The sequence below is a fragment of the Alteromonas sp. RW2A1 genome, from assembly GCF_001886475.1.
Lineage (GTDB): Bacteria > Pseudomonadota > Gammaproteobacteria > Enterobacterales > Alteromonadaceae > Alteromonas > Alteromonas hispanica.
In genome coordinates this window covers 1190929-1306271 of the sequence record NZ_CP018031.1, presented here as the reverse complement: position 1 = coordinate 1306271, position 115343 = coordinate 1190929, and the positions used below count along the sequence as shown (strand labels likewise).

Genomic DNA, 115343 nt, shown 5'->3' with positions numbered 1-115343 from the left:
AGTCAAGTAGCTACGCAGAGACTCTTGAACGTTTTGCATATCTGCACTTGTCGCATCGGCTCGCATGACGACATTTAATCGGCCCCAGTGGTCTCCACCCTGATTAGGCGCTGCACTTACCAAGCTGCCGGTGCCAGACATAGCATAGGTGCGAAGCACCTTGGTATTATTTTCGTTATCGTCAGCAGTACCGCCAGTGCTTTTTAACGCAGCGGCGGCTAGCATATTCAGTTCTTCGTCGGTTTTATACAAAGGCGTACCTGCAGGAAGGGCAATCTCAACAGAAAATTCGCCCTGTGACATAGTAGGAATGAGTTCCATGCCTAATTGAGGTACGAGTAATGCGCCACCAGCGGCTACTGCCAGAGTAACGCCTAATATGGCTGAGCGAGCGCGCAAGCTTGCATGAAGCACCACCTCATACGCTCTAGCAATGCCATCGAATCCTTTTGAGAACACCCATATTAAGGGCTTAAATAACACTGACAAAAGCTTACTAGCAATGTGCCACGCACCAATTAATAACGTAACCAAAGCAGCAGGTAAAAACACAAAAATGAATTTTACTAGCGCATTGATAGGCCATGTTACATAGAAAAATAGTTTTCCTAAAAAGCTAACAGGAGGGGTTTTTGGCTTTTTAGTTGGTGCATCAAAGGTGTCCTGGTGACTGAGCTGTTGCTGCTTTTTACGACGGGCCATTGCTGGAATTATCGTAAGCGCTACTACAAGAGATGCCGCTAGCGCAAATGACACCGTAAGAGCCTGGTCTCGAAAAAGCTGACCAGCGATACCCTCAACAAAAATGAGAGGAACGAATACCGCCATTGTGGTTAATGTAGAAGCGATGATAGCGCCAGAAACTTCTTTTGTACCCGTTGAAGCCGGCTCTAGTAGTGACTCATTTTGCTGTGAAATTGCGTTGCCCGGCGCATCATCGAGTTCGCTATCTAAAGCGCGTTTATGGCGACGGTGACGGTCTATATTTTCGAGCACTATAATACTGTTATCAACTAACAAACCAACAGCCAGCGCAATGCCGCCCAAGCTCATCATATTAAGGCTTATATCGTTTGCATACATCAAGTTAAAGGTAGCGATAACAGACACAGGAATGGATACCGAAATAATTACAGTGGCCCAAAAATCTTTAAGAAATAAATAAAGCACGAGCATTGCTAATATTCCGCCAGCAACGGCAGCTGATTTTACGTTGTCTATGGCTTGCTTTATGAAAATGCTTTGGTCGTAAGTTTGTGTGAGTGCGTAGTTTGGCGGAAGGGCGTCTTGAATTTCCGCGATGCGGCTGGCCACCTTTGCAGCAACGTCTACAGAATTGGCGTCACCTTCTTTATAAATGGCAACTTCTACGCCTTCTGTGCCGTTAAAACGCGTAATTACGTCTCTATCTTTATAAGCGCTTCGAACAAGGGCAATGTCTTTAAGCTGAATATTACGTCCTTCAGACCGGCCCACAAAAAGGTTATTTATTTCGTCTAAACTTTCAAATTGATTGAGAGTTCTCACCAAAAACGCCTGCGAGGCATTGTCAATTCTTCCTCCCGCAGCATTTACGTTTTCAGCTTTTATTCGCGCAATTACATCCGTAATAGGTATAGACAGTTGGCTGGCTTTACGCTGATCGATAAGAATATGAATTTCATTTTCCAAGCCACCGCCTAAACGCACAGCCGCAATGCCTTCTACAGACTCTAACTCTCTTTTTACCTGCTGCTCTGCATATAAACGTAAGCGTTTCATTTCGTTTTCAGATAAATTCTCTGAATCTGTGGTTAGCCCCAATTTTATAACGGGATCTAAGCTAGGGTTAAAACGCAAAAGCCTTGGCTTTTCAATGTCTAGTGGAAGCCTTAATACATCTAACTTTTCTCGAACCTCTAAACTGGCAAAGTCCATTTCGGTGCCCCACGCGAAGGACAAAACAACATCAGATTGTCCCGCACGAGATGTGGACGTGATTTTACGTACGCCTTTCACAACACCAACGGCCTCTTCAATGGGTTTAGATACCAGTTGCTCAATTTCAGCGGGCGCGGCCCCATCGTAATCGGTACGAATGGTTAAAGTGGGATAGGATAAATCTGGCAGCAAGTTTACCGACAACCGGCCTAGCGACACCATGCCAAATAGCAATACAGCAAAGGTGAACATAGACACGGCAACAGGGCGTTTAACAGCAATATCGACGATGCGCATAATAATATTTCCTTATTTTCGCAAATTTAGCTGTTAACAACTTCAACAGGCGCACTATCTTTCAGGTTTTGATGACCAGCGGTAACAACCTGCTCGTTCCCCAATAACCCGTCGGTAACCTCGACAACGTCGTTGTTTTCAAACCCGGTAGTTACATTAACCTTTTTTACAACGCCGTTGTCGACGACAAAAACACTGTGGCTATTATCGATAGTAACCAGAGCACGACGAGGAACAAGTGTAGTATTGGCATGAGTGGCATATTCTAATGATACGTCGGTGAACATGCCTGCTTTCAACGTATTGTCGCCATTTGGGACTCTTAGCGTCACTTTGAATGTGCCGGTGGCAGAGTCGATAACCGGACTAATTCTTTCTACGTGTGCCGTTATCTGTTGGTCTTTCAGAGCAGAGACAGTAAGTTTTGCCACCTGTCCTTGAGACACATTAGTAAGCTCGTTTTCTGGTAGATAGACTACGCCCTGCAAGTCTTTTTGCTGCACTATATGAAACATTCTTTCACGTTGAAAAGACTCAGTTAAATTGCCTACTTTTGCATTTCTAGAGGCAATAAAACCACTGATGGGCGCAACAATCGTGGTTTCTTTTAAATCGAGTTCCGCTATAGATACCGAAGCTTTGACCGATTCATACTGGGCATTAAGCTTGTCGTAGGTATCGTCGCTTATAAGTTTCTGAGAGTAGACTTTATTCACCCGTTCAAGCTCGCTCTCAATGCCGGCTAAATCTGCTTTCGCTTTGGATAGATTGAGCTCGTAGCGGCGTTTGTCGAGCTGAGCTAACGCTTGTCCTTTTTCTACGTAATCACCTTCTTCAACAAAAATTGATTCAATAATTCCAGATGCTCGTGCAGACACAAAGGCTTCTTCTCTAGCCTCTAAAATAGCAGTGGTATCATAAGTAGAAGTGATGTTGCCTGTTTTTAAATGAGTCGCTTCAACAGGTACCGCAAAGGCGGTCTCTTCTACCTTTTCGGCGTTTGCCTTTGTATCAACGGCATCCGCTTCTGAGCAACCTGTTGCCAGTAATGCCAGTGCAATTAATGTGCTGCCGATGAGCGTATAGCGTAAAGAAAACGAGGGGGTAACTGAATAGTTAGATGTGGGGGTAGATGAAAAGTCTTGTGTGTGTTCCATGGTCAATGCCCTAACGTTGTTGTCGTTATGTCGTAATGACCGGTTAGAGCAGTTAACGTGCCAGTAAGTATTTGTCTTTATTTATCAATATTTTACTGTTATTTGAGCGGTGAAATTAAAAAGGCCAACTCTTTAAGTTAGCCCTTTTTAAAATTTGTTAGTCAATATTGCTAAACTAAGGTGTATTACACCAAAGTATATATTGATGATATGCCTAGAGAAGAGCGTACAACCGATTTCTATTCTACCAGTGAATAGCTGGTGGTGATATTGACACTGTCTTTAAGCATTAGCATGACTGAACAATACTTTTCTGCAGAAAGTTGAACTGCTCTCGCTAGAGCTTTATCGGTAATGCCTTTACCCGATACAACATAATGTGCGTGAACTTTTTCGAATACACGAGGAGCCTCATCTGCGCGTTTTGCTTCTAGCTTGCACTCGCAAGCGGTAATATCAAAACGGCCTTTTTTTAATATTTCGACAACATCTACGCTAGAGCAAGCTCCCATAGCTACCAAAACTGACTCCATTGGAGAGACAGCGTTACCACTGCCGTCCATAACCGTACTGTAGCCACTGTCCGTTGTGCCGGTAAATGTTAGGTCTTTATCCCATGAAACATGTGCTTTCATTATCGATCCTAAATGTTGTAATTAACGCGGTGCGTGCAAAATTATTTGCTATTAGCACTGATGCTTAGTCGTTTTTGTTTAACCGTATTGCATCAGCACTGATCGTTATTTTCTTTTGTTTATACAAAGCGCCTAAGGCCTTTTTGTAAGCAGCTTTGCTTACGTTGAAATGACTGTAAATATCATTAGGCGCGCTTTTATCGGTAAGGGTTGAAATACCACCATGAGCGTCTAGATCATCAAGAATGGCCTGCTGCAGTTCATCACGTGCGCTTTTATCTATGCGCTGAAGAACAACATCAATTTTTCCATCTTCGCGAATAGTTTTTATAACGCCTGATGTTGCTTGTCCCACCTTCAATGGTTTGAACGCATCGCTGTGGAAGATAAGCCCCAAGTTTTTCTCGTTTATAACAACTTTGAACCCTAAATCGGTTTTCGCATAAACAAGACACTCTACGCTGTCGCCTTCATTTAAGTAGGCACTGCTTTCTTTGAGAAAATAATGCAGCTTTGTTGCACCCAAGATGCGCTGTGTTTTGTTGTCAAAAAACGTGTGAACAACGTAGTTCATTCCCGCGCTAACCGGCTCTGCCTGGTAATCATCTGGCACAAGTAGGTCGTTATCTAAGCCCCAATCAAAGAATGCACCAAAATTAGTGGCCGACACAGCCTTTAACACTTTTACTTCGCCAACCTGAATCAATGGTTTTTTTACCGTAGCGTAAGCTTCGCCCCGTTGATCTGTAGCAACAAATACCTCTATTTCAGCATTGGTCTCTAAAGGTGTTGTTACCTCATCAAGAGGAAGCGTTACGGTATCGTTAGCACCTAGTGTGTAAGCTTGCGAGTCAAAATTAGCCGCCGACGATATACTGTCATGACGGTCGCTCTCATAACCATTATCTTGAGCGCCATTATCTTGAAATACTTTGCTTTCTGCTTCATCGGCAACGGTATTTTCACTGCGCTCTAGCGCTGCTAACGCATACCCAAAAGGGTACTGTGCAACGACGCGCAATGTATTAATTTTTCCAATATTTATCATTAACACTGACTTTTTTAATAGAACAGGTAACATGATATCGGATTGAGGTTAAGAGCTAAACCATTATGAAGTTAAATTGCGATTTAGGTGAAAGTTTTGGCGCATGGTCGATGCCGGTTGAGCGCGATATTATGTCTGAAATAGACCAGGCAAATATAGCTTGCGGCTTTCACGCGGGTGACCCCTTGGTAATGAAAGCAGCGTTAGACATTGCTAAAGCACATAATGTAAGTGTAGGAGCTCATCCATCCTACCCAGATTTACAAGGCTTCGGTCGTCGAAGTATGGCTATGCAAGCTAATGAACTCACGGCCTGTATTCAATATCAGGTGAGCGCTCTCATTGGTATGGCAGATATTGTTGGCACTACGGTAGATTATGTAAAGCCCCACGGTGCTTTATACAACGACATGATGAAAGATGCCGACGTACGCAAAACGGTCATGAAGAGCGTTGTTGTTATAGGGCAGGGTAAAATTCCTCTCATGGTTCAGGCAACCTCACAAAACGATTTGATTTATGATGAAGCGCAGTCGCTTGGCTTGAGTCTTTTGTTTGAAGCATTTTCAGATAGACGCTACACAGACGACGGGCTTCTGCAGTCTCGTCACATACCCGGTGCAGTGTTGCATGAACAAGAAGCATTAGAACAAGCTAAACAACTCATCGAACATCACTCAGTCACTACCGCATCGGGAGCGACACTGCATTTACAGGCCGATAGCTTGTGCGTGCATGGCGATACTGCCGGTGCTGTAGATATAGCTCGGCAAATAAGAGCCTTTCTTTGAGCAAAATAAGGATATCTTCATGCAACCCTTTGGCAGTATAAGGCAGCTTGTTCCGGTAGGTGCAGATGCCATTATGTTGTATTTTTCCGGTGACTCTCTAGAGCAGGCAAACTCTTCCTGTCAGCAGTGGTTACACATGTTGGACAGCTTTGCATCAAAAGCGGGTAACTCTTGGGTTGTTGAGTGCGTGCCTTCCTACGACAGTTTGCTTATTGTTTTCGATATAGAACAAGTTGATAGCCATTTTGTTTATCATTCACTTCAACAGTGGCAAACGCGATTACATAACCAAAACAATGACGGTTATCAAAAAGCGATTAAGCGACATACACTGCCAGTTTGGTATGGCGCCAAGGCAGCGAACGACTTAGACGAAGTGAGTCGTAAAACATCACTTCAGAAAGAAGATATCATAGCGCTCCACACCAGCATGGAGTTCAAAGTCTATGCCGTTGGGTTCGCACCTGGTTTTGCGTATATGGGAGAACTTCCAAAAGCGTTACAGTGTGCAAGACTAGCTTCACCAAGAAAGAAAGTTCCCAAAGGGGCAGTAGCAATTGCCGACCGTCAAACGGCCGTGTATCCCAGTGATTCTCCTGGCGGGTGGAATTTATTGGGCTTATGCCCTGTACCCATGGTTGGCGAGAATAATATTCCCTTACTCAGTGCGGGCGATATCGTTACTTTTAGCTCTATAACAGAAAGTGAGTTTGTTAGTTATCATGCAGGTTGAAGTTATCTCTAAGGGCCTTTTCAGTCTCATTGTTGATGAAGGAAGAAAAGGCAAGCAGCGCCAGGGCTTTTCTCAGTCGGGTCCAATGGATACGATTGCTTTTTATTGGGCAAATTTTCTCGCTCACAATGAAGATAATACGCCCTGTTTAGAGATTATGGGAAACATGTCTTTGCGTTTCAGCGAGGCCTGCGTGATCGCTGCCACAGGTAGGCAAGTAAAGCTGAAGGTAAACGGTAGCGAACAGCCCGTCTACAGAACCACATTTGTGGAAAAAAATGACATTGTTGATGTCTCTAGTGAGTGTTTGGGCTGCAAAGTTTATTTAAGTATTTTAGGCCAATGGCAAGTATCTAAGAGTGCTGGCAGTGCCTGCACAGTGGTGCGTGAGTCGCTTGGTGGTATTCATGGAAATGGACAAGTGCTGCAAGATTCAGATGTTATTGAAATTGTTTCAATCGCAGAATTAAATTTTAAAAACCTCAATTTAAGAGAGCTACCGGTAGAAAAGCGTTTCAATTACCAAGCAAAGACTCCTTTTAAAGTAATAAAGGGTTATCAAGAGGCCTTTTTTAGCGACGTATGTAAACGGATTTTCACTAATAGTATCTATACGGTTAGCCCGTCGATAGATAGAATGGGATATCGATTAACGGGAGAGGGTGTAGCGTCATCTTTAAGCACCATGCGCTCTGAAGCTATTCATATCGGTGCTATACAAGTGCCTCCCGATGGGCAACCAATAATTATGATGCGAGATAGACAGACGTTGGGAGGATATCCAAAACTAGGCTGTTTAAACCCGCTTGACGTAAGTCGCTTGGCACAGCAAGTGCCCGGCGAGCAAATCTCTTTTGTTTTTCAAGATAACGAAGAGGCTAGGGCATCGGTGTTGTTGTTCCAACGGCAACTGCATCAATTAAAAAGAGAATTAGCATGACAATTGCATTTTTAAATGGTGAATACCTTCCCCTCAGCGAAGCCAGAATTTCCCCAATGGACAGAGGCTTCTTGTTCGGTGACGGTATTTACGAAGTCATTCCTACCTATGCCGGGCAGCCGGTTGGCTTGAGCGGACATCTTACCCGACTGGCCAATGGTTTATCTGCTATCGAGATTGAAAACCCGTTCGATAATGTGCAATGGAAAGCTATTGTTCTTGAGTTAGCAGGAAAGAACGCTGATTTTATAGAGAGTAAGAATATTGGCGTGTACTTTCACGTGAGCCGTGGCACAGACGCTAAACGCCATCATGCTTATGCTAGCAATATCTCGCCTACCGTATTTGCATTTGCCTTTGAGATACCGCCACCACAACCCGAAGCTAAAGGTGATGTAAAAGGCTTTAAGGTAGCGCTAGAGGAAGACAAGCGGTGGCAGCGTTGCCATATAAAGTCTACGTCTTTACTAGGCAACGTTATGCATTACCAGACAGGCGTTAAGGCTGGGGTGGATGAAACTATTTTATTTAACCAGCAAGGGCTGATAACCGAGGCCAGTTCATGCAACGTTTTTATGGTAAAAAATGGCATTATCACTACACCACCTTTAAATAACGAGTTACTACCGGGTATCACTCGACAAATCGCAATTGAGGCTTTTAAGCGCGCTCAACTGCCCGTTGAAGAAGAGTGGTTTTCCAAGGAAGCGTTGTTAGAAGCTGACGAAGTTTGGCTTACGTCGTCTAGTAAAGAAGTTGCCCCAGTTATAGAAGTAGGTGGACATATTATTGGCGAAGGTAATGCAGGCGACATGTGGGAAAAAGCGATTAAGGCTTATCATGCCTATAAGTTTATTGCCTAACTTGCTTCTATATTAAGTATACCTTCATGTAAGCAGCTGCGACCTTTTGAACAGCCTGTATGAGCTTTGAATAAAAGAGCTGAGCACTAAAACACAAAAAAACCTGCCAATCAGCAGGTTTTTTTGTACCTTTTCTCTACCGCTCTACCGCTCTACCGCTCTACCGCTCTGGCCAATTAGTACTGTAGCCGCGGCTGAAAGGCGACGCTTAATCTACAGCGTCACAATTCCCGTCTGTACATTCGCCATACAGATAAAGACTATGGTGCGTAAGTTTGATGTTGTGCTGCTTTGCAACCATCTCTTGTCGCTGCTCTATAACGTCGTCTTCAAACTCAATGACTTTTCCACACTTCAAGCACACTAGATGATCGTGATGGTCTTTGTGGCTTATTTCAAAAACCGATTTTCCGCCTTCGAAGTGATGTCTATTGAGAATACCTGCATCGTCGAACTGATTGAGGACTCGGTACACAGTGGCAAGACCAATCTCTTCGTCTTGATCTATCAAAATCTTGTACACATCTTCCGCACTTATGTGTTGATTATTTGGGTCTTGCAGAATTTGTAAAATTTTAAGGCGAGGTAGGGTGACTTTTAGCCCAGCTCTTTTCAATTCTTTGTTTTGATCCATTACAACCTACTGAGAAAGTGTGAAAAACATTTGCACGTATTATAGGTAACTTGATGGGATTTTAAAGTAAAACTACGGTTTCTTTAAGTCAGCGAACGATTTTTGCACAGCAGGGAAATAAAAGTAATTCTCAGGATGAACCACGAGGGGATAAACTTTGTTGAGATCATCAAATAAGTGTCGGATAAAAAACGCAAATATGTAAAAAAGATATAAACTTTTGGTGCATTGAATTTACATGCTGTTAAACTAGAATTGTAAGACTATTGTGACACTCCTTGCTTTGGTAGGGGGTATTCGTTGGATTCTATTATGCAGTTAACAATAATAAATAAAATAACATTAGGCTTTGGTCTTTTTGGGTGCTTACTCTTATTCACCAGTGTCTTATCCTACTTCGGACTCAACGATATACGGAAATCTGCAGAAGATGTTGTTGAGCGCAAAATGCCAGAGCAAACTAGTATGGTGAGGGTAAAGACGGAAATTCTATCTTTATCTGTTATTACCGCTAACGGTTTTTACGTTGAAAACGCAACCGCATTTGAAAAAAACAAAGCGTTGTTCGATGAGTTATCTGTAGAGTTCACAGAAGATCTCAATAACCTCAAAGCACTGATGCCGTCTAATAAAGACGCCCAGAAAGCCATAGCAGACAGTCTTTATTATGTAGAAAGCAGCAACAACATGTATGCCGCTATAAAATCACGCATTCAAATCGAGTCTCAGCTTCAAAATCAACTTGAGCAAGTTCTTATGACGGCCGATGAGGCAAGTGCACTCATGTTAGATTTGTCGTATATAGATTCTGACGACCCTGGAATTGAAACTCTTATTGGCGCTGGTACTGCAATCGATAATAAGCTCCTGACAATGAACGATTCATTTATCGAGCTAGCGGGGTCAAATCGCTCTGAGGAAAGCTTGGGAATTATTGATGACTTGAACTATCAGCTTAGTAACCTGCAGGTAGATAAAGATTATATTAATCGCTTAGCCTCTAGCATTGACGATGGCGGTACGGTAAGCGCATTTAACGAGCAATACGACGCCTTGCTTGTAGCGGTAGACAAGCTTACCGATTTGCAAAAACAGAAGCTCGACAGCATTGAAAAAACCATCTCCGAAAGGGCCAACGCCAATGCATCGCTCAATACAGCACTAGAAGACATAAACAACTTATTTAAGCGGGTTCAGTCTCAAGCGCTAAGCGGACAAAATGCCATTTTAGAATCGGTTCAAACCAACCTTGTTAAAAATACCGTTGTGGCTATTTTTGGATTGATAACAGCAATAGTGCTTGCGGTGGTAGTGACGCGCAGCATATCAAAGCCTTTGGGGCGCATTAATCGCGGTTTGAGTTTGTTGAGCAAAGGCGATCTAAGTCAAAAGTTATCAGAAGAGGGTAACGATGAGTTTTCCGCACTATCTGCCAAAGTAAATAGCCTTACAGATAGCTTGAGAGAGCTTGTTGGCAATATTTTAGAGCAGGAAAAGCGCTTAATTGAAATAGCCAAAGAAAGCGTAGAGCTTGGAGACAAGAGCCTTGCCGACGTTGATGAGCAAAGAGAGCAAGTAACGGTAACGTCTACCAATACGCTTAACGTTCAAGATAAAAGCCGTAGTAACCTGAAGCAAATCAATCAGGCCATGGAAGCGTTACGCAATATTACAAAGCAAAGCCAGGATATTGGACACTTGGTAGAGCGCAACCGTCTGCAAGTGGATAATCAAGCGAAACAGGCAGAGTCGTCAGCACAAATTATTGGGCGTCTAGATGAGAACTCCCGTTCTATTGGTAGCATTCTTGATGTTATTAAAACCATTGCAGAACAAACAAATTTGTTGGCGCTCAATGCTGCTATTGAAGCGGCAAGGGCGGGGGAGCAAGGTCGCGGATTCGCTGTTGTTGCTGATGAGGTTAGAACGTTAGCAAATAGAACCCATGATTCAACAGAAGAAATTGAGCAGATGATTGGGAATTTACAAAAAGATGCTGCTGAAGCCGTTAAAGCCATCAAGTTTGGAAGAGAGCAAGCCAGAGATGGCGTTGAAATAACCCATCAGGTTGCTGAGCAGGTAAGAAATATTCGCGAAATAATAGAGCAGTTGAGCAATATTAACGAGCATATTGTCACCGACACAGAGCAACAAGACGTGCTGCTTGCCGATGTTGCAGAAAGCTTGAATACCATAGTGAACTTAGCCGACTCCAGTGCCCAAAGTACACGGCAGTCTAACGAGTCTACAATGAAGCTCGATGCACAAACAGAAAGTTTACGAAAAGCGGTAGAGCGCTTTCAGCTGTAACAAAAAACCGCTCAAATGAGCGGTTTTAGTATCTTGAAGGGCGTTATTATAAACGTTATGCAAGCTCTGCTAGACAAAGCTCATCATGTATTTGTTTACACCAAGCCTTAACGCGTGAGTCTGTTAACTCAGGCTGTCTATCTTCATCAATGCCTAGACCGACAAAATGATTGTCGTCTGCTAAGCCCTTAGATGCTTCAAAGTCGTAGCCATCGGTAGACCATTGACCAACAAGGATAGCCCCTTTCGCTTCTACTATATCGCGAACCATGCCCATGGCATCAAGGAAATACTCAGCGTAATCTTCTTGATCGCCGCAGCCAAAAATAGCTACAAGCTTGTCGTTAAAGTCGATATTTTCAAGCTCTGGGAAGAAGTCATCCCAGTCGCATTGCGCTTCACCATAATACCAAGTTGGTATGCCAAAAATCAGTAGATCAAATTCGGCAATGTCCTCTTTACTACTTTTAGCAATATCTTTAACGTCAATGAGTTGCTTACCTAATTCTTTTTGAATCATCTTCGCGACATGCTCGGTGTTACCCGTGTCGCTACCAAAAAATAGGCCAACGCTCGCCATATCAAACCTCTATTAATCGTTACTGTCTATTTAAACGCCTGAATTAAGCCAGAACCATTCGATGATACCCTTGGCTAGAAACCCAATAGCACCTAGACCAAGCACACCGTAGGTTACTACTCTGCCAATGAGAGGAACATCGTTCTTACGCAGCACATCATGAACGGCAAACCCCATCAACCCAAAAAGAATTGCAAGGCCGCCATACAACATAATGGACTCAATTAGTTCGTAGTTTTCTGCAAGCATAGTGTCGTTTATCAAAAATTTCTGGCGCAACTATACCACAGTATCTAAGTGTGTGAGAGACCCAAATATTCAAAAAAATGTAATAGTGCGCAATGCTTTAACCGCTGTAAGTTGTCTCAGCGATGTTTTTAAAACTGTGTTTCAAAAATCCAACGATTCTGTGACATTGATTTTACAAGGCCACTCTATAAAACCCTTTCTACCACGGCGTTAAAAACAGAGGGCTTTTCTGCGTGTAGCCAGTGCCCAACACCATCAATGATATGCGCTTTTGCGTTCGGAAAATAGCGAGCTATATCGTCTTTATATTCGCTGATAATATAGTCGGATTTCGCTCCTTTAATAAATAATGTTGTGCCTGTAAATTGACTGTCTACCGGTTGCCAGTTGATTATCTTAGGGTAACTCTGAATTAGGCCTTTTAGGTTAAACTTCCACGCCCAATCGCCATTCTCTTTTCGATATAAACTTTTAAGCAGAAACTGTCTCACCCCAGCTTCTTTGATAACCGTAGCCATGGCGCTATCAGCATCTTTTCTAGTGGTTAAGGAAGTGAGATCTACCGCATTTAACCCGTCGAATATAGTTTGATGTCTGTGGGAGTAGGCTACCGGTGCAATGTCAGCAACAATTAAATGACTCACACAAGTAGGGTACTTGAGCGCTAATTTCATAGCCACTTTGCCCCCAAGGGAATGGCCTAGAATTGCAAATGTTTTCACCGATATTTGATCGGCTATTTGTTTTACCGCCTCGGCTGCCGTTTCAATATCAAAGCCGTCTGTCCATTCAGATTCACCGTGATCTGGCAAATCAATGCTCACAATATTATGTTTGGCTTCGAAATGACGCTTAACAATGGCTAAATTGTCAGCGCTTCCAAACAGGCCGTGAATCAGAAAAAGCCATGAGTCTGAATGTTCGCAAGGAGTTAGTTTATAGTTAAGTTCCACACAATTTCCAATGTTACGAATATAGTCTAAATTATCAACGGGCCATAATTGCAAGTAGGCCGAGATATTAAAAAGATAAAAGCCTGCAGAGCAGGCTAAAATTGATAACGTTTTAATTTATCGAAAAGTTATCGAGGCTTTGACCACCATCGAGTGCCTCTTTATACACTCTGGGCATTCTACCAATGCCTGTCCAAGGGTGCTCTACACCATTGCTGTCTACAAGCTTGTATTTGATGGGACGCTTTTTACCTGTCTTTTTACCTGAGTCTTCTGTTAAAGCCTTTAGGTCATCAACATCAAGACCGGCTTCTTCCATCTGCCGTTTTATTGCAGCCAGTTTTTCTCTTTTTTCTTGGGCTTCTTTTTCTTCTTCAAGGGCTTTTTCTTTACGCTTATCTATAATATTGGATAACTTTTCTTGAACTGATTCAAGTTCACCAATACTTAATTCCTTAATCGCGCCTTGTAAACGTCTTCCGTGGGTTAAAATATCTAAAAATTCACTCATTTATTAACCTTAATACGTTGAAGATAATATGTAGAATATACGTTATGAATTTAGTTCACTAAACATTGTAATTTGACAGCGGTATTTTGCATATTCTTTGTAAAGTATACTACGAAAATTAAAATGAGCAGATTAGAATTCTCAAAATTAAGCGGTTTTCTGTAAATGAAATGCCTATAAAAAATAGGTGTGCAGGAGAAAAAGTAGAGTAAAGAGGAAAGAGTAAAGAGTAATTGAGAACGGCTGTATTAAAAAATAATGAAAATAGAAATCGCAAATTCAGCGTGCAAATTTGGTCTTAAAATGTCCGTACATTTTGTCGTGTCACCTTGATGTAAAACCACTATACCTGCGGTAACACGCTGCGATTACGAACATTTTAAGTTTCGCTGAGTGGGTAAGTATCTATGCACAATGGTATTGATTAAAAAAAAGCGGGCGCTTATAAAAAAAGCTGCCCACTTTTATTGCTATTTCGTTTGTTAAGCAATAGTGGCTTTCATTCAAACAAAGACTAAAGCCACCCATGCATATTTCAGCCTTTACATATTGGGGTAATTTGGTCCACCTGCACCTTCTGGTACTACCCATCTAATGTTTTGACTAGGATCCTTGATGTCACACGTTTTACAGTGTACGCAGTTTTGTGCGTTAATTTGAAAACGCTTTTCACCCTCATCCTCAATTACTTCATAAACGCCGGCAGGGCAGTAACGCTGAGCAGGCTCCGCATATTTCGGTAAGTTTATTTGGATAGGAATTGAAGGATCTTTTAACTGTAAATGACAGGGCTGATCTTCTTCATGATTCGTGTTAGATAAGAATACAGAAGAGAGTTTATCAAAGCTTAGTACGCCATCGGGTTTGGGGTAATTAATTTCCTGCGTGTTACTCGCTTCTTTTAACTGAGCATAATCTTTATGCTCATCTTTCATGGTAAAGAATAAATTACCGTTGAAGAAGTTTTGCTCTAGGGTATTGAATGCACCACCCCAGAAATTACCCAGCTTATGAATAGCAGGACCAAAGTTTCGAGAACGGAACAGTTCGTCGTAAACCCAAGAAGATTTAAATTTCTCGGTGAAGCTATTTAGCTCTTTTACCGGAGATTCGCTGTTTTCCTGAATCGCCTCAAAAATGCTTTCTGCTGCAAGCATGCCCGACTTCATCGCAGTATGATTACCCTTAATTTTTGCAAAATTGAGAGTACCTGCGTTACATCCAACCAGCAAACCACCTGGGAAGGTCATTTTAGGTAATGAGTTAAAACCGCCTTTTGCAATTGCGCGAGCACCATAAGATACCCTTTTACCGCCTTCCAAATATTGCTTAAAGACAGGGTGATGTTTAAGTCTTTGGAATTCGTCAAATGGACTTAGATACGGATTGTCGTAATTTAAATCTACAATGAGCCCCACGAACACCTGATTATCTTCGGCGTGATACATGTAGCTTCCGCCAGTAGCCTCATCGAGTGGCCACCCTGCGCTGTGAACAACGAGTCCAGGCTGATGTTTCGCTGGGTCTATATCCCAAATTTCTTTAAAGCCTATTGCATAGTGCTGCGGAGAGCTGTCTTTATCCAAGTTGAATTTAGAAATGAGCTCTTTGCCGAGGTGTCCTCTGCAGCCCTCTGCGAAAACAGTGTACTTTGCTCTTAGCTCCATACCTGGCATGTAGCCATCTTTTTGCTCACCATTTTCTCCAACACCCATATCGCCGGTAATAACACCGCCAACACTGCCGTCTTCGTTATAAATAACATCTGCAGCTGCAAAGCCAGGGAATACTTCAACACCTAGTTGTTCGGCTTGTTCTGCAAGCCATCGACAAACATTACCCATAGACACAATGTAATTACCGTCGTTGTGCATAGTTTTAGGTGTAATACCGTTGGGTAGCTTTTTAGCCGAGTTCTCATCATTTAAAAGATAAATGTGGTCTTCGGTAACTGGGGTGTTGAGCGGTGCACCCTTTTCCTTCCAATCAGGAAACAGTTCATTAATAGCGCGAGGTTCAAAAACGGCGCCGGAGAGAATATGTGCACCCACCTCGGAGCCTTTTTCGACTACGCAAACCATCAGTTCTTGGTCGTTCTCGTTGGCAAGCTGCATTAGCTTGCAAGCAGTTGATAATCCAGCTGGGCCGGCACCGACGATGACTACGTCAAACTCCATCGATTCTCGTTCCACGGGAGGCTCCTTATGTTTGTATTTTTATAGTGCACTATTGATGAAACAAATAATGCTTTGTGTCAAAAACATGTAAATTAAATGTCGTTCTGCAAGGTAATCTAGGTTGACGTTTACGTCAACAGTAAGTACATTGCACAGCAGTTTACGTTAACGTTAAGTGAAAACGCATTTTATGCGATCGTAAACGTAGTGTTAACGTCTTTTTCAAGCTAGCCTTGTAAAAACGGACGTTCCACGGTTTCTTTTTTAACGTAAAACACGTATTAAAGTTTCAAAAAGCGTGGTGAAGTAATACGTTTTTAATTTTTAATAGATAATTATTAGTGAAACGTAATAGACACCGACGAACTCTATAATTGAGGTAATTATGAAAATACTCGTACCGGTCAAACGCGCGATCGATTACAACGTTAAGGTAAGAGTGAAGGCCGACGAATCTGGCGTAGACCTTACAAATGCAAAAATGGCCATAAACCCATTTTGCGAAATAGCGGTTGAAGAAGCGGTTAGACTTAAAGAAAAAGGCGTAGCCACTGAAATTGTTGTTGTCTCAATAGGTGACAAGAGCTGCCAAGAACAAATTCGTACTGCGCTAGCACTCGGTGCTGATCGCGGTATTCAAATAGACACCGACCAAAACCTTGATTCATTGCAAGTTGCTAAGCTTCTAGCGAAAGTGGTCGAAGAAGAAGCACCTCAACTTGTTATCTTAGGTAAGCAGAGTATCGACTCTGACAACAATCAGACTGGACAAATGCTCGCGGCATTAACCGGCATGCCTCAAGGAACATTCGCATCTGAGGTTACTGTTGATGGCGAGAAGGTGAATGTTACCCGTGAAATCGACGGCGGCCTTCAAACAATTGCACTTTCTCTCCCAGCAGTTGTTACTACCGATTTGCGCCTGAATGAACCTCGCTATGCATCGCTTCCAAATATTATGAAAGCGAAACGCAAGCCACTAGACGTGAAAGCTGCAGCAGATTTTGGCGTCGAATTGGCGTCTAATGTGAAAGTACTTAAAGTAACGCCTCCACCTCAGCGCGAGGGCGGTATTAAAGTAGCAGACGTTGCCGAGTTAGTAGACAAACTTAAAAATGAAGCGAAGGTGATCTCATGACAGTACTTGTATACGCAGAACACGATAATGCGAGTCTAAAAACTGAAACCAATAAGCTAGTGCATGCTGCAAAGCAAATGGGCGGCGACATTCATGTATTGGTAGCAGGTGAAGGCTGTCAGGCTGTTGCTGATGCAGCGGCGCAAGTAGATGGCGTTACCAAAGTATTGCTTGCCGATAACGCTGTTTATAAATACCAGTTAGCAGAAAATGTTGCTGACCTAGTGTTAGAACTATCTGGCGATTATTCACACGTGATTGCAGCAGCAACGACGACGGGTAAAAACTTTATGCCTCGTGTTGCAGCTTTATTAGATGTTGCGCAAATTTCGGATATTATTGGCGTGGAAAGTGAAGACACTTTCATCCGTCCAATTTATGCGGGTAATGCTATAGCTACAGTACAATCAAGCGACGCAACAAAGGTTATCACAGTACGTGCTGCCTCTTTTGATGCTGCGCCAACTGGCAACAGTGCCGACGTTGCTGGTATCGACGTAGTTAAAGCGAACGATAAGTCAGATTTTGTTTCAGAAGAGCTGACAGAGTCAGAGCGACCAGAGCTAACTGCTGCTGAAGTGGTCATTTCTGGCGGGCGCGGAATGCAAAATGGCGAGAACTTTAAACTTCTTGAGGGTATTGCAGATAAGCTGGGCGCAGCAATGGGCGCGTCTCGCGCCGCGGTTGACGCTGGCTTTGTACCTAACGACATGCAAGTTGGACAGACGGGTAAAATTGTTGCTCCTCAATTGTACATTGCGGTAGGTATATCTGGTGCAATCCAACATCTTGCTGGTATGAAAGACTCAAAAGTTATTGTTGCTATCAACAAAGACGAAGAAGCGCCTATTTTCCAAGTTGCCGATTACGGCTTAGTGGGTGATTTGTTTGATGTGCTTCCAGAATTGGAAAGCGCGATTTAAAACATAAATCGACGTTGGAAACCGCGAGATAAATAAAAAGGGCTGCCAATAGGCAGCCCTTTTTGTAGGGAATCTGTAATTATTGTTTTAGGTGTCTTAGCCGTGGCCTAGACGCGAACAACTGAATTTTCTTCAAAACTTACGGGCGAGCGCTTATATGCGTCAGCTTCCCAGTCGTTTTCCCAAGTTTGGCCGTCGATAAGATAGCGGAATTGGTATTCAGCATCTTTTTCTAAATTAACGGTTAGGGTGAAGTCTCCACTTTTTAGCTTTTTCATTGAAAGGGGCTTGTCGTCCCAGCCAGTAAAGTCGCCGTAAAGCTCAGCGTTTTTCGCTTCTCCTGCTGCTTCCGCATTCAGTCGAAATGTCACTTTGCACACAGGCTTCGATTTAAGGTATTGCTTCTTAAGACTCATGATGTGTTTCTCTTCAACGTAGCGAAAATATTATTTTTAGAAGAAATTGACTTCTTCTAAGCTCATTCTCTCTAGAGCGAATAAATAATCACCGATATTTGAAACTTTTTCAATCATACTTTTTGTCACCTGGGCTGTATTTTTACTGCGTTTGATTAGTGGGAAAGAGAAAGTTTTTATAAAAAATACATAAAATCTAACAATCTAGATAGAGCAAAATAACTGAAAAATCAGTAAACTCCGTGCCACAAAATAAAAAATAAGATGGCTTAACTTAAAAGCCTCAAAATAGTTTTCCTAGGGATAGTAAATGAAAGACTCTGTGTTGAAAAAAAGTGGTATTCCACTTGCCATAGTGTGCGCTGCAATCGTTGCTGCGGTGGTAATGATTAGCGCTAAGAAGCCGCCAGAACAAGTTCCTGTTGAAATACCGGCCTTCCTTGTTGACGCGAAAGAAGTGACTTCCGAATCAATCAGCTTTGTTGTTGAGTCTCAGGGTAACGTGGTTCCCAAACATCAAACTTCATTGAGTGCACAGGTCAGTGGGCAGGTAGTTAGCTTGTCAGATAACTTTGTTGTAGGCGGAACCTTCAATAAGGGCGACGTACTAGCGGTTTTAGAACAGGAAGATTACAAAACTGATGTGAAACTTGCCGAGGCAGAACTTGCGCAAGCGCAAGCTGCTTTGCAAGAAGAGATTGCGCGGGGTAAGGTTGCGGAACAGGAGTACCGCTCAGTTCGAAACTCAACACCGCCAGAGCTGGGTTTACGCAAGCCTCAACTCGCAAAAGAGCAAGCAAATGTTAAAGCCGCTGAAGCAAAGTTAGAACGCGCAAAGCGTAACCTTGAGCGCACGAATATTAAAGCGCCTTACAATGGTATCGTTGTTGAACGAAATATCGATTTGGGGCAGTTCGTTGCAATGGGAACGCCTATCGGCATGATTTATTCAACCGATACTGCAGAGGTTAGGTTGCCTATCACCGATGGCGATCTCAGATTTATCGATATCGCAAATCAATTTTCTGATGGCGGTGAAGTAACCCTACAAGCCATAGCAGGAGGTATTAAGCGCACATGGACAGGGCGCTTGGTGAGAACCGAAGGTATTTTAGACACCGGAAGCCGTGTGGTATTCGCTGTAGTAGAAGTAGAAAAGCCTTATCAATTAATTGAAAACCGCGATGCGCCTTTGCGCTTCGGTCAATTTGTTGAGGCTCAAATTACGTCAGGTAAAAAAGAAGCATTAATTGCTTTACCGCGAAATATTCTTCGCCTCGATAATACGATACTCACGGTAAACGAAAACCGAGAGATAGAAATTGTGCCCGTTGATGTTACCAGAACAACCGCTGAAGAAGTTTATATAGATGGCGGATTGCGCGAGGGTGCATTGGTAGTTACTAGTGCGGTTCCAAATCCCTATAACGGTATGAGGGTAAGGCTGCCGGGTGATGAGGTTGAGCTGGCTGAAGAGGCGACGTCAGATCGAGGAAAAGATACAAATGAAATCGGTTCCGATTCTGCTAATTCTTCTAAAGGTGACAACTAATGAGTCGCATAGATACAAATAGCGGTTTAATCGCGTGGTTTGCACGCAACAATGTGGCATCAAATTTATTGATGTGGCTACTTATTGTTGGAGGATTATTCAGCGCATTTAGCATACAAAAACAAGTATTCCCCAGTTTTGAAATAGATGTCGTCAATGTTCGAGTGCCTTATTTGGGGGCAGCGCCTCAAGAAGTTGAAGAGGGCGTGCTGCTAAAAATAGAAGAGGCTGTGAAAGAGCTTGAGGGAATAAAACAACTCAATGCCACTGCTGTAGAGGGAATGGGTACAGTTAGCATTCAAGTTGAAGAAGGCTATGACGTTAAGTCGCTCCTCGATGAAGTAAAAGTGCAGGTTGATGCTATTCCTAGTTTTCCTGCCGATACTGAAAAACCAGTCATCTACAGACAAAAAATTCAACAAGACGTCATTTGGGTTTCAGTATACGGCGATGCCACAGAGCGTGAGTTAAAAGAATTTGCAAAAGACTTGCGCGACGATATCGCTAACCTACCAGGTATCTCAAGCGTACAAGTTGTGGGCGCCAGAGATTACGAAATATCAATAGAGTTGTCTGAATCAGATTTACAAAAGTACAATCTTACTTTTTCTGATGTTGTTGCCCGACTTAGTCAGTCGAGTGTGGATTTGCCAGGCGGTTCAATTCGCACAGAAAACGGCGATATTCTTCTAAGAACCAAAGGACAAGCCTACACCGGTTGGGACTTTTCACAAATTATACTGGTATCAAACAGCAACGGCACGCGTGTAACACTTGGCGACGTTGCCTATATCAACGATGGTTTTATTGAAAACAATCAATATGCACTGTTTGATGGAAAAGACGCAGTAAGTTTGCGCGTAAGAGCAGTGGGCGATCAAAATGCCTTAGAAATATCTGAGCAAGTTAACCAATATATCGACAAAGAAAAAGAGACATTTCCAGCGCATATTACAGCAGATACTTGGGGAGACAGTTCTTTTTACCTCGCTGATAGATTGAACATGATGCTGGAGAATATGTTTTTCGGTGCGTTGTTAGTGTTTTTGGTCTTATCACTGTTTCTGAAAATTAAACTGGCGTTTTGGGTGATTGTAGGTTTGCCAGTGTGCTTTTTAGGCACCTTACTAGTAATGCCCCTTGATATGGTTGGCGTGTCAATCAACATGCTAAGTTTGTTTGCCTTTATTCTCGTTCTGGGAATTGTGGTAGATGACGCTATTATTATGGGCGAATCGGCTTATTCGGAGATAGACGCTAAGGGCCATAGTGCCGACAACGTAATCGCAGGTGTTAAGAAAGTAGCTATGCCTGCGACCTTTGGTGTTTTAACCACTATTGCCGCATTTTCACCAATGCTGATGGTGTCTGGACCCTTTGGTATTATATGGAAATCCATTGGCATGGTGGTTGTTGTATGCCTGATTTTCTCCCTCATTGAGTCTAAGCTTATTTTGCCTGCACACTTGGTGCACATGAAATTAAAGCCGTACGACCCAGCAAAAGCTAATAAATTCCAACGCTTTAGAGATTTTTTTAGCGAAGGCATTAAGAAGTTTATCCATAACACTTACGCGCCATTTTTAGCGAAAGCAGTAAAAAATCGCTACACAACCGTGGCTATATTCTTAGCTATGCTCATCTTAACCATTGGGTTATTCGGCGGTGGCATTGTCAGGTTTGTATTTTTCCCAAGTATTCCAAGCGACTTTATGTCAGCAAGTTTTGAATTAGAGCCTGGCTCTTCGCTTGCGCAGCGAGACCGTGTTCTTGACACGCTTCGCGATGCAATGCAGCGAATGGATGAAAAAGTGGCAGAGGAAACCGGCGGTAATGTAATTAAACATGCCATGACCTTTAATAATGGAAACCTTGGCGGTGAGATATTCGCTGAGCTAACAAAAGGCGAAACCCGCAGTCTCTCAGACTTTGATATTCAAGAACGCTGGCGGGAAGAGATCCCTGAAATTCCAGGCGTGAAAACCTTTAGCATAAGTTCTCCAGGAGGCCCTGGCGGGGGAGCCGACCTAAGCTTCGAATTTAGCTCTAGCGATATTAATGCGCTTCGCGCCATTACCGATGAAATAAAAGAAGTTCTTGATACCTACGAAGGTGTTACCGACATTAACGATACCTTCTCTGGTGGTAGCGATGAAATACAGCTGGCACTTAAGCCACAAGCAGATGCGTTGGGAATTTCGCTTCAACAGTTAGGACAACAAGTTCGTTTTGGATTTTACGGCGCTCAGGTACAGCGTATCCAGCGCGATGATGAAGAAATCAAAGTCATGGTGCGTTATCCAAAATCTGAACGCAGCTCTATTGAGCACCTTGAAAATATGCGTGTAAGAGCGCCTAACGGACAAGAGATCCCTTTCGAACAGGTTGCAACTTTTAGTTTGGGGCAAGGCTTTGATTCAATCATAAGGGTAGACGGAAAACGCTCAGTAACCATTACCGGAGTGGTAGATAAGGCGCTAATGGACCCGTCAGAGGTTACCTATGACGTGATAGACAATATTATGCCAGACTTACTTGCTCGCTATCCCAACGTTGAATTTAAACTACAGGGCAACTCCAAAGAGCAGGCTGATGCTATGTTTAGCTTTATGCAAGGCTTACTGTTTGCATTATTTGCCATATACACCCTGCTGGCTATTCCACTTCGCTCTTACAGCCAGCCGCTTATCATTATGTCGGTGATACCTTTTGGTGTAGTAGGTGCCATTGTAGGTCACTTAGTACTTGGCATGGCCGTCAGCGTATTGTCTATTTGCGGAATCATTGCGCTGTCGGGTGTTGTGGTTAACGACAGCCTCATTATGGTTGATTTTGTAAACCGAGCGAGAAAGGAGGGCCTATCACTGATGGATGCTGCAATAAGTGCCGGTACACAGCGTTTTAGGGCCATCATTCTTACATCACTCACTACCTTTATGGGGCTAATGCCAATTGTATTTGAACGTAGCCTACAGGCGCAGCTCGTCATACCCATGGCGATTTCACTGGCGTTTGGTATTTTGTTTGCTACTGTTATTACACTGCTTCTTGTGCCGGCGCTTTACTTAATTCTTAACGATATAAAGACGGTCTTTACAAACAAAAGTAAAGATATGAATAACGCGACAAGCAGTAATTCTGAAATTGAAAATGCAGGCTGATGTGAGGTTTTGAGTTTCTAAGGAGAGTAATTTGAAAACTAAAATAATGCGTTCGTTCGTTCTGATACTAGCTACTAGTGCTGTTGTTGCATGTAATTCAGCTTATAAAACCGATACGGCAAGCGATACAAAAGCGTCAGGTTCAAGCATACAAGAAGCACGCCCTAGTTCAAGTGCAGTGCTCCCTGCTATATCGGCTTACCCTGCTACGAGAACGGTTGATCAGGTTGATAACTATCACGGGGTGAGTGTTAGCGACCCTTACCGTTGGTTAGAAGCTCAAAATGAGCCTGAAGTGAAAGAGTGGGTTGATGCTCAAAATGCGTTAGCGAAACCGTTATTGAGTGAGTTACCGTCTCACGAACGCTATACAGAGCGCTTGACAGCACTGTGGGATTACGAAAAGTACACTACGCCTTTCATGGTCAACTCAAAAGTATTTTATACCTACAATAACGGGCTACAAAATCAGTATGTCATGTATGTGTCCAGCGAAGAGAATAGAGAAGGAAACTTTGAAGTACTTATCGACCCCAACACGCTAAGTGATGATGGCACCGTGTCTATGGCCTCCATCGAGGTGAGCCCTAAAGCAGGTTTTCTTGCCTATATGCTTTCTGATGGTGGTAGTGACTGGAAAACAATTCACGTACGTGACGTAAACACAAAGCAAGATACTAACGATATTTTAAGCGGTGTGAAGTTTACTAATATCGCTTGGTTGCCTGACGAAACGGGGTTTTACTATTCTCGCTATCCAAAAGATGAAAACGGTGAGTATGACGATAGCAAAACAGTATCGATTTACTTTCATCAATTAGGTACTGAACAGCGCGATGATAAACTTGTTTTTAAATTTGACGATAAACCAACGTGGAATCCATATCCAGCGGTAATACAAGATGGTGAAACACTGCTTATTTCTGTGTTTGAAGGATATGAGTCGAATGGCGTCTACGCAAAATCGTTGACGAAACAGGGGCCTCTATTGCCTATTTTTGATAAATGGGATGGCTTGTATGAACTTATTGGTGAAGAAGATAATAAACTCTTCTTCTCATCTACTCAAAACGCGCCTACTGGTAAGGTAATTCAGGTAACGCTAAACGATAGCCCTAATAGCAATAAAGCTGTTATCGATATTAGTACAATTATCGAAAGTAGCGACGCAACGCTTCGCGAAGCCTCCCTGCTTGACGGTAAACTTTTCGTGCAGTACTTAAAAGATGTAAAAGCTAACGTGGTTGTGTTTGATACCAAAGGAAACAAGCTTAAAGAGCTAGCGTTTTCAGACGTTGGTAACGTGTCAGGATTCAATGGCAGTAAAAATGCCAGCTCCACCTTCTACAAGCTTACTGGATTTACCAATCCGGGGCAGGTTTTTAAATATGATTTAGATAGTGGAACAAGCTCGGTTTTTAAAACCATCGATACGGGAATAGATTACGATAACTACGTGACAAAGCAAGTATTCTATACCAGTAAAGATGGCACTAACGTACCCATGTTTATTGTGCACAAAAAAGGAATAAAATTAGACGGAAGTAACAAAACGCTATTGTACGGTTATGGCGGTTTCAATGTTTCTCTTCTGCCTAGCTATTCTATATCTCGTATGGTGTGGGTAGAGCAGGGCAACGTGCTTGCAATAGCAAATATTCGTGGTGGTGGTGAGTACGGTGAGAAATGGCATCAAGCGGGGACTAAATTAAACAAGCAAAACGTATTTGATGACTTTATCTCAGGGGCAAATTTCCTGATTGAGAAGGGATACACATCGAGCGATAAACTAGCGGTACAGGGTGGCTCAAACGGAGGGCTATTGGTTGGTGCGGTTATCACCCAACGACCAGATTTGTTCGCTGCGGCCTTACCAGCGGTAGGTGTGCTAGACATGCTGCGCTATCACACTCCAAGTGCCAATGCTCGTGGATGGTCTTCAGACTATGGTTTGAGCGAAGATAAAGAGCAGTTTGAAGCCCTTTATGCATATTCACCATTGCATAACACTCGCCCCGGTACATGCTATCCAGCCACATTATTAACAACAGGTGATCACGATGATAGGGTTGTGCCCTGGCATAGTTATAAATTTGCAGCTCAGCTGCAAGCATCACAAGGCTGCGACAACCCAATTTTACTCAAGGTAGAGACAAGAGCGGGCCACGGAGCAGGTACACCAACCTGGATGCGTATTCAAGGCTATGCCGAGCAGTGGGCATTTTTAGAGGCAGCATTACAATAAGTTTAACGCATCAAAAAGTGCAGGGTGAGATACCGCTTGTAAAAATTTAACTTAATAAAAGCCGCTTTTTAAAAGCGGCTTTTTTGTTTGCATTTTGAACAAACAGCATTATACTGTTCAAATAAACAGTGTGGTTTAAAATAATTCGAGTTGATTTGGTGGTAATGCTCGATTATAAAAAAATTTGTCAGTAAGCGGTGGTTCAAGTTTAAGAAGCGCAAACTGCTAGGAGAGAATATATGCAAACAGGTAATAAGTCGGTTGATCAACTCATTGCAAAGTACGGTATTTTATCTACTCCAGGAGTGAACGAGTTCCAACGGCGGGTAAGGTTAACCGGTGGCGATGAGCGCGCAAACAACCTTCCTTTTTGTATGTACCAAAAGGTGGCCTATGCTCCTCTATCTCAATTCTTCAGTGTGCACCACTTCTATTTGCCTTCGCATAAGGGAAAGCTGGCAAGTTTTTTGTTTGATGAAAAGGGTAATTTGATAGAGCAGGTTTACTACCAACGCGTTGCGCGTTGGGTAAAGGTATGCAGAAAGTTAGAGCAGTTAGTAAAACGAAGTAAACAAGACATTCAGCTAGCGGCATAAGCTTGGCACTATTGCTATTACAACCGCCCAGTATTTTAACGCCACATAAAAAAACGGTAGCCAACTGGCTACCATTTCTATTCAATACAAAAGCTATTTGTTACAAAAGCTATTTAATAATAAATGGCTTAGTAATACGTGTATTTAAACTCTACACCCCAGATGCGAGGCTGGTTAACAATACCGGTCAGGTTATTGAAGTCGATAGCGCCTTTAACGTTATCTTCGTCAGTAATGTTGCGACCAAATAGGGCTACTGTGTAGTTATGAGCGAAGTTTTCGTAACCTACGCGTAAGCCACCTTCAAAGTTATTGTCGGTAGTAAACTCAACGGCTTCGTATAAGAAGATGTTGGTTTCACCTTGGAATGCCCAGTCGGTAAATACAAAGAACTCACCGTCGTCGCCCATAGGAATGGTGTAGCGAGCAGTGAAGTTAAAGATTGACTCTGGCGCCTGTGGGAACGGATTGCCATCAATAGACGCAACAAAACCATCAGGACGTGGGTCGGTTACTGTACAGTTACCTGTAAAGCCTGAACCTGCGTCTGTGCCACAAGGCGAGATAGTTAGTGAGTCGTCTTTAATTTCTGTGTGATTGTAGCTGTAACCTGCTGTGAAGCTAAGCTCATCAGTAGCAAGCCATTGCGCATCGACTTCAAAACCATACGCTTCACCTTGGTCTGCGTTTACTAGTGCAGTGAAGTTATTTCCACCACCGATAGCAGAGAACTGCATATCGTCAACAGTGTAGTAGAAAGCAGCCGCGTTTAAGCGCAAAGAGTCATCAAGTAGGTCAGACTTAAAACCAATTTCGAATGAATTAATGGTTTCAGCGTCTGCCACAGAAGGTGAGGCTTCAAATGCTACGTCACGACCTTGAATAGTTTGAGCTCTAAAGCCGTTGGCATAACGTGCGAAAACAGACATGTCGTCAGTAATACGGTAGTTTGCGCTTAGCTCGTAGCTTGCTTGGCCGTCACTTACATTAACGTCGTCATAGTCTTGAACGCTAGCAGCGCCAATGACCAACGCAAAGCCGTTTACGTTTTGCTCGCCCACAGCAAGGCTCTTAGAATCGTGTGTGTAGCGAATACCAGCGGTTACATTTAGCTTTTCGTTTACTTGGTAAGAACTTTGACCAAATAGTGCCCAGGTTTGGTTTTCATGGAAAACCGTTGTAGCGCCGAAGAAACCGTCGATACTGGTAACGTTAAAGGATGCATCGTAATAGAAAGCACCTAGTTGCCAGTTCATAGGGTCGTTAGTGTTACTAGAGATACGGAACTCTTGCGTGTATTGCTCAAGGTCGTTCAGCTCGTCTTTAGTTACCGCAGAAAAAGGAATAAAGCCAGGGCCTGATGTGCCGTCTGCATTATTAAAGCCACCATCAATGTCACCAAGGCTTGAACCTTCTGCTGTTTCTAATGCAGAAATAGAGGTGAACGTCACTGTGTCCATGTCATATTCAAGTTTAAGTGATGTACCAAAACCTTCGTATGCTTGTGGGTTGTTATCGATGCCGTCACCTTCAAGGTCACCGTCATAGAATACAGTTTCACGATCGTAGTTAGCGTTTAAGTCGTTGCTACCTTTATCGAAAACGTTAGCGCGGAAAATAGACGCTGTACCTTCAAGGTCGCGACCATGCACGTTTAGTAATGCTGAGAAGTCTGCAGAAGGTTCCCAAAGAAGCTGTAAACGGTATGCTTTTTCGTCATAGCCACCAATTGCATCATCTTCGCCTGTGAATGCGTTATCAATGTAGTCATCGCGGTCTTGCGATAAAACAGATAAACGAGCAGAAAGATCGTCAGTTAAACCACCGCTGAAAGCACCTTCAAAGTTCATTGTACCAAAAGAGCCGAAGCCTGCTTTGGCATAACCTTCAAGGTCTTGAGTAGGCTTAACAGTGTCAAATTTGATAATACCTGCAGTGGTATTACGACCGAACAGTGTGCCTTGTGGACCGCGAAGTACTTCTACTTGTTGAACGTCAAAAAGTGGGAAGCTTTTAAGAACCACGTTTTCCATTACCACTTCGTCCATGATAATAGAAACAGGTTGTGAAGCGGCAAGGTCGAAGTCGGTGTTACCTAAACCACGAATATAAAAACGTGGTGCTACGCGACCATTTGATGATTCAGCGTAAAGACCCGGAACGCGAACAGCTAGTGCAAGAATATCTTCGCCGCCTGAGAAAATGCTTTCGAACTTCTCGCCGCTTAATGTAGCAACAGAAATAGGAACTTCCTGAATAGACTGCGTACGCTTTTGTGCCGTTACAGTAATTTTTTCAAGTGCTGATTCTTTCTTTTCAGTCGTTGTAGTTTCTTGACTAAGTGCAGACGTACTAAAAGCAGCGCTTACCGCTAACGCCAATGAAGCGATTTTATATGAACTCATGTTTTCACCAAGATGATTGTGTCAGTTACTTTGTAGTGTTGTGCGCTTATTGTTTTTTTTGAAATGCGCAGCGGGCGGCAGTTTACCTAAATTTATGGGACAATGCTGTAGTTTTTGACGTTTTTTTGAAGAATTTACGAAAATCGAAGGGGTAAGAAAAACATCAATTTCGTTTGAATTTTGTTCTGTATTGAGAAGGAGAAAGTCCTGTTATTTTTTTGAATAATCGGGTGAACGAACTCAAATCCTCGTATCCCACGGCGTTAATGATTTTTTCTATTGAAAAAGCTGTTGTCTCCAATAATTTGCGGGCTTGTTCTATACGCAAGGCTTGTAAATACTGTATTGGAGTTGTGCCACAGGCTTGTTTAAAACGTCTGTTCAGCGTACGTTCAGTCATATTATGGGTTGTCGCAAGGGTGTTTACCGTAATGCTGTAAGAAAGATTTTCTTCTATGAACGACTGCACTGCCATAATATCTTTATCTGAATGAAAATGTCGCTGCCGGCTGCTTGCATACGCTGTCTGATTGGTTCTTGAAAAATCGAGCACGTGTGATTTTGCGGTATCACTGGCAATTTGATGACCACAGTAACGTTCTATTAGCAAAACAGCGAGATCTATCCAAGCCATACCGCCACCTGCACAATAGATATTATCTTGTTCGGTTACCATTTTATCCGGTTGCAGATCTATTAGATGATAGCGTTGTGAGAATTTATCTGCATAGCCCCAATGTGTAGTAGCGACTTTATTATCGAGTAAACCTGACTCTGCAAGCAAAAACGTTCCGGTACAATTGGCGGCAATATCTGCCCCCACTTTCTGCAATCTTTTTATATGAACTAACTGCGATTGATTTTCGCTTAGGACAGTGTCGATATCACCTCCAATGGTTGGAATTAGGAGGATATCTGTGTGACTGACATCTTCAATGGCAATGTTTGGCGTAAGGGTAAGTTGATTAGAACAGTGAAAGGGAAGGCCATGAGCACTGGCCAGTTGCACTTTAAATTTCTGAGACGTAGGCAGGTTATGAATTCGCTGCCAACTAATACCTGCAAATGCAAATACATCTAAAGCTCCTGTGATGGCAGATGCGAGCGCCTGATTAAATCCAAAAACGGTGACAGTAAAGGGAGCTTCATTCATGTAAATAATACAGCTTATGTTATCTAATTAGTTTTGATGATTGATGGCAGTTATGGCCATTATTGTGTCATTAATGACAATAATGGCATGATAACGAATATGACACAATACGTTAACAATTATTCGTGGAGACGAACATGGCCGATCAAATTATTCCCCGCAGAGAAATGCAATTTCAGTTATACGAAGTGCTAGACACAGAAGCACTTTGCTCAAAGCCGCGCTTTGAAGATCATAACGTTGAGACATTCAATGCTGTTGTCGATATGGCAGAAAAAATGGCAGAAGAACTTTTCTTACCGCATAACGCGCTTGCCGATAAAAATGAGCCTACCTTCGACGGTAAAAAAGTGACCATGATTGACGATGTTAAAGTTGCTTTTGATACCTATCGCGAGTCGGGCTTTATTGCTGGACACTTTGACTATGAAGATGGCGGCATGCAATTACCCGTTACCGTAATGAACGCCTGTGCGGGCTATTTTCTTGCTGCAAACCCATCTACAACATCCTATCCATTTTTAACTGCCGCAGCGGCAAACGTGATAAAGCACTTCGCTTCTGACGATATCAAAAATGCGTTTTTGCCTAAAATGCTTACCGGTGACTTTACCGGCACAATGGCATTAACCGAGCCCCATGCAGGCTCTGCACTAGCCGATATTCGCACCACAGCCAAGCCACAGGAAGATGGTACCTATCGTGTAAAGGGCAGTAAAATTTATATTTCTGGTGGCGAACACGAGCTTTCAGACAACATTGTACATTTGGTACTAGCAAAAATTCCTGGTGGCCCAGCCGGTGTTAAAGGGATATCACTTATTGCAGTGCCTAAGTTCCGATTAGATGCAGAAGGCAACCCGAGTGAGCGAAACGATGTGTCACTCGCTGGCCTAATTCACAAAATGGGCTATCGCGGTACTACATCAACGGCGCTTACCTTTGGCGACAACGACGATTGTCACGGTTACCTTATCGGCGAGCCGCACCAAGGTTTACGTTACATGTTTATGATGATGAACGAAGCGCGAATTGGTGTGGGTTATGGTGCTGCTATGATTGGCTATAGAGGATATCGCTACTCGCTAGACTACGCAAAAGATAGAGCTCAAGGCAGAGCAGCACCAAACCTTGCTCCAGAGGACGACCCTACACCTATTATCAATCATGGCGATGTGCGTCGTATGCTGCTTGCGCAAAAATCTTATTGTGAAGGTGGCATGTCGCTATGTTTATACGGCAGCATGCTGATTGATGAGATGGAAACCGAGCAAGATAAAGATAAGCGCACAGAGTTGTCTCAATTACTCGATTTATTAACACCTGTATTTAAAGCGTGGCCATCTGAATTTGGGCCCAAAGCCAATGATCTTGCTATTCAAGTGCTTGGTGGAGCGGGCTACACCCGAGAGTATCCTGTTGAGCAATGCTGGCGCGATAACCGCCTTAACCCAATTCACGAGGGGACAAACGGCATTCAGGCGCTCGATCTACTTGGTAGAAAGTTGTGGCAACACGACGGCAAAGGGCTTCAAGCACTATTTGCACGAGTTACTGCAGACATGAAGCGGGCTGAGACTCCTCGTGCACAGGCTCTCGCGGGCAAACTTAAGCCCTATTTAGACAAATTGGGTGCACTTATTCAGCAGGCGGGGGCAGATTTACGTTCAGACAAACAGAGTGTGCTTTTAACTAACGCAAGCTGTTTCCTTAATGTGTTTTCTAGCTGTGTGGTGAGCTGGATATGGTTACGTCAGGCTAATGTTGCCGAGCAAGCTCTGGTTCAAGGAGCAACAGGGCAAGATGTCGACTTTTATGAAGGTAAACTTGCGGCAGCCGAGTATTTTCTTAACTGGGAATTACCGTTAGTCCAAAGAGACATTGAAGTATTGTCGTCTCAAGATACAACGTGCGACAGCGTAAAAGCGTCCTATTTTTAGGGCTGTGGCCTTAGCTCCACCGCTTAGTAGGACGAGAAAACGTAATTCACAAAAGAGAACAAATTTATGGAATATAAACAATGGCAGTTGGCCAAACGTCCGGTTGGCGAGCCAACCAGTGAGAATTGGCATTTTGCAACGGTCACTTTGCCCGTTGTAGAGCAAGGTCAAATAGCGGTAAAAATCAAATATATTTCGTTAGACCCTGCCATGCGTGGCTGGATGAATGACGGTAAAAGCTATATTGAGCCAGTTCAAATTGGTGAAGTAATGCGCGCCGGTACTGTAGGGGAAGTTATCGAATCAAAATCTTCTCAATTTGCAGTGGGCGACCACGTTTACGGCCATTTCGGCGTGCAAGAATACGCAGTGGTAAGCGAAGAGGGCGTGCATAAAGTTGATCCTAACTTAGCACCACTTGAACGCTATTTGGGCGTATTAGGCATGCCGGGAATGACGGCTTACTTCGGATTGTTAAAAACAGGACTTCCTCAACCGGGCGAAACCGTTGTTGTTTCTGGCGCAGCAGGTGCAGTAGGTACTGTGGTTGGACAAATCGCCAAAATAAAAGGCTGTCGCGTTGTAGGGATCGCAGGTGGAAAAGACAAATGCGATTACCTAACTAACGAATTAGGCTTTGATGCTGCGGTAGATTACAAAGCCGATGATTTACCCAAAGCCTTAAAAGCGGCATGCCCCAAGGGCATTGATGTGTACTTTGATAATGTGGGGGGCGACATTCTCGATGTGGTGCTAACTCGTATTAACATTCGTGCTCGCATAGTTATTTGCGGTGCAATTAGTCAATACAACAATACCACACCAGTAAAAGGCCCTTCGAACTACTTGTCACTGCTTGTTAACAGAGCTCGCATGGAGGGAATTGTGGTATTCGATAATGTAAAAGAGTACCCAATAGCAGCGAATGACATGGCAACGTGGATAGGCGAAGGAAAGCTTAAGGCAAAGGAGCACGTTGAAGTAGGTTTAGAAAACTTCCCTGACACATTAATGATGCTGTTTAAGGGAGAGAACTTCGGAAAACTCGTATTAAAAGTGGAGCACAACGCATGAACGTAGCGGCTAATGTACAAGGTAAGCATATTCTCATCACTGGCGGTGGCTCCGGCATAGGCGCAGCGTCTGCAAAAGTGCTGTGTGAGCGCGGTGCACTGGTTGGTGTTGCAGACTTAAATGAAGAAAACGCTAAAGCACTTGTTGAGACGTTAACCAATGCAGGCGGTAAAGCATATTCGGTTGCGGTTGATGTGACAGACCCAGAACAAGTGAAAGCCATGTTCGATACTGCATATTCCCATCAAGAAAAAGTAGATGTAGTTATTAACAATGCCGGTATTGACCACTTTCCAGCACCGCTTACCGAAGTGGACGACGCTATGTTTATGAAAAACATTCAGGTAAACCTTGCCGGTGTCTGGTACTGCATGAAGAATGCACTTAAACACATGAGTGCAAATGGTGGTGGTCATATAATTAATATTGCTTCGGTGGCAGGTCTGCGCTCTGCACCTATGATCAGTGCCTACAGTGCGTCAAAACATGGTGTCATCGGTCTTACTAAATCTGCGGCGGTGGAATATGCAAGAGCGAATATTCGCATTAACGCGGTGTGCCCAAGTTTTGTTGATACACCTATGGTGCAAGGGGTGTTGTCAAAGTTAGATGAACGTGGCCAGAAAGGCTTGGTTGGCGCTAACCCAATGAAACGTTTAGGCAAGCCTGAAGAAATAGCCAATGCTATTGCATGGTTGTGTAGCGAAGAGTCTTCGTTTATGACCGGTCAATCTGTTGTGCTTGATGGCGGTATGTTGGCTTAAAAATTAATACAGAAAAAATACAGCACAGAATGTAAAAATAAGGATTATAACAATGAAAGATTTGTTCGATTTAACTGGAAAAGTGGCACTTGTTACAGGTGCAAGTCGTGGTATTGGTGAGTCTATTGCCCGCTTACTGGCGCAGTACGGCGCACATGTTATCGTTTCAAGCCGAAAAATAGATGGCTGTGAAGCGGTTGCTTCATCTATCCGAGATGCAGGTGGCAAGGCGACTGCACTAGCTTGCCATGTAGGGGAGATGGATCAAATTACTAACGCGTTTGCCACTATTAAGCAAGATTTTGGAAAACTAGACATACTGGTAAACAACGCTGCTGCAAACCCCTATTTTGGTCACATACTCGATACTGACTTAGGCGCATACAATAAAACGGTAGATGTTAATATTCGTGGCTACTTTTTCATGTCTATTGAAGCGGGCAAAATGATGAAAGAGCAGGGCGGCGGTGTAATTTTAAATACCGCATCGGTGAATGGTGTAACGCCAGGCGACATGCAGGGTATTTACTCAATTACCAAAGCAGCAGTGATTAGTATGACTAAGTCGTTTGCTAAAGAATGCGGTAGCTTAAACATACGTGTTAATGCTCTACTACCAGGCTTAACAGATACCAAGTTTGCATCTGCACTAACAACAAATGAGCAAATTTTAAAACATGCGCTTAAAGTAATTCCGCTTGGAAGAGTGGCAGATCCTGACGAGATGGCAGGCACGGTGCTATATCTTGTTTCTGATGCGTCTAGTTATACTACAGGCACGACAGTAGTGGTTGATGGTGGTATGCTTGCGTAAAATTGTTGTACGCGTGCGTAGCTCAACGTCATGCACGAATTAGTACAATAGCGCAAGTTAGAACCACGTTAGAGAGAAAATTATGCATATATGGGTAGACGCAGATGCGTGTCCCGGTGCAATAAAAGAAATACTTTTTAAGGCAGCCCGACGCACAGGTCTGCCTTTATCTTTAGTTGCCAACCATTCTATGTCTGTTCCGCCAGACAAGCACATAACTCTTACCGTTGTTCCCTCAGGATTTGACGCGGCAGATGATTACATTGTCGAAAAAATTGAAGCGGGAGACTTGGCCATCACCAACGATATACCGTTAGCGGCAGATATACTCGCAAAAGGTGCAAGTGCGCTTAATACTCGCGGTGATGAATTTGATAAGTCGTCAATTCGCGCGGCACTCACCATGCGAGACTTTATGGAGACTATGCGCTCAAGTGGAGAACACACAGGCGGGCCCAAAGCATTTTCCCAACGAGATAAACAGAATTTTGCTAACGCCCTCGACAGACTGCTTATGCAGGGTATAAGAGCGGCAAAAAACTAGCTTTAATCGACTTATCTACAATGTGCTTGCAACCTTTGTTTAGCGTCAGCATGAACGTGCTACACAGCAGCCGCTATGCATAAGCATCTCGATAAAGTTGCACGAGCTCTTCATGTGCAGGTACTTTAGGGTTGTTACCCGGTGAGCCAGAAGCTATGGCTTGCGTAGCCATCAATTCGATAATGTCATCATAAGGCGCCTTTTGTATACCAAACGAAGACATAGTAGGTACGTCTAGCTCTTGATTTAGATGGTGCAAAAATTCAATAAGTCTCTCATGGGAGTCAGCAATGTTGGTTATGTTGCTCTCGTCAACTAAACCAAGATAGTGGGCCACCTCGGCATATTTTTCTGAGTTACCTGTTAATGAGTACTGAGTAACCAGTGGTAGAAGCATAGCGTTACTCATGCCATGAGGTACGTGAAAATGTACGCCTAAAGGCCTGCTCATGCCATGCACTAATGCTACCGACGCATTTGAAAATGCGAGACCTGCCAAACTTGCACCTAGCATCATAGCCTCTTTGGCTGCTTTATCTTGTGGTGTTTTACAGGCTTTTATAATATTGGGAGCTATTAACCGCATAGCGGCAATAGCCTGCTGGTCGCTAAAGGGGTTTGATTTTTTACTAACGTAAGCCTCAATAGCATGGGTTAAAGCGTCTAACCCCGTATCTGCTGCTACACGATAGGGAACAGATAGCGTGAGTTCATAATCTAAAATGGCCGCCTTCGGCATTAAGCCTGGCCCCATACAAAGCATCTTTTCTGCCGACTGAGAATCGCTTATTACGGTAACGCGCGTGCATTCTGAACCTGTACCGGCAGTGGTGGGAATGGCAATAATAGGAATGCTTTGCTGTGTTACTACTTGGGGGACTTTATAGTCGCGCATTTGCCCCCCGTGGCTCGCTAATAATGCAATAGCTTTTGCACTATCAATAGCGCTACCACCTCCAAGAGCAATAAGGCCGTCGCACTGACTTTGTTTAACCAGAGACACTGCGCCGTTTATCGATTTATTATCTGGCTCTGGCATTACATCGCTGAAGACCTCGATGTTGCTGGCATAGGATGCTAGCATTGAAGTGATACTTTCAACTTTTCCCAACGATACCATTACAGGATCTGCAATAATGCAAGGGCTTTTTATTCCCAAAGTAAGAAGCATATCTTGAAGCTCTGATATCGCTCCTCCACCAACTTTCATAATGCTGGTTAAATGAATATCTACTGCCATGATTGTCTACTTAAAATTGTTTTTTAATATATTATTAACAGTAACATAACAATTGTGTGTAATGCACTTAAGACTTGTTACGGCTGGCTATTTTAACGATGTAAAAAGTCAATAAAGGAGAGAAAGAATGGAACATTCTGAGAGCGTATTTCTATCCCTAAAACATATTCTTGTTCCTTACGCTTGTGGTTTAGTCGTTGTTACAGATGAGCCTGATCATTTTTATATAAACACTCATCACGTTATGCCAAACAACCAACCCATGTATTTTGGGTCATGCAAGATAGGCAAGCGCTACGTGAGCTACCATCTCATGCCAGTGTATGTGTTTCCTGAGTTGCTAGAAGATATTTCGCCCGTCCTTAAAAAGCGCATGCAGGGTAAATCTTGTTTTAATTTTACTAAAGTAGATACCGAGCTTTTTGATGAACTGAAAACGCTTACTCAAGCGGGTTACAAAGCGTACGAAAAAGCTGGCTATTTATAGCGCGTTAATAGAGCAAAATGTGTGACGATTAAATGAAACCCTCCATAAAAGTAGACTCAAAAGTAGTCGTTGATATAAATTGTCTTTCATAAGGTGACTTAGCTGTTACTGTAGGACTTCATACTTTCAGCCTGCTCAGTTTATCGAGCTAAGAAAATAGTAAAATAATGAAACCGCGTAACATTAATATTCTAAGAGCAATGGCCGTGCTGGTTACCTTGACCAGTATTTATCTTTTTGCGCCTTGGCAATATGGTTTGTACTACTTAAAACCTTTACCTAGCACGCTCCAACAGGAGTTAGATCAATTTATTGACGAGGGTATCGACGGTGTAGTCGTCTACGTTGATAGAAAAGATCATGAACCAGTTTTTTATACCAGTGGCCATATAAACCGCGATACGCCAACACCAATTCACCCCGATGCATTATTTAAAATTGCCAGTATCGCAAAACTGTACGACGCAGCTGCAATTATAAAATTGGTTGGCGAGGGCAGAGTGAAACTCGGCGGATATTTATCAGACTATTTACCTGAAACAAGAGGTCGTATAGCCAACGCTGATCAAATTACAGTTCAAATGTTGCTTCAACATCGAAGTGGTATTCCAAATTTTACAGATCACGAACTTTTTCACTGGGGCGAGTTAGAAATCGACGTTATCGACCTAATTTACGACCAGCCAGCTAACTTTAAACCCGGCATCGATTACCAATACTCAAATAGCAATTACTTTCTTCTGCAAAAAATAATAGCCCAGATAACGGGAGCGCCACATGGTGAGTATATAAAGCGCACGCTACTAAAGCCTTTAGGGCTATCGAACACTTACTTTTCGACAAATGAGGTTGATAAAAAACACTTAGTTAGCGGTTATCACCTTGGCTATGATGACGACTTACGTCATTTAGAGCACGGTTATGTTTCTACGGCGAAAGAGGTGGCAATATTTATAAGAGCGTTGAACGAGGGTACATTTTTCAGTGATTATGAAGCTCAACTCTATAGTGCGAATTATCAATATGGCCACACGGGATGGGTGCTTGGCTATCAAAGCGTGGCACGATATTTCGAACAAGAGGATATGGTTGTTGTTCAATTTGTTAGCACCACAGGTAACGATTTAGCTATTCTAAACAATATCCTCTACGAACGAGTAATAGAAATTATTCGCTCCATTTAGCTAAATAGAGCGAGAGCAGAGTGTATATTTAATGGCCTATCTAATAAAGTAGCCGATAGGCAACCAGGTCTCTTCCGTTTTGCTCAGAGTAAGTGTTTCAGTGACGTTCTTTTTATTTTTAAAGTCAGTTTGAAACTGAATGATCAAATACTCGCCGTCGTCTACGCCGGGTAGGGAAGAATACGCTTTTGATGACAGTTTAATGCGGGAGACTACAGCACCTAATGGCGAGCGCGCTTTGGTTAGGGCAGCATCCCAATTAGCTTGAGAAAGTTGAGACTGAAAAAAAGGGGCTGCTTTTTCCCAGCTTTCGGAGTAATTGCCCGCATCTATAACTTGCAGCCAAGTTTTTGCATGAGAAATTGCAAGAGATTCAGGCTGTGAATTTGTCTGCGATGCGAAAGCAAATAATTGAAAGCTAAAAAGAGTAAGTGCTATTGATAAAAGTGTTATTTTCATTGCGTTAAATTCCATTTTTACTATACAAAACAGATACGAATTCAAGTTGGTGGTATGCCATAAATGCATTCTTGATGTGAGTTATTTGCGCAACCTCATCCCTGAATTACGTTACTAATATCCACCCGCCGTTTATGGGGGTAGACGGCTATGATAGTAAACAAAAAGCGTTTAAAACTTCAACTCTTTAGTAGAAAGTTTTGACCTTTTTTACTCCTTTTTCGCGGGGCCTTGTGAGAGAGGAGAGCGGACTTACCGATGTGTTATTCGCTGATACCAAAATGAAATTGTGTTGTCGTATACACAGGGTTTCTACTGGTGTTCGAATCTGAGGGTTGATAATTCATATGTTTGACAGCTTTAAGCCCTTGGTCATCCCAAACGCCTTCAGGTACCGATTCTACTATTTTTGGGTTAAATACCTCGCCGTTAGAATCAATCAAATACCTAACCTTTACATGGCCTTTGGGTCGCTTTGCTACATTCATTGGCGATGAGAAACTAAAAGATTGTGATTTCATCTTCCAATATTGATTTAGATTTTCGGATTGAACTTCCACAGCCTTTGCCGAAAGGTTTGGCGTTGAAGCGCAGCCAAAAAGCAGTGTAGCAACAACAATAATTACAATAACATTTTTCATTAATATCCTTATTTTCAAATCTTAAGTTTTAAAGAACCTCGATAACGTATAACGCCTCAATCAGCCGACGCGTTAGCGGTCGGCTGGATTGATTTGTGTACGCCCAGCATGGGCATGAACTAATGAGGTGAAAGTCCTCTGTAGGAAGATCACCGTTGTTTAACACACTGTTATTCAACGCGAACTACTAGCACTACCTGGGTTGGTTCAGGTTTATGGATAATCCAGAAAACCTTAACGAAAACAGGCTCTTTTCGATTCAACAACAGTTAATCCGAACATAGCCTTTTCAAAACTATAAAAGGGCTATGTGGCAAGTGAAATTCACATAGGCATCATTTAGTTTGGTATGGTCAAGCTATGGGCGAGGGGTTATGAGATAAAAAAAGCCGCGGCGTTGTTGAACGCGGCGGCATTTCATTTAGCTTAAACTGTAGTTAATACGGTTATGCTTAATTAGCCTTGGGCTATAGAACAGAAACCAATGCTTTTGCTAAGGTTTCAACATTGTTTTTGTTGATTCCAGCAATGTTTACCCGGCTTGAATCAACAAAGTACACGCTATGTTTCTCTCTCACTTCACGTACTTGCTCAGGGGTAATACATAAGAAAGAGAACATACCTTTTTGGTTGTTTACAAAGCTAAAATCTTTAGGCGAGCCATTGTCATGAAGATTCTTCACTAGCAATTCACGTAGTGTCTTCATACGGTCGCGCATTTCGTTAACCTCAGACACCCATTCATTGTTAAGGGCTTCGTCAGATAAAATTAAGTCTACCAATGCACCGCCGTAGCTTGGTGGCATAGAGTATATTGCGCGTGCAATAGATTGAATTTGCCCTTGAGCTATCTTACGGGTTGCCGTGTCTTGCGTAATAATAGCGGCTAAACCAACACGTTCGCGATATAAACCGAAGTTTTTAGAACATGAAGCAGCAACAATCACTTCTGGAAGATTTTCAACCAAAAGGCGCATACCGTACGCATCTTCTTCTAACCCTTCGCCAAAGCCTAAATACGCTACGTCGATGAAAGGTAAAAATTCGCGTTCTTTAGCAACAGCTAATACTTCGTCCCACTGTGCATTAGTTAGGTCTGCACCCGTTGGGTTATGGCAGCAACCATGCAATAACACAATGTCGCCTTTTTTAACTTGGCGAAGCGTGTCCATCATGGCGTCAAAGCGGATGCCAGCAGAGGCTTTATCAAAATAGGGGTAGGTTTCAATTTCAAGGCCAGCAGAACCAATAAGTGGAATGTGGTTTGCCCAAGTAGGATCACTTACCCATACCTTCGCATTATCATTACAACGTACTAAAAGCTCTGAAAGAATACGAAGTGCGCCGCAACCGCCTGGTGCTTGCACAGCAGCTACGCGATCTGCAAGAAGTACTGGGCTATTTTTTCCAAGTAGTAGCGATAACATGCCATCAATAAAGCCCTGATTACCCTGAGGCGTAATGTATGTCTTGCTGGTTTCACGCTCTAGCAGCAGCTTCTGTGCTTTTGCAACACTTGAAAGAATAGGGGTATTACCTTGCTCGTCTTTATAAACGCCAACACCTAAATCTATTTTATTTGGGTTGGTGTCTTCTTTATAAGCAGCAGAAAGGCCAAGAATTGGATCTGGGGCAAGATAGGGTAATACTTCAAACACGATATATCCTCACTATGGTGTGCAAATGGTGGTTTGCAGATAATAATACGCAAATAATAGCAGGCACGCATTATGCCATTGATGATAGAAAAAACGACACCTATTCGCAGAAAATATCTCAAATTCTTTATGAAATTTTGTAAACAGCGAAAGAGTTATTCTACAAACTAGTTAAATTGTGAATAAAAACTCTCGAGTTTGTGTAATTTCTCCGTCTTCAGAAAAGGAACGTTCTTTAAAGGTCAGCTCGCCGTTTGTGTCAACAAGCACTATGGTAGATGTTCGCGTGCCGTATTCCTTTATATTGATAAATATGGAAGAAAGCGCTTTTTCCCACTCATAACCAATACCTGTATCCGGTAATTTTTCATCCTCTGCTTTATTCTCTTGTCTTAGCAGTGAGAATAAATCTTCTGTGTTGATAGTGTTGTGCTGCGCAACGTAATGATTTAGTGCAGACACCCCTTGAGTAACTTTAGGCCAAGGGGTAATGATGTCGGCGTTCGATAGGCCAAATACGCCTCTATCAATACTATGCTCGCTATTATTCACATTGTTATAAACACACAGCGATTGGGCATCACCAAATACTAAATTGTATCCGCTGTAGTTGTTTCGCGAGTGTTTTAATGCATCTAAATACTGGTCTGAGGTAAGGGGGGTATTCTCCAATGTATTACTTTTTAGCCAGTGTGTTACCAACTCACCACGAGAGACGGCATTAGAACGAACTGCATTAGGCGAGCGCACGTTGGTAATAGCCGCTATTCTGCCTTCCCGAGTTACTCCCATCCAGGTGCCGTTTGCCTCAAGATCTTTCCCGCCCAGTAAAAACGGAGCATCTGGCCAATAGTCTGCTGGTAAGGTGGGGCGTGCGTAAAACTCGTCCCTATTGGCCGCAATAATCAGTGGGTATTGCGGGTGTTTGTGCCGTGCAATAAATAAAATACACATTAGAAAACCCTTATCTTTAATCACAACCACAACAGTGCTTTGCACTACAATACTCACGTTTTACGCGTGCGAATGCTACGACCATGGAATTGCGATTTACTTTTCTCTATTCTTAACATATTGGGCAGTATGAGAATAATAAAAATGAATAGTAATTACCCTTATGATAAAGCTGGCTTAGAAATAGGTGATATGCAAATAGATAAGCATGTTCCGAGAAAGTGGCCGCATTGGTTGTCGTCCTTCGCAGCATTTATATTAACAAAGCGGGGCTGGCGTGTTGAAGGCGCTTTTATAAATCAAAAAAAAGCGATACTTGCTGTGGCTCCCCATACATCAAACTGGGATTTTTTCATCGGCGTATTTGTGCTTTTTTCCTTAAGATTGAAATTAAATTTTTTTGGCAAACACACCATTTTTGTTCAGCCACTTGGTTATATCGTGAGAAAACTAGGTGGTATTCCTATTAAACGCAGTAAAGCACATGGCGTGGTAACCAGTATTGTTGAAAAGATTAAAAGTGCAGACGAGCTTTTATTAGCGTTAGCGCCAGAAGGTACACGCAGCGCGATATTTCCCTGGAAAACGGGTTTTTTACATATCGCCAAAGCGGCTAACGTTCCCATTCAGCTGATTTCGCTAGATTTTAAAACAAAAAGAATTTGTTTTGGGCCAGTAATTGAAAAGGTCGAGGACGTCGATGAACAAATGCAAACAATTTATGCATTTTATGATAATGTTTGCCCAAAATACCCAGACAAATGCATAACACGGTCTCTTTAGCAGTATACGAGTAGTTTTTTAAAGCGACTACCTGCTGTGGCCTTGCTGAGGCAAGGTAGAGTTACCTGCAAAGTAAATTTTAACACCGGAGTTTCACCCGTGACAAAACAGGGATTCACTACCCGACAGGTCCATGCCGACCGCAGGCTCAATACCCCAGAACATGGCGGCGTTCATACCAGCACATCAAATTCTGTACTGTTTGAGTTTAAAGACGCCCAAGGCATTATCGACGCCTTTCAGGGTAAGCGCGCTGCCCATGTCTATTCTCGCTCTTCTTCACCTTCTGTAGCGGCGCTGCAAAATATGCTTAACGAATTAGAGGGTGGAGTGGGTACCCTGTGTTTTAGCACTGGCATGTCGGCAATAAGCAGTACATTGTTTGCGCTGTTAAAGGCGGGTGATCACCTTATTGTTAGTCAATATTTGTTTGGCAATACGCGTAGCTTTTTTGAGACGTTAAAAGATTTTGGTATTCACGTTACGTATACAGATGTTACCGATATTGAACAAGTTGTAGAGGCGTATCAGCCAAATACCAAAGGTGTCTATACTGAAACGGTGGCTAACCCTGTTACCCAGGTTGCAGACCTCCATGCAATAGGACAGTTTTGTGAAGAGAAACACATTCTCTTCATGGTTGATAATACCATGACGCCTCCGCCGCTTTGTTATGCTAAAGAATTCAAGGCGTCTCTTATATTCTGTTCTTTAACCAAATACATTGCAGGTCACGGAAATGTACTTGGCGGTGCGGTTACCGATACCGGCAGTTTTAATTGGGAGAAATACAGCAATATCAAACCTGCGTACCAGGTTGCTGATAAAGCGCAATGGGGAATAACTCAAATAAAGAAAAAAGGGTTGCGCGACTTAGGTGCTACCCTTGCGCCAGAGTCTGCCACTGCAATTGCTGTGGGTATGGAAACGTTAGGGCTTAGAATTCAACGTAGCCAACATAATGCCTTGAAGCTTGCCACGTTTTTAGATAATCACCCGGGTGTGTCTCAGGTGTTTTACCCTGGGCTGGCCGACCATCCACAACACTTTATGGCGCGCGAACAGTTAACGAGTGGATATGGCGCTATTTTAAGTTTTAATTTGGTCGATGGGGTCGACCCCGTTTCCTTTTTAAATGAAATGGAGCTAGTAATTTGTGCCACGCATTTGGGTGATAATAGAACACTGGCGTTGCCGGTGGCCCCTACTATTTACTTTGAAAATACCGCTGAAGAACGTGAGAAGATGGGTGTATCGGACAACATGCTTCGTATCTCAGTAGGTATTGAAGACACCGATGATCTCATTGCTGATTTCAGAAATGCGCTACATGCAGTAGCTAGCTAGTAGTCAGGCAACACAACACATAAAAAAGGGGGAGCAATGCGTCCCCCTTTTTTGCGTTATGGTAACGTATTGCTAGTTCAACGTTTCGGTAATAACACTCTCTATGATATGAAGTGTTCCGTTTGATGCTTTGATATCGGTCGTAGTTACTATTGCACTTTCAACCACCAATGCTGTTTGTGGCAGAGTGACGTTTGACCACACATCATTTACACCATCACCCGAGTTTTCACCCGCTGCACTGTCATTAGCAAAGAAATAAAGTGGGCGACCCTGAAATGTTGCTTGCATACTGCCGTCGTTACGCTCTACCGATGAAAGGCCTGGCGTTCCTGAAGCGTTTGCGTCGGTTACCAAAAGCGGCATCCAAGTATCTGCACATGCATCGTTACAGTTACTGGTTGCACTGCCAAGGTCATTGTCAAAGGTATAAAGTGTAAAACCTGCATTGTCACTGCCCGCACCGCCTACTAAGCGACCGTTTGCAACATCGTAAGCTACTTCGTCGTCTTGCGTATTTTCACCCTGCGTAAAGTTTATAATGTCTACCGCAACATCTTCGCCAGATACTGTATCTACCGCAGTTCCATTTGCAGCAAATGCATCTACCGCGCCTACTTCTGCGTCAGCAATTACGTGTTGAAGCAAAACTTGTGATAATGCGTCGGTATCCGCGAGCAAACCACTTAGTGCAGTATCTTCTATTTTGTCGAATGCAGTGTTGGTTGGAGCGAAAACGGTAAAAGTTGCCGTCTCATCATCTAATGTATCAACTAAATCTGCGGCACTTAACGCTGCAACAAGTGTCGAGAAATCATCGTTGCCCGCAGCAATATCCGCGATAGTTTGCGAACTTGCATCGGTTACTTCAATTGGAAGTATTACTTGGTCTACAACGTGAATTACTCCGTTGTCAGCCATAATATCTGTTTGAGATACTAGTGATGAATTAACGTAAAGGTCAGATCCTGATAGCGACAAAGCTACATCGCTTCCATTTACTGTTTCTACTTTATTCTCTGATGATTGAGCTATTTGAACCGCACCGTCTTGAAGTACTGTTGCACCCTGAACCACGTGGTAGGTGAGCACTTCTGTTAATGCATCAGCGTCTTGCGCAAGTGCGTCTAAGGTAGCATCATCAACAGCATCAAATGCTGCGTTTGATGGTGCAAAAACAGTAAATTCCGTTGAAGTATCAGCAAGGGTTGTGTCTAAACCAGTCGACTGCAATAGCTCAACTAGCGTTGAAAAGTTTTCGTTTCCTGCTGCAACATCGACAATCGACATCGGTGGAGTAGGTAATTCAACATCGCCCACAATAACCGTGTCGATTACGTGAATAATACCGTTGCTGGCTTGTATGTTTGATACAACTACGTTAGCGCCGCCAACGGTCAACGAATCTGTTTCTTCGTTAATCAAAATTGGTATAGATGCGCCTGAAACAGTTTCTAAACTGGTGCCGTTTAGAGAAAACGCGGTCACACTATCCGCTTCTACGTCAGCCACTACGTGCTGTAGCAATACAGAACTAAGTGCTTCTGTATCTTCCAACAAAGCAGCTAGTGTGCCCTCATCAATCATATCAAACGCATCGTTTGTTGGTGCAAAAACGGTAAACGTTGCATCTGGATCATCAAGAGTACTTACTAAATCAGCCTCGGTTAAAGCCGCTACCAATGTAGAAAATTGGTCATCTCCAGCAGCGACTTCAGCAATCGTACTATCCGAGGCGTCAACAAACTCAGGCGGCATTAAAACAGCGTCAATAACATGAATTATGCCGTTGTCAGTTTGTATATCGGTCATTGTCACTGTAGCAGTGTTTACTAAGGCGTGTTGATCTTTCGTGATTAGTTTTTGAACAGCATGGTAAAGAGTTATAATTTGCTTCGCCAAAAGTAAAAGAACAACTCACTACAATGCCTAAATGATTGTTTGTATAACTTCTACAACCAGTTTCGCCATCAAAAGTATGTGATGTCGGCTATTGGCACAAAGCGGCACTATGAGCTTTGAAACCTGAACGCCCGCTGATTTGTCTTTAGCTGACCATGGTAAATTACTCGATGGGCGACCGTAAATCGCTTATTTACAATAGTCGCCAAAACTAGTTTTGAGGCAAAACATTGTTAGAGCGAAATGCAAGCTAAGTAATACTCCTCTAACTTTAATGTCACGGTTTCAGACTATTATTCTGGATGTGATATAAAGCGAGGCTATAAGTAGGTATCAGGGTGAATCTTGTTCACCTTCCAATCACCATCTTCTTTGATAAGGTCGAGACTGCGTAAGTCTTCTATTTTGTCTTCACCATACATACCGCTTAAAAATACAGTGATGGTCGATTTTTCGGCAAATTCAGTTCTGCCTATTTTGCCTGCTGTTTGAGGTGTCACCGTAACGGTGTCGTACTTCAAGTTGAGTAAATGGCGCTGTACATTTTTGTTGGTATGGTAGCGCTTTAGTATTCGGGTCATCTTTTCGCTAGATAAAGAAATTGCTCTATCTAAATTATCGTCTTCGTAAACACTGTTTAGAAAAACAACAGTTGTGTATTCTGGTGTACTCTCGTCAAGCATGCCGTAACGACCAATACCTTTTTCTTTTTCTCCACATGCACTGAGCAATAGTAGGGAGATAAGGCCAAACAAGGTATACAACTTATGGGCGTTCATTTTACAAGCCTCCTGAGGCGAAAAAGGTTAAAGGGCAAATATGTGTTTAATGACGTACTATGCCAGTTCTTTATTGACCTATACTGTTATTGTTTTGTCGTATTGTAACGATAATTAAGGACTAATAACTAAGTACTACTAATTAAGTGCTAAGGGTAACAGGGTAGCAAATAATGTGCAGCTATCCGTAATGTAAACGTCAATTTTTAATACAAAAAAAAGCGAGGGACTAAATATAGTCTTCCTCGCTTTTCAGTACGCTATTACAGCATTTTACTGTACGCGTAACGCTTTTAGTCTACCGTTCAACTATTGAACTTCTTCCTGTTCGTCGAACGCACCAGCAAACATTGGGCTACTTAAGTAACGCTCTGTACCGCTAGCAAGAAGAACAACAACAATCTTATCTTTGTTTTCCGGACGTTCAGCGAAACGCTTCGCTGCCACAACCGCTGCACCAGAGGAAATACCTGCTAAAATACCTTCTTCTGTCATTAGCTTGCGTGCCATGTCCATGCAGTCTTCGTTAGAGACTTGCTCAACTTCGTCGATAAGGTCTAAGTCAAGGTTTCCAGGAATAAACCCAGCACCAATACCCTGAATTTTATGTGGACCAGGAGTTAATTCTTCACCCGCTAATGCTTGTGTGATTACCGGCGAATCAGTTGGCTCAACCGCTACAGACGTAATAGCTTTGCCCTTGGTGTTTTTAAGGTAACGGCTTACACCTGTAATGGTACCGCCTGTACCCACACCCGCTACGAATGCATCAACTTTACCGTCGGTGTCTTCCCAAATTTCAGGGCCTGTGGTCTTTTCGTGAATAGCTGGGTTAGCAGGGTTGTCAAACTGCTGAAGCAGTACATACTTTTCAGGATCAGAGTTGACGATTTCTTGTGCTGCGGCCACTGCGCCTTTCATTCCTTTAGGAGCCTCTGTAAGCACTAGGTTTGCACCTAATGCTTTAAGCAGTTTGCGGCGTTCCAAGCTCATACTACTTGGCATAGTTAGCGTTATTTTGTAACCACGTGAAGCAGCAACGAACGCTAAGGCAATACCCGTATTACCACTTGTAGGCTCTACAATCTCTTTACCCTTTGTCAGAACACCGCGCTCTTCTGCATCCCAGACCATGTTTGCACCAATACGGCACTTAACGCTGAAACTTGGGTTGCGAGACTCTATTTTTGCGTACACATTACCAGAGGTAACGCGATTTAGTTTCACTAGTGGCGTACGGCCAATGGCTAGGGAATTGTCGTCAAATACGTTCATCTTTTATCCTTAACTCGTTCCTGATTCACAAGCAAACCCCAAAAGTCGTGATCTGTACGGCCAATATAATAGTTAATAATTCATAGCCTGAATTTGGGGATTTCTTTATACCCCTATATGATTGGTCCTAAAAGTAAAAATGCAAAGTGTTTTTTAGCTATATGTTATTGTTAAATTACATGAAGACGAAGAATTAAACGGAGTATAAGAAGAATGGCTTTTAGCGGCACGTCTAATTACATCGCAACCAAAGACCTACAGCTCGCTGTTAATGCGGCAATCACACTAGAGCGGCCTCTACTTATAAAGGGTGAGCCGGGCACGGGTAAAACCATGCTTGCCGAGGAGCTTGCCGACAGTTTAGGTACCGAACTAATTCAATGGCACATTAAATCAACCACGAAAGCGCAGCAAGGCTTATACGAATACGATGCGGTGTCTCGTCTTAGAGATTCGCAGCTAGGCGATGATAGAGTGCACGATATCGGTAACTACATTGTAAAGGGGAAACTGTGGGAAGCGTTTAGCGCAGAAAAACGCCCGGTGTTACTTATTGACGAGATAGACAAAGCCGATATCGAGTTTCCAAACGATTTATTGCTTGAACTCGATAAAATGGAATTTTTCGTTTATGAAACCCAAGAGCGAGTCGTTGCCGCTCAGCGTCCCATTGTGATTATTACGTCGAATAATGAAAAAGAGCTGCCAGATGCATTCTTGCGCCGTTGTTTCTTCCATTACATTCAGTTTCCTACGCCAGACGACATGCGAGAAATTGTTAATGTGCATTTTCCCGACCTTAAGAAAAACTTGTTAGACGAAGCACTGTCTGCATTTTTTAATCTACGTGACGTGCCAGGGCTTAAGAAAAAACCGTCGACGTCTGAGTTAATCGATTGGTTGAAACTGCTAGTCGCAGAAGACATTCCACCAGAGGCGCTTCACAACAAAGACGGTAAGGCTTCAATCCCACCACTATACGGGGCATTACTTAAAAACGAGCAAGATATTCACCTTTTTGAAAAACTGGTCTTTATGGCGAGACGCTAATGCTTATTGAGTTTTTTTTCACGCTGAGAAAGTATCAAGTAAAAACCACTCTTCGTGAGTTGCTTGATTTGTTGCGCGCATTAGAAAAGCATGTGGTTTATGCAGACATAGAGGGCTTTTATAGCCTGTCTCGCACCATAATGGTTAAAGATGAAACTCAATACGATAAGTTTGATCGCGCCTTTGCGCACTATTTTGAAGGTGTTGAATCTATCGATCTGTTCGGAAAGGAAATCCCTGAAGAGTGGTTGCGCAAAGAACTTGAAAAGAACTTAAGCCCAGAGGAGCGCGAGGCGCTGCGCAAAGCCGGTGGGCTTGATGAGCTTATGGAAACTCTTAAAAAGCGGCTGGAAGAGCAAGAAAAACGTCACCAAGGCGGTAATAAATGGATAGGCACAGGGGGGACTTCGCCCTTTGGTGCTTATGGAGATAACCCTGAAGGGGTTCGCATTGGTCAAAAAGGAAATAGAAAGTTTTCTGCTGCCAAAGTGTGGGATAAGCGAGAGTTTAGAAACCTCTCTTCCGATGTGGAGTTAGGCACCCGCAACATAAAAGTTGCATTGCGCAAATTGAGAAAGTTTGCTCGAACTGGCGCCAGTGAAGAGCTGGACGTGAGAACTACCATAGGCGAGACCGCTAAAAAAGGTGGCATGCTAGATATTCACATGGCACCAGAGCGTCACAACGCGGTAAAGGTGCTGATGTTTTTTGATGTGGGGGGATCAATGGACCCACACGTTAAAACTACGCAGGAGCTTTTTTCCGCCGTACAGTCAGAGTTTAAGTATTTAGAGTATTTCTACTTTCACAATTGTGTGTACGAGGAAGTATGGAAAGACAATCTTAGACGCAATAAAGAGCGCATTCCTATTTGGGATATCATTCATCGCTACGGCAAAGATTACAAAGTTATCTTTGTTGGCGACGCCACCATGGGACCCTATGAAATTACCTATCCGGGTGGAAGCGTAGAGCACTGGAATGAAGAGGCGGGCAGTGTATGGATGCAGCGGCTGCTTAATCATTTTAGTAACGCGGTGTGGCTAAACCCACAGGCCGAAAACTATTGGCCATACTATTCTTCCATTAAAATAATGAGAGAGATTATGGAAGATAAAATGTATGCGCTAACGCTCGAAGGACTAACAGACGCTATAAAAGGATTAAGCCGTTCTCGCTAGCTAAGAAATAAACAAAACGCCCTCGATAAAAAGAGGGCTAGCTTGTAAGTACAATTACGCTTTTAACACGGCGGTTTTTCGTTGAATATAAAGTAGTCTTGCACCAAGTAGCACAGCTGCTGCACTTAGCCCCACAATAAATCCAATCCAAAAGCCGGCAGCTGCCATCGGCTCAGCGGTAAGCCACGATGTTCTTCCCAAAACAACGCCTGTGGGCAAGCCAATAAGCCAATATGATACAAACGTGATTAGGAACATGGCGGTAGTGTCTTTATAACCCCTAAGCGCATTGGCAGATATAACCTGCACTGCATCAGATAGCTGAAAAAGTGCTGCATAGATAAGTAGCGCATTGGCAAGGGCGTAAACCTCGCTGTCGTTTGTATACAGCCCGATAATAAACCCCTTAGCCACTAGGGTAAAAGTAGCAGTGCATGCAGAGGTAACAAAGCCAATTAAAATAGCACTTCGCGCAGCTATTTTTGCTTGGCGTATATTGTTTTGCCCGATGCGATAGCCAATACGAATAGCCACTGCCATGCCAATGCTCATAGGAAACATAAACATAAGGGCTGAAAAGTTCAGTGCCACTTGATGAGCGGCAACCACATTTGCACCAAAGGGAGCGATAAGCAGCGCTACTGCAGAAAACAGTGTCACTTCAAACAATATGGTCATCGCGATTGGAAGTCCCATAGCGAAGGTTCTACCAATGACTTTTAAGTCTGGGCGATACCAATAAGTAAACAGGGCGTATTTTGCTAGCGCCGGTGCAAACTTTACGTAAATGATAGTGGCTACGAGCATGGTATAAATCACAAGGGCAGTAGCAACACCGCACCCTGCGCCCCCCATGGCGGGAAGGGGGCCCACCCCATAAATAAACAGGTAGTTACCGACCACATTTGCCATCAAACCAATGACTGTAATGATCATCGTAGGTTTAGTTTTCCCCAACCCCTCGCAATAGTTTCTCAACCACTGATATATGGCAAAGCCTGGCATTGCGATAAATACATAGATAACGTAGTCGACGGTGATCGTGTGTAATTCAGGTGCCATCGGAAACAACGAGACTATGGCCTCGGTAAAGGGCACAAGTGCGGCAATAAGCAAACCAACGAACAGTACTAAGTAGCCTGCTTGCTGACTTGCATTGGCTATGCCTGAGATATTTTTGTTGCCATGAAGCCGAGAAATTATAGGGGGTAGAGCAAGGGCGATACCCTGTATAAAACACAGAAGAGGAATGGTAATACTAAAACCTAGCGCTACCGCGGCCATGTCGGTTGCACTGTATCGCCCTGCCATAATTGTGTCGCTTACACCCATTAACATTTGGGTTATTTGCGCAATAAGCAGCGGCCACGCGAGTTTTAATACATCTCTGGCTTCAATAAAAAAGCGTTGTTTTATCACAGGTATAAATTCTCTTATTTGTTTTATGAAAGCCCAACATGGCAAACGTATGGTCAACGAAATTATTATAACGCAGCGCTTTGGCGCTTGGTCTCTGGCCATCAGTGCCTGACTCAGCCATTTCAAAAATAGCGTCACATGTTCTATGTAAAAGGAATAACGGGAATAGCGTCACCTTTGTTCAGCTCAGCGAGTTCTTCATGCACTACCATAAAACAATTCGCTGAGGTGATAGAGGTCATCACTCCCGAGCTTTGGTTTTTTAACGGTGTAACAACAAGGTTGCCTTGTGTATCAGTGCTCATTAGCGCACGCTGGAAATCACGGCGGCCTGGACGACGCTTGATGTCTTTCGTCAATGTGGCTGTAACAGTGAATAGACCTAGGTCATCTTGTCGGCCCTGCATTTTGCGAATTATAGGCAATACCAGTAGTTTGGCGGTGACGAATGAAGAAACCGGATTGCCTGGAAGCCCGCAAAATACAGTGTCATCAAGTTTACCTAGCGCAAAAGGTTTACCGGGTTTAACTGCGATCTTCCAAAACTCGATGCTGCCCATTGAATCAATGACGTCTTTAACATAGTCGGCATCACCAACAGACACGCCACCACTACTTATCATGATATCAACGGTGTTAGACGCTTGATGAAATAAGTCTGACAGCGAGGCTTTATCGTCTTTCACTATGCCAAAATCGATAATCTCGACATTTTCGTCCTCGACAATGGCGCTTATACCCGCACGGTTCGATTCAAAAATTTGCGTGTCGCTGCATGCTTCACCGGGCGCTGCTAATTCATTGCCCGTGGCCACAATGCCAACGCGAAGCTTTCTGTAGACAGGTAGCGTGTTTAATCCTTGAGACGACAATAGCATTAAGTGCTCAGCCCTAAGTAACGTTCCTTTTTTGATAAGTACCTCTCCGCTGGCAATATCATTGGCTTTCACACGAATATTTTCACCAGCATTAGGGAGGGTATGGACAGTCACTGTGTTTGCATCGCTAGAGCTAGTATTTTCTACCATCACCACGGCGTTTGCACCCTGAGGAATAGGTGCACCTGTCATGATTTTATAAGCATGTTCTGAATGAAGAGGTGTCGCGGCTCTGTCACCCGCGGTAATAACACCCTGCACAGTGAAAGTTTTACCGGAAGAATCCGTTGCTTCGGTATTGTCGTTAGCTAAAGAGCTGGATTCGGCAGTGACATGAATAGCATAGCCGTCCATAGACGAGTTATCCCATGGTGGCACGTTTGTCGAGGCAATAATATCTTCTGCAACTACTCTACGGTGAGCTTTTGCTAAACTGACATATTCAACGTCGCTCACTGCGTGAGCTGTTGCTCGCGCTTTTATCAGTGCGTCTTCCAAAGAAAGCCAGCTTGTCGACATACCCGTAACTCCCTGAATTATTTAACAGGCGGATAGTACAGAAAAAAGTATATTTTACCAAAGGGTAATGTCTCTATTTCCGCGTGTTGATCTTTGTTGTACGAATTATGTTCTAAGCGATGAAGTTTTAAATTCTAAGGCATTTTAATTGTGAAACGGTGTTGCAGGCTCAACTAATCTAATGCATTTAAGCCACTATGGATGCTATTTCTTTAAACTTGCTAAACACCCAGTCGGGTTGGTAAGTACTGATATCCTCTCCATAATTGTAGCCATAGGTTAAGCCTACACTGCGCATATTTGCAGCCTTTGAAGCTAAAATGTCGGTTTTCGAATCCCCCACCATAACGCATTCGCTCGCGTCAGTGTTTAGTGTTTTACACACATGGTTGAGAGGCAAAGGGGAGGGCTTTTTTTCTTTAAGTGAATCGCCACCAATAAACAGCGTAAAAAAGCTGTCTATGCTGAGTGCCTCAACAATAGGTGCAATAAACTTTTTGGGTTTGTTGGTAACCAAAGCAAGAGTAAACCCCCGAGCGGCCAGGCTTTTTAACGTGTCGTAAACTCCTGGGTATAAACTAGACTCTTTACAAACGTTGCGGTCGTAGTGATATAAAAAGCGCTGAAAAGTGTGTTCTATTAGCTCTTCGCTATTTAGTTGGTCTGGGGTGTCAGCATTGTTTACCCCGTTTGCTAATCCTCGCTCTACAAGTACTTTTGCACCATTTCCTACCCAGTTTCTAATAACGCAATTGCTGTGCGTAGGCATACCTACATCGTCAAGCGCAGCATTAAGTGCAATGGCTAAATCGGGCACAGAGTCGACTAAGGTACCGTCTAAATCAAAGATAAAAGTGGATATAGGTTGCATAGATTATAAAACCGAGAATGTTGAAAGGAGATGAAAAGGCGCGTGAATATATTCTTCTCAAGCGCCTTCAAACATTATAAGCAGAACCTATTCAAAGTCTTGGTTACTTATCCATAAGGTCTGATAGGGTTTTAACTGAATAAAGCCGCTAGAAAGACAAATTTCATCCCGAGTGACTAAATCTATCCAATTGTCGGTGCCTATTAAATTAATGTCTGACAATAGAATCGTTCTTTCTTCATCGCAAATGTTGCTTACACAAAAGACGCTTTGCTTTCTATCGAGGCTTTGACGCCAGTAGCCAAATATCTCGTTACCGAGTTGTAGCGTAAATTGAGTGGCATTAGGATGAAAAGCAGGCTGCGCTTTTCTGATCCGTATCAGCTGCGACAAACGCGTGAGCACTTTATGATGCTGTGAGTGGGGCGAGTCTAGTAACACCTCTAACTCATCGATATCCCAGCGGCGTCGGTTTATACTTCGGTTTTGGCCGGTATTCGCGACTTTTTCATAGTCGTTAGATGTGCCAAGCAGACTGTGAATATAAAGCCCCGGAATACCTTCCATTCCCAACATAATTGCATGGGCGCAAATAAAGCGGTCTACCTGATATTTATCAGGCCCCTTGGTTGTGCCCTGTAAGGCATCGAACAAGGTGATATTTATCTCATAGGGCTTTTGCTTTCCGTGTTCGGATGCACGCCAAGAAATTTTACCACCAAAATTTTGCATGGTGTGCACTAGCTCAGATATTTCCTCATCGTCGAGCAGTCCTTCGGCTGGGCGTAAGCCAATACCATCATGAGAAGCAATGAAATTAAAATATGCCGTGCCGTTTTGCGCTGGTGGCATACTCATCATCCAGCTTTTCAAGTAGGTACAGTCTCCGGTAACTAACGTATTTACAAGCAAAGGAGGCAGTGAGAAGTTGTAAATCGCATGGGCCTCGTTTGCATTACCGAAATAGGTTAAATTCTCCCTATTTGGAATGTTGGTTTCAGTAATTATGATAATTGAGGGATCGACATGTTCAATCAATGTACGTAATAAGCGCACAACCTCATGGGTTCGCGACAAATTAATACAATTAGAGCCAACAATCTTCCAGAGAAATGCCACGGCATCCAAGCGGAAAAGCTTAGTTCCTTTATCGATATAAAGTTTAATAATATCGACAAAAGCAAGCAGCACTTTGGGGTTCCTAAAGTCAAAGTCGACTTGGTCGTGACTAAAGGTACACCATACATGTTTTACACCGTCGGCGGTTTCTGTTTCTCTTAGTAGCGGCGACACACGAGGTCGCGTAACCATAGAGAGATCGTCGCTTGGATCAGCGGTAAAGAAAAAGTCGGACCCAGGACCTTCGCTCTTGATGAAGTTATCAAACCATATGCTTCTTGCGGAACAATGGTTAATCACCAAGTCTGTCATTAGCCCATAGTCTTTTGCTATTGCCTCGATATCATCCCACGATCCCAAAGACTCATTCACGGTGGAATAGTCGATTACCGAAAAACCGTCATCGGAACTGTAGGGAAAAAACGGCAGAATATGCACATTATTAACGGTATTTTTGCAGTATTGATGCAAAAAGTTGTTTAGCGTTACCAAGGGACGTTCATTCTCTCGAATAACGCTGTCCCCGTAGGTAATCATAATAATGTCCTGCTCATCCCAATAGTTGTAATGTGATTTTGGGGAAGCAATATCTTCACTCGACGCAATGCCAATTGCAGCTAATAGCTGTGTTGCTAGGGTGTCATAAGACACATCTAGCGACACATCGGCGTAAATCGTTTCTAAATGGTGCTTTACTTTGTCATGGAGAGGGTCCCATGCCATATTATTTCTCCATATATTCAGCGGTATCGGCTTCAACGGCTTCAAGCAAGCGCTCTAGAATATCAGGCACTGCACTGGTAACGCGGTTCCAGCTTGGTATAAAAGGGGTTTCCATTGGGTTTTCCAAGAAATTCTGACCCGCTTTCATAATGTTACTTGCAAACATCTCTACGGCTTTTTCTTCGTTATGAATATCGAGGTTTAATCCGTTCATAACTGCGTCGTTGTGATACGTTTCGATAAAGTCTAACGCGATCCTGAAGTAGGTGGCTTTTATCGAACGGAACATTTCATTACTAAACGTGTAGCCTTGAGTTGCTAGTTTTCTGAATATGGCTTTTGTAATGTCGATAGACATCTTAGAAAGACCACCTTCGTCATTGTTGAGGGATAGGTCTTGGTGTTTGTGATCGTAAATATCGCAAATATCGGCCTGACACAGTCTGTTGTGTGAATAATTACGGTGCATTTCAGACAATACACCTATCTCTAGTCCCCAGTCACTTGGGATACGTATATCGTTTAGCACATCACGTCTAAATGAAAACTCTCCGGCCAGTGGATAACGGAAACTGTCCATAAATTCTAAGTATTCATTATCTCCCATTATGCGTTTAAGTGCTCTTAGCAACGGAGTAACTAATAGGCGAGAAACGCGGCCATTTATTTTGCCGTTGGCCACACGAGCGTAATATCCTTTACAGAACTCGTAGTTGAAGTTTGGGTTAGCAACCGGATAGATGAGTTTAGCAAGTAGGTCTTTTTCATAGGTTACGATGTCACAATCGTGAAGCGCAACCGATTCTGCGCGGTTCGATGCAAGGATATACCCCATGCAATACCACACATTTCTGCCTTTACCCATTTCTTTAGGGGCAAGGCCCTGAGCTTGAAGTTCTTCGTCGATTGCGCGTAAACGAGGTCCATCATTCCACAGCACGCGGTGGTGTTGCGGTAACTTGCTAAAAAACGAAAGAGCATGCTTGTACTGATCTTCGTTAGAGCGGTCGAGTCCGATAACAATTTCAGAAAGATAGGGCACGTTTGTGAGTTCTTCAACAATATGGGGTAGGGCTTCACCTTCCAACTCAGAAAATAGTGACGGCAAGATTAGCGCCATTGGACGTTTTTTTGAAAACTGCAGCAGTTCTGCTTCAATTTCCTCGGTGGGTCTACGAGCTAAGTTGTGTAATGTGGTTATAACACCGTTTTGATAAAAATCAGCCATGTGTCCTCCTGATCATAAAGATAATAATTGGGTAAGCATTTCAGTCCAGCCTTCTGGACCATTTAGGGTGCTGGTATATACCTCTTCTTTTTTTACATCTGGCGGAGGATTTACCGGTGAAAGTATTCTTATTGATATATCTGCAGCTTCTAACATAGCGATGTCGTTTTTGCCGTCACCTAAGGCTACGGTCTGAACGGCAACGCCATTTTGTCTTTGGTATTCTTTTGCTAGCCAAGAAAGGGCTTGGCCTTTGTCACAATTACCCGATACGTGTATAAAACGTCCGCCCTCTAGAGGAAACGCGCCTCGTTGGGTAATAGCGTCTAAAAATATCTGTTTGTCGTCATCAGAACCTTCCCATAACACGGGCTCGCCAAACTGACGTTTCGCGGCGAGAGAAGCCGACTGCTCATCAAGACCCGTGCAAGCTTGAATGTCTTCTATAGACATTTTTGAAAATTGCTTATAGCTACCTTCAAAGTCTCCGCTTATTTTTTCTAGTAGTTTTATCCAATGGTTTTTACTAGATATAAAGGCCTTGCACCAATAACCGTCGACCCAAACAGTACCACTTGGTTTTTGTTTAAAAAATCCATGAGGGATAAATATAGCCGCGCCGTTCTCAATAATAAAAGGGCCGGTTAAATTTATGTCCTCTCGCAAGGGCTGTAATTCAGCGAAGGTTTTGCTGGTGGTTGGGATAACAGGTATGTTTTTTTTATCGAGTGCTGCCAAGGCTGGTTTCGCCGCCTCAAAAGAGTACGTATGATGGTCTAACAACGTGCCATCCATATCGGTGAAAACAAGCGTTTTTGTCATTACTTCAAGTCCTGTTGTGAAATCGTTCTTTGTTCATCGAGATGGAAAACGGTATTACACTTATCTGGCAATGTAGCGAGCGCATGCTCTGTTAAACGCTGATAGTGCTGAATAAAACGCGCGACTTCTTCGTCACTCATAATGCCGTCAGCCTGGTTTTTTGTGGCTCTAGCAAGCTTGTGCTCTTGTTCTAGACGCCACTGATAAACACAGTCAAAAGATGGTGCTGCTAACATCACACTATAATCTATCTTTTCGAAAAGTGTTTGATATTGATCCTGCAATTCACCATTGACAAATGTGCGCCAAGTGCACAACGAGTCTTCGTTTTCTTCTAACGCATTGACGGGAGTTCTAAGTGCTGATTTGGCTTGCGGTGGTACACCAACACACCAGCCCTCGAGAATTATCACATCGGGCGTTTCGCTAATAAGCGGCCAGTTGCCAACAGGAAACGGGTTGTCAGATGCTTTATCAAAGCGCGGCAGTCTTGTCGGTTCACCATTTGTTAACTTTGCAAAAGTTTCCAGAGCTAGAGGGATATCGTGAGTACCCGGCACGCCTCGAGTTCTTAATAGTGGGTGTACTTTGATAGCAAGCGCATTGCGGCTCGCTTTATCTAGATAAAAGTCATCTATAGAGAGAGATACCACGCGTAAATCATGCTCAGTTTCTAAAAACGTCTCTATAAAATTAGTGAGCGTAGATTTTCCAGAGCCTTGGCAGCCATTAATGCCAAGGATAAATGGTTTTTTTGCACCTTTTTGGTGCTTAATGAGCCTTTCACAGAGTGGGGTGAACCACTTTTGTGCAGTATCTGCATAGCTACTTGGCAAATGATGGGCTGTTAAAAAGCCATGTATGTCCATGTTATTACCCTAATCAATACAGAATTCGCACTCCATAGCTGATTAGGGTTACAACATCTGTGCCAACAAAGCGGGTAGCAAGAATAGGCAGTAAATTACTTTTTGTTGGCCACAATAACGGCTCTTTGTGGTGCAGGGTAGCCTTCAATGGTGCGAGTAATATCTGCCGGATCAAGAAAATCTTTCAAAGACTGTGTTTCCATCCATTCTGTTGACCGCTGCTCATCAAGAGTGGTGTGATTAACATCAACAACGCGAATATTTTCAAATCCTAGCCGACCCAGCCAAACCATGAGCGCCTCAGAACTTGGAAGAAACCAGACATTGCGCATTTGAGCGTAGCGCTCGCCGGCCATTAGCACTGTATTTTCGTCGCCATCAACCACTAGCGTTTCAAGTATGAGTTCCCCGCCTTTTCTAAGCTGGTTTTTTAGCTGAGTGAGAAACTGCATAGGATCTTTTCGGTGATAGAGTACTCCCATGGAAAAGACAGTATCGAAGGCTTTAAGCGGCTGCATGTCCTCTATGCCCAGCGGCAAGAAATGTATGTTCCGCTGCCCGACAAAGTGTTTAATTGCCTGAAACTGGATTAAAAACAACTGCGTAGGATCAATGCCATAAACGCCAGCAGCGTCATCTCCTAGCATTCGCCACATGTGATAGCCACTGCCACACCCTACATCTAATACATACCTGTTTTTTAACGGCGCTATATGGGGTGCTACCCGATCCCATTTCCAGTCAGAGCGCCATTCAGTATCGATATGAATATCGTGTAGAAAAAAGGGACCTTTTCGCCAAGGCATAAATTGCTTCAACAACCCTGAAATTTGTTTCTTAGTGTAGTCGTTGATGTCAGATTCTTTGCCAATAGTAACGCTGTCACCTAATTCAACAACGCTTGGCGACGTGGTAGGAAGCTTATTAAGCAAGCGACACCACTTGTCGAATTCACCGTGTTTGTTATGTTGTTGCCAGGTATTAATTTGTGAAGGTAGGGTTTGAAGCCACGATGAAAGCGGGCTATCCAGCAAGGATTTATAACAGTCGTTAAACCATTCCTGCGCAATTTTGCTCATTATAAACTCATTTATTTAAGGTAAAATTCCCTATGCGAGTTGATAGGGAATCGATAGCATTGTTGATGCTATTTTTTGATAGCAACCATGGACGTGAAATTATAACACTTGAACCACATCACTACATCGTCGAATCCCGCGTCTAATAGTCGACGTTCATGCTCTTCAAACGTGTCGGTAAGCATGACTTTTTCAAGTGAGGCGCGTTTTTGGCTTACTTCCAACTCGCTGTAGCCGTTATTGCGTTTAAACTGGTGATGGAGGTCGATTAACAATTCATTACCGGCTACTGAGGGGTGACGTATCTTCTCTGACAGCACGAGTATTCCACCTGGATTAAGTCCGTCAAATATGCGCTCTAACAGTGCCTTTCTGTCTGCAGGAGGTATGAACTGAAGAGTAAAGTTCATAATCACCATTGAGGCATTTTCAATGCTTACGTCCTGTGCCATTCCTTTTTTAACTGAGACAGGGTTGGGCAAAGAAAAAGTCTGCACAATTCGCTGACATCTTTCTACCATGGCTTCAGAACTGTCAACGCCGATAATCTCGCAGTTGATATTCTGAGTGGCTCGGGCCACTGAAAGACTCGCAGCACCTAAAGAACAACCCAAATCGTATACACGACTTCTTTCGGTAACTTTCATGCTCGCAAGTTCGCCAATAGCATGAATTATTGATTCATAGCCTGGTACAGAGCGCTGAATCATGTCAGGAAACACATCAACCACCGACTCATCAAAGGTAAAGTCAGCGACTTTTGTTAGTGGAGTTGCAAAAAGGTTGTCGTGTTTCTTCACGTAATACTCATAGGTTTTGGTTTGGTGTCGTAATTTTACCGTTTGAATACCAAATGCCAAATCAAAACGTGATTTAAATGCTGAATTTATAGCTTTTTTGTTGTTTAGGGCTTTTCGTCACTAGCCTAAAGTATTAATCTATACACATATTATAAAAAGGACGTAGTACGTTAATGACTAGAATCTTAATAGCCGACGATCACCCGTTGTTTCGCGAAGCCTTGAGCGGTGCGCTTACTCCCTATTTTGAAAATGCTCAAATCATTGAAGCAGAAAGTCTAGACACTGCTTTGGCTAAGCTTGGTGAGTACGACGACATTAAATTAGTACTTCTTGATTTAAATATGCCAGGTGGTGAATATTTCAATGGACTTATAACTCTTAAAGAACAATATCCAAATGTTCCAATTGGTGTAATTTCAGGAAGCGATGGTGTTGAGGTTGTTGCTCAGGTAATGAGCTTAGGCGCACAAGGTTTTATCCCTAAAGTATCGGCAACACGAGAAATAGCTCAGGCTATTGTCGATATCATAGCGGGCAAGAAATGGCTTCCAGAGGGTGTTGCTGAACAGCTTGATAAAGTGGATGACGAACTTAAAGTGCTATTACAGCGATTCCGCGAACTAACGCCTAAGCAAATTCAGGTTCTTTCATATTTAAGAGCAGGCTTGATGAATAAGCAAATCGCTCATGAGATGAACGTGACAGAAGCCACAATTAAAGCGCACATCAGCGCCATATTGCGTAAATTAGAGATTAACACGCGTACTCAGGCCGTGTTGCTGATGGATAAACTCCAACTAAGTTAAAACATTCGTATTTTGAACGCCAATATACGTATACAAATCCGGAAAGCTTGACCAAGCTATCCGGATTTTTTGTTTTTATTGCCCTGCACTTTAATAATACCAGCCCGCCTAGATACTTAGCCACTCACTTAGTCACTTACTTAGCTACTCAGCGTGACTTAAAATATTCGTAATCGCGGCGTGTTATCGCAGGTATAACTTATCTTCAGATATATTCTAGACATAAAAAAGGCCACTGAATGTGGCCTTTATACATTTGAATTATCTCGCAGTTAATGGCTATGCCGCCTTACCGCTTTTCTTCTTCGCTACAGTAGATGAATTGATTTTTGCTACCAACTCTTCGTGGTCGAAGTCGTCAACGTTAATTGTACGAAGTCTTCCTGCTTCTGTTTTGTGCATCAAGTCTGCTTCTGACTGGTCAATGATACCTTCAGCAAGTGCTTCATCAGCAAGAACATCTAAGCGTGTAAACGGAAGCTTAGCTTTCTTGTGTTTACAGATGCGGTCGAAGATAGGCTCGCACAGTAAAACATCATCGAGAGTTTGTTCAAGATCACCAAACAAGCTGCCGTCTTCACGACTAAGGTACTGACCATGACCAAGGCGGCTTCTTGATGTTGACGGTGTTTGAAGCATTTTTGCAATAGCATGCTCGGTTTTGTCTGAAGGTTTTCCAACGCGACGACCAACAGGAAGTACCATTACACGAAGTGCAACAGCAATGGCCTTGTTAGGGAAGTTTGCAAGGAAGTCTTCAATAGCAGTCTCTATATCGTGAAGGGTAGTTTGCATTGCCCAATGTAGAAGCGGCAAATCTTCCTTCAAGCGACCTTCTTCGTCAAAGCGCTTCAACGTGGTGCTACCCATATAAATACCACTTAAGATATCGCCTAATCGGGCAGATAATCTCTCGCGACGTTTAAGGTCTCCACCAAGCACACCCATAGACACATCGGTAAGAAGCGCCAGGTTTGCACTGTAACCTTGCATTAGCTTGTAATAACGAGCCGTTTCGTCTGTAAATGGAGCACTACTAAAGGCACCATTTGTGAGCGAGAACCAAATGCTACGTACTGTGTTAGCAACAGCGAAACCAATGTGACCAAATACGGCCTTATCGAATGCGACTAATGCTTCTTTTTTGTCTTCAATGGCTGCAGCTTGCAATTCTTTGAGAACAAAGGGATGACAGCGCATTGCGCCCTGACCAAAGATCATCATGTTACGAGTAAGAATGTTGGCGCCCTCTACGGTAATAGAGATAGGCACACCTTGGTAGCCGCGGCCTAAATAGTTATTAGGGCCAAGCATAACGCCCTTACCGCCATGAACGTCCATGGAATCATCCATTACTTGTCGCATTTTCTCCGTCAGATGGTATTTACAAATTGCAGAGATAACAGATGGTTTCTCGCCCAAGTCAACACCGACTGTTGAGAAGCGTGTTACGCCATCCATTAAATAAGCATTACCACCAATGCGGGCCAACATTTCTTCTACACCTTCCATATGACCTACTGGCATACGGAACTGACGACGAATTCGGGCATAAGCACCTGTGGCAAGAGAAACAGACTTCGCGCCACCAGCAGCTGAAGACGGTAGAGTGATACAGCGACCTACTGACAGACACTCCATCAGCATACGCCAGCCGCGTCCGGCCATTGCAGGCCCGCCGATGATATAGTCGATTGGTACAAAGATGTCGTCCCCTTTAATAGGACCGTTTTGAAACGGTGTATTAAGCGGGAAGTGGCGACGTCCAATTTCTAAGCCCTTGGTGTCGCGAGGGATTAGCGCACAGGTAATACCTGGATCGGCATTGTCGCCTAGTAATCCATCAGGATCTTTCAGTTTAAATGCCAAACCGATAACAGTGGCAACCGGCGCAAGCGTGATATAACGCTTGCTAAAAGTTAGGCGCATGCCTAGTACTTCTTCACCGTTAAACTCGCCCTTGCATACAATACCTACATCTGGAATTGCCCCTGCGTCTGACCCTGCTTCTGGACCAGTAAGAGCAAAGCAAGGAATTTCTTCACCCGCCGCTAGGCGTGGTAGATAATGGTCTTGCTGTTCCTTCGTACCATAATGCTGAAGAAGCTCGCCCGGGCCTAAAGAGTTAGGAACGCCAACCGTACTTGATAATACGGCACTAACACCGGCTAGCTTCTGCAAAACGCGAGATTGAGCGAATGCAGAAAACTCGAGACCGCCATATTCTTTTTTGATGATCATCGCAAAGAACTTGTGCTCTTTGAGGAATTGCCAAATCTCTGGAGGCAGGTCTGCGTCTTTGTGATTTATTTGCCACTCGTCAACCATTGAGCAGACTTCTTCACAAGGTCCGTCGAGAAACGCTTGCTCTTCTGCGGTTAAGCGACCTTTTGGAATGCGATGCAATTTATCCCAATCTGGCTTCCCACTAAATATATCGCCATCCCACCAGACAGTACCGGCGTCGATAGCTTCTTGTTCAGTGCTCGACATTTCAGGCATAACCTTGCGGTAAAATGCCAGTAGCTTTTTAGAGATGTGTTGTTGTCTGATATTCGACAGCGTAAACGGCAGTGTTAATGCAAGATACACTAACCAACCAAACAGGCCAATATCGCCAAAAAAGGTGCCTAAAACCATGACGCCTGCACCCATAGCGACTGCTGTCACCAGGCTGGTACGCTGATAACTAGCAATGGCTAGCGTCAGAACGACCAGTGAGAACCATATAAAATCTGCCATACATCACTCCTGAAAGGCGTTGAACATTACACTTGTCTGCTTTATTACGCGTTGGCTCGTTACAATCTTGAGAACGGCTTTTGAGGTCAGACCAGCATGCCCTAAACCTATTATTTATAAGCCCAAAGATCAAGATTTTTACATGAATAATCTATTAATCACGATGTTAATAATGGGCTTTCATACACTGTTTTTAACAGTATAGTGGTTGGTGGGAAAAGTAGTTAATAAGAATGGACAGCCAAAAAAGGAGAGGGCTGTAAAATAAAAATAGGCTCTTACGACCTATTAAACACCGCCTGACAATAGGCGGCGCTAAAATAACAAGCAGCGTTTTTTGTAGAAGTACGCAGAGTATTTATAACAATGTGAAAGCGTTGAGCTTAATGTCACCTTGTTCGTCGCCTTCTTTAAATTGTTGTAATCTTACTAATGCGTAATTCAATTCTGGTGCAAACCATGCAAAGGTCTCGCGCTTTTTAGATTCGCGGATGAGCTTCACTTTTACCGCAGCGATTTTTCCATAGGGTAGTGAAAGAGTTTCGTTTGCAACCACTTCAACGCCATACTGTCTGCGTTGCCCTCGATAGTTCACAAAATCATAAGTAACAGAGGTTTCACCATTAGCCAGCTTTTTCGCTAAATCTAGGCGATAAATCTGATTATCAAACTCGCCATCCCAAGGGTATTTTTCACCGTTATCTACGGATATTTGCCCATCATTTTTTTGGGTAAAAGTGACTTCTAAAGACTTATCCGGGCCTGTACCAGAACGACTATAAGAATACTCTGAGGCTATCACCTCACCATCTTGAATGGAAAAAATAGAGTGCTCAGTGCGTTTGTCGGATAAAAAGAATTTGGATACTTTCGAAGTGTAAAGCAGGGAATACTTATCATCAGTAAGTTGTAACAGCTCAATTGAAGCCTCACCCACATCGTCTCCCCATTTGTAGGCTGTGTAGGTGGCTTTGTAGGGGTCTAGATTCAGCGCTGCCTTTGCATCAGTATCAGCATCAGATTTTACAACGCTGTCAGCGAACGCATTCGCTGACAGAGCCGAAAAAACAACGAAAATAAACGCCCTTGCTGCTACTTTAAACGGTTTAATCGTTTGCATAGCCTGTTTCTGGTAGCTCTTGCTCATCTAAGATAGCCTTATTGTCTCTCATCGATAACCTGCCAGCGCTGAACCAGCGAAGAACAAGAGGATAAATGCGCCTTTCTTGTTCTTGTACTCGCTCAGCTAAATCGTCAGCACTATCATCTTCAAACACAGGAACTCTACTTTGAATGATAACAGGGCCTCCATCAAGCTCGGGCGTAACAAAGTGAACACTAACGCCGTGCTCTGTATCACCGTTATCGATTGCCCGTTGGTGAGTATGTAAACCTTTGTACTTGGGCAACAAAGATGGATGAATGTTCACTAATTTACCAGCAAACTCATCGACAAACTCGGGTGTTAGGATGCGCATAAAACCAGCAAGAACAACACAATCGGCGCCAAAGGCATTTATTTGCTCCTTCAGCGCGCTGTCGTAAGACTCTCTGTCTTCAAATTGTGTATGGTCTAGACAGACCGCGTTTATGCCCGCATTTTTTGCGCGCTCCAGACCGTAAGCGTTGGGACGGTTACTAATAACGCCGCTAACTACGGCGTTAAGACGACCGGAACTAATTTCATCTATTATTGCTTGTAGGTTACTTCCGTTGCCTGAGATCAGGACACAAAGTTTTGTCACAGCGTTGCTCACTCGTTGATCTCTACTTGTTCATCGTTGCCTTCTTTTGCTTCGATGCTACCAATCAACCATGCGTTTTCGCCTTGCGCCGACAAAATGTCTAGGGAGCGCTGAACGTCATCTTCGTCAACCACGATCACAAGGCCAACGCCACAGTTAAACGTACGATACATTTCATGACGAGTTACGTTGCCGTTAGACTGTAACCAAGAGAAAATCTCGGGCCAATGCCATGTGGTTTCATCAATAATAACCTTCGCGTCATCTGGCAGCACACGAGGAATATTTTCCCAAAAGCCACCGCCAGTGATATGTGAAATGGCGCTTACTTTAACTTCGTCAAGTAAAGCGAGAACCGACTTAACATAAATGCGCGTTGGCTCCAGCAGGTGCTCTATGATGGGCTTGCCGTTTAAATCTGCGTTAACGTCGGCGTTGCTCACTTCAATAATTTTACGCACAAGAGAGTAACCGTTTGAGTGAGGTCCTGATGAGCCAAGAGCAATAAGCTTTTGTCCAGGTTTAACATTGGTACCGTCGATTACGTCTTCTGCCTCTACAACACCGACGCAGAAACCAGCGATGTCATAGTCACCTCCATGATACATGCCTGGCATTTCGGCGGTTTCACCACCTATTAATGCGCAGCCAGCAAGTTCACAGCCTGCACCAATACCAGTCACTACCGATGTTGCAACGTCAACATCTAGCTTACCCGTGGCATAATAATCGAGGAAGAATAAAGGCTCAGCACCTTGCACGATGAGGTCGTTCACACACATAGCCACAAGGTCAATACCTACGCCGTCATGTCGATTAGCATCCATGGCAACGCGGAGCTTGGTACCTACACCGTCAGTTCCAGAAACTAAAAGTGGTTTTTTGTATTTCGACGGTAATTCACACAGCGCGCCGAAACCACCTAAGTTACCTTTAACTTCAGGTCGGTGTGTTTTCTTTGTTACTGACTTAATGCGCTCTACAAGTTGATTTCCTGCGTCAATATCTACGCCTGCGTCTTTGTAGCTTAAAGAGGTTTTATTTTCGCTCACGGTTGGGCCCTGGAACTAAGAGGTAGAAAACCGCGGATTCTACCAGCAACTCGGCGCAAGTCCAATTTGTAGCGGCGATTTTGTGGGCTTTTTTCCAATAAGGCGTGATACTGTTTGATAATTCTCTACGGCTTGATGAAAGATTTTCTATTTTCGTAAAGTTTTGATTTGTTTTCGAGATGGCTTTTTAACAGTACAAAATGAATACGGGGCGTGCTAATCATTGATGCACGTTGGCTGTACATTATTACAGCAAACTTCAACAAGTGCTGAGGCCAGAAAGCTTAATGAAATACAGAAAAATTGAGATTAAATCGGCACTTAATTTAATTTTTCTCGGTTTAAGGATGAAATAAGCGCAAATATAAAAGAGAATGGAGTTTTGATTTTGCTTTTCCATTGTCCAGCTTGAATAAGGCTAGTGCAGTGGCGCGTACAATTTTTCAGTTTAGGGAATTACAGTGAACACGGATCAGGTAGAGTGGGAGTTAGTGTAGTGAGAGTGGATGATTTGCGTTCTTTATTGTTGTCAAAAGAAGCGTCTTCAAAAGATGCGGCTTCAACATATGTGGCTTCAAGACATGTGGTTTCAATACGAGAATATTCGCATCAAGGTGCTTTGATGCTAAAAGCGCTTATGTTATTTGTGATGTGCGCCACTGCCTTTGCTACAAATGCAATTGAAAGAATTGTGGTAAACGAAGCAAAAGTTCTTGTTGATGACCAGAGTTCTCGCACGCAGAAAAGCGCAGCAAAAAAAGCGCTACGTGAAGTATTTCTTAAAATGTCGGGCTCGTCTGAAACGTTAAGTAATGCAGGTGTAAGAGCTGCACTCGCTTCACCAGAGGCCTTGCTTCGTTCGTATCGCTATTCCTACAACGGTGACGAAACTTATTATGTTGCGGAATTCGATTCGTCAAAAATTGCTGAAATATTGCAGCGAGAAATGTTGCCGCTCTGGGGAGATAGAAGGCCCGAAACTTTGATTTGGCTGGCGATACAAGACGAAAAAGAAAACAAAGTTATTATTGATGAAGCGCTGAACCATCCTATTTCTGAGGCTATAAACACCACAGCTAAGAAACGAGGTTTGCCATTAAGTTTGCCGCTCATGGATTTAACCGACAGCGTCAACATTTCTACCTACGACATTTGGGGGCGCTTTGTGGAGCCTGTCCGAAACGCGTCCGAGCGATACCAAGTTGACAATATTATTGCCGCTCGCGTTTATAAAAACGACGCCACCTCGGTGCCAGATTTCCCCCGCGAGCCTGAAGTGCCTGCAAGCACAGAGAACGAAGAAACTTATGAATTATCCGATGAAGACGATTTTTCGAGTATAGACGAGTTAGTACAGAGCCAATTTGATAACGGCAACGTCGATAGTGTTGAAGCGGTGCCTAACGGAGCGATGACGGGGCAACAAACAGAGCAAACTGCGCCATCCAGTGTAAAACCTTTCACCATGGATGAATTTGAGGAATATGCAAAGCGTGCTGAAGCAGGTGACTTTGGCCTTGACTGGGTGTTTATTAGTAATGACAGTGTCAGCTATGGCAGTATTTACGATGACACTCCAGCGGCGCTAGGAAATGCTTTGGTCGATGCATATGCCAATTATCTCTCATCACAATACGCCGTGATTGGTGTTAACGAAGCAGACCGTGAAATACTTGAAATTTCTGTTGCTAACGTTGGCTCACTTTCAAGTTATGCCAGTTTGAAACGCTACTTAATGTCACTAAGCGTTATTGAAAATGCGGCGCTAATAAAGCAATCAGGCACAGTGGCGACGTTTTCGGTTACATTAATTGGCACGAGTGATGACTTAATGAATTCCGTTGGATTAGAAGCTAAACTGAACCCCGTTACCGATGCCTACGGGCAACCTGTTCAAGGGTTTAACTTTTACTGGAACAATTAGTCATTTATGCAATTACCACTGCCTGTAACGTTACCCGTAGACGAAAACTTTGATAGTTTCGTTAGGCATGGGAATGAAGAGATAGTGACCTTACTAGAAGATATCGTTTGCGCGTTGCCAACATGGCGCACGTCCGATTCGTTAGGTCAACTCGTCTCTCTTAAAATGCCTTTAGTCACGTTATTAGGAAGCGGGAGTGCAGGGAAAAGTCATTTATTGTTCGCAGCATGCCACCATCTAGCATCTAAGCAGGTTAGCCACCTGTATTTGAATCTCAATGATTATAAAGCTTGGTCTCACGACATTTTTGAGGGGCTTGAGAACCTCTCGCTTATTGCGCTTGATAATATTCACGCTATTGCTGGAAATGCTGAGTGGGAAGAAGCGCTGTTTGACCTATTGAACCGAGTGGTAGAAACACAAAATGCATTGGTGCTTTGTGCTAGCCAACTCGGCCCGTCTAACCCTGCCTTTTCATTACCCGATTTGCGTTCTCGTTTAGCATGGGGGGTTATTTACCACATCAATGCACTTGACGACACCGGCAGAGAAGTAGCGTTGCGTTTGCGTGCAAAAGAGCGAGGCCTTCAATTATCCAAGCAAGCCCTAAACTTCTTACTGCACCACAGCGAAAGAGACTTAAAAAGCCTAATGACACTGCTTGGTAGGTTAGATACACGTTCGCTACAGGAGCAAAAACGGCTCTCGGTAGCTATGGTAAAACGAGAGTTGGGTATTGTATAACCCCTTTTTCCTGCGCTGACACGCCGCACTTACTAGCATTTTAAGTCTCGCTGAGTGGGTAAGTATCTTTGCTCAACGATATTACTATTTGTTTTGCTCGAAGTAGGCTTTTTCTTCTTCCATTTCTTCTTTAAGTTTCTTTATTCCCAAACCAAGCTCGCGCCCACGTTTTCTCGCAAATGCACTACAGCCAATAAACATGGTAGTGCAAAGTATCAGTTCAACTACGCCGTACCATCTTTCAGCCGGAACTGCATAAACTACGGTGCATGCATGGATTAAATAAAATAAAACCACAAAGTTAGCCCAAGCATGGGTGTAAGGCTTTCCTTTTAATACTCCTCTGTAGGGCAGTAAAAGCGGTAATAAATAAATTAACACTATAAATACGGGGGAATAGGTGTGTACCTTAGTGAATGTGAACTGCCATAATGTTAGCCAAACAATTAATAACGTATGACTTATAAGCGCTAAGTAGCGGAAAAAGCGCGTGTCTGAGGCCATTCTAGCTCTCCGAACCTGGTTGTATTTGAAGTTTCTTTGCAAAAGAGGCAAGACGCTTACCCTGTGCTATGCAAAGTGTTTTTTCATCGTCACTCAATTGAGTTTTGTTACTGTTGGTTTCATGAGCCACATGAGTGACGCCATAGGGACTACCGCCAGTGGTGGTAGTGTGTAGCTCTGGCTCGCTGTAAGGAAGACCGCAAAACATCATACCGTGGTGAAGAAGCGGGATCATCATAGAAAGCAAAGTCGATTCTTGACCGCCGTGCATTGAGGATGATGAGGTAAATACACAGGCAGGCTTATCTATCAAAGATCCTTTCAGCCATAAGCTGCTCGTAGAGTCTAAAAAGTATTTCATAGGCGCCGCCATGTTGCCAAAGCGAGTAGGGCTCCCTAATGCCAATGCGCTGCATGATTCCAATTCGTTAATTGTAACGAGTGGAACGTCAAGTTCGCTGTCTCGGGTAGTCAACGACTTTACTTCGCTGTCCTCTTGCTTCTCAACTTTCAAACCAGGAACGGTGCGAACAATAACGGGTACATTTTCTGATGTAACACCCTGGGCAATAGCATCTGCTAGTCGCCGAGTGCTGCCATGATTGCTGTAGTAGAGTACAAGAACTGGGTTCACGATAATATATCCAACACATTTTCTGGAGGACGACCAATACGCGCTTTGTCACCACAAATGACAATAGGTCGCTCAATGAGTTTTGGTGTTTCTGCCATTGCGTTGAACAAACGTTTTTCCTCTATTGAAGGGTCTGCAAGATGCGCTTCTTTATATTCCTGCTCCTTTATACGCATCATTTGGCGAACCGATTCAATGTTAAGTTTTTTAAACACTGCTTTTAGTTCTTCCTCAGACAAAGGCGTCTTTAAATATTCAATAATTGTTGGTGACACCCCTTTTTCTTCTAGTAAAGCCAAGGTTTGCCTGCTTTTAGAGCAGCGAGGGTTATGTAATATAGTCACATCAGTCATATTTTGAGTGCTCTCAGTCTACTATTTTGCGCAGACTATTGCGTTTTTAATCAATGATTTCAAGCTATATTAGGGCGTGTTGAACTTTGTTGTACATTTTTGCAGCGGCCTGTGAGCATTTTACCCTTTGTCGCCGCTTTTTTATTTAGGCCCTTTGACTTAGCCCTTTTGACTTAGCCCCTTTGACTTAGCCCACTGGGCCTACAGGACTGTTTCGCGATTAAAATGCTTCCATTTAGCTCAACACTCGTACAACAAAGATCAGCACGCCCTTCAATGTTTATCTCAAAAATGTTGTAACTAGCTTTAACTATGTAATAGGTTAGTTAGAAAGCGCTTTGCCATGGTAATAAGTACAAGTTTTTAAGGTAATAGGTTTCAGAGCGCATGAATCTAGAGTACATGATTTAAAAAAGCACACGGATTTGGAGTTCAGACCGGTGTTAACTTATTAAAGTTGGTGAGGACAGTGTGAATTCAGTAGTCAAAGCAATTATCTTTTTTCTTATAGCAATAGCCGCGCTAAGTGGAGGCATATTCACATATCAGTCTCAACGAGGCGATTTGAAACCTTCAAAAGAACCAAGCTACGATTTTGTTACAACAAGCGGCCAAGAGTACCGCTGGCAAGACTTAGCGGGGAAGTGGACAGTCATTAATTATTTTGCCCCTTGGTGTGCGCCATGCTTACGAGAAATGCCTGAGCTAAACAGGTTCAATACGCAACTTCCCGACGACACGTTAATTTTCGCTATCAATTACGACCGAAAAACTCGTGTTGAGCTAAAAGAAATGGCGAATAAATTTGATATTAACGTGCCTATTATTTTTGCATCGGATGCCACTTATCTGCCAATGAAAAAACCGCCGTATTTACCGGCAACGTTCATTATTGGTCCAGACGGTAAGCTTAGCGATACCTTGATGGGCGAGGTAACCGAGACCCAGCTGCGTGAACGCATCATTTCGCTGAAAAATGCTCGCAACGCATCCTAGCTATTTAATTTAGGCCAATGGTATGGCTTTCCATTAGACGCTAATTAGTGTTTTACTGAGCCTAAAGTCGCTCTAGCCTGTCTTCTTGATCGCGAAATTGCTTGATTCGCGCTCGAATACGTTGTTTTTGCAAATGATTATCGGCGGCAAAATTGTAAGCATACTGAAGTTCATCAACCGCTCTGTTATAGGCTCCGTAAAGCGCATAAACTTCAGCTTTGCTCTGATGCATTTGAGAAAACTGCTTCGCTTTTTGATAAGCCTCACTCATCAGTTGATAGGCAACTTGATAATCCTTTTTCACTAGTAAGAAGTCTTTCAATAGCTCAATAGCGTCGTCATATTTCTGCGCGCTGATGAGAGCGTTAGCTTGGTTTAACGCTAACACCTGATTTCGTGGGTTATGCGTAACGTGTGGTTTAAGCATTTCTACCGCTTTTAACGGCTGACCTAGGGCAATATGAATATCTGTTGCAGCATCTAAATAAAATAGATTAGTTGGGTCTTTCTCCATTAATGTACGTAAAATTTCTTGCGCTTTGCGGTTCTCTTCATTTCGCATGTACGCTAAAGCAAGCCCATAAAGCGACGCTTCTCGACTGCGTTGAGCCTGCTGTTCTACCGCTGCCTGATAATATTCCAGGGCATAGTCTTTTTCAAAAGAATAACGAGATTTTATGCGTGCCTTCGCTAGCTCAAATTGTTTATTGATTGGCAGGTAGCGTCTTGGATAGTCGTTAGCTCTGCTACGCGCATCAGCAATACGGGTTTCGGTTAATGGGTGAGTTAACAATCTTGCAGGAGGACGTGAAACCATGCGGTACTCTTCCGCCATAGTTGAGAAAAAGCTGGCTGCGCCCTTGGGGTCGAACCCGGCTCTGGCCAACATAGCAATGCCAATTCGGTCGGCCTCTTGCTCATTAGAGCGCGTGTAGTCGATCTGTAACTGTGCCGATGCTGCTGAGCCTGCTTGCATGGCGGCCATACCCGCTTGGGGGTTTGCCATTGCAATAAGTATCCCGCCAATCAATGACGCCAGTGCAAGCGGAGAAGAGCGCTTTTGCGCCTGCATTCTTCTTGCTATGTGGCGCAGCGTGACGTGTGAGACTTCGTGCGCCAACACTGAAGCTAGCTCACTTTCATTTTCCGCTCGGCGCATCAACCCTGTATGCACGCCAATGTGACCGCCGAAAAAGGCAAACGCGTTAATAGCATCATTATTAACCCAGAAAAATTTGAAGGGGAATTTCGCATTATCTGCATGAACGACTAAACGGTTGCCCAAATCTTGTAAATATTCATCCAAAACTGGATCGGAAATAATCGGGCTTTGCCCCCGCATTTGACGCATGACAGCGTCGCCAATGAGCATTTCTTTATCAAGTGAAATAGCGTCTGACGCAACAACGCCAATTTCTGGAAGGGTATTCTTATTACTATAGCTCATATCTTGAGCAATGGCAGAAAGGCTGCCAATAAGCGCGCAAGATAAAAGAACAAAGAATGCAGATAATTGTTTTCTCATGAACCTACAACAAACGTTAATAACTGTTTCTTAGAGCGGTAAGTCGTTAAACAGTTTCAATTAAATTTTTATTTTGTGGCTACTTACTTAGGGCCTCACTATGAAACCATTGTGCATCAACCAACAATGTAATACCACTTCGACGAAATTATTGTTAACAAGGAGGTTAAACTTTAACCCACCGCCTTGCTTAACGTTAGTTATACGCAATCAAAGTCATACCAGTTTGATTTTCAAAGAATCTTGTCTAGTTAATATTGCTAATACGCCACCCGATAAACTATGATGCGTGTCCTATTCTTTGTATTTTCTGGATGTTGTTATGATCAGCGTTTTTGGGCGATGGTACCGACGCAAGTTTTCCGATCCTGATGCAGCTATGCTGCTGATACTCATTTTGCTCAGTACCGCAGTTTTGTTGCTATGGGGCGAATTAATTATGCCCGTTTTAGTGGCAGCTGTTATTGCCTACCTTCTTGACTGGCCCGTAACCCGATTAATTCGTTTGGGGGTGGGAAGAGGCATAGCGTGCGGTGTTGTCCTCCTTGGGTTTATTACGGTTACCATATTTACTCTCATTGGCCTTGTTCCTATTATTTCGAAACAAAGTGTTAATCTTATTCAAGAAACGCCACTGATTTGGCAAAAAGCACAAGAGTGGATCTTAACGCTCCCTGACAAATATCCAGATTATGTTCAGGTGTACCAAATTCATCAAATGATGGAGGGGCTTAACGATAGGCTCGTGGAAGTAGGGGAAACGTTAATCTCCATTTCCTTTAGCAATATAGCCAATATTGCGGCACTGCTGGTTTATATGGTGCTGGTTCCGCTTATGATATTTTTTATGCTGAAAGATAAGATGTTTTTTCTCGATAGCATTTCTAGAATTCTTCCCAAGGAGAGACGGTTAATCACTCAGGTTGGCCACGAGATGAATTCGCAAATAGCTAATTACATACGTGGCAAAGTTATAGAGATTTTGATTGTCGGTGTGGTGAGCTGCGTTACCTTCGTGCTGATGGATTTACGCTATGCTATTTTACTTGGCGTGTTAGTGGGGTTGTCAGTGCTTATTCCCTACATTGGCGCAGCCGTAGTCACAATCCCCATCGCTATTGTAGCCATGTTTCAATGGGGGATTAGCCCAGAGTTTTGGTACTTGATGATAGCGTACGGTATTATTCAGGGGTTAGACGGTAACCTATTAGTGCCGTTATTGTTCTCAGAGGCGGTGAGCCTTCATCCGCTCTACATTATTATCGCGGTATTGGTATTTGGCGGGTTGTGGGGCTTCTGGGGCGTGTTTTTTGCTATCCCCCTTGCTACGCTAGTCAAAGCGGTGGTAACGGCCTGGTCTAGTAACCCGGTTGGAAGCACGGCGAGCGAACCAGTTATTGAAAAGTAAACCTTATTGTGAAGAATAAGATCATAGGAATAGGGTTGTAAAAAAGCCCCTGTCTCAGAGAGACAGGGGCTTTTTGGTTATTGGTCCGTTAATGCTACTGTTAGGCATTATTTAAATAATCGAGTACTACTATGTGATGCTCTTTTGTTTTAAATTTATTGAAAACGTGTTCAATTACACCATCTTCATTGATTAAAAAGGTGAGCCTGTGAATGCCATCGTACTCTTTACCCATAAACTTCTTTAAGCCCCATACACCAAAGTCATCTGCTACGGCATGGTCTTCATCTGAAAGCAGAGTAAAGTTTAAGCTTTCTTTTTCTATGAATTTTGGCAATCTTTTTACCGCATCTGGGCTAATGCCTAATACCACGACGTTTTTTGACTTCAATTCACTTTGGATGTCTCTAAGACCTTGCGCCTGAACAGTGCACCCGGGTGTCATTGCTTTTGGGTAAAAGTACACTAATACTTTTTTACCTGCGTAATCGGTTAGTGAAACGGTTTCGCCATCTTGGTTTTGTAAAGAGAATTGAGGTGCTTTATCACCAGCTTGTAGTGTGTTCATTAGGATCCTTTTTCTGTTTATCTACCACTTTGCCCGTTACATTTAACGAAGCAAACAACGCCATTAGATCAGATTCTAATTGCTCAAAGTTTTCTGATGTGGGAAGTGAAACGACGAATTTACAACGCATGACATCATGCCCCGACTCGCGATAGGTACGTTGTCTAAAAGCACTTATCATAGCTTCGCGTTCAGCAAAGAAGCCGGTAACCGATTGAATTAGGCCTGCTGCATCCTCACCGCTGAACTCTACGTTAAATAGATGGGCAAGATTTTGCTTTTCGTGATGACTTGTTCGCTTCATCATCGAAAGTAAGTCTAGACGCTGTATGATGGCGGGCAATGTGCACTCCGCCTTTGTAATAGCGCTTTGTGTGCCTTCGATAATCATAGTTAACGAAAACTCTCGACCGTAAACCGCTTGCCTACTATCGAGAATATTGCATTGTGCTTGCGAAACTGCAGTGGCTATCTCACTTAAAATACCGCTTTTATCTGTACCTAAAAGTGTAACAATAAGTTGGTGTTTAGACATCAAATTCACTTTAAACGTAACAATGGCAGGATGTTAGCATAGAGTTTTTTGTTAAGTTAGTGCCTTTTTAGCTCTGTAGCTGAAGTTATTGTCAAAATCTTGTCTATTTACCGGTTCAACCGCTTGTGTTTAAGCACTGACATAATTAACATGTGCGCTCACATTTTGCGGAGAGATTATGTTTACTGGTAGTTACGTCGCACTCGTCACGCCCATGTTTGAAAATGGCGATATAGATTATAAGTCTTTAGAGAAGCTTGTTAAGTTTCATGTAGACCAAGGAACACACGGTATTGTGTCAGTTGGTACAACCGGTGAATCAGCGACGCTTCCCTTTGATGAGCACGTAAACGTGGTCAAAGAAACGGTGGCCATGGCCTCGGGCGCAATTCCAATTATTGCCGGCAGTGGTGCAAATTCAACTGCTGAAGCTATTTTTCTTACCGAACAACTTGGCGCTGCTGGGGTAGATGGCTTTTTAAGCGTTGTTCCTTATTACAATAAGCCGCAGCAAAAAGGCATGGTTGCTCACTTCAATGCTATCGCAGACGCAAGTCAAAAGCCGGTTATTCTTTATAATGTTCCTGGTAGAACAGTTGCGGACATGCTTCCTGAAACCGTTGCTGAGCTTGCTACCCACGACAATATCGTTGGTCTTAAAGACGCCACTGGCGATATTTCTCGTTTAAAAGAGACGCAGCCTTTGGTGCCAGCCGACTTTGTTATGTTAAGCGGTGACGATGGCACAAGCAGTGAATTCCTGTGTGAAGGCGGCCACGGCGTTATCTCTGTAACAGCAAATATTGTCCCCCAAGCTATTTCACAAATGTGTAAAGCTGCGCTAGAAAAAGATTTCGATAAATGTCGCGCCATTGATAAAACCATCGAACTTCTTCATAGCGAACTATTTATTGAGCCAAACCCTGTTATGCCGAAATGGGCGTTATACAAAATGGGCATGATGGAAAGCGCTGTTATGCGTTTACCAATGGTATTACCGGAACTATCAAGCCAAAAACGTATCGAAGAACTATTACAAAAATACGCTTTGATTTCTGGTTAATTAAGGAACACAGATGAATAAAACGCTGGCTATAGCAAGTTCAATCGCATTCGTTGCACTTGCAGGTTGTACAAGCCAAATGGATAGAAAGACTGCTTCTGGCAGTTATAAATATCTAGAAACCGAAGAGCAAAAAGAGCTTAAAATTCCTTCCGATTTAGACAAGCCTACTTTTTCTCGTGAATTTGCCCTTCCTGAGTTAGGTGATGAAGCAAGCACAGATATGTTGGGAAAGGCATTGCCAGTCCAGTCTCCTGCGCTGGTCCTTCCACTGGTAACGGGTTCTCACGTAGAAGAGGGAACGAATACCGCAACCATATGGTTTGACCAAGTAGATGACAGTCAACCGCTAAGCGAAGCTATTTGGAACTCGTTACTAAGCTATCTCGATGAAAATGGAATTGGCGTAGACACCTTCAATCCAGAAGAGCGCGTGCTAATTACCGATTGGATGGTGGTAAAACAAGACGTCGATGGCCCGTGGTATAGTGTAATTGACGAAGAGAGTGAAATTGGCCGTCGTTTCGAGTTCAATCTCAATGTAAAACCTCATGGCAGAAGCGCTGCGTTAAGCGTGGACCTTAAAGATTATATGAAGTCTGTTGGCAATGATGTTGTTGCCGAGATTTCAGAGATCGAAGAGCGCCGCGAGGAGGTTAGTGTTCTTAACCAGGTTGTTGGCCATTACGAATATCAAATTCGATTGGAACAGACACGCCGTCTTGCGCGTATTCGTAAAGGTATTCAAACCGAGATGGGCTTTAACTCTGACGGTGAACCGGCTTATGTTGTTGAGTCGCAGTACGATATTGTCTGGCCGCGCATGCTGCTAGTGCTTCGCAAGCTTGGCTTTAATGTGAAAGATTTAGATAAATCAAATGGCTTACTTTTCGTGACTTATAGCGGTCAGCAGGGCGATTGGTGGGACGGTTTATTCTCAAGCGATGAAGATCTTCTTGAAAAAGGTGATTATCGTTTGAAAGTTGCGAAAGCGGGCGATACCAGAACGTCTATTACGTTTATGGACAATCAAAGTACACCGTTTGAAGCAAATCAGGTTGCAGACCTTTATAGCGCATTCGCTGAGGTCATGTCAGAAGATAACCTTGATATTTAACTGAGACTGAGAATGGAAAAACGCGACGAGCTTTACCGAGGCAAAGCAAAAACGGTGTATTACACCGACGATAGCGACAAACTTATTTTGCACTTTCGAAATGATACTTCGGCTTTTGATGGTGAAAAAATTGAGCAACTCGACCGCAAGGGCGAGGTAAATAATAAGTTTAATCACTTTATTATGAATAAGCTCGAAGACGCTGGCATTGCCACGCAAGTTGAGGCGCTTTTATCTGATAACGACTCTTTGGTCAAAAAGCTCGACATGATCCCGGTTGAATGCGTGGTAAGAAACGTGTCTGCGGGTTCTCTTGTACGCAGGCTTGGGGTTGAAGAAGGCAAACTGCTTGCTCCGCCAATTTTTGAGTTTTTCCTCAAAAATGATGCGCTTCACGATCCTATGGTGAACGATTACCACATAGTGTCATTTGGATGGGCAACTGAATCTCAAATAAGCGAGATGAAGGCGCTAACGTTCAAAGTAAACAGTGTTCTTAAGGCGTTGTTCGATGAAGCCGGAATGTTGTTGGTAGACTACAAATTAGAGTTTGGCGTAGACGGTGAAGGCAATATTGTTTTGGGTGATGAATTTACCCCTGATGGTTGCCGTCTGTGGGATAAAGAAACCCATAAGAAAATGGACAAGGATAGATTTAGGCAAGGGCTTGGTTCGGTAGTAGAAACCTACATCGAAGTGGCAGAGCGCTTGGGTTTGTCACTTTAGTTATTGCTACGAAGTAGCGTTCACTGACAAGCGAAGCTCATAAAGTGTAAGAGAAGAGGACCCGTTAGGTCCTCTTTTTGTATGTGCAGGTGATACCAGTTGCCTAGATAATTACACTGAGTCGCCACGTCGCATGACTATTGTTAGGAGAAAGACTGTGCTTAAAGCAACGTTGCTTGTTGTGACCGCCATGATTGCGTTTGCTGCCAATTCATTACTTTGCCGAATGGCATTGGTAAATACCGACATTGATCCCAGCTCTTTCACCATCATTCGGCTGCTTAGTGGTGCGTTTAGTCTTTTAGTTTTAACCAAAGTTACCCAATTATCTCAATTACAAACTAGCAGAGACAGCTCGTTAGCTAAAAATGTAAAGCAACAGGGAAGTGTAGCCGCAGGCCTAGCGCTGTTCGTTTATGCCCTAGGGTTTTCTTATGCCTACATTGCCATGTCTACCGGTACTGGCGCTCTACTCTTGTTTGGCACTGTGCAAATTACAATGATTGCAACGGGTCTTTACAAAGGGGAGCGGTTTGCACCTGTACAGTGGCTCGGCTTTACCTTAGCAATAACAGGCTTAATACTTTTATTGTTACCTAGCAGCAGCGCACCCTCAATGACCTCTAGCGTTCTTATGGTGTTAGCTGGCATAGGCTGGGGAGCATATTCGTTGTTAGGTAAGTCTTCAACATCGCCTTTACTGTCTAGCGCAGGTAACTTTGTGTATGCGTCTATACTATGCATTCCTTTGGTGGCGGTTATATTGTTTGCCGAATTTCCTCTTAAGATTGATATGGTTGGTGGTGTCTTCGCGGTCGCGTCTGGTGCACTCGCTTCTGGTGCTGGGTATGCAATTTGGTATACGGCGTTGCCACTTATAAAGTCAACTACAGCGGCGACAGTACAACTAAGTGTTCCTGTAATTGCTGCGTTTATGGGATGGGCATTACTCGATGAATCATTAAGCTGGACCATACTGGTCGCCTCAGCCATCACCTTAGGAGGAATATTTTTAGTTGTCAGGCAGCGTTGATAGGTGTGTGTTTGATGTAAATCAAGCCCAATGTTAACCTAATATTCAATTGCGCTAATGTATTGAGAAAAAGCTGTCTTTAGTTATTAAATGTGGCTAAAAAGTAGCGAAAATGCAATTAAGTGCACAATTAAGCAAGTCTTATGTTACTTTAATTCCCAATTTTAACTACACTTATATAATGACCTTTTATGTGAAGCTAATGTCTATTTTCTGGCGTAGTTTTACCTCTATTTTCTAAATTTCCGAACAAATTCAAACGAGTTTAAACACAGAAATATACATAAGTGATTTTAGGAGAGACTTTGACTATCCCAGTATTGCCGCCAAACGAACTGAAACGAATGGATACGTTGCGCAGCTTAGAGATATTGGATACATCTCCTGAAGAACGTTTTGATAGAATTACACGAATTGCGTCGCAACTTTTTTCCTGTGAATTCGCTACTGTCTCACTTATCGATTCGGATAGACAGTGGTTCAAATCTCGGGTAAATGTAGATCTACAAGAGACCTCGAGAGATATCGCCTTTTGTGCCCATGCGATTCTAGAAAACGATGCACTAATAGTATCCGATACCCTCAATGATGCGCGTTTTGCTACTAATCCTTTGGTAACCGAAGAACCTTTTATTCGCTTTTACGCGGGCATAAAGTTGATGGTAGACGGGTATGCAGTGGGAACCATTTGCGTCTTCGACACCACACCGAAAACACTTTCCAATAAGCAAGTGGATGCACTTAAAGATCTTGGGCGTTTAGTCGAGCTTGAGCTTAAGCGTTCAGATCTTTCTATTTTGTCATCTGAGCTGGACGTAAAGCAGCAGGAGTTGAAAGAGTCTCAAAAACTCACCCGGGTGCGCAGTGCAATCCTTGAAAAGGTGGTTAACTCTGAATCGCTTTCCTTCGTGCTAGAAGACATTGTCGAGGCGGTTGAAAAAGAATATTCAGGTCAAATTTGTAGCATTCTGTTATTAGAGGGCGGAAGGTTGAAGGTAGGGGCTGCTCCTTCGTTACCTGATTTTTATAACAATCTTATCGATGGCGTTGAAATTGGTGTAGGGCAAGGCTCTTGTGGAACCGCTGCGTACTTAAATGAGTTAGTGATAACAGACGATTTACGCACACACACGTATTGGGAGTCGTGGCGAAGTGCCGCTGAGGAAGCAAAGCTAGGATCTTGTTGGTCGCAGCCTATCTGTGGCGCAAATGGTAAAGTACTTGGCACTTTTGCTATCTACCAGAGAGAATCGGGTGTTCCTACTGACGATGATATAAAACGAATTAAGTACTTTGCTCACATAGTTAGCATCGCAATTGAGCGCGAAAAAGCAGACGAAATTATTTGGCGACAAGCCAATTTTGACGGCCTAACAGGCCTGCCAAATAGGCATTTAATGGAAGATAACTTGTCTCACGCGCTACGTTCAGCAGACCGGTTATCGACAAAGGTCGCCCTCATGTTTCTTGATCTCGACCATTTCAAGGACATAAATGACACCATGGGCCATGGCGTTGGTGATAGTTTGCTAATTGAAAGCGCTAGGCGTATAGAGAGTTGCGTGCGAGAAAACGATAGCGTGGCGCGCTTGGGCGGCGATGAGTTTGTTATCATCCTAAATAACCTCCATGATGCGAGGGACATAGAGCGTGTTACTCAAGACTTGCTTACTGTATTGTCGAAGCCATTCACCATTGAGCAAGAGCTAATACACACTAGTGCCAGTATAGGCATCACATTGTATCCAGACGATGCACAAGACGTGACTAGTTTGCTCAAAAATGCCGATCAAGCAATGTATCGTGTAAAAGCTGGCGGAAGAAACAACTACGAATACTACACGGAAAGTATGCGTGAGGCCGCCGTCAATAGGCTAAACTTGCTGAACGATCTTCGTTATGCAACGGAAAATGGCGAATTCTTTATAGAATATCAACCCATTATTACGCTGGAAACTGGGCGCGTTCAGAAGGCAGAGGCCCTTATTCGTTGGCAACATCCTAAGCGGGGGCTTATTCGACCCGACGATTTTATCTCTATCGCGGAGGAATCTGGGCTGATTATTGAAATTAGCAACTGGGTTTTTCGTCAAGTGTGCGATGACATAAACTACCTCCGCAAAAACTATTGCAACGAGCTGCAGTTAAGTATCAATACCTCTGCCAGTCATTACTTTAGCACTGCCCCGAGTATTATGGAGTGGCTTGATGTTCTTTTAAATACGCATACGCCATCAAATGCATTAGTGTTAGAAATTACGGAAAGCTTGCTAATGGACGCAGATAAAAGCGTTACGCAGAAGTTATTTCAGTTTAGGCAAGCAGGGGTAAGTATTGCGTTAGATGATTTTGGCACAGGCTTTTCTTCCATCTCTTATTTGAAAAAATTTCCCACGGATTACATCAAGATTGATAGAAGCTTCGTAAATTCAATGACCGAAGTAAGTAACGACAAAATTTTGTGTGAAGCCATTATCGTAATGGCCAAAAAGCTCGGTATTGAAGTAGTTGCAGAAGGTATAGAAACCAATGAACAGCTTAATATTCTTAAAAATATGGGCTGTGAATATGGCCAAGGCTACTACTTCTCTAAACCGGTGAAAAAAGCGCAGTTCGAAACCATGCTGCGCAATCAATTAGAGAATGTCGGGTAGTAGCCTTAATCATTTAAACGGCATAGGTGACGTTTATTGATGTAGGTATTTGCTTTCTTTTCTCCGTAAATACCTCAGCGTTAGGACAGGGTGCTTAACGCTTTTCCCGAGTATTGTTTTAGCTCGTCTGTTCGGCCTTCTTTAATTTTGTTTGCCCAATTTGGATCTTGAAGCAGGGCACGTCCCACTGCAACCAAGTCAAATTCGCCCGCGTCTAGGCGCTCTAGTAAATCGTCAACAGAGCGTGTATTTGAGTCTTGGCCTTTGAACGCTCCGAAAAAATCATCGTTTAAGCCCACAGAGCCTACTGTAATTGTTGGTTTGCCGGTTATTTTTTTGGTCCAGCCTGCCAAATTTAAATCACTTCCTTCAAACTCGTTTTCCCAATATCGACGCTGAGAACAGTGGAATATATCAACACCCGCATCACTTAATTGCGTCAAAAATTGCTCAAGTTCTTGCGGCGTATTAGCGAGACGCGCAGTGTAATCTTGCTGTTTCCACTGCGAATAGCGCAATACAATAGGGAAGTTGTCAGAAGTGGCAGCGCGAATAGCCTTAATAATTTCAACTGCAAAGCGGCCTCGGTTTTCCATGCTTCCACCCCAACTGTCGGTGCGTTGGTTTGTGCCTTCCCAGAAAAACTGATCGATTAAATACCCATGAGCACCGTGAATTTCAACGCCGTCCATGCCTATTTTTTGTGCATCTGCAGCTGCCTGAGCAAATGCCTCAATAACAGACTCTATGTGTTCAACGGTCATAGGTTCAGCCCCTTGCTTTCCTGGTTTAAATAAACCGGAAGGCCCAGCACTTGGAAGCTCTGAGTGTGGTGCATTATCAGCGACTCTGGCCATTCCCACATGCCAAAGCTGAGGCATTATTTTACCACCTGCATTGTGTACGTCGTTAACTACCTTCTTCCATCCCGATAGGGCGTCCTCTCCATGAAATCGAGGGATAGTGGCACCCATGGTCGCGACTTTATCGTTAACTGTCGTGCCTTCGGTAATTATTAGTCCAGTACCTCCTTCTGCACGTCTTTGATAATAGCCTGCAACCTCATCAGTAGGTACGCCGTTTGGCGAAAACTGTCTGGTCATAGGCGCCATAACTATTCGATTATTAAGCGATAGGCTTTTTAGATTAAATGAAGAAAATAACGTGGTATTGGACATTGAACATCCTCTTGTTCTTGTTGTTTGGGTTATTTAAAACTCGATTTGGATAGTCAAAATAGTAAAGCGCGTGGGGCTTAAGTCAATTTACAATTGGTGATAGTGCACGATAAACAAGAAATGAATGTGTGAACAATTTAAAATTGCCGCTATAATCAGAAAAATATCAAAATGCTTTGCAACCAGGAACGTTGATTTTTCTAAAAGGCTTTTACGAGGCGCGCAGTACGATTTATGGCTTTATCTCCCTCAAATATCACTAATTTTCAGCATGTCGACCCATCAGATTCTGACGACAGTTTACATAAAATGTTATGCGTGATTCGAAAACATCTCGATATGGAAGTGGCTTTTTTCTCTGAGTTTGTGTCTGGCGAGCGGATTTTCCGAGCAATAGATCACGACTCGAATGTCTCGCCCGATATCAATGTCGGAGACTCTGACCCCATCAACGAATCGTATTGTGGAAAAATTTGTCAGGGTGAGTTTGAAAAAGTCATTCATGACGCTAAAAACCATGAATTAGCGAAGGATTTAGAGGTCACGGAAAAGCTGGATATTGGCTCTTATCTTGGCGTACCCATTGTTTTATCTGACGGTGAAGTGTTCGGTACGTTGTGTTGTTATAAAAGTGAGGCTGACAATACACTCAATCAGCGAGATTTGTCATTTCTTAACGCTTTTGCCGAGATCTATCGCGAACTCTTCGAAGAAAGAATGAAAAACACCACACTGTATGATCAAATGGCCCAGACAACGTTATCGGCACTTGAGTGTGATGTGCTCGATATCCATTATCAGCCTATTTACAGTGTAGAAACTGGCGCGATTTGCGGCTATGAATGTCTTGCTCGTTTTAATACAAGTCCCTACAGAACCCCAGATGTTTGGTTTGATGAAGCAGAAAAGGTAGGAATGGGAGAGGCCCTACAATTAAAGGCCATTGAGCAAGCACTGAATAACATGCACAGGTTACCTATTGACACCAGTCTATCGTTAAACATTGCCCCTGAGTATATACTCAATGGTTCTATACATAAGTTATTAGAGGGCGTTGATATTAGTCGGCTAATACTTGAAGTAACCGAACATTCACCAATCAACGATTACATTGCATTTCGCAAAAAGCTTGCACCGCTGCGAGAGCGGGGAATGCAGTTGGCTATAGATGATGCGGGTGCAGGCTATTCGAGCTTTCAACACATATTGGAGTTAGAAGCCGATCTTATTAAACTGGATTTGAGCTTAATTCGCGATATACATATACAACCGAAAAAACTTGCGCTGGCAAAGGCCCTTTGTGCGTTCGCTAAGTCTACCTCTTGTGTAATTATCGCGGAGGGTGTTGAAGTGGTCGATGAACTTAAGGTTTTACAACAGCTTGGTGTAGATCGCATTCAAGGGTACTTAACGGGTAAACCCATGGTGTTAAATGAAGCGTTAGCGCATCAATTTACGCTGCCGTTGTAAAATGAACTTGGTACAGTTTCCACTTTAAAATTGTCATAAAAAAGTCCGCTGTTGAACGTCAAATCAGACACAGCATTAAAAGAAACTGCTGCATAGGATTATAAGCAATGGGCGGACTTTGTTTTAATTACAGTAAAGTAGTGTGCAAGCTCTTATCTTGCTGTGTCAAAGCTAACGTGAATATCCTTTGGCAAGGTCGCACTATTGTTGGCAATGGCGTCTCTAATTTCCACTACACCACGGCGAGATGGACGGTGATGTTTTCGTAGAACCGATAGTGTTTTCACTGCTCCGTACTTTTGTGCAAAGTCGACGACGCTTATTCCATTACACACCAAGCCATTTGCTACCAGACTATAAGCTTTACTTACAATTTTGGTACCGACCATCATTTTCTTTACATCTCTTCGCAGTCCATGACTGTCATCGGTAGCGGCGTTTTTACATATTGATATAAGTCTCTCTTCCGTATACGCAGAAGCAGCGCCAGAGAACAAAATGCCAGTAGATAGCAAGGCTCCGACCATATAAATTGTAGAGTTTTTCATGTTGGTTATTCCTTTTCACATAGAATGGGGTAATGAGCAATTTAGCTACTTACTTCTTGTAGCTACACTCAGAGTAGTTGCCCAATTCTCGCCTGCCATGACGAACTTGTGTTAATAGAGTGACAAAAATAAACGACTCAAATTCATAACCTTGAGAATGAATGTCATGGTTTCATCATAGACAAAACACGTTGTTATCATCTATGTGGTATACTTAAGTCTTATAAATATCGGGGCACGTCATGAAAACTGTTGCCAACACCCTGATGTACGAGTCGGACACAAGACGATTGGTCCGTTCGGATGGGCAATATGTTTCTCTATCACCAGCATGCGATAGACTAATAACCAGTCTTATTGAAGCGAAAGAAAAGGGTGTACCCAGAGACGCCCTTCGGCGTATTGTATGGGGGCATGAGTACGTCAGCGACGATGCTATAAATCACCTTGTGTGCCGCCTTAGACGGAAACTACATTCCATTTGTGAAAACAACGAGTGGGAAGTAGAAACCTTACCCTGCCAAGGTTATAGATTACTCGTAAAAGCTCCTTTGCAGCCAGGCTTCCTTTCAACACTAGTAGGGTATTTTAAAAAATACTGGCGAGAGCGGCACTAGATTCATTTGGGTAAAACAGGGTTGAAACAGCCTTTTCTCTGCATAGCGGCCACTATCAACAGCGTCCAGTTTCAACGTGATAGACAATGTAGTGATTCAAGTAATGAAATAAGCTGGTATTTATACCAATACATGCAGGGTTAAAGAGGAACTTTAATTTTTAGAGGTTTCTTAGCCACACAACAACAGGGCAAAATTTCATCGTCGTCTATAAACGCTAAAGGGTCTGTAGTGTACTCAACTTCACCTTCGAGTAGCTTGGTTCTGCAGGCACCGCAAAAACCTTCTCGGCAATGGTAGTGAATATTGATCCCCGCGGCTTCCATAGCGCTTAGTAAGGTTTTATCGGAAGGGGAGTTGATATGCCCCACATCGACAATGTCGATGCGGAGCATATTATCGCTACTGCTCATTAAACTGCTTAATTACAGTTCAAAGTCAGCAAAGTCTTCTTCGCTTACCGCAGAGTCAATTTGACCAACTAGGTAAGAGCTTATCTCAGATTCTTGTGGAGCAACCTGTACATTGTCTGAGTTTAGGTAATTATTCATCCAAGGTAGAGGATTACTACTAACATCAAACGGCGCATCAAAACCAATGGCCGTCATACGCTGGTTAGCAATGTATTCCACGTATGAACACAAAATTTCTTTGTTCAGTCCAATCATTGAACCGTTCTGGAATAAGTAATCTGCCCACTCTTTTTCTTGCTCAACCGCATTCATAAAGATAGCGCGTGCTTCGTCTTTACATTCTTCAGCAATTTGCGCCATCTCAGGGTCGTCTTTACCCTTAGCCCACAAGTTAAGAACGTGTTGGGTTGACGATAAGTGTAGGTTCTCATCACGAGCAATTAGACGAATAATTTTTGAGTTGCCCTCCATAAGCTTTCGCTCAGCGAACGCGAAGGTACAAGCGAAGGACACATAAAAGCGTATAGCTTCCAATGCATTTACTGAGTTCATGCATAGGTATAGCTTTTTCTTCAGTTCATACATGTTGATAGTGTGAGCAACGCCATCAACGGTATGTACGCCTTCACCTTGAGTTTGCCATAGTTGGGTGGCAAAGATGAGGTCGTCGTAATACTTCGAGATATCGGCAGCGCGACGTTTGATTTCTTCGTTTACAACAATATCGTCAAAAATTTCGCTTGGGTCTGAAAACAGGTTACGCAAAATGTGCGTGTAAGAACGAGAGTGAATCGTCTCGTAAAAAGACCAGGTTTCTACCCAAGTTTCGAGCTCGGGCAGCGAGATTATTGGCAAGAACGCTATGTTAGGGCTTCTGCCTTGTACAGAGTCGAGTAGAGTCTGGTACTTAAGGTTAGAAATAAAGATGTGCTTTTCTGGCTCGGTTAATTTTTGAAAATCAACGCGATCGCGTGTGACATCTACTTCTTCAGGACGCCAGAAAAAACTTATTTGTTTCTCAATAAGCTTTTCGAAAATGGCATGCTTTTGCTGGTCGTAGCGCGCAACATTTACGGGGTTGCCGAAAAACATTGGCTCTACCAGTGGGTTTGTACTTTGTTGGTTAAACGTAGTGTATTTCATGATGACCTAACTAAAAACTTAATGATAAACGCGTATTTTTATTAGTGTTCTTGCTGCTATCTACTGCCTTTCGGTCAACTGTGTTGCCGAAAGAGCGCATGCCCTCTAAATAATTAGATTTTGCATGCACCGCCGGCACAATCATCATCTTCTTCTATCACTACTTCTTCTTGACGAGGAAGTGGCTCACTAGCTTTTACATCTAGTGCGGAGGTGTCTGACGCGCCGTCTCGGGTGTTATGATAATACAATGTTTTGACACCAAGCTTGTACGTAGTTAACAGGTCTTTAAGCAATAGCTTCATCGGAACCTTGTTACCGTCGTAACGACTTGGGTCGTAGTTGGTATTGGCTGAAATTGTCTGGTCGATAAACTTCTGCATGATACCAACGAGCTGCAAATACCCATCATTTGATGGAATATCCCACAGCAACTCATATTGATTTCTCAATGTTTCGTACTCTGGCACTACTTGTTTTAGTACTCCGTCTTTACTGGATTTGATACTGATAAATCCACGAGGTGGCTCAATTCCATTTGTCGCATTTGAAATTTGCGACGATGTTTCAGATGGCATTAGAGCAGATAGAGTAGAATTACGTAAACCGTAATTTTTCACTTCTTCGCGAAGCGCGTCCCAGTCGTAATGAAGAGGTTCGTTACACACCTTATCAAGATCACGCTTGTAACTGTCGATAGGCATTACGCCTTGAGAGTAGGTTGTTTCATTGAATTTAGGACACGCACCTTTCTCTTTAGCCAAGTTATTTGAGGCTTTAAGAAGATAGTACTGCATGGCCTCGAATGTACGATGAACCAAACCGTTTGCACTACCGTCAGAATATCTAACGTTATTCTTCGCAAGGTAATACGCAAAGTTAATAACACCAACACCTAAGGTTCTGCGCCCCATAGTGGCATTGTAAGCGGCCGGGACAGGGTAGTCTTGGTAATCAAGGAGGTTATCAAGTGCGCGAACGGCTAGGTCTGCCAATTCTTCGAATTCATCCAGCGACTTGATGGCACCTAAGTTAAATGCTGAAAGTGTACATAATGCTATTTCGCCTTCTTCGTCGTTCACGTGCTGAAGTGGCTTAGTAGGAAGCGCAATTTCTAAACACAGGTTACTTTGACGAACAGGTGCTACTTCTGGGTTGAACGGACTGTGGGTATTACAATGGTCCACATTTTGAAGGTAAATACGACCTGTGCTCGCACGCTCCTGCATGAACAAGCTAAACAGCTCCATTGCTTTAATCTGCTTCTTGCGAATGCTGTCATCGTTCTCGTATTTAACGTAAAGCTCTTCAAATTTATCTTGGTCGGCAAAGAACGCGTCGTAAAGACCCGGAACGTCTGAAGGGCTAAATAGCGAGATGTAGCCGTCTTTCATCATTCGCTGGTACATCAATTTATTAAACTGAACGCCATAGTCGAGATGGCGAACACGGTTCTCTTCAACACCACGGTTATTTTTAAGTACGAGAAGCGATTCAACTTCCATGTGCCAAAGAGGATAAAATAGCGTTGCTGCACCACCGCGCACGCCACCTTGAGAACAGCTTTTTACGGCTGTTTGGAAATACTTATAAAAAGGAATACAACCAGTATGGAAAGCTTCGCCACCGCGAATAGGGCTGCCTAACGCTCTAATTCTACCCGCATTCACGCCAATACCAGCCCGTTGGCTGACATATTTTACAATGGCACTTGCAGTAGCGTTAATGGAATCTAGACTGTCGCCAGCTTCAATAAGAACGCAAGAGCTGAACTGACGAGTAGGGGTACGCACACCCGCCATAATTGGCGTGGGCAAAGAAAGCTTGAACGTAGAGGCCGCATCATAGAAACGGCGAATGTAGTCCATTCTCGTCTCTTTGTCGTAGTTGGCAAACAAGCATGCTGCTACAAGAATATAAAGGAATTGTGCACTCTCGTATATTTCACCGGTAACACGATTTTGAACAAGATATTTACCTTCAAGCTGTTTAACTGCAGCGTAGCTGAAGTTCATATCTCTCCAATGGTCTATATAAGTGTCCATTTCGGCAAATTCTTCTGCCGAATAATCTTCTAGCAGATGGCTGTCATATTTACCCATTTCAACCATTTGTTTAACGTGATCGAGGAGTGCTGGCGGCTCAAACTGACCGTATGCTTTTTTGCGTAAATGGAAAATGGCAAGTCGAGCAGCTAGATACTGATAATCTGGTGCGTCTGTTGAAATAAGATCGGCTGCTGATTTGATCAGAGTCTCGTGAATTTCACTGGTGTTTATACCGTCATAGAATTGGATTTGAGCTTTAATCTCCACTTGCGAAACAGACACATTGCTAAGCCCTTTCGCTGCCCATGTGACAACTTTATGGATTTTCTCTAAATCAATAGACTCTTTTTCACCGTTTCGTTTGGTGACAAATAAATTATTATTCATGTTACCTAGCCGTTTGTCTGTTAGCGCGTAAAGCGAAAGTTTTTTCTAACCCACTTTATGTCGTTTTAGTTTGTGTTGTATTTCTTTTGTGCGTGTATCGAAGTGCGAATGTTGCGCTGTAGGTCAGAGATTTCAGACCGCCTTGTTAAATACACGCACGCAAGCCGTCTTAACCGTTAGAATACAGTAGAGACTGCCGATAAATTTTTACTTTTAGTTTGTCCTGAAAAGGGCTTGTATGGTTGATACCAAAAGCCGCTGTCAGATCCTGAAATTATTGCTGGATCTCCAGTTGGACAGAACACAAGATAGTGAGGTTTGAGCTGTAATGCAACCCAATATCTGGTGGTATTTCCAACACTCAATCTGGCATAGATTTTACGTTAGTAACAACTAACTTTTTAGCGTTCTACAAGCTTCAATTAAATCAAATGCAAGCACTTTTCGTACTTTGATCTGTCGCTAAATTAATTTAATATTAAAAACGCTTTTTTATGAAAACACGATATATGGTGTATGAAATATCACCATGGCCCAATATGTAGTGTTAAGTTAGCTTTGTACCACTGTATATAGAAGGTAATTAACATCTACATTATTTGCAGATAAGTAAAAGCCTTGGGTGATCGGATCCATGTGTAACCCTGTCATATCTTTAGGCAATAAACCTGCTTTGTCTGTCATTGCCATCAGCTCAGATGGTTTTAAAAACTTCTTATGATCGTGAGTGCCTTTCGGCACGAGTTTGAGAATATACTCGGCGCCAACGATCCCCATCAAATACGACTTCACATTTCGATTAAGCGTAGAGAAAAATACATGGCCGCCTGGTTTTGCTAACTTTGCGCAGGCTTTTACTACTGACTCAGGATTAGGTACGTGCTCTAGCATCTCCATACAAGTCACTACGTCAAATTTTCCCGCGTGTTCAGACGCAAAGTCTTCAGCTGTAGAGCATACATAATTTACTTTAACACCCGATTCTAATCCGTGTAGCTTGGCCACCTCTAAAGAAGCTTGCGCCATATCGAGACCAGTAACTTCTGCGCCCGCTTTAGCCATAGATTCGGCTAGAATGCCGCCACCGCAGCCAATATCAATCACCGACTTACCGAACAATCCTTGTGTATGTTGATTAACAAAATCAAGGCGCAATGGGTTTATTAGATGTAAAGGCTTAAATTCTCCTTCTGGATCCCACCACCGAGAGGCTAGTTGAGAGAATTTTTCTATTTCTTGTTGGTCAACATTTGTCATGGGTAAGTAATTCCTCCGATTACGAGTTAATAACATAACGTAAAACCCGTCATTGGAGTTACATTTTTTGGTGAAAACAGAGGTGTAAATTGCTCGTCTGCGCGAAAAATAATCGCTTGCCTTGTTGAGGGGGAATAACCGCAATTAAGCGCTACATAAATCTGTCATCAAGTGGTACACTGACGAAACGATTATGAACCCACATAATAACAATAGTGCGCACCATGTCCTTCTGATTTAATGAATCAAAACGAGGACAAAACGGATAACGCAGAACAAATCAAGAAAAAGGGATTAAGCAGTTTATGTCTGATAACGCTAAAGAAATTCTCCCCGTTAACATTGAGGAAGAGTTAAAAAACTCATACCTCGATTACGCGATGAGCGTTATTGTCGGGCGAGCATTGCCTGATGTACGAGATGGCTTGAAGCCAGTTCACCGCCGAGTGCTATTTGCGATGAACGAACTTAAAAATGACTTCAATAAGCCGTATAAAAAATCTGCCCGTGTGGTAGGTGACGTTATTGGTAAATATCACCCCCACGGTGATTCTGCTGTATACGACACAATAGTGCGAATGGCACAGCCGTTTTCACTGCGTTACATGCTAGTTGACGGTCAAGGTAACTTTGGTTCTGTAGATGGTGATTCTGCGGCAGCAATGCGTTATACCGAAGTCCGAATGGCTAAAATTGCTCATGAGCTTTTGGCCGACCTTGACAAAGAAACTGTTGATTTTGTGCCAAACTACGACGGTACAGAATTTATTCCTGAAGTTCTGCCCACAAAAGTGCCTAACTTACTAGTAAATGGTTCGTCGGGTATTGCGGTAGGTATGGCAACAAACATACCGCCTCACAACCTCACTGAAGTTATCAATGGCTGCGTTGCTCTTATTGAGAACCCTGATATAACAATTGATGAGTTAATGACTCATATCCCCGGCCCAGACTTCCCAACTGCCGCAACTATCAGCGGTCGTAAAGGTATTGAGGACGCGTACCGCACCGGTCGCGGCAAAATATACCTGCGAGCAAAAGCGGATATAGAAACCGACGCTAACGGTAAAGAAACAATTATCGTTAACGAAATACCTTATCAAGTTAACAAAGCTCGTCTTATTGAAAAAATGGCAGAGCTTGTTAAAGAAAAACGCATTGAAGGTATATCAGCATTACGCGACGAGTCTGACAAAGACGGTATGCGGATTGTTATCGAGGTTAAACGTAACGAATCAGCAGAAGTGTTGCTGAACCACCTGTATGCCAATACTCAGTTACAAACGGTATTTGGTATTAACATGGTAGCGCTGGACAATACCCAGCCAAAACTATTTAACCTTAAAGATACGCTGGAAGCCTTTATACTGCACCGTCGTGAGGTTGTTACTCGCCGTACGGTATTTGAGCTTCGCAAAGCACGTGATCGTGCGCACATCTTAGAAGGCTTGGCGATAGCGCTTGCTAATATCGACCCTATTATCGAGCTTATCAAGGCATCTCCAAGCCCCGCTGATGCTAAAAAAGCATTGGTTGCTCAAGGCTGGGCCCTTGGTGATGTATCGCAAATGCTAGAGCGCGCCGGTGACGATGCAGCACGACCAGATTGGTTAATGCCAGAATTTGGTATTCGCGACGGAAAATATTTCCTAACCGAGCAACAGGCACAAGCTATTCTTGACCTTCGCTTGCATAAGTTAACAGGTCTTGAACACGAAAAAATTCTTGAAGAATACAAGCAGTTACTTGAGCTTATTGCTGAGTTACTTCACATATTAAACAGCCCAGAGCGTTTGATGGAAGTTATTCAAGAAGAGCTTGAGAAAGTACGCGAAGAATACGGCGACGAGCGTCGTACAGAAATTACGGCTGCCAGCCACGATATCGACATTGAAGATCTAATCGAAAGAGAAGAGGTAGTAGTAACCTTGTCTCGTGAAGGTTACGTGAAGTACCAGAAGTTGACAGATTACGAGGCCCAGCGTCGCGGCGGCCGCGGTAAATCTGCAACTAAGATGAAAGACGAAGATATTATTGAGAAGCTGTTAGTGGCAAATACCCACGACCATATTCTTTGCTTCTCAACCCGCGGCAGGTTGTACTGGCTAAAAGTGTATCAGTTACCTTTCGCAAGCAGAAATGCGCGCGGTAGACCAATTGTCAATATTCTTCCACTTGAAGAAAATGAGAGAATTACCGCTATATTGCCTATCAAAGAATTTGTTGAAGGTAAATATGTGCTGATGGCAACGGCCAACGGCACGGTTAAAAAGACAGACTTGAGCCTGTACTCTCGCCCGCGTTCAAACGGTATAATTGCGGTGAACCTTAACGATGGTGACGAGCTAATTGGCGTAGATATTACCGACGGCGATGACGACATTATGTTGTTCTCTGATGCTGGTAAAGTTGTGCGTTTCAATGAGAAGCTTCGCGATAGTGAAACCGGTGAAGTTAAGCGCGATCCAGAAACGGGTGAAGAACTGTATGCCCTTAGACCCATGGGTAGAACTGCTACCGGTGTTCGAGGCATTCGCTTACAAGACGATCAAAAAGTAGTCTCTCTTATTGTTCCCAAAGGTGACGGACCTATTTTGACCGCAACGGTAAACGGTTTTGGTAAACGTACTCCGCTTGAAGAATACCCTGCGAAGAGCCGTGCAACACAAGGCGTGGTTTCTATTAAGGTATCGGAGCGAAACGGTAAAGTTGTCGGCGCTGTTCAGGTTGATGACTCAAATGAAATGATGCTAATTAGTGACCAGGGCACATTGGTACGTACACGGGTGAGTGAAGTATCCGTTGTCGGCCGAAACACTCAAGGCGTTCGCTTGATGCGTACTGTTGAAGGTGAACATGTGGTCGGGTTACAGCGTATCGAAGAAGTAGTAGATTTGCCTGATTTAGACGAAGATGGCAATCCAATTGTTTCTGAAGTATTACCTGAGCAAGAAGAAAACGTTGCACAAGACAACGATAGCTCAACGACAGAAGACTAGGGGTATTGTAGATTATCCAAGCACTGCGGTTACTGAGGTATTAATCTCAGAATAGGTCAGTAACGGGTAGTTGTGCAATATCAGTGTTCTTATAAACAAGCGGCTTATGCCGCTTGTTTGCCAATTGGCAGTTTAATTGGCATCAACAATATACAGGTGTTGAAAAACGCAATGAAAGAGGTATTCAACTTTAGCGCTGGCCCAGCAATGCTTCCTAAAGAAGTGATGCAAAAAGCCCAAAGCGAGTTCACGAACTGGCGGGATATGAACTGCTCAGTAATGGAAGTAAGTCATCGCGGCAAAGATTTCATAGAAATTGCTGCAAAGGCAGAGCAAGATCTGCGTGACCTTCTGTCAGTGCCTTCTAATTACCATGTACTTTTCACCCATGGTGGCGGGCGAGGACAATTTGCGGCGGTACCCCTTAACCTTTCCCAATCGGGCGACACTAGTTTGCATTTAGTAAGTGGCTCTTGGTCTAAAGGTGCTGTGGCAGAAGCGGACAAATACAACAATGCCGTTGTGGTTGGTGAAGTGTCAGAAAAAGATGGAATGCACTATGTCCCAAAGCCATCTTTGGCCAACATTGACCAAGGGGCTTCCTACTATCATTTTTGTCCGAACGAAACCGTAGACGGAATTGCTTTCGACTGGTTACCTGAATCGGGCGATGTGCCTCTGGTTTCAGATATGTCGTCTACCATTTTGTCTCAACCTATTGATGTTGCAAAACACGGCGTTATCTATGCTGGGGCTCAAAAAAATATTGGCCCTAGTGGTTTATCTGTAGTGATTGTTAGAGATGATCTAGTTGGCCGTGCACGCAAAGAAACGCCATCGATCTTTGACTACGAGCTAGCGGCAAAATCTGACTCTATGTATAACACGCCTCCTACATTTTCTTGGTATTTAGCGGGCCTAGTTTTTGAATGGCTCAAGGAAATGGGCGGCGTTGCTGCCATGGCGAAGCGTAATGCTGAAAAAGCGGCGTTGTTGTACTCGGCTATTGATAGCTCTGACTTTTATTCAAGTAACGTTCACCCAGACAATCGTTCAAAAATGAACGTACCGTTTCATCTCGCAAACACAGAGCTAGAAGGTCTGTTTTTAAAACAATCGCAAGAAGCTGGATTACTTGCTCTTAAAGGCCACCGCTCTGTTGGCGGTATGCGAGCTAGTATCTACAATGCGATGCCGGTAGACGGTGTTCTAGCATTGGTAGAATTTATGCGTGAGTTTGAACGAGTGAATGGATAAAGAACAAGTGAATACAAATATGGAACAGTTAACATTAGCACCGATTAGCAAAGTATCGGGAGTGGTCAATGTACCTGGTTCGAAGAGTCTGTCTAATAGAGCCTTGCTGCTTGCTGCGCTTTGTGAAGGAGATACCGAACTCACCAATCTTTTAGACAGTGACGACATTTCACATATGCTTAACGCGCTCACTCAGCTTGGAGTGAACTATACACTTAGCGATGATAAGACTCGATGCGTAGTGAAAGGTAATGGTGGCGCTTTTAATGTCAGTGAGCCACAGGAACTTTTTTTAGGAAATGCAGGTACTGCAATGCGCCCTTTGTGTGCTGCTTTGGCCGTGAGCAATGTGGATGTGGTGTTAACCGGTGAACCGCGCATGGAAGAACGTCCAATTTCAGATTTGGTGGACGGATTACGAGAAGCTGGCGCTGACATTAAGTATTTAAAAAATGATGGTTTTCCGCCCCTTCAAATTAAAGGCAAGGCGTTAACTGCTAATGAAATGTCTGTTGACGGCAGCGTATCTAGTCAATTTCTTACGGCGCTTTTGATGGCCGCACCACTGTTTAAAAATGATGTGACCATTAAGATAAAAGGTGAGTTGGTGTCTAAACCCTATATCGACATCACCCTTGATACCATGGCTAAGTTTGGTGTTGAAGTTGTAAATAACAATTATCAAACCTTCACCATTTCTGGCGACGCAAAATATGTGGCGCCGGGCAAATTTATGGTTGAGGGGGATGCGTCTTCTGCTTCTTACTTCCTCGCAGCTGGCGCTATTAAAGGTGGTACGGTACGCGTAACCGGTATTGGTAAAAACAGTATCCAAGGTGACATTCGCTTTGCAGAAGTATTAGAGGCGATGGGCGCTTCTGTAAACTGGCACGATGAATATATCGAAGTGACTGGTGCGCCATTGAAAGGTATTTCGATGGATATGAACCACATTCCAGATGCTGCTATGACGATTGCTACAACGGCGCTTTTCGCCGAGGGACCAACGTTAATGACCAACATCTATAATTGGCGTGTGAAGGAAACCGATAGGTTGCATGCGATGGCCACTGAATTGAGAAAAGTAGGGGCGAAGGTGGAAGAAGGGCACGACTACATAAAAGTATGGCCCACAGACGAACTGAAACACGCTGAAATTGATACCTACAATGACCATAGAATTGCCATGTGTTTTTCACTAGTTGCACTAAGCGATACGGCAGTCACGATAAACGACCCAGGATGTACCCGTAAAACGTTCCCTGACTATTTCACTCGATTTAATACCTTAGTCTAAGTTACCCGTGCGGTAATTATCTATGCGGACCAGTATTGTGTCGCCCTCTTCTTGAGAGGGCGGCATTGCTTATCCTGCACTAAAGCGTATAATTACGCGCGGTTTTTAGCAAAATGAAAAATGGAGCAGGTATGCATTCCACACCCGTAGTCACGGTCGACGGCCCAAGTGGTGCTGGTAAAGGTACTTTAAGTAGCTTATTAGCCAAAAAGTTAGAGTGGCACTTTTTAGATAGCGGTGCGATTTATCGCGTTCTTGCTGTTGCTGCGCTCCACCACGACCTCCCGTGTGATGATGAAGAATGTATTGTTCCTCTCGCAACTGGTCTAGATGTTAGTTTTGAGACCAATGGAGATGCCACACGCGTTATTTTGGAAGGCGAGGATGTTACCGACGACATTCGTACTGAAGACGTCGGTGCCGTTGCTTCCAAAGTGGCTGCATTACCCCGTGTTCGCGAAGCTTTGCTTCGTCGCCAGCGCGCATTTCAACAGGCTCCTGGTCTTGTTGCAGATGGTCGCGATATGGGAACTGTGGTATTCCCAGATGCACAGGTAAAGATTTTTCTTACAGCAAGCGCTGAAGCTCGCGCAGAGCGTCGTTATAGCCAGTTGAAAGCTAAGGGCATGGATGTTAATATTGCGCGCCTTTTAACCGATATCAAGGCAAGAGACGAGCGCGATACTCAACGTTCGGTAGCTCCTTTGGTACCGGCAGAAGATGCTGTAATTATAGATTCGACAGACTTGGATATTAACCAAGTCTTTGAAAAAGCGATGGATATTATTTCCTCACGAGGTTAATCCTGTGGGACAAAATACGTTCAAAGCAGAGCTGCTACAGGAAGTGGCGGCGATTTTTTAATAACCCCGCGTTATCCGGATTAGAAGCGTGGATATCAACTTAAAAGTTATCTGAGACTTATGACTGAAAATTTTGCACAACTTTTTGAAGAAAGCTTACAAGAACTAGAAACACGTCCTGGTTCAATTGTAAAAGGTACTGTTGTTTCTATCGACAAGGACATCGTTCTTGTTGACGCTGGCTTGAAATCAGAAAGTGCTATCCCAGCAGACCAATTTAAAAATGCTGAAGGCGAATTAGAAATTGCCATCGGTGACGAAGTAGATGTAGCACTAGATGCTGTAGAAGATGGTTTCGGTGAAACTATCCTATCTCGCGAAAAAGCGAAGCGTCACGAAGCATGGGTTGAGCTGGAAAAAGCTTACGATGATAAGGTTACCATTAAGGGCGTTATCAACGGTAAAGTTAAAGGCGGTTTCACTGTTGAAGTAAACAGTGTACGCGCATTCCTTCCAGGTTCATTGGTTGATGTACGTCCAGTACGTGACACAACTCACCTTGAAGGCAAAGAGCTTGAATTCAAAGTTATCAAGCTTGATGCAAAACGCAACAACGTTGTTGTTTCTCGTCGTGCAGTTATCGAAGCAGAAAGCAGCCAAGAGCGCGAAACACTTCTTGCAAACCTTGAAGAAGGCCACGAAATCAAAGGTATCGTTAAGAACCTTACCGATTACGGTGCGTTCGTTGACCTTGGTGGCGTAGACGGTCTACTACACATTACAGATATGGCTTGGAAGCGCGTTAAGCACCCAAGTGAAATCGTTAATGTTGGTGACGAAATTAACGTTAAAGTACTTAAGTTCGACAAAGAGAAGCAGCGTGTTTCTCTTGGTATGAAGCAAATGGGCAACGATCCATGGCAAGAAATTGCGTCTCGTTACCCAGAAGGTACTAAGATCAACGGTCAGGTAACTAACCTAACTGATTACGGCTGCTTCGTAGAAATCGAAGACGGTGTAGAAGGTCTAGTACACGTTTCTGAAATGGACTGGACTAACAAGAACATCCACCCATCTAAAGTTGTTAACCTAGGTGACACTGTTGATGTAATGGTTCTTGAAATTGACGAAGAGCGTCGTCGTATTTCTCTAGGTCTTAAGCAATGTATTGCTAACCCTTGGGAAACTTTCGCTGAGTCACACGAAAAAGGTGACAAAGTATCTGGTAAGATCAAGTCAATCACTGACTTCGGTATCTTCATCGGTCTTGACGGCGGCATCGACGGTCTAGTTCACCTTTCTGACATCAGCTGGAACAAATCTGGTGAAGACGCAGTTCGCGACTATAAGAAAGGCGACGAAATCTCTGCAGTTGTGCTTCAAGTCGATCCAGAGCGTGAGCGTATCTCTCTAGGCGTTAAGCAAATTGAAGAAGATCCGTTCAACAAGTATCTGACAGATAACAAGAAAGGTGCTATCGTTGTTGGTACAGTAACTGAAGTTGAGCCAAAAGGCGTTACTGTAAACCTAGCTGAAGAAGTTGATGGTTACATCCGTGTTGCAGATATTGCTGTAGAACGTGTTGAAGACGCAACTGAAGTAGCAAAAGTTGGTGATAGCATTGAAGCGAAATTTATGGGCGTTGACCGTAAAAACCGCACTGTTAACCTATCTGTAAGAGCGAAAGATCAGGCTGACGAGAAAGAAGCTATCGACAAGGTTAACCAGCAAGACGATGCTGGTTTTGCTAACGCGATGGCAGAAGCATTCAAAGCTGCTAAAGGCGAGTAATGCTTTTGTGGGTGTGCAAAAGGCACACCCTGTTCGCGATAGCTGTTTAAACAATAATATTGACAATGAGGTTAAGCATGACCAAGTCTGAATTAATTGAACGGCTCGCGGATCAAGCGCGTCAGGTTCCCGCGAAGGAGCTAGAACTGGCAATTAAAGAGCTTCTCGAACAAATGGCGCAAACCCTTCAGAAGGGCGAGCGTATTGAAATTCGAGGTTTCGGTAGTTTTTCACTGCACTACCGCGCGCCACGCGTAGGTAGAAACCCTAAAACGGGCGAAACTGTAAAGCTGGACGGTAAGTACGTTCCACACTTTAAGCCAGGCAAAGAACTTCGTGAAAGAGTTGATGCCTCAATAGCTTAGATATAAAAGCCGCTTTAAAAGCGGCTTTTTTGTGCCCGCTATTTACCTTGGTTCTTTCTTTTTTATGCGTATACTTTGTAATACGTATGTTTCTTGCTGAATAACTATTGACCCCTTTATTAAGACAGTTATATATTACCCGAATAATAATAATCGGTTTTTATAGAAGTCATGTCAGCCGGCGAAGAACAAGCAATAATAAAACAGTATCAGCCGCTAATTCGTGCACTCATTCCCTACGAGCAACAAAATCGCTTGTTAGAAGGTATTAACAAGTTTTCAAAACGTTTGCCTAGCAGTGTGCGAAAGGTAGTCAAAGAGGAGGTCGTTAGGCTTACTTCACTCACAGACGCGCCTGCAGATAATTCCGCCTTTGCACAGTTTCCCGTTATGAAGTTTAAGCACTTTGGTATTCAAATGCGCTTAGACAAAGTAGGGGCTAAAATCCTCAAAAGCGAGACCTCGCTTTATCAAGATAGATATACCGTTGGTGTTTTCGAGTCGGTGATGAATTCCGACTTCTATCAGAATCAAATTAAGAAAGATCAGTTTAGAAAAATAGTCGATGCGTTCAATATTGAAAGTCAGTCGTTTACTGATATTGATTTTGGGGATGACATAGCCATTCGTCCAAATTTTACAGTATCATCGCCAGACTTCGAAAAGGGTAGGCATTGCTCTGTTAGTTCATTTTCTCATGTAGGGATGGCGGTAGAAACTAAACGTCCGCCTAATGTCACCACAGGTGATGATATTACTTTCACTCTACCGGAGGTGTTAGGTCTAACTAAAGAGCCTACCGATATAACTTTTCATCTGCAGTCGGTGAAATACAATAAGCATCTTGGAAAGTATGAGTCATTCTTTTTGTTCCCCAACGATATTGATAGCGACTTTATCAATATATTAAAACGCTATATTGAGATTACTGCACACCGCCAACCCCTGCAGCGAGATTTAGAAATAGAACGAGCGATGCAGGAGTTAGAGAGAGACAGAATTTTAGAAAATAGTCCATGGCTGCCAGTGTACTTGTCTCCCCATAAGAAAAGCTTGAAGCCAAATATTGCCTTGTTCACCAAAGCTAACGTAGAGCATAACAATGCTGAGAACCTTCTTGCCAGTCTTCAGGACAAGCCATTTTTTGAGTCTCTTTCAAACGAACTATTGAAATACAACGAAGCTTTTGTCTTTCATGGAACAATAAAAGTTAAAAGTGGCGCTGTGAAAATTACGGCAACGCACAGGCAACTTATCAAGCTAGGTCAGTTAAACGCGCTTATATACCTACTGGCAAAGAATGGTGATTTTATTTGTACTCATTGCAGAATGGATACAGTCACTCGAGAGGATAAGCAAAAAGCGTTTGCTATTCATGACATCGCAAGTAAAGAGTTTGAACAGCTGTCTAATTTAAGTCACGTGCTCTATTGCAAAGATGTGTCTAGCTACATAGCAAATTTAACCCTTAGCGCTAAATGTAATTTCAAACCACTCTCCAGTGAGCTTAAAGCCAGTGGCGATAATTGGCATATCGACTACGTAATGGAAGAAGACTTAGACAGACGAAGTGAAACCCGTTATGTCATTGATAAGTCAGCGTCGATAAAAATGGGGCTGCTTTCGTCAATAGACGCTAAAGTTGCTGATTTATCTGCCAGCGGAATGCGATTGCTTGTAGCGCCAAATAGCGAGCTGCAAAAAGATATTCGTGTTTCCGTTCCCGATTTGAAGATTAAAAACGAAAAATACAAAGTGGTGCACTATCATCCGCCCTCAGGGGTTGTGAGACTCAATTTATCTGAAGACGGGCGAAAGTCAAAAGTAAGCGCCAATGTGGACAATATCGTTGAGGAAAACACCGCGTACTTTAAGGTGAGAGATATCGCTCGTATTCAGCGTTCTACTCATCGATTCATATGGGAGCTTGCGGTAAGGCATATGCCGTCACTTGCAGTGTTATGTGTAATGAACCGCTTTACACTAGATAGACTAAAAACCGTTTATCAGAGTGATAATTCGGATGATCTTTATCCGTTTTCTCGCACGCAAAACATTATTCCACTACACGGTTTTTTCGCTGATAAAGGACAGGCCAAACCCAAATCGCAAATACTCGAAGGCATGTTTAAAGAGACGCTAGAGCAAAGCTTAGTCGTGCATTGTGTTCGAAAAAGCGATAACCGCCTTGTATTTATCAAAGAAAAAGACTTTCTCTACTCTAAACTACGTGCGCAAATTAAGAGCCAATTAGAAGAAGGGAAAATTCAGCTAAGCGCTACAGATGTTACTGCTATTCGATGTCATGGTGCTATTACTCCGCTCACTAAAAAGCGCTTAGCTCAGTTGTCTAAGCTCGACAAAGCTATGTATGACAAATTAGAAACCATGCAGGCTGGTTACACCCACTGTATTTTCATCACAAATATGTCTGCGTTGCATCACGATTTAGTGGTTGAAAACCTCATAGCAAAACGAAAAGCAAAAGAAGCGGAGCCTGTGCCTGCATAAACATCCTCGCGCATCATTAGGTAGCGCTTTTTTGTGTTATCTTATTTCCTGTTTTGCTATTCTTAGCAACAAATTAAAAATAAAGGGCTTTGTGTTGAAAGGGATCGTGTCATTTCTGATCATTCTAGTGCTACTTGCGGTGGCCTTTGTCATAGGTTCGCAAAACGAGGGAATGGTAACAGTAAACTACCTTATTGCTCAGGCGAACATACGACTGTCCACACTGATTGCTATTTCGTTATCTATAGGAGTTATTGTAGGTATCTTAATTATGCTAGCTAGCTGGTTGCGATTGAAAGTGCAGCTAATGTCGGCAAAATCTAAGATGCAGCATTTGGAAAAAGAACACTAATGCTTGAGTTGCTGTTTTTACTTTTGCCTGTTGCCGCAGGATATGGCTGGATAATGGGGCGCAATAGCGTTCGCCAGGCGCAGAGGAAGCAGTCGAGTATACTCTCTAAGTATTATTACAAAGGCCTAAATTTTCTCCTTTCAGACCAACCAGATAAGGCGGTTGATACATTAATTAAAATGATTAATGTCAATAGCGATACTGTGGAAACGCACATCGCGATGGGAAGCTTCTTTCGCCATCGGGGCGAAATAGACCGCGCCATCAAAGTACATCAAAATTTAGTTAGTCGCGACGAACTTCAGCCGGCACAGCGTGAAAATGCGCTTCGAGAGCTTGGTCAAGATTACACCCAAGCGGGCTTTTTAGAGCGCGCAGAAAACGCTTTTTTACAGTTACTAAACAGTGACAAACACTACTTGGTTGCGCAGCAACAGTTATTCAGTATTTATCAAACCACCAAAGAATGGCAACGTGCTATAGAGCTAGCTGAGCGCATGGTAGAGTGCCATGGCGACAACGATGATGTATGCGAGCGTTTGGCCCATTTTTATTGCGAACAGGCAACTGTTGAGCTTAAAAACGACGCTCAGGGAGCAGCGCTTACGTTGTTGCAAAAAGCTGTGAACGCAGACGAACATGCGGTTCGCCCTTGGCTAATGCTGGGTGAGCTAGCGCTTGATCAAAAGCGTTATACCGACGCAACGGCTTATTTCGTTCAGGTGGCAGAACGAGATATCAACTGGTTTAGTGAGGCCGTTCCTAGTTTAGAGAAAATAGCTGAAGAAACTGGGGAGTGGGACGCCTTCGAGAAGAACTTAGAAGCACATTGGCAAGAATGCGCCACGTCATACCTGGCAATGGTAGATGTATTAATGAAGAAGGGTGAAACATCTCAGGCCAGTGAATATCTTATCGAGCAACTGCGAAAACGCCCCACAATGCGCGGCTTTAAGACTCTTATGGGGCTGTATATAGACCAGCTAGAAGATAAAAATTCCGCTAATAGCTTACGTGATTTAAAAGAGTTAGTAGAAAAGCAAATGCTACAGAGACCGAAGTATCGCTGCAACAGCTGTGGTTTTTCGGGTAGAAAATTATATTGGTTATGCCCATCATGTAAGAAATGGGGTGTTGTTAAGCCCATTAAAGGGTTGGATGGAGAGTAGCGTAAGATGCAAGATATGCAAAAGCCGACTAAAGAGCCTCGCGTCATTGTCGCGCTTGATTACGATGACAAAGACAGTGCACTGGCGTTTGTTGATAAATTAGATCCCAGTCAGTGTAAGCTAAAAGTTGGCAAAGAGATGTTTACTTTGTTTGGGCCAGAGTTTGTCAAAACTTTGATAGGAAAAGGGTTTGATGTCTTTTTAGATTTGAAGTTTCATGACATACCTAATACGGTAGCCAAAGCCTGCAAAGCAGCCGCCGAACTCGGTGTGTGGATGGTAAATGTTCATGCATCAGGCGGGCTTCCGATGATGCAGGCCGCCAAGCAGGCGATTGAAAATAGCGCTAACCCAAGCACTAAATTAATCGCAGTCACAGTGCTGACGAGTATGGACCAAGAGCAACTTTCTGGCGTGATTGATAATGTTACACCAGAAGAGCAAGTTTTAAGGTTAGCGGCACTGACTGCCACAGCAGGGCTAGACGGAATTGTGTGCTCTGCTAAAGAAGCTAAAGCACTGCGTAATTCACACAGCAACGACTTTCTATTAGTGACGCCAGGAATTCGACCTGTCGGTGCAGACGCTGGGGACCAAAAGCGGGTGATGACACCTGCAGAGGCAATGAAAGATGGCGTAAGCTATTTAGTAATGGGAAGGCCTATCACTCAAGCAGCAGATCCTATGGCTGTGTTAACTCAGGTAAATGACTCTATTTGAGGCTAGCCCAGCGTTTTGCATTATCTGAACGTTTAGTCGGTGAGAAAAGCAATAAAAAGCCCGATATTTCTTAAATGTCGGGCTTTTGTTTACCTGGAGTCTTTAAGCTATTAGCTTTTAAATTTAGCGAGCGATCTCATAAAATGGTTTATAAACCTTTTAACGCCACTTCAGCAGGTGTGTAGGTCAGGCCTAGTTCTTCACCTAGTGCGTCGACAACGGCTCTATAAGTTACTTTACCTTCGTGGGTGTTTAGTCCGTTAAGTAAATGCTTGTCATCAAGCATTGCCTGTACCGGCCCTTTATTTGCCAAGGCTAAACCAAAAGGTAGCGTAGCATTGTTTAATGCCATGGTTGAGGTACGTGCCACACCGCCTGGCATGTTCGCAACACAATAGTGAACTACGTCATCAATTACGTAAACCGGATCTTGATGCGTTGTAGCTTTTGATGTTTCAAAACATCCGCCTTGGTCAATGGCTACATCAACCAATACCGAGCCAGGCTTCATGGCTGCAATTTGCTCACGATTAAGTAGTTTTGGCGCTGCCGCTCCTGGAATAAGTACTGCACCTACCACAAGGTCAGCCTTTGAAGAATAATGCTCAATTGCATCAACCGTCGAGTATACGGTTTTCACTTGGCCATTGAAAATATCATCAATCTGGCGAAGACGAGGCAGAGAGCGATCAAGAATAACCACTTCTGCGCCTAAACCAAGAGCCATTTTTGCAGCATTAGTGCCAACAACACCTCCGCCAATGACAAGTACTTTACCTGGAGCAACACCGGGTACGCCACCAAGTAATGTCCCGCTTCCGCCGTGGGCTTTTTCTAGGTAATGAGCGCCAGCTTGAACAGACATACGGCCAGCGACTTCACTCATAGGAGCAAGGAGCGGAAGGCCACCGCGATCATCTGTTACAGTTTCATACGCAATACAGGTTGCGCCTGATTCCACGAGAAGTTTAGTCTGTGTAGGATCGGGTGCTAAGTGCAAATAGGTATAAAGCGTTTGCCCTTTTCTCAGCATTTTACATTCATTAGGCTGTGGCTCTTTCACTTTAATTATCATTTCTGCTTCTGCGAAGACTTGCTCTGCAGTAGGCGCAATAGTTGCTCCAGCAGCAACGTACATATCATCTGTGAAGCCAATTGCATCGCCCGCTAACGTTTGTACCAGCACTGAATGCCCGTTACTCGTAAATTCTTTTACTGCAGCTGGCGTTAGGCCAACACGGTACTCGTGATTTTTTATTTCTTTTGGTACACCAACTAACATACAAGGTCCTCTTTTACTGGTGAGCTCAGTGTGGCTCGAACAAATATTTACTGAAAAACTATTTGGCGAGTATACGTGAATAAAAAGCGAACTATGTGCTGAAAAATACGAGTTTATAAAATATAGTATGGCTAAATCAGGCTTTAGTAATATTTTATATGCTAGTAAAAACACCTAAACACCTTGACCGAATAGACAGGAATATTCTTGTTCAGCTTCAGAAAAACGGTCGAATTTCTAACGTGGAATTGGCGAAAGAAGTGGGGCTAAGTCCTAGCCCATGCCTAGAGCGCGTAAAGCGTCTAGAAAGTCAGGGATATATAAAAGGTTATCACGCTCTCGTTGATCCTGAGAAATTAGGTGCCGCTATGTTGGTGTTTGTCGAAATAACTCTTACGAAGACATCTGTCGATATCTTTGCAGAATTTTCTGCTGCGGTGAAGCTTCACGATGATATTCAAGAGTGTCACCTTGTGTCAGGCGATTTTGATTTTCTCTTAAAAGCTAGGGTTGCAGATATGTCGAGTTATCGTAAATTGTTGGGCGACACTTTGTTGCGTTTACCCGGAGTTAGTGAGTCTCGCACCTATGTGGTGATGGAAGAAGTAAAAAGTACGTCGTCGTTGAGGATTAATTTGAAGTAATGAAAGCATGGCTGAAAATGTTGCTTTTGTGGTAGGCTGTGCAAAAATACAGTGCTTGAATATTCGCACGCTTTCAATACCTTACAGAAGCGACTCAAGCGGTAATAGAGTAGGGAATGCAAGGATCAGTACCAATGATACTTGTGCTTAAGGGCATTACATCCTCATTAATGCCACATACATTAAAGGTTTTTCAGAGTTATGGCGCGATTAACAGGGGTTCAGCGAGTGTGGGAAGCAGGCATGATAGTCGCCTGTGTTTTCGCCTTCTTCTTATTGCTGGCACTAGCATCTTTTCACCCGGGTGATCCGGGGTGGAGTCAAGCAGGTTTACAACTTGATGTTCATAATTGGGTGGGCGCTACCGGAGCCTGGGTTGCCGATTTGTTATTGTTCTCCTTTGGATACCTTGCCTACCTGTTGCCATTCGGTGCAGCATTCTTAGGTTGGTTTCTTTTCCAGCATATAAAAGAACTCGATGAGTTCGATTACCTTACTATTGGACTTCGCATAATTGGCGGCCTTTTAATGGCCCTAGGCGCAACGGGTATCGCTAGTATTAACTTTGATGATATTTTCAACTTCTCTGCTGGCGGATTTGTTGGCGACGTTATTAGCTCGGCCTTAGTACCCTATTTTAATACAGCAGGAACCATATTGCTGTTGCTGTGCTTTTTCTGCACTGGGTTTACCTTACTAACTGGCATTAGCTGGCTATTTATAATTGATAAAATTGGTGAGAGTACGCTGTGGTTAACCCGTAAAGCGGTAACCGCTCCGCAGCGTGTACTTGCTCTAGAAATACCTCGCTTAGCACTTTCAAGCAATGCTAAGACTGGCAATGGTCACTCAGGTGAGCTCGATATTACAACTATGCGTGCCGAGCCTGCGTTTGAAGCAGACGAAGAGGAAAAGCCATCACCGCGCAAAGAGGGAAGGGGACCAGAGAGACAGTTTGGCAGCAAGGAAAGCGCACCTACAGCGCAAACACCTCCATTTTATTCCCATACCGATGAGCCAGATAACGACGAAGAGGAAAGTCTTGGTGAACATGAGGGCGCGAACTCAGAACAAGGTGCACAGCACACTGCGGAACCCAAGAAATCAGCATTTTCACTTTCTGGAATGCGCGAGGCTGTAAAAGACAAAGTAGGGCTTGGCTCGTCATCGTCGTATGAAGAGACCAGTACAGCACAAACGACAATAGAGAAAACTGAGCCTACATTCAGTGCGTTTGACGAATATGAAGAGTTCGATGCTGATATGCCTTATGCCAGTGACGAGGATGAACCTGCACATCAGCAAGGTCAGAAACAGGCCTTAGATAGCCACGAGGTTGATACCAGTTCAGATGCTAACGTAAATACAAACGTGAACGAAACTGCAGTGCAGCAGCCGTTTTCACCTGCAGCGGTGGGCGCTAAACCCATAAAACCTAAACCTGTGGTGGATGAGTCTTTAGCTCCAATGCCGTCGTTTGACCTTTTAGAACGAGCAGACAAGCACGAGAACCCGCTGACACAGGAAGAGATTGACGGCATATCTAGGCTTGTTGAAGAAAAGCTAGCCGATTTTAATATTGAAGCCACAGTAGTGGGTGTGTATCCAGGCCCCGTAATTACCCGATTCGAGCTTGATTTAGCACCTGGGGTGAAAGTAAGTAAGATAACTGGCTTATCGAAAGACCTAGCGCGAGCGATGTCTGCTATTTCGGTGCGTGTTGTAGAAGTTATCCCCGGAAAGTCGGTAATTGGTTTAGAGTTGCCAAATAAACAGCGTGAAATGGTGCGTTTAAGTGAAGTGATAAGCTGCGATACGTTCCAATCTAACAAGTCGCCACTCACCATGGTGCTTGGCGCTGATATTTCTGGCAAGCCCGTTATTGTAGATTTAGCAAAAATGCCTCATGTGTTAGTGGCGGGTACAACGGGATCGGGTAAATCGGTAGGCGTTAACGTCATGATTTTGAGCTTGCTGTATAAAAGTACTCCTGAAGACGTTCGCATGATCATGATTGACCCAAAAATGCTTGAACTGTCTGTGTATGAGGGTATTCCTCATCTACTTTCTGAAGTCGTTACCGACATGAAAGAAGCCGCCAATGCGCTTCGCTGGTGCGTGGGCGAAATGGAGCGACGCTATCGTCTTATGAGCGCGCTTGGAGTGAGAAACCTCAAGGGCTATAACGTAAAAGTAGAAGAAGCCAAAGCTAACGGAACTCCGATAAAGGATCCGCTGTGGAAAAGTGAAGAAAGCATGGAAGCGGAAGCTCCTGATTTAGACAAGTTGCCAGCCATTGTTGTTGTGGTCGACGAATTCGCCGATATGATGATGATCGTGGGCAAGAAAGTAGAAGAGCTTATCGCTCGAATTGCACAGAAAGCCCGCGCTGCTGGAATACACCTTATTTTAGCAACACAGCGTCCTTCTGTTGACGTTATTACCGGATTAATAAAAGCCAATATTCCAACGCGTATAGCCTTTCAGGTATCGAGCAAGATCGACTCACGCACCATATTAGACCAACAGGGCGCCGAAACGCTTCTTGGCATGGGCGATATGTTGTATTTACCGCCGGGAAGCCCCGTGCCAACAAGGGTTCATGGTGCATTTGTAGACGACCATGAAGTTCATGCTGTTGTTGCAGACTGGCAGAAACGTGGCGAGCCTGAATACATTGATGAAATTCTCAACGGTGAAGCATCTGCAGAGGTGTTGTTACCGGGCGAGCAGCCGGAAGGCGAAGAGCAAGAGTTTGATGCTTTTTACGATGATGCTGTTGCTTTCGTAACCGAAACCCGCCGTGCGAGTGTGTCTAGCGTGCAGCGCAAGTTTAGAATTGGTTACAATCGCGCAGCGCGCTTGGTGGAACAAATGGAAGCTAGTGGGGTCGTAAGTGCACAAGGGCACAACGGAAATCGAGAAGTCATTGCGCCGCCGCCAATCAAGGATTAACAACATGAACTACAGCATGAAATACAACACGAAACACAACACGAAAGGTAATGCGAAAAGTAATGCGAAAAGTAATGCGAAAGGTTGTGCGAAAAAGAATGCAGTAAACGTGTTGCGTAGTGTACTTTTTGTCACATTGGGCTCAACAAGCTTTGTATTAAACGCTGAGGCAGTGGTGAACTCTGACATTGAGAGTTCAGGTTCTGTAGGCTCTGCGGAAATACAGAGTGCTCAAAAAGCAGCTAATGGCTCTGAAAGTGTTGCTCATCAAAACATGCATCAAGGCATGTATCAGGAGAATGCACAAACAAAGCTCAAAGCATTGCTGAACAACATGCAGCAGTTTCGCGCTGCATTTAGCCAAACGGTAGTAGATGCACAACAAAATGTTGTTCACGAGGCAGAGGGCGTGCTCACCATGACACGGCCGAACAAACTGCGTTGGGAAACTACATTTCCAGACGAAACTCTTCTTATAGCCGACGGCGAAGCCGTTTGGAATGTGGACACTTTTGTAGAGCAGGTCACTATTTTATCGCAAGATAATGCCATTAAAGACAATCCGATCATGCTGTTAACGTCGAATGATGAGGACACTTGGTCTATGTTCTCAATTAGTCAGCTAGACGACGCGTTAGCCTCAATGTCTAATAACACCACCGCTGCGAATTTAAAGAGCTTTCAAATTACGCCTAAGTCGCAAGACGGTCAAATTCTTACGCTCACTATGACATTTAACAGTAGCGATGCACTGGCAGCCCTGACCATGCTTGATGCGCAACAGCAGTTAAGTACGCTAATTTTTAGTGATATAGAAACTAAATTTCCGCTAGCCGCTGACACCTTTGAGGTTGATGTGCCAGAAAGCTTTATTATTGATGACCAACGTTAATCAAGCTTTTGCACCTCTGGCCGCCCGCATGCGGCCAACAACCATTGAAGAATACAGTGGTCAATCCCATCTTCTAGGGCCTGATAAACCGCTGCGTAAAATGCTCGAGGCTGGACATTGCCATTCAATGATTTTGTGGGGCCCGCCGGGCACCGGAAAAACCACCCTTGCTGAGCTGATAGCGCATTACACCCAAGCAACGGTGTTACGGATCTCTGCTGTCACCTCTGGGGTAAAAGACATTCGCGCTGCCATGGATACCGCGCAAGAGAACGCGCGCTATAACCAGCGAACCTTACTGTTTGTAGATGAGGTACACCGCTTTAATAAAAGTCAGCAAGATGCTTTTTTGCCTTTTGTTGAATCTGGCGTGGTTACATTTATTGGTGCTACTACTGAAAACCCATCCTTTGAGCTAAACAACGCATTACTATCACGAGTAAGAGTTTACGTACTTAAACCGTTAGAAAACGGCGCGCTGGGTGACTTAGTAGAGAGGGCTCTTGTAGATACCGATAAAGGACTTGGCGAGAGAAAACTACACATTGCTGACAACGCTAAACAAGCATTAATTGATTTAAGCAGCGGTGACGCAAGACGCTTGTTAACATATTTAGAGCTATCTGCTGATTTTACCGACTCTGATGCCATTGCAATTGGCGACATTGAACAAGCAGTAGGACAGAAAGTAGCAAGTTACGATAATAAAGGCGATACGTTTTACGACCTAATTTCTGCCTTTCACAAGTCGGTAAGAGGCTCAGATCCCGATGCGGCGCTTTACTGGTATGCTCGTATTTTAGAGGGCGGCGGAGATGCGCTTTATGTAGGTCGACGTTTACTCGCCATTGCTTCTGAAGATATTGGCAATGCGGACCCCAGAGCTATGCAGTTGTGCATTAACGCGTGGGACACGTTTCATCGCGTAGGTCCCGCAGAAGGTGAGAGAGCCATAGCGCAAGCTGCGGTTTACTGCGCATTAGCCGCAAAGAGCAACGCAGTTTATATGGCCTTCAGTGCTGCAAAAGCGCTAGCGAGAAAAACCTCTGACGCGCCAGTGCCAATGCATCTGCGCAATGCACCTACTTCGTTAATGAAAGAGTTAGGCCATGGTGATGGGTATCGATATGCACACAATGAACCCAATGCATTTGCCGCTGGCGAAACCTATCTGCCCGATGAGATAACAGGCTCACGTTTTTATGAACCAAGCGAGCGTGGCCTTGAAAAAGCCCTCAAAGCAAAAAGAGACTTTCTCGATGGATTAAATACGCAAAGTAGTAATAAACGACAATAGCGATATGCGCTTTACAAAAAGCGAGCAATAGAAAAACGAATTTTAAAGATTTAAAGGGGTTTTAGGGTGTCAAATGGCTTAGCATTGTACTGCTTTATTGCGGCAGGCGGCGCAACGGGTGCATGTTTACGGTATTTTGTTACCACAACCATAGATTCTTGGTTTGGAAAAAACATGCCGTTTGGTACACTAACGGTAAATGTTATCGGCTCATTCGCCCTGGCGGTACTCTATGGCTTTATAGAACGTCACGATTTGAGCGATTCGCCATACCGCGCGCTCATTGGCGTGGGGCTACTTGGTGCGTTTACAACATTCTCAACGTTTTCTATTGAAACGTTAACCTTGTTAGAAAATGGGCTATGGCTGAAAGCCGTGGCAAATGTATTTCTTAATGTCGGCGCTTGTTTATTAGCAGGCTGGCTGGCGATTGAATTTATGAAAGGATAAGTAGGAACACATGTTAGATCCAAAGTGTTTGCGAAGCGATATAGAACAAACTGCCGAACGTTTGGCTGCCCGTGGTTTTAAGCTTGATGTGGCAGCATTTAGTTCGCTTGAAGAAAAAAGAAAAACACTTCAATCCAGAACGCAGGATCTGCAGAACGAGCGCAATGTGCGAAGTAAGTCTATTGGCAAAGCAAAAGCACAGGGACAAGACATTGCGCCATTGTTAGCTGAAGTTGGCAAACTAGGCGATGAATTAGACTCAGCAAAGGCTGAACTTAGTGAATTGTTGGAAGAAATAACAACAATGACGCAGGGCATTCCAAATTTACCCGATGAGTCTGTGCCTGTTGGTGAAAACGAAAATCATAACGTTGAGATTTCGCGTTGGGGCGAGCCAAAAAGCTTTGATTTTGAAGTAAGCGATCATGTGGATATAGGTGAAGGATTAAATGCGGGCCTTGACTTTGCAACGGCCAGTAAAATTACGGGCAGCCGCTTTGTGGTTATGCGCGGTGATATAGCTCGCCTTAATCGTGCATTAGCGCAGTTTATGCTCGACGTTCATACAACCGAGCACGGCTATCAAGAAATGTATGTTCCTTACTTGGTAAATTCAGACAGCCTTTATGGCACGGGTCAGCTTCCTAAGTTCGGTGAAGATCTTTTTCACACTCAGCCGGCAACAGAAGAGGGACAAGGGTTATCTCTTATCCCAACAGCAGAGGTTCCGCTGACTAATATGGTGCGTGATGAAATAGTGGACGCTAAGTCTCTGCCCGTGAAAATGACGGCGCATACGCCGTGCTTCCGTTCTGAAGCAGGGTCGTACGGCCGTGATACTCGTGGTCTTATTCGTCAACATCAATTTGACAAAGTTGAACTAGTACAATTAGTAAAACCTGAAGACAGTTTCGAGGCACTCGAACAGCTTACCAGCCACGCAGAAGCGATTTTACAAAAGCTAGAATTGCCGTACCGTAAGATGTTGCTTTGCACTGGCGACATGGGCTTTGGTGCATGTAAAACTTATGACTTGGAAGTTTGGTTACCAGCGCAAAACACGTACAGAGAAATTTCTTCATGCTCTAACATGTTAGATTTCCAAGCGCGTAGAATGCAGGCGCGTTTCCGTAATCCAGAAACGAACAAACCTGAGTTATTGCACACGTTAAATGGCTCTGGTTTGGCTGTAGGGCGTACTTTAGTCGCTATTTTAGAGAACAATCAGCAGGCTGATGGTAGCGTTACAGTACCAAAGGCGTTAGTACCTTATATGGGCGGTATTGAAGTATTGAAGGCCCAATAGATTGTTCTAACTCAACAGTTAACTATTGATATATAGAGAAAAGCCTGAGTAAAAATATCTCAGGCTTTTTTGTATTCATATATGAAAGTGGTTACGCATAACGCTTACTTGTGCCGATTTGTGCTGAGTTGGGGTAGTTTGGACATTCCGTCTTAAATTTTCAATTATCTCTGTAGAGCTTTAAATACAAGGCTTACAGAGCATCATCAAATTTCATATCATCATGTTTTAATGAAAATTAGGACATGTTCATGGCATTTGATGAACGCAGACAGATATTATTAGCTTCAGAATTAGACGATTTATATGGAATTCCCACCCTTGATGACGAACAAAGACGGCAAAACTTTTCGTTAAATAGTATTGAAGCAGACGCGGCTGCTCGTATCCGCAATATTTCACATCGATGTTTCTTTATTGCTTTATTAGGATACTTCAAGATCAAACCCATCTGTTTGAATGCGTCATTTGGTGATACTGAATCTGATCTTTGGTTTATCGCAAGTGAATACTATGATAAGCCAACCTTAAAACGCTTCACGGTAAGTCCTGCGCAAATCTCGCGGTTTTACAAGCGTATATTTAAACTGCGTAAGCATCATGAATGGAATAAATCATGGCAAGGGCGATTTATCAGCGCATGCCAATGAAATTGCGGCTACGTGTATAGAGCCGAGATATTTATTTGATGCTTGTATTGAGTTTTTATCGGTAATATTTTATTGCCTCAGGACGGTTAATGCTCATATGCTATCAATAATCGAGATTTAGATGGGAGCAATTACGAACAACCCCTGAGACTATGATTTTGTTTTTGAAAAAAACCGGGCGAATTACAAATACGTGCGAAGCAAACCAGTCTGCGTTCTATGCTGTCATGAAGGTCCTCGCTCGCATCAATTAATTTGTCTGGGGTAAAAATCTTCGCCGCACTATTGAATCAGGCCGTCGTATTCTTCATCAAAGTTCGTCAATTGATGGTTATGATGACAAATGGCTATTTACGGTTTACATTCATAAACTGTATATACGGAGATGCGCATGAATTCACCAGATTTCCCTGCAGACGAAGCTTCAAGATTACTTGCGTTAAAGCGCACTGCGTTACTCGACTCACCACCGGAAGAACGGTTTGATCGAATTACTCGATTAGCTGCGTCTGTATTTAATGTTGACATCTGCTTGGTTTCCTTTGTCGATAGCGACAGGCAATGGTTCAAATCAAAAGTGGGTATTGATGATTGCCAGACAAGTCGTTCAATATCGTTCTGCGGGCACGCGATATTACAACATGACGTATTGGTAGTACAGAATGCTACCAAGGATGCGCGTTTCTCTGACAACCCCTTAGTACTACAAAAGCCAAATATTCGTTTTTATGCGGGTGCGCCACTGCGTGAACCTGGCGGGCAGCCCATAGGTACCTTATGCATTATCGACTCAAAAGAGCGAGAATTTTCACAACGAGAAAAGCAGCAATTACGCGGGTTTGCTGATTTGGTTGAACATGAAATAGCTAAAATCGATATTGAGCATCTTGAGCAGCGCCTTGTGGCGAGCAATCTGCGTACGGCCTCAATTATTGAATCGTTACCGGATATGGTCTTTGTTATTGACACACACCTTCGGTTTACCCTGTGTAATGAACATCCTGATTTGCTCAAGCCAAAAGATGAGGTTTTGGGGCAAAAGCTCTTCGATGTGTTACCTGTCGAATTGGCTAACCAAATGAATCGTTACGTTGAAAAGGCGTTTAATAGTAATACGTTACTTCAACACCAGTATACCCTCAATAAACTGAAGCAATCTTTCGAAGCAAGGTATCAAAAGTTAAATAACAGTGAAGTGCTAGTGATTGTGCGCAATATCACGAATGAGAAGCACAAAGATGACATCATCAACGATAACCAGCACTTACTTGATGCGGTTATTGATACCAATAATATAGGAGTATGGCGTTTAAATTTACTGGATGGCCAACTCATTGTTAATGAGAAATGGGCAACCTTACTCGGCTATGAGTTATATGAGCTCATGCCCATCAACAGGCACACATGGGAGTGCCTGACTCATCCAGACGACTTGGTTTATGCCGCGCAGCAAATTGATGAATACGCACTGGGTTTAACATCGCATTACGATGTCAATATTCGAATGAAACACAAAAACGGCCAGTGGAAATGGATAAACACGAGAGGAAAGGTGGCGTCAAATGCACCAAATGGCGAGGTTGAATGGTTATTAGGTACGCATTTTAGTATTGATGAGCA

General features: G+C 43.4%; 99 protein-coding genes (2 of these 99 only partly in view). 52 read left to right on the top strand and 47 right to left on the bottom strand.

Annotated features, from left to right (window positions below; genetic code table 11):
* The 4 genes from BM528_RS05885 to BM528_RS05870 form a co-directional block, all read right to left on the bottom strand.
* Nucleotides 1-2217: the 5' portion of an efflux RND transporter permease subunit gene (locus BM528_RS05885; protein WP_071979087.1), read on the bottom strand. Its footprint begins 1176 nt before the window's first position; the window shows 2217 of its 3393 coding nt (coding positions 1-2217); the start codon lies at nt 2215-2217; the stop codon falls past the left edge of the window.
* A gap of 26 nt (nt 2218-2243) precedes the next feature.
* Nucleotides 2244-3374 carry an efflux RND transporter periplasmic adaptor subunit gene (locus BM528_RS05880; RefSeq protein ID WP_071979086.1) on the bottom strand — a complete coding sequence of 377 codons (1131 nt, stop codon included), beginning with the start codon at nt 3372-3374 and terminating at the stop codon, nt 2244-2246.
* 239 nt (nt 3375-3613) lie between these two features.
* A complete protein-coding gene (locus BM528_RS05875; protein WP_071979085.1) occupies nt 3614-4009 on the bottom strand; it encodes an OsmC family protein in 396 nt (131 codons plus the stop codon).
* A 64-nt stretch (nt 4010-4073) separates the two neighbouring features.
* Nucleotides 4074-5057: a CvfB family protein gene (locus BM528_RS05870; RefSeq protein ID WP_071979084.1), complete on the bottom strand. Its 984-nt coding sequence runs from the start codon at nt 5055-5057 to the stop codon at nt 4074-4076.
* Nucleotides 5058-5122: 65 nt separating this feature from the next.
* Between BM528_RS05870 and BM528_RS05865 the strand changes: the two genes are divergently transcribed.
* The 4 genes from BM528_RS05865 to BM528_RS05850 are packed head-to-tail and all read left to right on the top strand — an operon-like array spanning nt 5123 to nt 8384.
* Nucleotides 5123-5848, top strand: coding sequence for a 5-oxoprolinase subunit PxpA (locus BM528_RS05865; protein ID WP_071979083.1), 726 nt, complete (start codon nt 5123-5125; stop codon nt 5846-5848).
* A 19-nt stretch (nt 5849-5867) separates the two neighbouring features.
* The gene (locus tag BM528_RS05860; RefSeq protein WP_071979082.1) at nt 5868-6581 is read left to right on the top strand and encodes a 5-oxoprolinase subunit B family protein; all 714 of its coding nucleotides are present in this window, start codon (nt 5868-5870) and stop codon (nt 6579-6581) included.
* Nucleotides 6553-7521 carry a biotin-dependent carboxyltransferase family protein gene (locus BM528_RS05855; protein WP_232230584.1) on the top strand — a complete coding sequence of 323 codons (969 nt, stop codon included), beginning with the start codon at nt 6553-6555 and terminating at the stop codon, nt 7519-7521. The genes BM528_RS05860 and BM528_RS05855 overlap by 29 nt, the downstream gene beginning before the upstream one ends.
* Entirely contained in the window at nt 7518-8384 is an 867-nt protein-coding gene (locus tag BM528_RS05850) for a D-amino acid aminotransferase (RefSeq protein ID WP_071979080.1), read from the top strand. Before BM528_RS05855 ends, BM528_RS05850 begins: the two co-directional genes overlap by 4 nt.
* Before the next feature lie 208 nt (nt 8385-8592).
* Here the strand turns inward: BM528_RS05850 and fur are convergent, their stop codons facing one another.
* Nucleotides 8593-9018 carry a ferric iron uptake transcriptional regulator gene (gene fur, locus BM528_RS05845; RefSeq protein WP_071979079.1) on the bottom strand — a complete coding sequence of 142 codons (426 nt, stop codon included), beginning with the start codon at nt 9016-9018 and terminating at the stop codon, nt 8593-8595.
* A 312-nt stretch (nt 9019-9330) separates the two neighbouring features.
* On the opposite strand from fur, the gene BM528_RS05840 reads away from it, so the two are divergent.
* Nucleotides 9331-11328 carry a methyl-accepting chemotaxis protein gene (locus BM528_RS05840; protein ID WP_071979078.1) on the top strand — a complete coding sequence of 666 codons (1998 nt, stop codon included), beginning with the start codon at nt 9331-9333 and terminating at the stop codon, nt 11326-11328.
* Between the two features lie 55 nt (nt 11329-11383).
* Here BM528_RS05840 and fldA read toward each other — a convergent pair whose 3' ends face one another.
* The 5 genes from fldA to BM528_RS05815 all read right to left on the bottom strand — a co-directional run bounded on the left by fldA (nt 11384) and on the right by BM528_RS05815 (nt 15813).
* Nucleotides 11384-11908, bottom strand: coding sequence for a flavodoxin FldA (gene fldA / locus BM528_RS05835; protein WP_071979077.1), 525 nt, complete (start codon nt 11906-11908; stop codon nt 11384-11386).
* A 30-nt stretch (nt 11909-11938) separates the two neighbouring features.
* Nucleotides 11939-12157 (bottom strand): DUF2788 domain-containing protein, encoded by a 219-nt coding sequence (locus tag BM528_RS05830; protein WP_071979076.1) that lies wholly within the window; start codon nt 12155-12157, stop codon nt 11939-11941.
* 185 nt (nt 12158-12342) lie between these two features.
* Nucleotides 12343-13110 carry an alpha/beta fold hydrolase gene (locus BM528_RS05825; RefSeq protein WP_071979075.1) on the bottom strand — a complete coding sequence of 256 codons (768 nt, stop codon included), beginning with the start codon at nt 13108-13110 and terminating at the stop codon, nt 12343-12345.
* Nucleotides 13111-13222: 112 nt separating this feature from the next.
* Entirely contained in the window at nt 13223-13621 is a 399-nt protein-coding gene (locus tag BM528_RS05820; protein ID WP_071979074.1) for an H-NS histone family protein, read from the bottom strand.
* Nucleotides 13622-14163: 542 nt separating this feature from the next.
* Nucleotides 14164-15813 (bottom strand): electron transfer flavoprotein-ubiquinone oxidoreductase, encoded by a 1650-nt coding sequence (locus BM528_RS05815; protein WP_071979073.1) that lies wholly within the window; start codon nt 15811-15813, stop codon nt 14164-14166.
* 370 nt (nt 15814-16183) lie between these two features.
* On the opposite strand from BM528_RS05815, the gene BM528_RS05810 reads away from it, so the two are divergent.
* Together BM528_RS05810 and BM528_RS05805 are read left to right on the top strand one after the other, a co-directional pair.
* A complete protein-coding gene (locus BM528_RS05810; RefSeq protein ID WP_071979072.1) occupies nt 16184-16936 on the top strand; it encodes an electron transfer flavoprotein subunit beta/FixA family protein in 753 nt (250 codons plus the stop codon).
* Nucleotides 16933-17859: an electron transfer flavoprotein subunit alpha/FixB family protein gene (locus BM528_RS05805; protein WP_071979071.1), complete on the top strand. Its 927-nt coding sequence runs from the start codon at nt 16933-16935 to the stop codon at nt 17857-17859. Before BM528_RS05810 ends, BM528_RS05805 begins: the two co-directional genes overlap by 4 nt.
* Nucleotides 17860-17966: 107 nt before the next feature.
* On the opposite strand, the gene BM528_RS05800 is transcribed toward BM528_RS05805, so the two are convergent.
* Nucleotides 17967-18275 carry an isoamylase early set domain-containing protein gene (locus BM528_RS05800; RefSeq protein WP_071979070.1) on the bottom strand — a complete coding sequence of 103 codons (309 nt, stop codon included), beginning with the start codon at nt 18273-18275 and terminating at the stop codon, nt 17967-17969.
* A 310-nt stretch (nt 18276-18585) separates the two neighbouring features.
* On the opposite strand from BM528_RS05800, the gene BM528_RS05795 reads away from it, so the two are divergent.
* From BM528_RS05795 to BM528_RS05780, 4 genes are all read left to right on the top strand, one after another.
* Nucleotides 18586-19827, top strand: a complete 1242-nt coding sequence (locus BM528_RS05795) for an efflux RND transporter periplasmic adaptor subunit (RefSeq protein ID WP_071979069.1) — start codon at nt 18586-18588, stop codon at nt 19825-19827.
* A complete protein-coding gene (locus BM528_RS05790; protein ID WP_071979068.1) occupies nt 19827-22988 on the top strand; it encodes an efflux RND transporter permease subunit in 3162 nt (1053 codons plus the stop codon). Before BM528_RS05795 ends, BM528_RS05790 begins: the two co-directional genes overlap by 1 nt.
* 31 nt (nt 22989-23019) lie before the next feature.
* Nucleotides 23020-25233: a prolyl oligopeptidase family serine peptidase gene (locus BM528_RS05785; protein ID WP_071979067.1), complete on the top strand. Its 2214-nt coding sequence runs from the start codon at nt 23020-23022 to the stop codon at nt 25231-25233.
* Between the two features lie 239 nt (nt 25234-25472).
* Complete coding sequence (locus BM528_RS05780; RefSeq protein ID WP_071979066.1) at nt 25473-25829, top strand: hypothetical protein; 357 nt, start codon at nt 25473-25475, stop codon at nt 25827-25829.
* Nucleotides 25830-25957: 128 nt separating this feature from the next.
* On the opposite strand, the gene BM528_RS05775 is transcribed toward BM528_RS05780, so the two are convergent.
* Nucleotides 25958-28234 carry a TonB-dependent receptor gene (locus tag BM528_RS05775; RefSeq protein WP_071979065.1) on the bottom strand — a complete coding sequence of 759 codons (2277 nt, stop codon included), beginning with the start codon at nt 28232-28234 and terminating at the stop codon, nt 25958-25960.
* Between the two features lie 163 nt (nt 28235-28397).
* Entirely contained in the window at nt 28398-29387 is a 990-nt protein-coding gene (locus BM528_RS05770; RefSeq protein ID WP_071979064.1) for a GlxA family transcriptional regulator, read from the bottom strand.
* Between the two features lie 137 nt (nt 29388-29524).
* On the opposite strand from BM528_RS05770, the gene BM528_RS05765 reads away from it, so the two are divergent.
* From BM528_RS05765 to BM528_RS05745, 5 genes are all read left to right on the top strand, one after another.
* Nucleotides 29525-31327 (top strand): acyl-CoA dehydrogenase, encoded by a 1803-nt coding sequence (locus BM528_RS05765; protein ID WP_071979063.1) that lies wholly within the window; start codon nt 29525-29527, stop codon nt 31325-31327.
* A 66-nt stretch (nt 31328-31393) separates the two neighbouring features.
* On the top strand, nt 31394-32401 hold the full coding sequence (locus BM528_RS05760) for an NADP-dependent oxidoreductase (protein ID WP_071979062.1): 1008 nt from the start codon (nt 31394-31396) through the stop codon (nt 32399-32401).
* Nucleotides 32398-33165, top strand: a complete 768-nt coding sequence (locus tag BM528_RS05755) for an SDR family NAD(P)-dependent oxidoreductase (protein WP_071979061.1) — start codon at nt 32398-32400, stop codon at nt 33163-33165. The genes BM528_RS05760 and BM528_RS05755 overlap by 4 nt, the downstream gene beginning before the upstream one ends.
* Before the next feature lie 52 nt (nt 33166-33217).
* Nucleotides 33218-33979, top strand: coding sequence for an SDR family oxidoreductase (locus BM528_RS05750; RefSeq protein ID WP_071979060.1), 762 nt, complete (start codon nt 33218-33220; stop codon nt 33977-33979).
* A gap of 82 nt (nt 33980-34061) precedes the next feature.
* Entirely contained in the window at nt 34062-34523 is a 462-nt protein-coding gene (locus BM528_RS05745) for a YaiI/YqxD family protein (protein WP_071979059.1), read from the top strand.
* A 73-nt stretch (nt 34524-34596) separates the two neighbouring features.
* Here BM528_RS05745 and BM528_RS05740 read toward each other — a convergent pair whose 3' ends face one another.
* Complete coding sequence (locus BM528_RS05740; protein ID WP_071979058.1) at nt 34597-35763, bottom strand: iron-containing alcohol dehydrogenase; 1167 nt, start codon at nt 35761-35763, stop codon at nt 34597-34599.
* Between the two features lie 127 nt (nt 35764-35890).
* Between BM528_RS05740 and BM528_RS05735 the strand changes: the two genes are divergently transcribed.
* A complete protein-coding gene (locus tag BM528_RS05735; RefSeq protein ID WP_071979057.1) occupies nt 35891-36250 on the top strand; it encodes a hypothetical protein in 360 nt (119 codons plus the stop codon).
* Between the two features lie 167 nt (nt 36251-36417).
* A complete protein-coding gene (locus BM528_RS05730) occupies nt 36418-37434 on the top strand; it encodes a serine hydrolase domain-containing protein (protein ID WP_071979056.1) in 1017 nt (338 codons plus the stop codon).
* Nucleotides 37435-37470: 36 nt separating this feature from the next.
* Here the strand turns inward: BM528_RS05730 and BM528_RS05725 are convergent, their stop codons facing one another.
* The 4 genes from BM528_RS05725 to BM528_RS05705 form a co-directional block, all read right to left on the bottom strand.
* Nucleotides 37471-37893, bottom strand: a complete 423-nt coding sequence (locus BM528_RS05725) for a DUF4019 domain-containing protein (protein WP_083595216.1) — start codon at nt 37891-37893, stop codon at nt 37471-37473.
* A gap of 263 nt (nt 37894-38156) precedes the next feature.
* A complete protein-coding gene (locus tag BM528_RS05720; protein ID WP_071979055.1) occupies nt 38157-38534 on the bottom strand; it encodes a TonB family protein in 378 nt (125 codons plus the stop codon).
* Nucleotides 38535-39001: 467 nt separating this feature from the next.
* Nucleotides 39002-40192 (bottom strand): amino acid aminotransferase, encoded by a 1191-nt coding sequence (locus BM528_RS05710; RefSeq protein WP_071979054.1) that lies wholly within the window; start codon nt 40190-40192, stop codon nt 39002-39004.
* Between the two features lie 171 nt (nt 40193-40363).
* Nucleotides 40364-41146: an NRDE family protein gene (locus tag BM528_RS05705; protein ID WP_071981180.1), complete on the bottom strand. Its 783-nt coding sequence runs from the start codon at nt 41144-41146 to the stop codon at nt 40364-40366.
* Between the two features lie 144 nt (nt 41147-41290).
* On the opposite strand from BM528_RS05705, the gene BM528_RS05700 reads away from it, so the two are divergent.
* Nucleotides 41291-41929, top strand: coding sequence for a 1-acyl-sn-glycerol-3-phosphate acyltransferase (locus tag BM528_RS05700; RefSeq protein ID WP_083595215.1), 639 nt, complete (start codon nt 41291-41293; stop codon nt 41927-41929).
* A gap of 99 nt (nt 41930-42028) precedes the next feature.
* Nucleotides 42029-43276, top strand: a complete 1248-nt coding sequence (locus tag BM528_RS05695; protein ID WP_071981178.1) for a cystathionine gamma-synthase family protein — start codon at nt 42029-42031, stop codon at nt 43274-43276.
* Between the two features lie 72 nt (nt 43277-43348).
* Here BM528_RS05695 and BM528_RS05690 read toward each other — a convergent pair whose 3' ends face one another.
* From BM528_RS05690 to cysK, 3 genes are all read right to left on the bottom strand, one after another.
* Nucleotides 43349-45178, bottom strand: a complete 1830-nt coding sequence (locus tag BM528_RS05690) for a fasciclin domain-containing protein (protein WP_071979053.1) — start codon at nt 45176-45178, stop codon at nt 43349-43351.
* A gap of 320 nt (nt 45179-45498) precedes the next feature.
* Entirely contained in the window at nt 45499-45957 is a 459-nt protein-coding gene (locus BM528_RS05685) for a hypothetical protein (RefSeq protein ID WP_071979052.1), read from the bottom strand.
* Between the two features lie 309 nt (nt 45958-46266).
* Entirely contained in the window at nt 46267-47232 is a 966-nt protein-coding gene (gene cysK / locus BM528_RS05680) for a cysteine synthase A (RefSeq protein ID WP_071979051.1), read from the bottom strand.
* A gap of 213 nt (nt 47233-47445) precedes the next feature.
* Here cysK and BM528_RS05675 point away from each other — a divergent pair, with 213 nt between their 5' ends.
* Both BM528_RS05675 and BM528_RS05670 read left to right on the top strand, forming a co-directional pair.
* Nucleotides 47446-48282 carry an AAA family ATPase gene (locus BM528_RS05675; RefSeq protein ID WP_071979050.1) on the top strand — a complete coding sequence of 279 codons (837 nt, stop codon included), beginning with the start codon at nt 47446-47448 and terminating at the stop codon, nt 48280-48282.
* The gene (locus tag BM528_RS05670; RefSeq protein ID WP_071979049.1) at nt 48282-49463 is read left to right on the top strand and encodes a vWA domain-containing protein; all 1182 of its coding nucleotides are present in this window, start codon (nt 48282-48284) and stop codon (nt 49461-49463) included. The genes BM528_RS05675 and BM528_RS05670 overlap by 1 nt, the downstream gene beginning before the upstream one ends.
* A gap of 54 nt (nt 49464-49517) precedes the next feature.
* On the opposite strand, the gene BM528_RS05665 is transcribed toward BM528_RS05670, so the two are convergent.
* The 9 genes from BM528_RS05665 to cmoA form a co-directional block, all read right to left on the bottom strand.
* Entirely contained in the window at nt 49518-50882 is a 1365-nt protein-coding gene (locus BM528_RS05665; protein WP_071981177.1) for an MATE family efflux transporter, read from the bottom strand.
* 143 nt (nt 50883-51025) lie between these two features.
* Nucleotides 51026-52279, bottom strand: coding sequence for a molybdopterin molybdotransferase MoeA (moeA, locus tag BM528_RS05660; RefSeq protein WP_071979048.1), 1254 nt, complete (start codon nt 52277-52279; stop codon nt 51026-51028).
* A gap of 187 nt (nt 52280-52466) precedes the next feature.
* A complete protein-coding gene (locus BM528_RS05655) occupies nt 52467-53150 on the bottom strand; it encodes a phosphoglycolate phosphatase (protein WP_071979047.1) in 684 nt (227 codons plus the stop codon).
* A gap of 87 nt (nt 53151-53237) precedes the next feature.
* Nucleotides 53238-54992 carry a sugar phosphorylase gene (locus BM528_RS05650; protein WP_071979046.1) on the bottom strand — a complete coding sequence of 585 codons (1755 nt, stop codon included), beginning with the start codon at nt 54990-54992 and terminating at the stop codon, nt 53238-53240.
* A gap of 1 nt (nt 54993) precedes the next feature.
* Nucleotides 54994-56220: a glycosyl transferase gene (locus BM528_RS05645; protein WP_071979045.1), complete on the bottom strand. Its 1227-nt coding sequence runs from the start codon at nt 56218-56220 to the stop codon at nt 54994-54996.
* Between the two features lie 12 nt (nt 56221-56232).
* Nucleotides 56233-57042 carry an HAD-IIB family hydrolase gene (locus BM528_RS05640; RefSeq protein WP_071979044.1) on the bottom strand — a complete coding sequence of 270 codons (810 nt, stop codon included), beginning with the start codon at nt 57040-57042 and terminating at the stop codon, nt 56233-56235.
* The gene (locus tag BM528_RS05635) at nt 57042-57911 is read right to left on the bottom strand and encodes a kinase (RefSeq protein ID WP_071979043.1); all 870 of its coding nucleotides are present in this window, start codon (nt 57909-57911) and stop codon (nt 57042-57044) included. Before BM528_RS05635 ends, BM528_RS05640 begins: the two co-directional genes overlap by 1 nt.
* Nucleotides 57912-58006: 95 nt before the next feature.
* The gene (gene cmoB, locus BM528_RS05630; RefSeq protein ID WP_071981176.1) at nt 58007-58981 is read right to left on the bottom strand and encodes a tRNA 5-methoxyuridine(34)/uridine 5-oxyacetic acid(34) synthase CmoB; all 975 of its coding nucleotides are present in this window, start codon (nt 58979-58981) and stop codon (nt 58007-58009) included.
* 77 nt (nt 58982-59058) lie between these two features.
* Entirely contained in the window at nt 59059-59790 is a 732-nt protein-coding gene (gene cmoA, locus BM528_RS05625; protein WP_071981175.1) for a carboxy-S-adenosyl-L-methionine synthase CmoA, read from the bottom strand.
* 173 nt (nt 59791-59963) lie between these two features.
* Here cmoA and BM528_RS05620 point away from each other — a divergent pair, with 173 nt between their 5' ends.
* The gene (locus tag BM528_RS05620) at nt 59964-60599 is read left to right on the top strand and encodes a response regulator transcription factor (protein ID WP_071979042.1); all 636 of its coding nucleotides are present in this window, start codon (nt 59964-59966) and stop codon (nt 60597-60599) included.
* Nucleotides 60600-60878: 279 nt separating this feature from the next.
* On the opposite strand, the gene fadE is transcribed toward BM528_RS05620, so the two are convergent.
* The 4 genes from fadE to purM form a co-directional block, all read right to left on the bottom strand.
* Complete coding sequence (fadE, locus tag BM528_RS05615; protein ID WP_071979041.1) at nt 60879-63341, bottom strand: acyl-CoA dehydrogenase FadE; 2463 nt, start codon at nt 63339-63341, stop codon at nt 60879-60881.
* A 358-nt stretch (nt 63342-63699) separates the two neighbouring features.
* Complete coding sequence (locus tag BM528_RS05610) at nt 63700-64461, bottom strand: DUF3108 domain-containing protein (protein ID WP_071979040.1); 762 nt, start codon at nt 64459-64461, stop codon at nt 63700-63702.
* A complete protein-coding gene (gene purN, locus BM528_RS05605) occupies nt 64448-65098 on the bottom strand; it encodes a phosphoribosylglycinamide formyltransferase (RefSeq protein ID WP_071979039.1) in 651 nt (216 codons plus the stop codon). Before purN ends, BM528_RS05610 begins: the two co-directional genes overlap by 14 nt.
* Complete coding sequence (gene purM, locus BM528_RS05600) at nt 65095-66138, bottom strand: phosphoribosylformylglycinamidine cyclo-ligase (protein WP_071979038.1); 1044 nt, start codon at nt 66136-66138, stop codon at nt 65095-65097. The genes purN and purM overlap by 4 nt, the downstream gene beginning before the upstream one ends.
* 496 nt (nt 66139-66634) lie before the next feature.
* On the opposite strand from purM, the gene BM528_RS05595 reads away from it, so the two are divergent.
* Nucleotides 66635-68062 (top strand): DUF2066 domain-containing protein, encoded by a 1428-nt coding sequence (locus BM528_RS05595; protein ID WP_071979037.1) that lies wholly within the window; start codon nt 66635-66637, stop codon nt 68060-68062.
* A gap of 6 nt (nt 68063-68068) precedes the next feature.
* Nucleotides 68069-68806, top strand: a complete 738-nt coding sequence (hda, locus tag BM528_RS05590) for a DnaA regulatory inactivator Hda (RefSeq protein ID WP_071979036.1) — start codon at nt 68069-68071, stop codon at nt 68804-68806.
* Nucleotides 68807-68890: 84 nt separating this feature from the next.
* Here hda and BM528_RS05585 read toward each other — a convergent pair whose 3' ends face one another.
* Genes BM528_RS05585 through arsC form a run of 3 tightly spaced genes read right to left on the bottom strand, consistent with a single transcriptional unit; the run spans nt 68891 to nt 70297 of the window.
* The gene (locus BM528_RS05585; protein WP_071979035.1) at nt 68891-69310 is read right to left on the bottom strand and encodes a DUF2069 domain-containing protein; all 420 of its coding nucleotides are present in this window, start codon (nt 69308-69310) and stop codon (nt 68891-68893) included.
* Between the two features lies 1 nt (nt 69311).
* A complete protein-coding gene (gene wrbA / locus BM528_RS05580) occupies nt 69312-69944 on the bottom strand; it encodes an NAD(P)H:quinone oxidoreductase (protein ID WP_071979034.1) in 633 nt (210 codons plus the stop codon).
* Entirely contained in the window at nt 69941-70297 is a 357-nt protein-coding gene (arsC, locus tag BM528_RS05575; RefSeq protein WP_071979033.1) for an arsenate reductase (glutaredoxin), read from the bottom strand. Before arsC ends, wrbA begins: the two co-directional genes overlap by 4 nt.
* 471 nt (nt 70298-70768) lie before the next feature.
* Here arsC and BM528_RS05570 point away from each other — a divergent pair, with 471 nt between their 5' ends.
* Nucleotides 70769-71293 (top strand): TlpA family protein disulfide reductase, encoded by a 525-nt coding sequence (locus tag BM528_RS05570; protein ID WP_071979032.1) that lies wholly within the window; start codon nt 70769-70771, stop codon nt 71291-71293.
* 61 nt (nt 71294-71354) lie between these two features.
* Here BM528_RS05570 and BM528_RS05565 read toward each other — a convergent pair whose 3' ends face one another.
* On the bottom strand, nt 71355-72818 hold the full coding sequence (locus tag BM528_RS05565) for a M48 family metalloprotease (RefSeq protein ID WP_071979031.1): 1464 nt from the start codon (nt 72816-72818) through the stop codon (nt 71355-71357).
* A 322-nt stretch (nt 72819-73140) separates the two neighbouring features.
* Here BM528_RS05565 and BM528_RS05560 point away from each other — a divergent pair, with 322 nt between their 5' ends.
* Entirely contained in the window at nt 73141-74226 is a 1086-nt protein-coding gene (locus tag BM528_RS05560; RefSeq protein ID WP_071979030.1) for an AI-2E family transporter, read from the top strand.
* A gap of 100 nt (nt 74227-74326) precedes the next feature.
* Here the strand turns inward: BM528_RS05560 and bcp are convergent, their stop codons facing one another.
* Together bcp and BM528_RS05550 are read right to left on the bottom strand one after the other, a co-directional pair.
* Nucleotides 74327-74794, bottom strand: a complete 468-nt coding sequence (bcp, locus tag BM528_RS05555; protein WP_071979029.1) for a thioredoxin-dependent thiol peroxidase — start codon at nt 74792-74794, stop codon at nt 74327-74329.
* Nucleotides 74772-75329, bottom strand: a complete 558-nt coding sequence (locus BM528_RS05550; protein WP_071979028.1) for a glycine cleavage system protein R — start codon at nt 75327-75329, stop codon at nt 74772-74774. The genes bcp and BM528_RS05550 overlap by 23 nt, the downstream gene beginning before the upstream one ends.
* A gap of 178 nt (nt 75330-75507) precedes the next feature.
* Here BM528_RS05550 and dapA point away from each other — a divergent pair, with 178 nt between their 5' ends.
* From dapA to BM528_RS05525, 5 genes are all read left to right on the top strand, one after another.
* Nucleotides 75508-76392: a 4-hydroxy-tetrahydrodipicolinate synthase gene (dapA, locus tag BM528_RS05545; RefSeq protein WP_071979027.1), complete on the top strand. Its 885-nt coding sequence runs from the start codon at nt 75508-75510 to the stop codon at nt 76390-76392.
* 13 nt (nt 76393-76405) lie between these two features.
* Complete coding sequence (bamC, locus tag BM528_RS05540) at nt 76406-77509, top strand: outer membrane protein assembly factor BamC (protein ID WP_071979026.1); 1104 nt, start codon at nt 76406-76408, stop codon at nt 77507-77509.
* Between the two features lie 12 nt (nt 77510-77521).
* Entirely contained in the window at nt 77522-78235 is a 714-nt protein-coding gene (gene purC / locus BM528_RS05535) for a phosphoribosylaminoimidazolesuccinocarboxamide synthase (RefSeq protein WP_071979025.1), read from the top strand.
* 157 nt (nt 78236-78392) lie between these two features.
* Nucleotides 78393-79268 carry a DMT family transporter gene (locus BM528_RS05530; RefSeq protein WP_071979024.1) on the top strand — a complete coding sequence of 292 codons (876 nt, stop codon included), beginning with the start codon at nt 78393-78395 and terminating at the stop codon, nt 79266-79268.
* 344 nt (nt 79269-79612) lie between these two features.
* The gene (locus BM528_RS05525) at nt 79613-81922 is read left to right on the top strand and encodes a sensor domain-containing phosphodiesterase (protein ID WP_071979023.1); all 2310 of its coding nucleotides are present in this window, start codon (nt 79613-79615) and stop codon (nt 81920-81922) included.
* An 80-nt stretch (nt 81923-82002) separates the two neighbouring features.
* Here the strand turns inward: BM528_RS05525 and BM528_RS05520 are convergent, their stop codons facing one another.
* Entirely contained in the window at nt 82003-83100 is a 1098-nt protein-coding gene (locus BM528_RS05520; protein ID WP_071979022.1) for an NADH:flavin oxidoreductase, read from the bottom strand.
* A 234-nt stretch (nt 83101-83334) separates the two neighbouring features.
* On the opposite strand from BM528_RS05520, the gene BM528_RS05515 reads away from it, so the two are divergent.
* Entirely contained in the window at nt 83335-84570 is a 1236-nt protein-coding gene (locus BM528_RS05515) for a sensor domain-containing phosphodiesterase (protein WP_071979021.1), read from the top strand.
* Between the two features lie 152 nt (nt 84571-84722).
* Here BM528_RS05515 and BM528_RS05510 read toward each other — a convergent pair whose 3' ends face one another.
* Nucleotides 84723-85118, bottom strand: a complete 396-nt coding sequence (locus BM528_RS05510; protein ID WP_071979020.1) for a DUF3718 domain-containing protein — start codon at nt 85116-85118, stop codon at nt 84723-84725.
* Nucleotides 85119-85360: 242 nt separating this feature from the next.
* Between BM528_RS05510 and BM528_RS05505 the strand changes: the two genes are divergently transcribed.
* Nucleotides 85361-85735: a winged helix-turn-helix domain-containing protein gene (locus tag BM528_RS05505; protein WP_071979019.1), complete on the top strand. Its 375-nt coding sequence runs from the start codon at nt 85361-85363 to the stop codon at nt 85733-85735.
* Nucleotides 85736-85875: 140 nt separating this feature from the next.
* Here BM528_RS05505 and yfaE read toward each other — a convergent pair whose 3' ends face one another.
* From yfaE to ubiG, 4 genes are all read right to left on the bottom strand, one after another.
* On the bottom strand, nt 85876-86148 hold the full coding sequence (yfaE, locus tag BM528_RS05500; RefSeq protein ID WP_071979018.1) for a class I ribonucleotide reductase maintenance protein YfaE: 273 nt from the start codon (nt 86146-86148) through the stop codon (nt 85876-85878).
* 12 nt (nt 86149-86160) lie between these two features.
* Nucleotides 86161-87291 carry a class Ia ribonucleoside-diphosphate reductase subunit beta gene (nrdB, locus tag BM528_RS05495; protein ID WP_071979017.1) on the bottom strand — a complete coding sequence of 377 codons (1131 nt, stop codon included), beginning with the start codon at nt 87289-87291 and terminating at the stop codon, nt 86161-86163.
* Between the two features lie 113 nt (nt 87292-87404).
* On the bottom strand, nt 87405-89726 hold the full coding sequence (gene nrdA, locus BM528_RS05490; RefSeq protein ID WP_071979016.1) for a class 1a ribonucleoside-diphosphate reductase subunit alpha: 2322 nt from the start codon (nt 89724-89726) through the stop codon (nt 87405-87407).
* Between the two features lie 552 nt (nt 89727-90278).
* Nucleotides 90279-90983, bottom strand: coding sequence for a bifunctional 2-polyprenyl-6-hydroxyphenol methylase/3-demethylubiquinol 3-O-methyltransferase UbiG (ubiG, locus tag BM528_RS05485; protein ID WP_083595212.1), 705 nt, complete (start codon nt 90981-90983; stop codon nt 90279-90281).
* 305 nt (nt 90984-91288) lie between these two features.
* Between ubiG and gyrA the strand changes: the two genes are divergently transcribed.
* The 10 genes from gyrA (at nt 91289) to pyrF (ending at nt 104247) form a co-directional block, all read left to right on the top strand.
* Nucleotides 91289-93982 carry a DNA topoisomerase (ATP-hydrolyzing) subunit A gene (gyrA, locus tag BM528_RS05480; protein WP_071979014.1) on the top strand — a complete coding sequence of 898 codons (2694 nt, stop codon included), beginning with the start codon at nt 91289-91291 and terminating at the stop codon, nt 93980-93982.
* 171 nt (nt 93983-94153) lie between these two features.
* Nucleotides 94154-95239: a 3-phosphoserine/phosphohydroxythreonine transaminase gene (gene serC, locus BM528_RS05475; protein WP_071981174.1), complete on the top strand. Its 1086-nt coding sequence runs from the start codon at nt 94154-94156 to the stop codon at nt 95237-95239.
* A 19-nt stretch (nt 95240-95258) separates the two neighbouring features.
* Complete coding sequence (gene aroA, locus BM528_RS05470; RefSeq protein WP_071981173.1) at nt 95259-96536, top strand: 3-phosphoshikimate 1-carboxyvinyltransferase; 1278 nt, start codon at nt 95259-95261, stop codon at nt 96534-96536.
* A 131-nt stretch (nt 96537-96667) separates the two neighbouring features.
* Nucleotides 96668-97339 carry a (d)CMP kinase gene (gene cmk, locus BM528_RS05465; RefSeq protein WP_071981172.1) on the top strand — a complete coding sequence of 224 codons (672 nt, stop codon included), beginning with the start codon at nt 96668-96670 and terminating at the stop codon, nt 97337-97339.
* Nucleotides 97340-97459: 120 nt separating this feature from the next.
* Nucleotides 97460-99130, top strand: coding sequence for a 30S ribosomal protein S1 (gene rpsA, locus BM528_RS05460; RefSeq protein ID WP_071979013.1), 1671 nt, complete (start codon nt 97460-97462; stop codon nt 99128-99130).
* 77 nt (nt 99131-99207) lie between these two features.
* A complete protein-coding gene (gene ihfB, locus BM528_RS05455; protein ID WP_032096429.1) occupies nt 99208-99495 on the top strand; it encodes an integration host factor subunit beta in 288 nt (95 codons plus the stop codon).
* A gap of 171 nt (nt 99496-99666) precedes the next feature.
* Entirely contained in the window at nt 99667-102006 is a 2340-nt protein-coding gene (locus BM528_RS05450) for a PilZ domain-containing protein (RefSeq protein WP_071979012.1), read from the top strand.
* A 106-nt stretch (nt 102007-102112) separates the two neighbouring features.
* Nucleotides 102113-102358 carry a LapA family protein gene (locus BM528_RS05445; RefSeq protein WP_232230582.1) on the top strand — a complete coding sequence of 82 codons (246 nt, stop codon included), beginning with the start codon at nt 102113-102115 and terminating at the stop codon, nt 102356-102358.
* On the top strand, nt 102358-103527 hold the full coding sequence (gene lapB, locus BM528_RS05440; RefSeq protein WP_071979011.1) for a lipopolysaccharide assembly protein LapB: 1170 nt from the start codon (nt 102358-102360) through the stop codon (nt 103525-103527). Before BM528_RS05445 ends, lapB begins: the two co-directional genes overlap by 1 nt.
* Before the next feature lie 15 nt (nt 103528-103542).
* Nucleotides 103543-104247 (top strand): orotidine-5'-phosphate decarboxylase, encoded by a 705-nt coding sequence (pyrF, locus tag BM528_RS05435; protein WP_071981170.1) that lies wholly within the window; start codon nt 103543-103545, stop codon nt 104245-104247.
* A 148-nt stretch (nt 104248-104395) separates the two neighbouring features.
* Here pyrF and ald read toward each other — a convergent pair whose 3' ends face one another.
* A complete protein-coding gene (gene ald, locus BM528_RS05430; RefSeq protein WP_071979010.1) occupies nt 104396-105529 on the bottom strand; it encodes an alanine dehydrogenase in 1134 nt (377 codons plus the stop codon).
* A gap of 158 nt (nt 105530-105687) precedes the next feature.
* Between ald and lrp the strand changes: the two genes are divergently transcribed.
* The 8 genes from lrp to BM528_RS05390 all read left to right on the top strand — a co-directional run.
* A complete protein-coding gene (lrp, locus tag BM528_RS05425) occupies nt 105688-106173 on the top strand; it encodes a leucine-responsive transcriptional regulator Lrp (RefSeq protein ID WP_071979009.1) in 486 nt (161 codons plus the stop codon).
* Nucleotides 106174-106374: 201 nt separating this feature from the next.
* The gene (locus BM528_RS05420) at nt 106375-109128 is read left to right on the top strand and encodes a DNA translocase FtsK (RefSeq protein WP_071979008.1); all 2754 of its coding nucleotides are present in this window, start codon (nt 106375-106377) and stop codon (nt 109126-109128) included.
* A gap of 4 nt (nt 109129-109132) precedes the next feature.
* The gene (lolA, locus tag BM528_RS05415) at nt 109133-110020 is read left to right on the top strand and encodes an outer membrane lipoprotein chaperone LolA (protein WP_232230581.1); all 888 of its coding nucleotides are present in this window, start codon (nt 109133-109135) and stop codon (nt 110018-110020) included.
* Nucleotides 110007-111317 (top strand): replication-associated recombination protein A, encoded by a 1311-nt coding sequence (locus BM528_RS05410; protein ID WP_083595211.1) that lies wholly within the window; start codon nt 110007-110009, stop codon nt 111315-111317. Before lolA ends, BM528_RS05410 begins: the two co-directional genes overlap by 14 nt.
* 66 nt (nt 111318-111383) lie before the next feature.
* Entirely contained in the window at nt 111384-111767 is a 384-nt protein-coding gene (gene crcB, locus BM528_RS05405) for a fluoride efflux transporter CrcB (protein WP_071979006.1), read from the top strand.
* Between the two features lie 10 nt (nt 111768-111777).
* Nucleotides 111778-113073, top strand: coding sequence for a serine--tRNA ligase (serS, locus tag BM528_RS05400; protein ID WP_071979005.1), 1296 nt, complete (start codon nt 111778-111780; stop codon nt 113071-113073).
* Nucleotides 113074-113324: 251 nt separating this feature from the next.
* Nucleotides 113325-113723, top strand: a complete 399-nt coding sequence (locus BM528_RS05395; protein ID WP_071979004.1) for a DUF4158 domain-containing protein — start codon at nt 113325-113327, stop codon at nt 113721-113723.
* A gap of 391 nt (nt 113724-114114) precedes the next feature.
* A protein-coding gene (locus tag BM528_RS05390) for a sensor domain-containing diguanylate cyclase (protein ID WP_198033595.1) crosses the window boundary here: on the top strand, nt 114115-115343 show its 5' portion. The gene runs 940 nt beyond the window's last position; 1229 of the gene's 2169 nt are visible here — the first part of the coding sequence; it begins with the start codon at nt 114115-114117; its stop codon lies beyond the right edge, outside the window.

Excerpts from the sequence above, each read along its gene's own strand:
- BM528_RS05880 (WP_071979086.1), bottom strand. The coding sequence starts at position 3,374 with ATGGAACACACACAAGACTTTTCATCTACCCCCACATCTAACTATTCA.
- BM528_RS05875 (WP_071979085.1), bottom strand. The coding sequence starts at position 4,009 with ATGAAAGCACATGTTTCATGGGATAAAGACCTAACATTTACCGGCACA.
- BM528_RS05870 (WP_071979084.1), bottom strand. The coding sequence starts at position 5,057 with ATGATAAATATTGGAAAAATTAATACATTGCGCGTCGTTGCACAGTAC.
- BM528_RS05865 (WP_071979083.1), top strand. The coding sequence starts at position 5,123 with ATGAAGTTAAATTGCGATTTAGGTGAAAGTTTTGGCGCATGGTCGATG.
- BM528_RS05860 (WP_071979082.1), top strand. The coding sequence starts at position 5,868 with ATGCAACCCTTTGGCAGTATAAGGCAGCTTGTTCCGGTAGGTGCAGAT.
- BM528_RS05850 (WP_071979080.1), top strand. The coding sequence starts at position 7,518 with ATGACAATTGCATTTTTAAATGGTGAATACCTTCCCCTCAGCGAAGCC.
- fur (WP_071979079.1), bottom strand. The coding sequence starts at position 9,018 with ATGGATCAAAACAAAGAATTGAAAAGAGCTGGGCTAAAAGTCACCCTA.
- BM528_RS05840 (WP_071979078.1), top strand. The coding sequence starts at position 9,331 with ATGCAGTTAACAATAATAAATAAAATAACATTAGGCTTTGGTCTTTTT.
- fldA (WP_071979077.1), bottom strand. The coding sequence starts at position 11,908 with ATGGCGAGCGTTGGCCTATTTTTTGGTAGCGACACGGGTAACACCGAG.
- BM528_RS05830 (WP_071979076.1), bottom strand. The coding sequence starts at position 12,157 with ATGCTTGCAGAAAACTACGAACTAATTGAGTCCATTATGTTGTATGGC.
- BM528_RS05820 (WP_071979074.1), bottom strand. The coding sequence starts at position 13,621 with ATGAGTGAATTTTTAGATATTTTAACCCACGGAAGACGTTTACAAGGC.
- BM528_RS05810 (WP_071979072.1), top strand. The coding sequence starts at position 16,184 with ATGAAAATACTCGTACCGGTCAAACGCGCGATCGATTACAACGTTAAG.
- BM528_RS05805 (WP_071979071.1), top strand. The coding sequence starts at position 16,933 with ATGACAGTACTTGTATACGCAGAACACGATAATGCGAGTCTAAAAACT.
- BM528_RS05800 (WP_071979070.1), bottom strand. The coding sequence starts at position 18,275 with ATGAGTCTTAAGAAGCAATACCTTAAATCGAAGCCTGTGTGCAAAGTG.
- BM528_RS05795 (WP_071979069.1), top strand. The coding sequence starts at position 18,586 with ATGAAAGACTCTGTGTTGAAAAAAAGTGGTATTCCACTTGCCATAGTG.
- BM528_RS05790 (WP_071979068.1), top strand. The coding sequence starts at position 19,827 with ATGAGTCGCATAGATACAAATAGCGGTTTAATCGCGTGGTTTGCACGC.
- BM528_RS05780 (WP_071979066.1), top strand. The coding sequence starts at position 25,473 with ATGCAAACAGGTAATAAGTCGGTTGATCAACTCATTGCAAAGTACGGT.
- BM528_RS05775 (WP_071979065.1), bottom strand. The coding sequence starts at position 28,234 with ATGAGTTCATATAAAATCGCTTCATTGGCGTTAGCGGTAAGCGCTGCT.
- BM528_RS05770 (WP_071979064.1), bottom strand. The coding sequence starts at position 29,387 with ATGAATGAAGCTCCCTTTACTGTCACCGTTTTTGGATTTAATCAGGCG.
- BM528_RS05765 (WP_071979063.1), top strand. The coding sequence starts at position 29,525 with ATGGCCGATCAAATTATTCCCCGCAGAGAAATGCAATTTCAGTTATAC.
- BM528_RS05760 (WP_071979062.1), top strand. The coding sequence starts at position 31,394 with ATGGAATATAAACAATGGCAGTTGGCCAAACGTCCGGTTGGCGAGCCA.
- BM528_RS05755 (WP_071979061.1), top strand. The coding sequence starts at position 32,398 with ATGAACGTAGCGGCTAATGTACAAGGTAAGCATATTCTCATCACTGGC.
- BM528_RS05750 (WP_071979060.1), top strand. The coding sequence starts at position 33,218 with ATGAAAGATTTGTTCGATTTAACTGGAAAAGTGGCACTTGTTACAGGT.
- BM528_RS05745 (WP_071979059.1), top strand. The coding sequence starts at position 34,062 with ATGCATATATGGGTAGACGCAGATGCGTGTCCCGGTGCAATAAAAGAA.
- BM528_RS05740 (WP_071979058.1), bottom strand. The coding sequence starts at position 35,763 with ATGGCAGTAGATATTCATTTAACCAGCATTATGAAAGTTGGTGGAGGA.
- BM528_RS05735 (WP_071979057.1), top strand. The coding sequence starts at position 35,891 with ATGGAACATTCTGAGAGCGTATTTCTATCCCTAAAACATATTCTTGTT.
- BM528_RS05730 (WP_071979056.1), top strand. The coding sequence starts at position 36,418 with ATGAAACCGCGTAACATTAATATTCTAAGAGCAATGGCCGTGCTGGTT.
- BM528_RS05725 (WP_083595216.1), bottom strand. The coding sequence starts at position 37,893 with ATGAAAATAACACTTTTATCAATAGCACTTACTCTTTTTAGCTTTCAA.
- BM528_RS05720 (WP_071979055.1), bottom strand. The coding sequence starts at position 38,534 with ATGAAAAATGTTATTGTAATTATTGTTGTTGCTACACTGCTTTTTGGC.
- BM528_RS05705 (WP_071981180.1), bottom strand. The coding sequence starts at position 41,146 with ATGTGTATTTTATTTATTGCACGGCACAAACACCCGCAATACCCACTG.
- BM528_RS05700 (WP_083595215.1), top strand. The coding sequence starts at position 41,291 with ATGAATAGTAATTACCCTTATGATAAAGCTGGCTTAGAAATAGGTGAT.
- BM528_RS05685 (WP_071979052.1), bottom strand. The coding sequence starts at position 45,957 with ATGAACGCCCATAAGTTGTATACCTTGTTTGGCCTTATCTCCCTACTA.
- cysK (WP_071979051.1), bottom strand. The coding sequence starts at position 47,232 with ATGAACGTATTTGACGACAATTCCCTAGCCATTGGCCGTACGCCACTA.
- BM528_RS05675 (WP_071979050.1), top strand. The coding sequence starts at position 47,446 with ATGGCTTTTAGCGGCACGTCTAATTACATCGCAACCAAAGACCTACAG.
- BM528_RS05670 (WP_071979049.1), top strand. The coding sequence starts at position 48,282 with ATGCTTATTGAGTTTTTTTTCACGCTGAGAAAGTATCAAGTAAAAACC.
- moeA (WP_071979048.1), bottom strand. The coding sequence starts at position 52,279 with ATGTCGACAAGCTGGCTTTCTTTGGAAGACGCACTGATAAAAGCGCGA.
- BM528_RS05655 (WP_071979047.1), bottom strand. The coding sequence starts at position 53,150 with ATGCAACCTATATCCACTTTTATCTTTGATTTAGACGGTACCTTAGTC.
- BM528_RS05650 (WP_071979046.1), bottom strand. The coding sequence starts at position 54,992 with ATGGCATGGGACCCTCTCCATGACAAAGTAAAGCACCATTTAGAAACG.
- BM528_RS05645 (WP_071979045.1), bottom strand. The coding sequence starts at position 56,220 with ATGGCTGATTTTTATCAAAACGGTGTTATAACCACATTACACAACTTA.
- BM528_RS05640 (WP_071979044.1), bottom strand. The coding sequence starts at position 57,042 with ATGACAAAAACGCTTGTTTTCACCGATATGGATGGCACGTTGTTAGAC.
- BM528_RS05635 (WP_071979043.1), bottom strand. The coding sequence starts at position 57,911 with ATGGACATACATGGCTTTTTAACAGCCCATCATTTGCCAAGTAGCTAT.
- BM528_RS05620 (WP_071979042.1), top strand. The coding sequence starts at position 59,964 with ATGACTAGAATCTTAATAGCCGACGATCACCCGTTGTTTCGCGAAGCC.
- fadE (WP_071979041.1), bottom strand. The coding sequence starts at position 63,341 with ATGGCAGATTTTATATGGTTCTCACTGGTCGTTCTGACGCTAGCCATT.
- BM528_RS05610 (WP_071979040.1), bottom strand. The coding sequence starts at position 64,461 with ATGCAAACGATTAAACCGTTTAAAGTAGCAGCAAGGGCGTTTATTTTC.
- hda (WP_071979036.1), top strand. The coding sequence starts at position 68,069 with ATGCAATTACCACTGCCTGTAACGTTACCCGTAGACGAAAACTTTGAT.
- BM528_RS05585 (WP_071979035.1), bottom strand. The coding sequence starts at position 69,310 with ATGGCCTCAGACACGCGCTTTTTCCGCTACTTAGCGCTTATAAGTCAT.
- arsC (WP_071979033.1), bottom strand. The coding sequence starts at position 70,297 with ATGACTGATGTGACTATATTACATAACCCTCGCTGCTCTAAAAGCAGG.
- BM528_RS05565 (WP_071979031.1), bottom strand. The coding sequence starts at position 72,818 with ATGAGAAAACAATTATCTGCATTCTTTGTTCTTTTATCTTGCGCGCTT.
- BM528_RS05560 (WP_071979030.1), top strand. The coding sequence starts at position 73,141 with ATGATCAGCGTTTTTGGGCGATGGTACCGACGCAAGTTTTCCGATCCT.
- bcp (WP_071979029.1), bottom strand. The coding sequence starts at position 74,794 with ATGAACACACTACAAGCTGGTGATAAAGCACCTCAATTCTCTTTACAA.
- BM528_RS05550 (WP_071979028.1), bottom strand. The coding sequence starts at position 75,329 with ATGTCTAAACACCAACTTATTGTTACACTTTTAGGTACAGATAAAAGC.
- dapA (WP_071979027.1), top strand. The coding sequence starts at position 75,508 with ATGTTTACTGGTAGTTACGTCGCACTCGTCACGCCCATGTTTGAAAAT.
- bamC (WP_071979026.1), top strand. The coding sequence starts at position 76,406 with ATGAATAAAACGCTGGCTATAGCAAGTTCAATCGCATTCGTTGCACTT.
- purC (WP_071979025.1), top strand. The coding sequence starts at position 77,522 with ATGGAAAAACGCGACGAGCTTTACCGAGGCAAAGCAAAAACGGTGTAT.
- BM528_RS05525 (WP_071979023.1), top strand. The coding sequence starts at position 79,613 with ATGGATACGTTGCGCAGCTTAGAGATATTGGATACATCTCCTGAAGAA.
- BM528_RS05520 (WP_071979022.1), bottom strand. The coding sequence starts at position 83,100 with ATGTCCAATACCACGTTATTTTCTTCATTTAATCTAAAAAGCCTATCG.
- BM528_RS05515 (WP_071979021.1), top strand. The coding sequence starts at position 83,335 with ATGGCTTTATCTCCCTCAAATATCACTAATTTTCAGCATGTCGACCCA.
- BM528_RS05510 (WP_071979020.1), bottom strand. The coding sequence starts at position 85,118 with ATGAAAAACTCTACAATTTATATGGTCGGAGCCTTGCTATCTACTGGC.
- BM528_RS05505 (WP_071979019.1), top strand. The coding sequence starts at position 85,361 with ATGAAAACTGTTGCCAACACCCTGATGTACGAGTCGGACACAAGACGA.
- yfaE (WP_071979018.1), bottom strand. The coding sequence starts at position 86,148 with ATGAGCAGTAGCGATAATATGCTCCGCATCGACATTGTCGATGTGGGG.
- nrdB (WP_071979017.1), bottom strand. The coding sequence starts at position 87,291 with ATGAAATACACTACGTTTAACCAACAAAGTACAAACCCACTGGTAGAG.
- nrdA (WP_071979016.1), bottom strand. The coding sequence starts at position 89,726 with ATGAATAATAATTTATTTGTCACCAAACGAAACGGTGAAAAAGAGTCT.
- ubiG (WP_083595212.1), bottom strand. The coding sequence starts at position 90,983 with ATGACAAATGTTGACCAACAAGAAATAGAAAAATTCTCTCAACTAGCC.
- gyrA (WP_071979014.1), top strand. The coding sequence starts at position 91,289 with ATGTCTGATAACGCTAAAGAAATTCTCCCCGTTAACATTGAGGAAGAG.
- serC (WP_071981174.1), top strand. The coding sequence starts at position 94,154 with ATGAAAGAGGTATTCAACTTTAGCGCTGGCCCAGCAATGCTTCCTAAA.
- aroA (WP_071981173.1), top strand. The coding sequence starts at position 95,259 with ATGGAACAGTTAACATTAGCACCGATTAGCAAAGTATCGGGAGTGGTC.
- cmk (WP_071981172.1), top strand. The coding sequence starts at position 96,668 with ATGCATTCCACACCCGTAGTCACGGTCGACGGCCCAAGTGGTGCTGGT.
- rpsA (WP_071979013.1), top strand. The coding sequence starts at position 97,460 with ATGACTGAAAATTTTGCACAACTTTTTGAAGAAAGCTTACAAGAACTA.
- ihfB (WP_032096429.1), top strand. The coding sequence starts at position 99,208 with ATGACCAAGTCTGAATTAATTGAACGGCTCGCGGATCAAGCGCGTCAG.
- BM528_RS05450 (WP_071979012.1), top strand. The coding sequence starts at position 99,667 with ATGTCAGCCGGCGAAGAACAAGCAATAATAAAACAGTATCAGCCGCTA.
- lapB (WP_071979011.1), top strand. The coding sequence starts at position 102,358 with ATGCTTGAGTTGCTGTTTTTACTTTTGCCTGTTGCCGCAGGATATGGC.
- pyrF (WP_071981170.1), top strand. The coding sequence starts at position 103,543 with ATGCAAAAGCCGACTAAAGAGCCTCGCGTCATTGTCGCGCTTGATTAC.
- ald (WP_071979010.1), bottom strand. The coding sequence starts at position 105,529 with ATGTTAGTTGGTGTACCAAAAGAAATAAAAAATCACGAGTACCGTGTT.
- lrp (WP_071979009.1), top strand. The coding sequence starts at position 105,688 with ATGCTAGTAAAAACACCTAAACACCTTGACCGAATAGACAGGAATATT.
- BM528_RS05420 (WP_071979008.1), top strand. The coding sequence starts at position 106,375 with ATGGCGCGATTAACAGGGGTTCAGCGAGTGTGGGAAGCAGGCATGATA.
- lolA (WP_232230581.1), top strand. The coding sequence starts at position 109,133 with ATGAACTACAGCATGAAATACAACACGAAACACAACACGAAAGGTAAT.
- BM528_RS05410 (WP_083595211.1), top strand. The coding sequence starts at position 110,007 with ATGACCAACGTTAATCAAGCTTTTGCACCTCTGGCCGCCCGCATGCGG.
- serS (WP_071979005.1), top strand. The coding sequence starts at position 111,778 with ATGTTAGATCCAAAGTGTTTGCGAAGCGATATAGAACAAACTGCCGAA.
- BM528_RS05395 (WP_071979004.1), top strand. The coding sequence starts at position 113,325 with ATGGCATTTGATGAACGCAGACAGATATTATTAGCTTCAGAATTAGAC.